The 115343-nt window shown below is 73.7% G+C and carries 94 protein-coding genes, 3 tRNA genes and 1 pseudogene (2 of these 98 running past the window's edge); 69 read left to right on the top strand and 29 right to left on the bottom strand.

Going from position 1 to position 115343, the window contains the following annotated elements; all coding sequences use genetic code 11:
* Positions 1–275 carry the 5' portion of a peroxiredoxin gene (locus ACSU53_RS21965; protein ID WP_437030227.1) on the bottom strand. 184 nt of this gene lie to the left of the window's left edge, so 275 of the gene's 459 nt are visible here — the first part of the coding sequence; it begins with the start codon at positions 273–275; the stop codon falls past the left edge of the window.
* 124 nt (positions 276–399) lie between these two features.
* On the bottom strand, positions 400–837 hold the full coding sequence (locus ACSU53_RS21960; protein WP_362089276.1) for a DUF3052 domain-containing protein: 438 nt from the start codon (positions 835–837) through the stop codon (positions 400–402).
* 397 nt (positions 838–1234) lie between these two features.
* On the opposite strand from ACSU53_RS21960, the gene aceE reads away from it, so the two are divergent.
* Complete coding sequence (gene aceE, locus ACSU53_RS21955; protein WP_437030226.1) at positions 1235–3982, top strand: pyruvate dehydrogenase (acetyl-transferring), homodimeric type; 2748 nt, start codon at positions 1235–1237, stop codon at positions 3980–3982.
* A 519-nt stretch (positions 3983–4501) separates the two neighbouring features.
* On the opposite strand, the gene ACSU53_RS21950 is transcribed toward aceE, so the two are convergent.
* Together ACSU53_RS21950 and ACSU53_RS21945 are read right to left on the bottom strand one after the other, a co-directional pair.
* Entirely contained in the window at positions 4502–4810 is a 309-nt protein-coding gene (locus ACSU53_RS21950) for a small hydrophobic protein (protein WP_437030224.1), read from the bottom strand.
* Between the two features lie 236 nt (positions 4811–5046).
* A complete protein-coding gene (locus tag ACSU53_RS21945; RefSeq protein WP_437030222.1) occupies positions 5047–6666 on the bottom strand; it encodes an MFS transporter in 1620 nt (539 codons plus the stop codon).
* Between the two features lie 111 nt (positions 6667–6777).
* Here ACSU53_RS21945 and ACSU53_RS21940 point away from each other — a divergent pair, with 111 nt between their 5' ends.
* From ACSU53_RS21940 to ACSU53_RS21930, 3 genes are all read left to right on the top strand, one after another.
* Positions 6778–7440 carry a TetR family transcriptional regulator gene (locus ACSU53_RS21940; RefSeq protein WP_437030220.1) on the top strand — a complete coding sequence of 221 codons (663 nt, stop codon included), beginning with the start codon at positions 6778–6780 and terminating at the stop codon, positions 7438–7440.
* A gap of 114 nt (positions 7441–7554) precedes the next feature.
* Positions 7555–8772, top strand: coding sequence for an alpha/beta hydrolase (locus ACSU53_RS21935; RefSeq protein ID WP_437030218.1), 1218 nt, complete (start codon positions 7555–7557; stop codon positions 8770–8772).
* 66 nt (positions 8773–8838) lie between these two features.
* Complete coding sequence (locus ACSU53_RS21930; RefSeq protein WP_437030217.1) at positions 8839–9687, top strand: DUF4429 domain-containing protein; 849 nt, start codon at positions 8839–8841, stop codon at positions 9685–9687.
* A 153-nt stretch (positions 9688–9840) separates the two neighbouring features.
* Here ACSU53_RS21930 and ACSU53_RS21925 read toward each other — a convergent pair whose 3' ends face one another.
* The gene (locus tag ACSU53_RS21925; RefSeq protein ID WP_437033330.1) at positions 9841–10392 is read right to left on the bottom strand and encodes a MerR family transcriptional regulator; all 552 of its coding nucleotides are present in this window, start codon (positions 10390–10392) and stop codon (positions 9841–9843) included.
* Between the two features lie 165 nt (positions 10393–10557).
* Between ACSU53_RS21925 and ACSU53_RS21920 the strand changes: the two genes are divergently transcribed.
* The 8 genes from ACSU53_RS21920 (at position 10558) to ACSU53_RS21885 (ending at position 22789) form a co-directional block, all read left to right on the top strand.
* Entirely contained in the window at positions 10558–11028 is a 471-nt protein-coding gene (locus ACSU53_RS21920; protein ID WP_437030215.1) for a GNAT family N-acetyltransferase, read from the top strand.
* A gap of 18 nt (positions 11029–11046) precedes the next feature.
* Positions 11047–11868 (top strand): serine hydrolase domain-containing protein, encoded by an 822-nt coding sequence (locus tag ACSU53_RS21915; protein ID WP_437030214.1) that lies wholly within the window; start codon positions 11047–11049, stop codon positions 11866–11868.
* Between the two features lie 98 nt (positions 11869–11966).
* Positions 11967–12680, top strand: coding sequence for a DinB family protein (locus ACSU53_RS21910; RefSeq protein ID WP_437030212.1), 714 nt, complete (start codon positions 11967–11969; stop codon positions 12678–12680).
* 133 nt (positions 12681–12813) lie between these two features.
* Positions 12814–13794 carry a hypothetical protein gene (locus ACSU53_RS21905; protein ID WP_437030210.1) on the top strand — a complete coding sequence of 327 codons (981 nt, stop codon included), beginning with the start codon at positions 12814–12816 and terminating at the stop codon, positions 13792–13794.
* Between the two features lie 429 nt (positions 13795–14223).
* Positions 14224–16110, top strand: a complete 1887-nt coding sequence (locus ACSU53_RS21900; protein WP_437030208.1) for an HSP90 family protein — start codon at positions 14224–14226, stop codon at positions 16108–16110.
* A gap of 2 nt (positions 16111–16112) precedes the next feature.
* Entirely contained in the window at positions 16113–19262 is a 3150-nt protein-coding gene (locus tag ACSU53_RS21895) for a hypothetical protein (protein WP_437030207.1), read from the top strand.
* Positions 19263–19726: 464 nt separating this feature from the next.
* The gene (locus ACSU53_RS21890) at positions 19727–21301 is read left to right on the top strand and encodes a S8 family peptidase (protein WP_437030205.1); all 1575 of its coding nucleotides are present in this window, start codon (positions 19727–19729) and stop codon (positions 21299–21301) included.
* A 234-nt stretch (positions 21302–21535) separates the two neighbouring features.
* Positions 21536–22789, top strand: a complete 1254-nt coding sequence (locus ACSU53_RS21885; RefSeq protein WP_437030203.1) for a serine hydrolase domain-containing protein — start codon at positions 21536–21538, stop codon at positions 22787–22789.
* Between the two features lie 61 nt (positions 22790–22850).
* Here ACSU53_RS21885 and ACSU53_RS21880 read toward each other — a convergent pair whose 3' ends face one another.
* Positions 22851–23261, bottom strand: a complete 411-nt coding sequence (locus ACSU53_RS21880) for an ATP-binding protein (protein WP_437030201.1) — start codon at positions 23259–23261, stop codon at positions 22851–22853.
* Positions 23262–23341: 80 nt separating this feature from the next.
* On the opposite strand from ACSU53_RS21880, the gene ACSU53_RS21875 reads away from it, so the two are divergent.
* Complete coding sequence (locus ACSU53_RS21875; RefSeq protein ID WP_437030199.1) at positions 23342–24184, top strand: helix-turn-helix domain-containing protein; 843 nt, start codon at positions 23342–23344, stop codon at positions 24182–24184.
* Positions 24150–24413: a DUF397 domain-containing protein gene (locus ACSU53_RS21870; protein ID WP_437030197.1), complete on the top strand. Its 264-nt coding sequence runs from the start codon at positions 24150–24152 to the stop codon at positions 24411–24413. Before ACSU53_RS21875 ends, ACSU53_RS21870 begins: the two co-directional genes overlap by 35 nt.
* 27 nt (positions 24414–24440) lie before the next feature.
* Here the strand turns inward: ACSU53_RS21870 and ACSU53_RS21865 are convergent, their stop codons facing one another.
* Positions 24441–25100, bottom strand: coding sequence for a pirin family protein (locus ACSU53_RS21865; RefSeq protein ID WP_437033328.1), 660 nt, complete (start codon positions 25098–25100; stop codon positions 24441–24443).
* An 88-nt stretch (positions 25101–25188) separates the two neighbouring features.
* On the opposite strand from ACSU53_RS21865, the gene fasR reads away from it, so the two are divergent.
* From fasR to ACSU53_RS21840, 5 genes are all read left to right on the top strand, one after another.
* Positions 25189–26394, top strand: a complete 1206-nt coding sequence (gene fasR, locus ACSU53_RS21860; RefSeq protein WP_437030195.1) for a fatty acid biosynthesis transcriptional regulator FasR — start codon at positions 25189–25191, stop codon at positions 26392–26394.
* An 89-nt stretch (positions 26395–26483) separates the two neighbouring features.
* A complete protein-coding gene (locus ACSU53_RS21855) occupies positions 26484–27407 on the top strand; it encodes an ACP S-malonyltransferase (protein WP_437030193.1) in 924 nt (307 codons plus the stop codon).
* Positions 27408–27426: 19 nt separating this feature from the next.
* Positions 27427–28458, top strand: a complete 1032-nt coding sequence (locus ACSU53_RS21850) for a ketoacyl-ACP synthase III (RefSeq protein WP_205076723.1) — start codon at positions 27427–27429, stop codon at positions 28456–28458.
* 102 nt (positions 28459–28560) lie between these two features.
* Positions 28561–28809, top strand: coding sequence for an acyl carrier protein (locus tag ACSU53_RS21845; RefSeq protein ID WP_004988657.1), 249 nt, complete (start codon positions 28561–28563; stop codon positions 28807–28809).
* 87 nt (positions 28810–28896) lie between these two features.
* Positions 28897–30168 (top strand): beta-ketoacyl-[acyl-carrier-protein] synthase family protein, encoded by a 1272-nt coding sequence (locus ACSU53_RS21840; RefSeq protein WP_437030192.1) that lies wholly within the window; start codon positions 28897–28899, stop codon positions 30166–30168.
* A gap of 246 nt (positions 30169–30414) precedes the next feature.
* On the opposite strand, the gene ACSU53_RS21835 is transcribed toward ACSU53_RS21840, so the two are convergent.
* Complete coding sequence (locus ACSU53_RS21835; protein ID WP_437030190.1) at positions 30415–30909, bottom strand: DUF3145 domain-containing protein; 495 nt, start codon at positions 30907–30909, stop codon at positions 30415–30417.
* A 309-nt stretch (positions 30910–31218) separates the two neighbouring features.
* Between ACSU53_RS21835 and ACSU53_RS21830 the strand changes: the two genes are divergently transcribed.
* The 3 genes from ACSU53_RS21830 (at position 31219) to ACSU53_RS21820 (ending at position 34761) form a co-directional block, all read left to right on the top strand.
* Complete coding sequence (locus tag ACSU53_RS21830) at positions 31219–32136, top strand: SGNH/GDSL hydrolase family protein (RefSeq protein ID WP_437030188.1); 918 nt, start codon at positions 31219–31221, stop codon at positions 32134–32136.
* A gap of 10 nt (positions 32137–32146) precedes the next feature.
* Positions 32147–33121 (top strand): aldose epimerase family protein, encoded by a 975-nt coding sequence (locus tag ACSU53_RS21825; protein WP_437030186.1) that lies wholly within the window; start codon positions 32147–32149, stop codon positions 33119–33121.
* A gap of 305 nt (positions 33122–33426) precedes the next feature.
* Complete coding sequence (locus ACSU53_RS21820; RefSeq protein ID WP_437030184.1) at positions 33427–34761, top strand: pyroglutamyl peptidase; 1335 nt, start codon at positions 33427–33429, stop codon at positions 34759–34761.
* A 90-nt stretch (positions 34762–34851) separates the two neighbouring features.
* On the opposite strand, the gene ACSU53_RS21815 is transcribed toward ACSU53_RS21820, so the two are convergent.
* Positions 34852–35661 carry an EI24 domain-containing protein gene (locus ACSU53_RS21815; RefSeq protein ID WP_437030182.1) on the bottom strand — a complete coding sequence of 270 codons (810 nt, stop codon included), beginning with the start codon at positions 35659–35661 and terminating at the stop codon, positions 34852–34854.
* Between the two features lie 119 nt (positions 35662–35780).
* Between ACSU53_RS21815 and ACSU53_RS21810 the strand changes: the two genes are divergently transcribed.
* Positions 35781–36947 (top strand): serine hydrolase domain-containing protein, encoded by a 1167-nt coding sequence (locus tag ACSU53_RS21810; protein ID WP_437030181.1) that lies wholly within the window; start codon positions 35781–35783, stop codon positions 36945–36947.
* A 66-nt stretch (positions 36948–37013) separates the two neighbouring features.
* On the opposite strand, the gene ACSU53_RS21805 is transcribed toward ACSU53_RS21810, so the two are convergent.
* Positions 37014–38036, bottom strand: a complete 1023-nt coding sequence (locus tag ACSU53_RS21805) for an NADP-dependent oxidoreductase (RefSeq protein ID WP_437030179.1) — start codon at positions 38034–38036, stop codon at positions 37014–37016.
* Positions 38037–38136: 100 nt separating this feature from the next.
* Between ACSU53_RS21805 and ACSU53_RS21800 the strand changes: the two genes are divergently transcribed.
* The 5 genes from ACSU53_RS21800 to ACSU53_RS21780 all read left to right on the top strand — a co-directional run bounded on the left by ACSU53_RS21800 (position 38137) and on the right by ACSU53_RS21780 (position 43901).
* A complete protein-coding gene (locus ACSU53_RS21800; protein WP_437030177.1) occupies positions 38137–38574 on the top strand; it encodes a MarR family winged helix-turn-helix transcriptional regulator in 438 nt (145 codons plus the stop codon).
* 433 nt (positions 38575–39007) lie between these two features.
* The gene (locus tag ACSU53_RS21795) at positions 39008–39400 is read left to right on the top strand and encodes a hypothetical protein (RefSeq protein ID WP_437030175.1); all 393 of its coding nucleotides are present in this window, start codon (positions 39008–39010) and stop codon (positions 39398–39400) included.
* Between the two features lie 74 nt (positions 39401–39474).
* Positions 39475–41838 carry a DUF6571 family protein gene (locus ACSU53_RS21790; RefSeq protein WP_437030173.1) on the top strand — a complete coding sequence of 788 codons (2364 nt, stop codon included), beginning with the start codon at positions 39475–39477 and terminating at the stop codon, positions 41836–41838.
* Positions 41838–42674 (top strand): hypothetical protein, encoded by an 837-nt coding sequence (locus ACSU53_RS21785; RefSeq protein WP_437030171.1) that lies wholly within the window; start codon positions 41838–41840, stop codon positions 42672–42674. Before ACSU53_RS21790 ends, ACSU53_RS21785 begins: the two co-directional genes overlap by 1 nt.
* A gap of 225 nt (positions 42675–42899) precedes the next feature.
* On the top strand, positions 42900–43901 hold the full coding sequence (locus ACSU53_RS21780; protein ID WP_437030169.1) for a hypothetical protein: 1002 nt from the start codon (positions 42900–42902) through the stop codon (positions 43899–43901).
* 56 nt (positions 43902–43957) lie between these two features.
* On the opposite strand, the gene ACSU53_RS21775 is transcribed toward ACSU53_RS21780, so the two are convergent.
* Complete coding sequence (locus tag ACSU53_RS21775; protein WP_437030167.1) at positions 43958–44812, bottom strand: SCO2400 family protein; 855 nt, start codon at positions 44810–44812, stop codon at positions 43958–43960.
* 239 nt (positions 44813–45051) lie between these two features.
* On the opposite strand from ACSU53_RS21775, the gene ACSU53_RS21770 reads away from it, so the two are divergent.
* The 8 genes from ACSU53_RS21770 to ACSU53_RS21735 all read left to right on the top strand — a co-directional run bounded on the left by ACSU53_RS21770 (position 45052) and on the right by ACSU53_RS21735 (position 55705).
* Positions 45052–46215 carry a mandelate racemase/muconate lactonizing enzyme family protein gene (locus ACSU53_RS21770; RefSeq protein ID WP_437030165.1) on the top strand — a complete coding sequence of 388 codons (1164 nt, stop codon included), beginning with the start codon at positions 45052–45054 and terminating at the stop codon, positions 46213–46215.
* Positions 46212–47273, top strand: a complete 1062-nt coding sequence (locus tag ACSU53_RS21765; protein ID WP_437030163.1) for a zinc-dependent alcohol dehydrogenase — start codon at positions 46212–46214, stop codon at positions 47271–47273. The genes ACSU53_RS21770 and ACSU53_RS21765 overlap by 4 nt, the downstream gene beginning before the upstream one ends.
* 141 nt (positions 47274–47414) lie before the next feature.
* Positions 47415–48383: a hypothetical protein gene (locus ACSU53_RS21760; protein WP_437033326.1), complete on the top strand. Its 969-nt coding sequence runs from the start codon at positions 47415–47417 to the stop codon at positions 48381–48383.
* 142 nt (positions 48384–48525) lie between these two features.
* A complete protein-coding gene (gene chvE / locus ACSU53_RS21755; RefSeq protein WP_437030161.1) occupies positions 48526–49638 on the top strand; it encodes a multiple monosaccharide ABC transporter substrate-binding protein in 1113 nt (370 codons plus the stop codon).
* Between the two features lie 39 nt (positions 49639–49677).
* The gene (gene mmsA, locus ACSU53_RS21750) at positions 49678–51228 is read left to right on the top strand and encodes a multiple monosaccharide ABC transporter ATP-binding protein (protein ID WP_437030159.1); all 1551 of its coding nucleotides are present in this window, start codon (positions 49678–49680) and stop codon (positions 51226–51228) included.
* Entirely contained in the window at positions 51225–52469 is a 1245-nt protein-coding gene (gene mmsB, locus ACSU53_RS21745; RefSeq protein ID WP_437030157.1) for a multiple monosaccharide ABC transporter permease, read from the top strand. The genes mmsA and mmsB overlap by 4 nt, the downstream gene beginning before the upstream one ends.
* Positions 52470–52517: 48 nt before the next feature.
* Positions 52518–53684, top strand: a complete 1167-nt coding sequence (locus ACSU53_RS21740; protein WP_437030155.1) for an aldose epimerase family protein — start codon at positions 52518–52520, stop codon at positions 53682–53684.
* A gap of 311 nt (positions 53685–53995) precedes the next feature.
* Positions 53996–55705, top strand: coding sequence for a pyridoxal phosphate-dependent aminotransferase (locus ACSU53_RS21735; RefSeq protein ID WP_437030154.1), 1710 nt, complete (start codon positions 53996–53998; stop codon positions 55703–55705).
* Between the two features lie 163 nt (positions 55706–55868).
* Here the strand turns inward: ACSU53_RS21735 and ACSU53_RS21730 are convergent, their stop codons facing one another.
* On the bottom strand, positions 55869–56528 hold the full coding sequence (locus tag ACSU53_RS21730) for a DUF4360 domain-containing protein (protein ID WP_437030152.1): 660 nt from the start codon (positions 56526–56528) through the stop codon (positions 55869–55871).
* Positions 56529–56907: 379 nt separating this feature from the next.
* On the opposite strand from ACSU53_RS21730, the gene ACSU53_RS21725 reads away from it, so the two are divergent.
* From ACSU53_RS21725 to ACSU53_RS21700, 6 genes are all read left to right on the top strand, one after another.
* Positions 56908–59820, top strand: a complete 2913-nt coding sequence (locus ACSU53_RS21725) for a glycoside hydrolase family 35 protein (RefSeq protein WP_437030150.1) — start codon at positions 56908–56910, stop codon at positions 59818–59820.
* A gap of 194 nt (positions 59821–60014) precedes the next feature.
* Positions 60015–61241: a DUF6545 domain-containing protein gene (locus ACSU53_RS21720; RefSeq protein WP_437033324.1), complete on the top strand. Its 1227-nt coding sequence runs from the start codon at positions 60015–60017 to the stop codon at positions 61239–61241.
* Positions 61242–61337: 96 nt separating this feature from the next.
* The gene (locus ACSU53_RS21715; RefSeq protein ID WP_437030148.1) at positions 61338–61862 is read left to right on the top strand and encodes a toxin; all 525 of its coding nucleotides are present in this window, start codon (positions 61338–61340) and stop codon (positions 61860–61862) included.
* The gene (locus ACSU53_RS21710) at positions 61859–63043 is read left to right on the top strand and encodes an MAB_1171c family putative transporter (protein ID WP_437030146.1); all 1185 of its coding nucleotides are present in this window, start codon (positions 61859–61861) and stop codon (positions 63041–63043) included. Before ACSU53_RS21715 ends, ACSU53_RS21710 begins: the two co-directional genes overlap by 4 nt.
* Positions 63040–64242 carry an MAB_1171c family putative transporter gene (locus ACSU53_RS21705; RefSeq protein ID WP_437030144.1) on the top strand — a complete coding sequence of 401 codons (1203 nt, stop codon included), beginning with the start codon at positions 63040–63042 and terminating at the stop codon, positions 64240–64242. Before ACSU53_RS21710 ends, ACSU53_RS21705 begins: the two co-directional genes overlap by 4 nt.
* Positions 64232–65632: an FAD-dependent monooxygenase gene (locus tag ACSU53_RS21700; RefSeq protein ID WP_437030143.1), complete on the top strand. Its 1401-nt coding sequence runs from the start codon at positions 64232–64234 to the stop codon at positions 65630–65632. Before ACSU53_RS21705 ends, ACSU53_RS21700 begins: the two co-directional genes overlap by 11 nt.
* A gap of 108 nt (positions 65633–65740) precedes the next feature.
* Here the strand turns inward: ACSU53_RS21700 and ACSU53_RS21695 are convergent, their stop codons facing one another.
* The 4 genes from ACSU53_RS21695 to ACSU53_RS21680 all read right to left on the bottom strand — a co-directional run bounded on the left by ACSU53_RS21695 (position 65741) and on the right by ACSU53_RS21680 (position 69383).
* Positions 65741–66601, bottom strand: coding sequence for an SMP-30/gluconolactonase/LRE family protein (locus ACSU53_RS21695; RefSeq protein ID WP_437030141.1), 861 nt, complete (start codon positions 66599–66601; stop codon positions 65741–65743).
* Positions 66598–67371: an IclR family transcriptional regulator gene (locus ACSU53_RS21690; protein WP_437030140.1), complete on the bottom strand. Its 774-nt coding sequence runs from the start codon at positions 67369–67371 to the stop codon at positions 66598–66600. The genes ACSU53_RS21695 and ACSU53_RS21690 overlap by 4 nt, the downstream gene beginning before the upstream one ends.
* A 596-nt stretch (positions 67372–67967) precedes the next feature.
* Positions 67968–69227 (bottom strand): helix-turn-helix domain-containing protein, encoded by a 1260-nt coding sequence (locus tag ACSU53_RS21685; protein ID WP_437030138.1) that lies wholly within the window; start codon positions 69225–69227, stop codon positions 67968–67970.
* A 3-nt stretch (positions 69228–69230) separates the two neighbouring features.
* Positions 69231–69383, bottom strand: a complete 153-nt coding sequence (locus ACSU53_RS21680) for a hypothetical protein (protein ID WP_437030136.1) — start codon at positions 69381–69383, stop codon at positions 69231–69233.
* A 222-nt stretch (positions 69384–69605) separates the two neighbouring features.
* On the opposite strand from ACSU53_RS21680, the gene ACSU53_RS21675 reads away from it, so the two are divergent.
* The 10 genes and pseudogenes from ACSU53_RS21675 to ACSU53_RS21630 all read left to right on the top strand — a co-directional run bounded on the left by ACSU53_RS21675 (position 69606) and on the right by ACSU53_RS21630 (position 81801).
* A complete protein-coding gene (locus ACSU53_RS21675) occupies positions 69606–70601 on the top strand; it encodes a DUF3068 domain-containing protein (RefSeq protein WP_437030134.1) in 996 nt (331 codons plus the stop codon).
* Between the two features lie 294 nt (positions 70602–70895).
* Entirely contained in the window at positions 70896–72083 is a 1188-nt protein-coding gene (locus ACSU53_RS21670; protein ID WP_437030133.1) for a glycosyltransferase family 4 protein, read from the top strand.
* Positions 72080–72820: a class I SAM-dependent methyltransferase gene (locus ACSU53_RS21665; protein ID WP_437030131.1), complete on the top strand. Its 741-nt coding sequence runs from the start codon at positions 72080–72082 to the stop codon at positions 72818–72820. The genes ACSU53_RS21670 and ACSU53_RS21665 overlap by 4 nt, the downstream gene beginning before the upstream one ends.
* Entirely contained in the window at positions 72817–77094 is a 4278-nt protein-coding gene (locus ACSU53_RS21660; RefSeq protein WP_437030129.1) for an alpha-(1->3)-arabinofuranosyltransferase domain-containing protein, read from the top strand. The genes ACSU53_RS21665 and ACSU53_RS21660 overlap by 4 nt, the downstream gene beginning before the upstream one ends.
* Positions 77091–78407, top strand: coding sequence for a condensation protein (locus tag ACSU53_RS21655; protein ID WP_437030127.1), 1317 nt, complete (start codon positions 77091–77093; stop codon positions 78405–78407). The genes ACSU53_RS21660 and ACSU53_RS21655 overlap by 4 nt, the downstream gene beginning before the upstream one ends.
* Positions 78404–79141: a class I SAM-dependent methyltransferase gene (locus tag ACSU53_RS21650; protein ID WP_437030125.1), complete on the top strand. Its 738-nt coding sequence runs from the start codon at positions 78404–78406 to the stop codon at positions 79139–79141. The genes ACSU53_RS21655 and ACSU53_RS21650 overlap by 4 nt, the downstream gene beginning before the upstream one ends.
* 15 nt (positions 79142–79156) lie before the next feature.
* Positions 79157–80083, top strand: a complete 927-nt coding sequence (locus ACSU53_RS21645; protein WP_437030123.1) for a hypothetical protein — start codon at positions 79157–79159, stop codon at positions 80081–80083.
* Positions 80080–80283: pseudogene (locus ACSU53_RS21640) on the top strand (Trm112 family protein); the annotation flags it as partial. The gene ACSU53_RS21645 and the pseudogene ACSU53_RS21640, both read left to right, overlap by 4 nt.
* A 122-nt stretch (positions 80284–80405) precedes the next feature.
* Positions 80406–81224, top strand: coding sequence for an FkbM family methyltransferase (locus ACSU53_RS21635; RefSeq protein WP_437030122.1), 819 nt, complete (start codon positions 80406–80408; stop codon positions 81222–81224).
* A complete protein-coding gene (locus ACSU53_RS21630) occupies positions 81190–81801 on the top strand; it encodes a hypothetical protein (protein ID WP_437030120.1) in 612 nt (203 codons plus the stop codon). The genes ACSU53_RS21635 and ACSU53_RS21630 overlap by 35 nt, the downstream gene beginning before the upstream one ends.
* Here ACSU53_RS21630 and ACSU53_RS21625 read toward each other — a convergent pair.
* Positions 81749–82654 carry an ATP-grasp domain-containing protein gene (locus ACSU53_RS21625; protein ID WP_437030118.1) on the bottom strand — a complete coding sequence of 302 codons (906 nt, stop codon included), beginning with the start codon at positions 82652–82654 and terminating at the stop codon, positions 81749–81751. The two genes, ACSU53_RS21630 and ACSU53_RS21625, sit on opposite strands and share 53 nt — an antisense overlap.
* 287 nt (positions 82655–82941) lie before the next feature.
* Here ACSU53_RS21625 and ACSU53_RS21620 point away from each other — a divergent pair, with 287 nt between their 5' ends.
* The 4 genes from ACSU53_RS21620 (at position 82942) to ACSU53_RS21605 (ending at position 88513) form a co-directional block, all read left to right on the top strand.
* Positions 82942–84000 (top strand): 2,3-butanediol dehydrogenase, encoded by a 1059-nt coding sequence (locus tag ACSU53_RS21620; RefSeq protein ID WP_437030117.1) that lies wholly within the window; start codon positions 82942–82944, stop codon positions 83998–84000.
* 162 nt (positions 84001–84162) lie between these two features.
* On the top strand, positions 84163–85623 hold the full coding sequence (locus tag ACSU53_RS21615) for an acyl-CoA synthetase (RefSeq protein WP_437030115.1): 1461 nt from the start codon (positions 84163–84165) through the stop codon (positions 85621–85623).
* Positions 85616–87103: a carboxyl transferase domain-containing protein gene (locus tag ACSU53_RS21610; protein WP_437030113.1), complete on the top strand. Its 1488-nt coding sequence runs from the start codon at positions 85616–85618 to the stop codon at positions 87101–87103. Before ACSU53_RS21615 ends, ACSU53_RS21610 begins: the two co-directional genes overlap by 8 nt.
* A 372-nt stretch (positions 87104–87475) precedes the next feature.
* Positions 87476–88513, top strand: a complete 1038-nt coding sequence (locus tag ACSU53_RS21605; protein WP_437030111.1) for a rod shape-determining protein — start codon at positions 87476–87478, stop codon at positions 88511–88513.
* Positions 88514–88555: 42 nt separating this feature from the next.
* Here ACSU53_RS21605 and ACSU53_RS21600 read toward each other — a convergent pair whose 3' ends face one another.
* Both ACSU53_RS21600 and ACSU53_RS21595 read right to left on the bottom strand, forming a co-directional pair.
* Positions 88556–89515: an anti-sigma factor RsbA family regulatory protein gene (locus ACSU53_RS21600; RefSeq protein ID WP_437030110.1), complete on the bottom strand. Its 960-nt coding sequence runs from the start codon at positions 89513–89515 to the stop codon at positions 88556–88558.
* Positions 89512–89865 (bottom strand): STAS domain-containing protein, encoded by a 354-nt coding sequence (locus ACSU53_RS21595; RefSeq protein ID WP_437030109.1) that lies wholly within the window; start codon positions 89863–89865, stop codon positions 89512–89514. The genes ACSU53_RS21600 and ACSU53_RS21595 overlap by 4 nt, the downstream gene beginning before the upstream one ends.
* A gap of 200 nt (positions 89866–90065) precedes the next feature.
* On the opposite strand from ACSU53_RS21595, the gene ACSU53_RS21590 reads away from it, so the two are divergent.
* Both ACSU53_RS21590 and ACSU53_RS21585 read left to right on the top strand, forming a co-directional pair.
* Positions 90066–90752 carry an ANTAR domain-containing response regulator gene (locus ACSU53_RS21590; protein ID WP_437030107.1) on the top strand — a complete coding sequence of 229 codons (687 nt, stop codon included), beginning with the start codon at positions 90066–90068 and terminating at the stop codon, positions 90750–90752.
* Between the two features lie 122 nt (positions 90753–90874).
* Complete coding sequence (locus ACSU53_RS21585) at positions 90875–91027, top strand: hypothetical protein (RefSeq protein ID WP_437030105.1); 153 nt, start codon at positions 90875–90877, stop codon at positions 91025–91027.
* A 291-nt stretch (positions 91028–91318) separates the two neighbouring features.
* Here the strand turns inward: ACSU53_RS21585 and ACSU53_RS21580 are convergent.
* The 3 genes from ACSU53_RS21580 to ACSU53_RS21570 form a co-directional block, all read right to left on the bottom strand.
* A tRNA-Ile gene (locus ACSU53_RS21580) sits at positions 91319–91395 on the bottom strand.
* A 177-nt stretch (positions 91396–91572) separates the two neighbouring features.
* Positions 91573–91645, bottom strand: a tRNA-Asn gene (locus ACSU53_RS21575).
* A 5-nt stretch (positions 91646–91650) separates the two neighbouring features.
* A tRNA-Asn gene (locus ACSU53_RS21570) sits at positions 91651–91723 on the bottom strand.
* Between the two features lie 173 nt (positions 91724–91896).
* On the opposite strand from ACSU53_RS21570, the gene ACSU53_RS21565 reads away from it, so the two are divergent.
* The 4 genes from ACSU53_RS21565 (at position 91897) to ACSU53_RS21550 (ending at position 97539) form a co-directional block, all read left to right on the top strand.
* On the top strand, positions 91897–92202 hold the full coding sequence (locus ACSU53_RS21565; RefSeq protein ID WP_437030103.1) for a YtxH domain-containing protein: 306 nt from the start codon (positions 91897–91899) through the stop codon (positions 92200–92202).
* Positions 92203–92306: 104 nt separating this feature from the next.
* Entirely contained in the window at positions 92307–93764 is a 1458-nt protein-coding gene (locus ACSU53_RS21560) for an FGGY family carbohydrate kinase (RefSeq protein WP_437030102.1), read from the top strand.
* 113 nt (positions 93765–93877) lie between these two features.
* Complete coding sequence (locus ACSU53_RS21555; RefSeq protein ID WP_437030100.1) at positions 93878–95611, top strand: ABC transporter ATP-binding protein; 1734 nt, start codon at positions 93878–93880, stop codon at positions 95609–95611.
* Positions 95611–97539, top strand: a complete 1929-nt coding sequence (locus ACSU53_RS21550; RefSeq protein ID WP_437030098.1) for an ABC transporter ATP-binding protein — start codon at positions 95611–95613, stop codon at positions 97537–97539. Before ACSU53_RS21555 ends, ACSU53_RS21550 begins: the two co-directional genes overlap by 1 nt.
* A 43-nt stretch (positions 97540–97582) precedes the next feature.
* Here ACSU53_RS21550 and ACSU53_RS21545 read toward each other — a convergent pair whose 3' ends face one another.
* From ACSU53_RS21545 to ACSU53_RS21525, 5 genes are all read right to left on the bottom strand, one after another.
* Positions 97583–98893 (bottom strand): sigma-70 family RNA polymerase sigma factor, encoded by a 1311-nt coding sequence (locus tag ACSU53_RS21545; RefSeq protein ID WP_437030096.1) that lies wholly within the window; start codon positions 98891–98893, stop codon positions 97583–97585.
* Between the two features lie 153 nt (positions 98894–99046).
* On the bottom strand, positions 99047–100978 hold the full coding sequence (gene dnaG / locus ACSU53_RS21540; protein ID WP_437030094.1) for a DNA primase: 1932 nt from the start codon (positions 100976–100978) through the stop codon (positions 99047–99049).
* A 96-nt stretch (positions 100979–101074) separates the two neighbouring features.
* Entirely contained in the window at positions 101075–102340 is a 1266-nt protein-coding gene (locus tag ACSU53_RS21535; protein WP_437030093.1) for an NAD(P)/FAD-dependent oxidoreductase, read from the bottom strand.
* Between the two features lie 125 nt (positions 102341–102465).
* Positions 102466–103830 carry a deoxyguanosinetriphosphate triphosphohydrolase gene (locus ACSU53_RS21530; RefSeq protein WP_437030091.1) on the bottom strand — a complete coding sequence of 455 codons (1365 nt, stop codon included), beginning with the start codon at positions 103828–103830 and terminating at the stop codon, positions 102466–102468.
* A gap of 90 nt (positions 103831–103920) precedes the next feature.
* Positions 103921–104841 carry a sirohydrochlorin chelatase gene (locus tag ACSU53_RS21525; RefSeq protein ID WP_437030089.1) on the bottom strand — a complete coding sequence of 307 codons (921 nt, stop codon included), beginning with the start codon at positions 104839–104841 and terminating at the stop codon, positions 103921–103923.
* A gap of 210 nt (positions 104842–105051) precedes the next feature.
* Here ACSU53_RS21525 and ACSU53_RS21520 point away from each other — a divergent pair, with 210 nt between their 5' ends.
* The 3 genes from ACSU53_RS21520 (at position 105052) to ACSU53_RS21510 (ending at position 108585) form a co-directional block, all read left to right on the top strand.
* Positions 105052–105750 carry a SanA/YdcF family protein gene (locus tag ACSU53_RS21520; protein WP_437030088.1) on the top strand — a complete coding sequence of 233 codons (699 nt, stop codon included), beginning with the start codon at positions 105052–105054 and terminating at the stop codon, positions 105748–105750.
* A gap of 147 nt (positions 105751–105897) precedes the next feature.
* The gene (locus ACSU53_RS21515) at positions 105898–108036 is read left to right on the top strand and encodes a molybdopterin oxidoreductase family protein (RefSeq protein WP_437030086.1); all 2139 of its coding nucleotides are present in this window, start codon (positions 105898–105900) and stop codon (positions 108034–108036) included.
* 108 nt (positions 108037–108144) lie between these two features.
* Entirely contained in the window at positions 108145–108585 is a 441-nt protein-coding gene (locus ACSU53_RS21510) for a gamma-glutamylcyclotransferase family protein (protein ID WP_437030084.1), read from the top strand.
* Between the two features lie 403 nt (positions 108586–108988).
* Here the strand turns inward: ACSU53_RS21510 and ACSU53_RS21505 are convergent, their stop codons facing one another.
* Positions 108989–109381, bottom strand: a complete 393-nt coding sequence (locus ACSU53_RS21505) for a hypothetical protein (protein WP_437030083.1) — start codon at positions 109379–109381, stop codon at positions 108989–108991.
* Positions 109382–109716: 335 nt separating this feature from the next.
* Between ACSU53_RS21505 and ACSU53_RS21500 the strand changes: the two genes are divergently transcribed.
* Positions 109717–110262, top strand: a complete 546-nt coding sequence (locus tag ACSU53_RS21500; protein ID WP_437030081.1) for a hypothetical protein — start codon at positions 109717–109719, stop codon at positions 110260–110262.
* Positions 110263–110379: 117 nt separating this feature from the next.
* Positions 110380–111027, top strand: coding sequence for a class F sortase (locus ACSU53_RS21495; protein ID WP_437030080.1), 648 nt, complete (start codon positions 110380–110382; stop codon positions 111025–111027).
* 173 nt (positions 111028–111200) lie between these two features.
* Here the strand turns inward: ACSU53_RS21495 and ACSU53_RS21490 are convergent, their stop codons facing one another.
* Positions 111201–111986, bottom strand: coding sequence for a sulfite exporter TauE/SafE family protein (locus ACSU53_RS21490; protein ID WP_437030078.1), 786 nt, complete (start codon positions 111984–111986; stop codon positions 111201–111203).
* Between the two features lie 183 nt (positions 111987–112169).
* On the opposite strand from ACSU53_RS21490, the gene ACSU53_RS21485 reads away from it, so the two are divergent.
* Complete coding sequence (locus ACSU53_RS21485) at positions 112170–113387, top strand: NAD(P)/FAD-dependent oxidoreductase (protein ID WP_437030076.1); 1218 nt, start codon at positions 112170–112172, stop codon at positions 113385–113387.
* Positions 113387–115343: the 5' portion of a nitrite reductase large subunit NirB gene (gene nirB, locus ACSU53_RS21480; RefSeq protein ID WP_437030074.1), read on the top strand. 641 nt of this gene lie beyond the right edge of the window; only the first 1957 of its 2598 coding nucleotides appear in the window; the start codon lies at positions 113387–113389; the stop codon falls past the right edge of the window. The genes ACSU53_RS21485 and nirB overlap by 1 nt, the downstream gene beginning before the upstream one ends.

The raw sequence follows: 115343 nt of genomic DNA, 5'->3' as shown, positions 1-115343 counted from the left end.
AGCAGCGGGTACTCCAGCCCCTCCTGCTCGCCGAAGACGCGCAGGGTGTGGATGGAGTCGTTGGACACGGCGAGCAGCTGGGTGTCGCGCTCGGTGAGGCGCGGGAGGTTCTCCCGCAGCTCGGACAGTTCTCCGGTGCACACACCGGTGAAGGCGAAGGGGTAGAAGACGAGCAGCACGTTGTGCCGGCCCCGGAAGCCGGACAGCCGCACGGTCCGGCCGTGGTTGTCCTTGAGCTCGAACTCGGGGGCCTCGTCGCCGGGCCTGATCGCCATGGCCGCTGTCGTCCCTTCCGCGGGGTCGGTGCCGCTTCCGGGACCCACCCTACGCAAGGGGTACGACAGGCCGACGGACGGGCTGACCAGGTCAGCCCGTCCGGGTCGGGTCGTCGCGGCGGGACTACCGCCTGGACTTGGCGGCCTTCGGCGTCGCCAGGCGGCTGCCGCTCCAGTCCTTGCCGACGCTGACGCTCTTGGACGCCGTCAGGCCCGCCGTGGTGGCGGCCTCCGAGATGTCGCTCGGCTCGACGTATCCCGAGCGGCCCGTCTTCGGCGTGAGGAGCAGGATCGCGCCGCCCTCTTCGATGTACGTGCCGGCATCCACCAGCGCATCCGTCAGGTCGCCGTCGTCGTCGCGGAACCACAGCACAACGGCGTCAGCCACGTCGTCGTAGTCCTCATCGACCAGATCGGTCTCGATGACGCCTTCAATGGCCTCGCGGAGCTCCTGGTCGACGTCGTCGTCGTAGCCGATCTCCTGGACCACCTGCCCGGGCTGGAACCCCAGCCTGGCGGCAGGGTTCGTCCGCTCCTCCGCGTGGTCCGCGGTCGCGCTCACGGGTTGCCTCCTGATCATGGATTGGGAATAACTCAGCCACGCGCGTGCGCGAAGCATTGGCCGTAGTCCACACGGGCGGGACGGATCGCGCAAGTACCCGGCCGCCGAGACCGCCGAAACGGTGACGATCCGGGCCTGTTCACCGCAACCCGATACGCGTCGTTGCGGCAGGTCGTGAGGTACACCACACCCTTGTGCCCCGTTTGGGCATTTGGGAACCGTCCGTGGGTAGGCGACCCGGAGGAGACCCCCTCCCGGGTCCCGCCGTGGCCGCACATCCGGGTTACCTATCGGTAGAGATGACGTTTACGCCCCTCGGGTGGACCATGGGAGCGGCGCAGACCCGGCTGCAACCCACCCGGCCGTCCCTCACGGCCCTCGACAGGTAAGGATCAGCGTGGCTTCCGCATCCGATCGCAACCCGATCATCATTGGCGGCCTTCCGAGTCAGGTCCCGGACTTCGACCCGGAGGAGACCCAGGAGTGGCTCGACTCCCTCGACGCCGCCGTTGACGCGCGCGGCCGGGAGAGGGCCCGCTACCTGATGCTGCGGCTGATCGAGCGCGCCCGTGAGAAGCGCGTGGCCGTGCCGGAGATGCGCAGCACGGACTACGTGAACACGATCCCCACCCGGGCGGAGCCGTTCTTCCCCGGCAACGAGGAGATCGAGCGCAAGATCCTCAACGCCACGCGGTGGAACGCCGCCGTGATGGTCTCCCGCGCGCAGCGGCCCGGCATCGGGGTGGGCGGCCACATCGCCACCTTCGCGTCCTCGGCGTCGCTGTACGACGTGGGCTTCAACCACTTCTTCCGCGGCAAGGACGAGGGCGACGGCGGCGACCAGGTCTTCTTCCAGGGACACGCCTCCCCCGGCATCTACGCGCGCGCCTACCTGCTGGACCGGCTGACCGAGCAGCACCTCGACGGGTTCCGCCAGGAGAAGTCGAAGGCCCCGTACGCGCTGTCGTCGTACCCGCACCCCCGGTCGATGCCGGACTTCTGGGAGTTCCCCACGGTGTCGATGGGGCTCGGCGCGATCGGCGCGATCTACCAGGCGCGGATGAACCGCTACATGCACGCGCGCGGCATCGCGGACACCTCGAAGTCGCACGTGTGGGCCTTCCTCGGCGACGGCGAGATGGACGAACCGGAGTCGCTGGGGCAGCTGTCCATCGCGGCCCGCGAGGGCCTGGACAACCTGACCTTCGTGGTCAACTGCAACCTCCAGCGCCTCGACGGGCCGGTGCGCGGCAACGGCAAGATCATCCAGGAGCTGGAGTCGGTCTTCCGGGGCGCCGGGTGGAACGTCATCAAGCTGGTCTGGGACCGCTCGTGGGACCCGCTGCTCGCGCAGGACCGGGACGGCGTGCTGGTCAACCGCATGAACACCACGCCGGACGGCCAGTTCCAGACCTACGCCACCGAGTCCGGCGCCTACATCCGCGACCACTTCTTCGGTGACGACCACCGGCTGCGCGCCATGGTCGAGAACATGACCGACGACCAGATCCTGCACCTCGGGCGCGGCGGCCACGACCACCGCAAGATCTTCGCGGCCTACCAGGCGGCCAAGGAGCACAAGGGCCAGCCCACGGTGATCCTGGCCAAGACCGTCAAGGGCTGGACGCTGGGCCCGAACTTCGAGGGCCGCAACGCCACGCACCAGATGAAGAAGCTGACGGTCGACGACCTCAAGCGCTTCCGGGACCGGCTGCACCTGCCGATCGCCGACAAGGACCTGGAGTCCGGCGTGCCGCCCTACTACCACCCGGGCCGGGACTCCGAGGAGATCCAGTACATGCACGACCGCCGCAGGAACTGCGGCGGCTACGTGCCGACCCGGGTGGTGCGCGCCAAGCCGCTGGCGCTGCCCGACGACAAGACCTACGCGACGGTGAAGAAGGGCTCGGGCCAGCAGTCCATCGCGACGACCATGGCCTTCGTGCGGCTGCTGAAGGACCTCATGCGGGACAAGGAGATCGGCAAGCGGTTCGTGCTGATCGCGCCGGACGAGTACCGCACGTTCGGCATGGACTCCTTCTTCCCGAGCGCCAAGATCTACAACCCGCTGGGCCAGCAGTACGAGGCCGTGGACCGGGAGCTGCTGCTCGCCTACAAGGAGGCGCCGAACGGGCAGATGCTGCACGACGGCATCTCCGAGGCCGGCTGCACGGCGTCGTTGATCGCGGCCGGCTCCGCGTACGCCACGCACGGCGAGCCGCTCATCCCGGTGTACGTCTTCTACTCGATGTTCGGCTTCCAGCGCACCGGCGACCAGTTCTGGCAGATGGCCGACCAGCTGTCCCGCGGCTTCGTCCTGGGCGCGACCGCCGGCCGGACGACGCTGACCGGTGAGGGGCTCCAGCACGCGGACGGCCACTCGCAGCTGCTGGCCTCGACCAACCCGGCGTGCGTGGCCTACGACCCGGCCTTCGGGTACGAGATCGCGCACATCGTGAAGGACGGCCTGCGCCGGATGTACGGCGGCGACGAGCAGCACCCGCACGGCGAGGACGTCTTCTACTACCTGACCGTCTACAACGAGCCGATCCAGCACCCGGCGGAGCCGGAGAACGTGGACGTCGAGGGCATCGTCAAGGGGCTGTACCTGTTCGGCGAGGGCCGCGGCGGCTCGCTGCCCGCGCAGATCCTCGCCTCGGGTGTCGCCGTGCCGTGGGCGGTCGAGGCCCAGAAGATCCTCGCCGAGGAGTGGAACGTCAAGGCGGACGTCTGGTCGGCCACGTCCTGGAACGAGCTGCGCCGCGAGGCGGTGGACTGCGAGCGGCACAACCTGCTGCACCCCGAGGAGGAGCAGCGCACCCCGTACGTGACGCGCCGGCTGGCCTCGGCGCAGGGGCCCGTGGTGGCGGTGTCCGACTGGATGCGGTCGGTGCCGGACCAGATCGCCCGGTGGGTGCCGGGGACGTACCAGTCGCTGGGCGCCGACGGCTTCGGCTTCGCCGACACCCGCGGCGCGGCCCGGCGCTACTTCCACATCGACGCCCAGTCGATCGTGGTGGCGGTGCTGACGGAGCTGGTCCGCGAGGGGCACCTGGACCGGTCCGTGCTGAAGCAGGCCATCGACCGGTACCAGCTGCTCGACGTCACGGCGGCCGACCCGGGCGTGGCGGGCGGCGACGCGTAGGGCGACGCGGCGCGCGGGACTACGCGTAGGACGACGCAAGGCGCGGCCGCGCGGCACGGGTTGACGCGAACAGGGGCCCCGGCGGGAGACCGCCCGGGGCCCCTGTTCCGTGCGGACGCAGGGGGCAGGTCCGCGGGCTGGGGGAGCTTCCAGGTCCGCGAGCTGGGGGCGCTTCCGGTTCCGGTCACGGTCCGGGTCTCGGTCTCGATCTCGGCGGCCTCCGGGCGCTTCCGGGTCCGCGTCGTGGCCTGGCCTGTGCGGCCGCTGCGGCCGTCGAGCGCTCGGCGCCGGTCACGGTCCGGGCCTCGGTCTCGGCGGCCTCCGGGCGTTTCCGGGTCCTGGCCACGGCGTCGCGTCGGTTCCCCTCCGGGGTTCGGGCAGGGGCCCCTGCCCCGCCCCGTGCTCCGTCCCGTCCTCGTCGTCCGTGGCCGTGACCGGGGCCGTGGCCGGGGCCGTGCGCAGGGAAGCGGGCCCCGGCGACGTGCCCGGGGCCCGCTCCCGAATGCTGTCGGCGACAGGTCAGACCATGCCGTACCCCATTGTCGTCGCCCCGGCCAGCGCGAGGACGGCCAGCAGCGTGTCGATGGCCCCCAGGACCACGGCCACCAGGGCCGGTACCGGGCGGGACCCCGCCCAGCTGCGGCCCATGGCCAGCCATCCGCAGACGATCGCCACCGGGCCGAGGACGATCCCCAGCACGAAGAACCCGGCGACCGCGCAGACGAGTCCGATGATGCCCAGCGTCGCGCGATCCGGCCCGGACTGTGACCTCATCCGGCCACGAGTGCGGGGGTGCCTGCGCGTTCCGTGTCCGAAGCTCGCCATCATCAACTCCCTGAAGGATTCGCTGAGATGGCGGGTACCCCGGCTTCGGCGGTGAATTCACGCCGGACGCGCGGGCGGTGGCCCGCCGCCCGCGCGCTGCCCCCCTCCAGCAGCGCGCGGCAGCGGCCCGTCCTCCCATTCCTGCGGAGAACTTGACCCAATGTGACCTGCGGTGCTCCCGCGTGGGAGGGATCACCGCCTTGGTTCACCCTGACGAGCGAACCCGGCCCCGGGATCCGTCAGATGTGGCCGACGCCCGCACCGGCCTGGGCGTTCTCGCCGCGCTTGGTGAGGAACGCGACCGCGATCGCCACCGCGGCGACCGCCGCGGCCGTGAGGGAGGCCAGGTGCATGCCGGACATGAAGGTGTCGTGCGCGACCTCGGTGATCGTCCCGGCGACCTCGGGCGGCAGACCGGGGGTGACCGGTGCGATGCCGAACTGGACGGCCTCCGCGGTCGCTTCGGCCTGTTCGGGACTGAGCGGCGGGAGCCCGGCCTCCTGCCAGTTGCCCGGCAGGTCGCTGTCCACCTTGGACGCCATCACCGCGCCCAGCACCGCCGTCCCGAGGCTGCCGCCGATCTGCATCGCGGACTGCTGGAGGCCGCCGGCCACGCCGGACAGCTCCATCGGGGCGTTGCCCACGATGACTTCGGTGGCGCCGACCATGACCGGCGCCAGGCCGAGGCCCAGCACGGCGAACCACAGCGACATCAGGCCGCTGCCGGTGTCCGTCTCCAGGGTCGACATGCCGTACATGGCGAGCGCGGTGAGCGCCATGCCGCCGGCCAGCGGGATGCGCGGGCCGGCCTTGGTGATCAGCACGCCGGCGAGCGGCGAGCCGACGATCATCATGCCGGTGAGCGGCAGCAGGTGCAGGCCGGCGTCGATCGGGCTCATGCCGTGCACGTTCTGCAGGTAGAACGTGACGAAGAACAGGCCGCCCATGAAGGCGATGGCCATCAGGACCATCAGCACCACACCCGCGGAGAGCGGGACCGACCGGAAGAGCGTCAGCGGGATCAGCGGCTCGCGGACCTGGGTCTCCCAGCCGGCGAAGCCGATGAACAGGGCGATCGAGGCACCGATGAACACCCACGTCCACAGGCCGCCCCAGCCCCACTCGGGGGCCTTGATCAGCGCCCAGACGAGGCAGAACATCGCCGCGGACAGCAGCACGATGCCCGGGATGTCGAAGGAGCGCGGGGCGTTCTCCGCACGGTGGTCGAGCAGGATCCACGCGCCGAGGGCGACCGCGAGCACCCCGACCGGCACGTTGATGAAGAACACCGACTCCCAGTTGACGTGCTCCACGAGGACGCCGCCGAGGATCGGCCCGCCCGCGGTGGAGGCGCCGATGACCATGCCCCAGATGCCGATGGCCATGTTGAGCCGCTCGGCCGGGAAGGTGGCCCGCAGCAGGCCGAGCGCGGCCGGCATCAGCAGCGCGCCGAACAGGCCCTGGAACACCCGGAAGACGATCACCATGGTGATGCCCTGGGACAGGCCGATGGCGGCCGAGGAGACGGCGAAGCCGGCCACGCCGATGAGGAACGTCTGCCGGTGGCCGAAGCGGTCGCCCAGCTTGCCCGCGGTGATCAGGGAGACCGCGAGGGCGAGGAAGTAGGCGTTGGTGATCCACTGCAGGTCGGACCAGGTGGCACCGAGATCCTTGGCGATGGCCGGGTTGGCGATCGCCACGATGGTGCCGTCCAGGGCCACCATCATGACGCCCACGGCCACGGTCACCAGGGTGAGCCAGGGATGACCCCTCAGTCCCGTACCGCGCTCCGCGCCCTGGGGTGCGCCCGGGCCGCCGCCGTCCCCCGCACCCTTGTCGATGGTGGTCTGACCAGTCATAGGACAAAAACTAATGTCAGCCGCTGACAGTTGCCAAACCATTTCGCGGGACGGCCGGCCGGCCGTCCCGCGCATATAGCCTGAGCGGGGGGAGCCGTTCGAGGAGGAGTCATGGAGCCGGTCGGTGGCGTCGTCACCGGGGTGCCGCGGCCGGGCCTGCGGGAGCTGAAGAAACGGCGCACCCGCGACGCGCTGGTCCGGGCCTCCCTGGAGCTGTTCGCCTCCCGGGGGTACGAGGGCACCACCGTCGACGACATCGCCGACGCCGTCGGCGTCTCCCAGCGCACCTTCTTCCGCTACTTCGCCGGCAAGGAGGACGTCGCGTTCCACGTCCAGCGGCTCGCGGAGGCGCGGGTCGTCGAGGCGTTCCGCGCCCGCCCGCCGGGCGAGCCGCCGCTGGACGCGCTGCGCTGGGCCGTGCTGGGCAGCTGGGACGGCATCACCGAGGCCGTGGAGCAGATCGTCCCCGTCGAGCTGCACATCCGGGTCCACCGGGTCATCGAGTCCACGCCCGCGCTGCTCGCCGCCCACCTGCGGCGGTCCGCGGAGCTGGAGGAGGAACTGGCCCGCATCGTCGCCGAGCGCGAGGGGCTCGACGTGGACGACGACCCCCGGCCGCGCCTGCTGGTCGCCGCCGTCGCGGGCGGGATCCGGGTCGCCGAACGGCTGTGGTCCGCCGGGGACGAGCCGACCGCCGCCGCCCTGCGCAACCTCACCGCCCGGTACCTGGAACGGCTGGGTCCGGCCCTCGCGGGGACCTGGCGCACGGAGTGATCGGCACCCGATCCCCGTACCGTCCGCACCCCATCCCCATACCGGCACGCCGAAACGTGATACCGGTCACTTGGCCGACGCGAGACCGTCTCGTTCTCCTAGTGTGTCCTTCCAGTGACTTCCTTCGACACCTCCCCTCAGCTGAACGTCTGGCGGGCGCTCCTCGCGCTCGCCGTCGTCTTCGTCATGCTGGCGACCACCGGCTGGACGGCGATACGCAGCCAGCGGGAGGCCGCCCCGCTGGCGGCCTCGCTCGACGCGTGGACCCACGGCCGGGTCGCCGGGCAGCGGCTGCCCGACCCGCGGTCGGAGCCGGACCGGCTGGCCCGCTTCTTCGCCGGCCTCGGTGACGCCCAGCGCGCGCTGCTCGCCCGCCGCTACCCGCTCGCGGTCGGAAACATGAACGGGGCCCCCGTCGAACTGCGGTACCGCGCCAACCGGATCGCCCTGGAGCAGGCACGCCACGTCGAACGGAAACGCGTGCACGACCAAGACCTCACCCCCGCCGGACGGCGCCAGGCGGCCCGGCGGCTGGACCGCATCGACGCGCTGCTGCGTCCGGGGCGGCGCATCCTCGCCTTCGACCCCGCCGGCTCGGGCCGGGTCGCCGAGGTCTTCGGCAGCCTGCGCCGCGCCGACCGGATCTCGGTCGTCGTCCCCGGCGTCGACACCGACCTGCTCACCTTCCAGCGCACCCGCCGCGCCCACACGGCCCCCGTCGGCATGGCGCGGGCCCTGTACGCGGCCGAGCGCGAGGCGGCCCCCGGCACCCGCACCGCCGTGATCGCCTGGGCCGACTACACCGCACCCCGCGGCCTCGGCATGGACGCCGCCACGGCGATGCGCGCGGAGAGCGGCGCGGTGCGGCTGAACGCGCTGCTGCGGGGCCTTCCCGGCACGGCCCCCGTCTCGCTGTTCTGCCACAGCTACGGCTCGGTGGTGTGCGGGCTGGCCGCGGACGCGCTCCCCCGCCGGGTGGCCGACATCGCGGTGGCCGGCAGCCCCGGCATGCGGGCCGACCGGGCCGACGACCTGCACACCTCGGCACGGGTGTGGGCGATGCGGGACGCCGACGACTGGGTGCAGGACGTGCCGTACCTGGAGGTCGGCGGGCTGGGCCACGGCGCCGACCCGGTGTCCGCGGGGTTCGGCGCGCGCGTGCTGTCCGCGCACGAGGCGAAGGGGCACAGCGGGTACTTCGTGCCGGGCACGGACAGTCTGCGCAATTTCGCCGAGATCGGTGTTGGCGCATACCGCGCGGTGGACTGTGCCCACGAAGACGACGCGTGCCGGAGGGGTTTGTCCGGTACGGACACTTCCGGACGCGCGTAGAAGCGGAGAAACTGCCCTGGACGAGGGGAGGGGACGAAGATGCTCGTGCCGCATACGATGAGCCGCATGGGTGACGTACTGGCCGGATTTCATGCCGCCTGGGAGTTCGAGTCCGACTCCGTGCTCATCCGCTACGAAAGGGGCCTTCGCACACCGAAGTTGTTTCAGGCACTCGGCTCGCGGCGCGTTCCGTTCGAGGCGATCGCCGGGGTCACGCTGACGGCCGGCCGGCGCGGCACGGTGGTGCTGCGCATCGAGCCGCGGCCCGGCGCGGACCCGCTGATGGAGGCGGCCGCCGGGCAGTTGAAGGAACACAGCGACCCCTACCGGCTGGTCCTGCCCGCGGAGCGGGAGACGCTCGCCGAGTACTACGCGGACGAACTGTGCGACCACATCACCGAGTCCGGTCCGGCCGACCGCCATCTGGTCGCACCGCCGGCGGCCCCGCTCCGGTTCAAGGCGTACGACGGCCGGGCGACGTTCGACGGCACCGCCGTGTCCTTCCGCTGGTTCTGGACGGGCGCGTCCTCCGCCAAGTGGAAGGCCGGTGACCAGCGCTTCCCGGTGGGCGAGCTGACGGGCGTGGAGTGGCGCTCGCCGGAGGTCTTCGACGGCTACCTGCGGCTGCTGCTGAGGGACGGCCGGGAGGCGCCGGCACAGGCCGACCAGGATCCCGCGGCGGTCGTGTTCGGCCTCGGGTACGGGCCGGTGCACGAGTCGCTGCCGTTCGCGGCGGCGGTCCTGGCAGCGGCGCGCACCAGCGAGCCGGTGCCCGCGGTGGCCGCGGTCCCGCGCCGCCGCGACCCGGCGGACATCGCCGAGCGGATCCGTCACCTCGGGGAACTGCACCAGGCGGGACTGGTGACGGACGAGGAGTTCTCGTCCAAGAAGGCGGAGTTGCTGGCGGAGCTGTAGCGGGACGGCCGGGAGTCAACGCCTGGCCGGGCATTGCCTCCCGGCCAGGCGTTGCTTCCCGGCCGCCCGTCCGCTCCCGCCTCGGGGGGACGGCCGCCCGTGTGCTCCCGCTCGGGTGTGGACGGCCGCCCGTCGGGGTGTTGCCCTGCGCCCTCAGCCGTCGCCCTGCGTCGTCGCCGGGGCGCCCCCGGCGTCCGCGTAGAAGTCGATCTTCCGGTCGAGCAGGGCCAGCGTGCCCCGCAGCTCGGCGATCCGGGTGCGCACGTTCTCGCGGGTCGCCGTCAGGAGTTCCAGGCGCTCGGGGTGGGTGTGGTCGCCGGCGCGTACCAGTTCCGCGTAGCGCACCATGTCGGCGACCGGCATCCCGGTCAGCCGCAGCTTGCCGACCAGGCCGAGCCAGTCGAGGTCGCGGTTGCTGTAGCGGCGCCGGCCGGTGTGCGAGCGGTCGACGTGCGGCATCAGCCCGATCCGCTCGTACCAGCGCAGGGTGTGCGCGCTGAGCCCGGTGAGGGCGGCGACCTCGCTGATCGTGTAGTGGTCCGCGCCGTCCGGCCGCCGGTCGTCCCGGGGCGGACCGGCGCAGAGGCCGGGCGTGGTGCTCGCGTCGGGCGTGGTGCTCGCGTCGGTCGTCGTGCTCGCCTCGGTCGTGGCGCCCGCGTCGGTCGTCGTCCCCGTGCCGGTCGTCGTAGCCGTGTCGGTCTTGATGGCCGTGTCGGTCCTGGTGCCCGTGTCGGTCCTGGTGCCCGTGGTTTCCGTCACCGTCATGCCACCACGCTAGAACGTCGGGGTGCGCTCCGGGCAAGCACGCCGGGCGGGAGCCCGGCGGAAACACGTGGGGCGGCGCGCCGTCCGGCCGTTACGGTGCCCGGTATGACTGTCGTACGCCGTGCCGTACCCGAGGACGCGCCGGAAGTGCTGCGTCTGCGCCAGGTGATGATCGACTCGATGGCCCGTTCCGACCCGTCGACGCTCTGGCACGCCGACGCGCTGCCGGTGCTGCGGGCCCGGCTGGCGGAGCCGGACGGCCCGTTCGCCGCGTTCGTGGTGGACCACCCGGAGCGGCCGGGCGCGCTGGCGTCTCTGGTCGCCGGTTCGCTGGAGTACCGCATCGGCGGCGCGCGCAACCCCCTGGGCACGGACGGTTACGTGTTCAGTGTGGCCACCGACCCGGCCGCGCGCCGCCGCGGCTACGCGCGGGCCTGCGTGGAGGCGCTGCTGGAGTGGTTCCGCGAGCGGGGCGCCGGACGGGTCCGGCTGACGGCGTCCCCGGAGGCCGAGCCGCTGTACACGGCGCTCGGCTTCGCCCGCAGGCCCGACCCCTTGCTGGAACTGATGCTCTGAGCGCTTAGGCTCGATGGCATGTCGCTGAAGAGCCTCACGCTGATCGAGAACTGGCCGGTGCCCACCGCCGCCGCGGGCGTCGTCCGCGCGGACGGCACCGTACTGGGCACGCACGGGCCCGCCGGCCACCGCTTCCCGCTGGCCTCGGTGACGAAGCCGCTCGCGGCGTACGCGGTGCTCGTGGCGTACGAGGAGGGCGCGATCGAGCTGGACGAGCCGGCCGGGCCGGACGGCTCCACGGTCCGCCACCTGCTCGCGCACACCTCCGGCCTGGCCTTCGACGAGCACCGGGTGACCTCCGCGCCCGGGGAGCGGCGGCTGTACTCCAACGCCGGCTTCGAGCAGCTCGGGGACCACGTCGAGAAGGCGACCGACATCCCGTTCGCCGAGTACCTGCGGCAGGCGGTGCTGGAGCCGCTGGGCATGACGGGCACCTCGCTGGAGGGCTCGCCCGCGAAGGACGGCGTGTCCACCGTGGACGACCTGCTGCGGTTCGCCGCCGAGGTCCAGGCGCCGCGCCTGCTGGACCCGCGCACCGTCGCCGCGGCGATGACCGTGCAGTACCCGGGCACCAAGGGCGTCCTGCCGGGCTACGGCCATCAGAACCCCAACGACTGGGGCCTCGGCTTCGAGATCCGCGACGGCAAGTCCCCGCACTGGACGGGGTCGGCGTCCTCCCCCCGGACCTTCGGCCACTTCGGGCAGTCCGGCACCTTCCTGTGGATCGACCCGGACGCGGGCCTCGCCTGTGCCGCCCTGGCCGACCTCGCCTTCGGCCCGTGGGCCGTCGAGGCGTGGCCGCCGTTCACCGACGCCGTCCTGGCGGAGGCGCGGGGCTGAGGCGGCGCCGCGGCCCGGAGGCCACGGGGAAAATCCGGTCGCGGGCGCCCCTCGGCGGGCGCCACCTTCCGGCTCCACGCGACGCGAAGGGGGCCGCTATGGCGACCGGGGACACGCGAACGGGCCGGCTGGACCTGCTGCTCGACCAGTTCGACCAGGCCAGGGAGATGGCGCGGGTACGGCTGAAGGGCCTCGGCGACGACGAGTACCTGTGGGAGCCGGTGCCCGGCTGGTGGTCGGTGCGGCGCCGGAGCGAGGCGGTCACCCCCAGGGCGTTCGGGCCGGGCGAGTGGGTGCTCGACCAGGGCGCCCCGGACATCCCGGCGAGCGAGTACGCCGAGATCGCCCGGCAGCGGGCCGCCGGGATGACGGTCGCGGAGATCGCCGAGGACTGGAGTGTGAGCACCGGGCGGGTCGAGGAGGTGCTCGCCCGTCCGGGGGAGCCGGAGCCCGACGTGAACCCGGTGACGACCATCGCGTGGCGGCTCGGCCACCTGCACTTCTGCTGCGCGGGCGTCTGGGAGTGGACGTTCGGCGAGCGCCGCCGCGACCCGAAGCAGATCGTCCGCTTCGGCCCCGCCGCCGGTCCGGCGCTGGAGGCGTTCTGGGCCCTGCTGGACCGGTGGCGCGCGAGCGTGGCGGAGGTGACGGAGGAACAGCTCGACACCGTCGGCTTCTCCCAGTACCCCTACGGGTCCGACCCCCACGACCCGTTCGTCTCCGTCCTGGCGGGCGCCAACCTGGAGTTGATCCACCACATGGCGGAGGTCGCGCTGCTGCGCGACCTGTGGGCGGCCCGGCCGTCGCGCTGACCGCGGCGTGAAGCAGCGGTGAAAACCCTGTGGAAAGGGTGTCGGTGGTGCGCTCTATGCTGCACCGCAAGATCACGCGGACGCGTCACGCGGACACGTCGCGGACGCACGCGGACCAAGGGGAGGGCGCGGCATGTTCGGCAGGCTGTTCGGCAGGGGCGGGGAGAGACCGGCGGATCCGTACGCCCTTCCGGTCCCCCGGAAGAAGAACGGGACGTACACGCTCCAGGCCCTCGGGGACTCGCGGGTGCTGACGCTGCTGGAGGCGGCCCGGGCCGGTGACTGGGAGGCCGTGAAGGCAGCGCTCGCCCCGTTCGACCTCGGCCGCGACCACCAGGTCCTGAGCGAACTGGCCGACGTGGACGGCGTGGAGGCGTGGATCGGCCGGGCCGTCGAGGAGGACAAGGAGCACCGTCCCGAGGCACTGCTCATATCCGGGGCGCGCCACGTCGTCTGGGGCTGGGAGGCACGGACCAGTGCGCGGGCCGTGGACGTGTCCCGGGAACAGTGGCAGGTCTTCCACGAGCGGCTCCACCTCGCCGAGCAGCAGTTGTTCGAGGCCGCCGAGCTGCGGCCGGAGTGGGTCACACCGTGGCGCCGGCTGCTGACCTCGGGGCGCGGCATGTCGCTCGGCGACACGGTCAACGAGACGCGGTTCGAGGCCGGTCTGCGCCGCGAGCCGCTGGGCCTGGAGCTGCACACCGAGTGGCTGTCGCACCTGCAGCCCCGCTGGGGCGGCGAGCAGGGCGCGGCCCTGGCGTTCGCCCGCGAGGCGTCCGCCCGCGCGCCCGAGGGCCACCGCCTCGGCTGCCTGGTCGCCATGGCCCACATCGAGGAGTGGGTCGAGTCGGACGACCAGCAGTGCCTGGACCGGCCGGAGATCCAGTCCGAGCTGGCGGAAGCCGCCCGGCGCAGCATCCTGCACCCCGACTACGAGCGGCGCCCGGGGTGGCACGGCGACTTCAACCTCTTCGCCATGGCGCTGGCCCTGTCCTCCGAGAGCATCGTGTGCCGGCGGGTCTTCCACGAACTGGACGGCGCGTACACCGAGTGGCCGTGGACGTACATGGCGCGGCCCGAGAGGATGTACGCCCTCTACCGGCGCCACGCCTGATCCCACGGCAGACGCCACCGGGACGGGGCCGCATCCGCGGCAGGCGTCCGGTGCTTCGCGCCGTCGGCGCGTGGCTGCGCCAACCGTCCGGCCCGGACCGCCGGTGCCGACCGTCCCGCCCGGACCGCCGGTTCCGCCCAGGTCGCCCGTCCCGCCCGTTCATGCCCGGCTGATCGAGGCCGGATGATCGGGAACCGGTCGAGGACGGCAGGTCCGACGGCAACGGACGGAGACGGGCGACCGCCCGCAGCCCCCGCCGTCCCTCCGGCCGCCCGCGGCCCATCCCGTATCCGTCGTCGGCAGCCCCACCCTGTCTCCACGCCCTTCCCGCCCTGTCTCCCCTCTCCTCTCTCCTCGCCCTTGCTCGCCCTCCTCACCCTTGTTCGCCCTTGCTCCCCTGTTCGCCCTCTCCCACCCCCGGACTGCCCGATGACTCTGCCCGACACCGCCCCCGGCCCGGCCGGCGCCGACCGCACCTTCCAGGTGGACCTGCGCGGCCTCGTCGACCTCCTCTCCCACCACCTCTACTCCAGCCCCCGCGTCTACCTGCGGGAACTGATGCAGAACGCGGTGGACGCGCTCACCGCCCGGCACGCTCTCGCCCCGGACGCCCCCGCCGACGCGTTCGGCATCCGCCTGTACGCCGACGGGGAGGTGGTGCGCGTCGAGGACGACGGCGTCGGGCTCACCGAGGCCGACGTGCACGCCTTCCTCGCCACGATCGGCCGCAGCAGCAAGCGGGCCACCGGAGCCTCCCCGGACGAGCCCGTCCGGGGCATGGGGCGGATCATCGACCAACGGGCCGACTTCATCGGCCAGTTCGGCATCGGCCTGCTCTCCTGCTTCCTGGTCGCCGACGAGATCCACGTGCTCAGCCGCTCCGCCCGCACGCCCGACGCGCCCGCCGTCGAGTGGCGGGGACGCGGCGACGGCAGCTACAGCGTGCGCGCCCTCCCGGCCTCCGCCCGCCCCCGGCCCGGCACCACCGTCACGCTGACGCCGCGCGCCGACGCGGCCGAGTGGACGCGTCCGGCTCACGTGCTCACCCTGGCCCGGCACTTCGGCTCCCTGCTGCGCCACCCGGTGACCTTCCACGCCGGCCCGGGCGGCGGCACCGGCACCCCGGTCAACCCCGAGGCGGCACCCTGGGCCCGGTCGTACCCGACGCCGGGGGCGCGGGCCCGCGCGCTGGCCGCGTACGGCGAGGAGGTGTTCGGGTTCACGCCGCTGGACACCATCGAACTGGACCTGCCGGCCGTCGGGCTGAAGGGTGTCGCGTGCGTCCTGCCCGAGGCGGTGCCCGCCGGCCGGCGCCACGGCCACCGGGTGCACCTGAAGGGCATGCTGCTGTCCGAGCAGGCCGAGGAGATCCTGCCGGAGTGGGCGTTCTTCGTCCGCTGCGTCGTGGACGCCGAGAGCCTGCGCCCGACCGCGTCCCGGGAGGCGCTGTACGAGGACGACACCCTCGCCGCGGTCCGCGACGCCCTCGCCGACCGGCTGCGCGCCTGGATCGCCCGGGCCGCCGCGAGCGACCCGGAGCTGCTCGGCCGCTTCCTCCAGGCGCACCACCTGGCCGTGAAGTCGCTCGCCGTGCACGACGACGAGATCCTGCGGATGCTGCTGCCCTGGCTGCCGTTCGAGACCACCGACGGGCACTGCACCCTCGACGAGTTCGCGCGCACCCACGCCACCGTGCTGGTGACGTCCAGCGTGGAGGAGTTCCGGCAGGTCGCCTCCATCGCCTCGGCCGCCGGGCTCGGCGTCGTCAACGGCGGCTACACCTACGACCGGGAACTGGTCCACCGGCTGCCCGAGATCCGGCCGGAGACGAACGTCGCCGACCTGGACCCGGCGACCCTCACCGCCCACCTCGACCCCGTCGACCGGGAGACCGAACTGGCCGCCGCCGCCTACCTCGCGCAGGCCCGGGACGCCCTCGCCGTCTTCGACTGCGACGTCGCGCTGCGCACCTTCCAGCCCGCCTCCGCCCCGGCGCTCCTGGTGGACAGCCGCGAGGCCCGGCACGAACGCACCCGGTCCCGCCTGGCCCGGGAGCAGGAGGGCGGCCTGTGGGGCGACATCCTGGGCGCCCTGCAGCAGGAGGCGCCCCGCGCCCAGCTGATCCTCAACCAGCTGAACCCGCTGGTGCGCACCGCCGTCGCCATCGACGAGCCGGAGCTGGCCCGTACCAGCGCCGAGGCGCTGTACGGGCAGGCGGCGCTGCTGTCCCGGCGTCCGCTCCGGCCCGCCGAGTCCAGTCTGATCAACCGTTCCTTCCTCGACCTTCTCGCCCACGCCCTGCGCAAGGACAGCTGACGATGCCGACCACCGCACCCCAGACCACCGACGAGCTGTACGAGGCCCTCCGGGAGAACGACGCGCGCCCCTACGGCCGCACCCGGACCGTCATCGCCGAGGAACTCGTCGACGCCGCCGAGCAGTTCCAGGAGACCCGGCCGCTGATCGACGCCCTGCTGGAGCTCCACGAGGCGTACACCTACGGCGCCGAGCCCCGGAAGTCGCCCGTCGTCTTCGCCCGGGTGCTCTCCCTCTTCGACGAGCAGCCCGACGTCTTCGACGAGCGGCTGCGGCACCAGCTGTTCTGGCGGTTCAAGTGGGTCGCGAACGCCCTGCGCGCGCTGCCCGAGATACCGCTGACCAGCCTGCGCCAGTGGCTGACCGAGATGCGCGACCGCTACGAGAGGGCCGGGCTGGACCTCCAGCCGTACTACGGGCAGGCGTACCAGCTCGCCGCGCACACCGGGGAGGACACCGCCCTCGCCTACGAGCTGTGGGCGGGCCGGTCCCGCTCCCGGCTCAGCGACTGCGAGGCGTGCGAGACCTGCGAACGCGCCCTGTACCACCTGGCGGCGGGCGACGACGAGCGGGCGCTGCGCGCCTGGGAGCCCGTCCTGGCCGGCGAGGAGTCCTGCCGGGAGGAGCCGGCCCGGTCCGTCTCCTACGCGCTGCTGCCGCTGCTGCGGCTGGGCCGCGCCGACGAGGCGCGCTCCCTGCACCTCGCCGGGTACCGGGCCTGCCGCCGCGACCCCTCGATGGCCGGAGAGGTGGGCCGGCACCTGGAGTTCTGCGCGCTGACCGGCAACGAGGCACGCGGCCTGGAACTGCTCGCGGAGAACCGGACCCTGTTCGACGAGGTGGACTCGCCGCGGGACGTGCTCGACTTCCTCACCGGGGTGGAGGTCCTGCTCCAGCGCGTCGAGGACCTCGGCCACGGTGACCTGCCGGCCGCCGGGCCCGCGGGGCGCGCCTGGACGGTGAGCGCGCTGCGCGCCGACGCACGCGACCGCGCCGACGGCCTGGCCGCCCGCTTCGACGCCCGCAACGGGACCCCGGCCCACACCGACCGCCGCCGGGCCCGCCTGGAGCGCGCCCCGCTGCTCGACGCGCTGGAGCTGACCCTGCGCCCGCGCGGCCTGGACGACGTGGCCCCGGCGCCGGCGCCGACCGCGGCTGCCCCGGCGACCGCTTCGGCGGCCCGTGCGGGCGCCGGTGACGCGGAGGAGTCGGTGGCCGACCTCGTCGTGCGGGCACGGACGCTGGAGGAGGAGGGGCATCCGGACGCGGAGGCGTGCTGGGAGCGGCTGCGCACCCTCGTCGCGGCCCGCGACTACGCGCACCCCGACGACCCGGCGGTGGGCCCGCGCGTGCGGCTGCACGCGGACCTGCTGTCCGACGAGGCGGGCCGGGCGAGCCTGCGGGACGCCTACGCGGAGGCCGTCGCCCTGCACGAGGAGGCCGCGGGCCTGTACGAGGACGCGGACCTGCCGGGCCACGCGGCCCTCGCCCGCGCGAACGCCCTGCTGGCCGCCGCGCAGCTGCCGCCGTCGCCGGACACCTCCGATGCCGGTGCCGGTCCCGGTGCTGATGCCGGTACCGGTCCCGGTGCTGATGCCGGTCCCGGTGCTGATGCCGGTACCGGTCCCGGTGCTGATGCCCGTGCCGGTGCCGCGGCCGACACGTCCGACACCGCCGGTGCTCCGGCCCCCGCGCCCGCGCCCGCCCCCACCCCCTCCACCGGCGCCGACGAGGCGAGGGCGGCGCAGGTCGCGGCGCTCACCGCCGCGCACGCCGCCCTGGTCGAGCTGCACGAGGAGACGGCCGGGCTGGCCCCGTACCAGGAAGGGCGTCTGCTGCGGCTGCGGGCGACCGCGCTGGGCCTGCGCCTGCAGACCTCGCGCGACGAGGAGCACGCGGCGGCGGCCCGCGCCGAGATCGACCTGCTGCACGCCTTCGCCACGCGGCACGACCTCGCGGGACAGATCGCCGGTGCGCTGATCCTGCGGGCGACCACCCACGCCCTGACGGGCGAGCTCCCGGTCGCGCTCGCGGAGACCGACGGGCTCCTGGCCCGGCTGAAGGAGCACGGCCCGGCCTGGCACCTGCCCCGGGCGCTCGCCCTGCGCGGCCGACTGCACCTCGGGCTCGGGGACCCGCAGGCCGCGTACTCCGAACTGTCCGAGGGGCTGCGGCTGGCCGCCGAGTGGCCGGCCGGGGCGATGGACACCTCCCGGCTGCACGCCGACCTGGCCGAGACCTGCATGCACCTGGGCCGCCCGGAGGAGGCGCTGCGGCACCTGAGCCGGGCGGCGGAGCAGGACCTGCGCCGGGGCGACCGGTTCGACGCGTTCTGCACGTACAGCAACGCGGCGCAGCTCAGCCTGGACCTCGGCCGCGTCGAGGACGCCATCGCGCTGCTCGACTCCCTGCTCGTCGAGCCGGACGTCGTCGCCGGGGAGCTGGACGACCGGCTCGTCGCCCAGCTGCGCCTGACCCGGGCCCGCGCGCTGCGGGCGGGGGACGACCTGAAGGCCGCCACGGCGGAGTTCGTCGCCCTCGCGGCCGAGTCGGCGGGCTGGGACGACGATCCGGGCAGCCACGCCATGATCGCCGCGGAGACCGCCGTACTGCTCGGTGAGGCGGGCGAGTTCGGGCAGGCCCGCAAGGTCGTGGACCAGGCGCTGGCCGCGCACGCCCGCGAGCCCCGCTACGAGCCCCTCAGCAACTGCCTGCGCGAACTCGCCCGGCTGAAGGCACAGCAGGAGGGCCCGGACGGCCTGGCCGAGGCCCGTGCCTTCCTCGCCGACGCCGCCCGGGTCGCCGACGAGGCCCGCGCCGTCGGCTACCAGGCGCACGGTCGGTCCCTGGACACCGCCCTGGCCTACGAGCACGGGCGGGTCAACGCCTACGCCGGTGCCTACGAGGAGGCCCTGGCCTCGCTGGAGCGGACGCTCGGGCTGCTGGGGGACCCGGGCGGGGATCCCGAGCAGGCCGGGGAATGGGCGGAGACGGTGCGCCTCGCGGGTGCCGTGGAGGGCATCTACCTGGAGCGCACCGCCCCCGCCCTGGCCCGGCTCGACGCGGCGGTGCCGCTGCTGACGGGCCTCGGCCACACGGAGGAGGCGGCGGCGCTGACCGAGCTGGCGGCGAAGCTGCGCGACGAGGCGTGAGACGGTGCCCGGCGGGGGGACGGTGGGCGGCAGCCCCGTCCCCCCGCCGGGCCCTCCTCGGGACCGGCAAGGCCGGGACTGCCCAGATGGGGCCACGCGGAACGGACCGGTGCGAAGGGGACGTGACATGCGGGGAAGCGGTTCCACGTCCGCCCTGTGACAGTGATCTCGTTTACCCGGCACGCCTGTACCGTTTGGTGACCTTGTGTCAGCTGCAATGGGCGTCTTGCGTCAGTTCCCTTGCGTGACAGCGGCGTTAACGCTGCCGTCCACCTCTTGTGCAATCCGCGTAGACCGATCAATCTTTCGCCTGGCGACAGGCACACGTGATCACGGACGAAGCGTCCGCGTTTGGCATGTACCTGACTAAAGTCCGTCCACGCATCCGGGCGGGCGTCCGCCCCGTGCGTCCCCCGCGGGCGCACCTCCCCCACACTCCCCACCCTCCGAGGAGGAACCCCCCGATGGCAGCGAAGCGAAACGCCAAGCGCAGATCGATCGCCGGCATGGGATCCGTCGCCGCGGTCGCCCTGGCCGGCGGCCTGCTCACCGCCCTGCCCGCGCACGCCGCCGAACCCGCGACCGGACCGATCGCCCACGCGGACGCCCCGAACGCGGTCGAGGACAGCTACATCGTCACCCTCAAGCCGGGCACCGAGGCGGCCTCCGCCAAGGGCAAGGGCATCGCCAAGAAGCACGGCGCCGAGGTCGACCACACCTTCCGCGAGGCCCTGAACGGCTACACCGTCGAGGCGTCCGAGACCGAGGCCGCCCGCCTCGCCGCCGACCCGTCGGTCGCCCTGGTCGAGCAGAACCGCACCTTCACCATCCAGGCGACGCAGACCAACCCGCCGTCCTGGGGCCTGGACCGCATCGACCAGACGGCGCTGCCGCTGAGCGGCTCCTACACCTACGACGACACGGCCGGCCAGGGCGTCACCGCGTACATCATCGACACCGGTGTGCGCATCTCCCACAGCGACTTCGGCGGACGCGCCCGCAACGGCTACGACGCCGTGGACGGCGACAACGTCGCCCAGGACGGCAACGGCCACGGCACCCACGTCGCCGGCACGGTGGCGGGCAGCGCCCACGGCGTCGCCAAGAAGGCCAATATCGTGGGCGTCCGCGTCCTCGACAACAACGGCTCCGGCACCACCGCCGGCGTGATCGCGGGCGTCGACTGGGTCGCCGACAACGCGGTCCTGCCGGCCGTCGCCAACATGTCGCTCGGCGGCGGCGCCAGCACCAGCCTCGACAACGCCGTCCGCAACGCCATCGCCGCCGGTGTCACCTTCGCCGTCGCCGCGGGCAACGAGTCGACCACGGCGACCGGTTCCCCGGCCCGGGTCTCCGAGGCGATCACCGTCGGCGCCACCACCAGCACCGACGCCCGCGCGAGCTACTCCAACTACGGCTCCAACCTGGACATCTTCGCGCCGGGCTCCTCCATCACCTCCGCCTGGCACACCGGCGACAGCGCCACCAACTCCATCTCCGGTACCTCGATGGCCACCCCGCACGTCGCGGGCGCGGCGGCGCTGTACCTGGCGGACAACCCCTCGGCCACCCCGGCCCAGGTGTCCTCCGCGCTCATCTCCGGCTCCGTCTCCGGCGCCGTCGGCAACCCGGGCACCGGCTCCCCGAACCGCCTGCTCCACGTCGGCGGCAGCGGCGGCACCACTCCGCCCCCCGGCAAGACCTTCACCAACTCCACGGACCACCGGATCAACGACCGGTCCACCGTCGAGTCCCCGATCACCGTCACCGGCGTCTCCGGCAACGCCCCTTCGGCCCTCAAGGTGCCGGTGAACATCGTCCACACCTACATCGGTGACCTGACGGTCCAGCTGGTCGCCCCCGACGGCTCGGTCTACACCCTCAAGTCGTCCGGCACCGGCGGCTCCACGGACAACATCAACACCACGTACACCGTGAACGCCTCCTCGGAGACCGCCAACGGCACGTGGAAGCTCCGCGTCACCGACAGCTACTCCGGCGACACCGGCTACATCAACAGCTGGGGCCTGACCTTCTGACGCCCCGCACCGCCCACTCCGCCCCGGCAGGGATCACCCTGCCGGGGCGGAGCCCTGTCCGGCCGGCGGTCCGTCAGAGGGCCGCACGGCCGCATTCCACGCGGCGAGCACAGATCACCTGCCAGGACGCACGAGGAGGGTGGTGGCCGCCGGGTGGCAGGGGGGCCAGCACCACCCCGGAACGGGCCGCCAGCCGTATGGGCCGCGGCGCCGGCCCTCCGTAGCGTTCCTGTCATGGAGACGACGAAGAGTGCGCGGTGGGGCCGGTCCGGACGGTGGCGTGCGGGGCTGGCCGTGGCCGGGCTCGCCGCGATCGGGACCGCATCGCTCCTCGGGCCGGGCACCACGGCCGAGGCCATGGGCGCCGACCGGGACGCGCGGTCGCGGCTGCAGCGGGACGCGGACGCGGTACGGGACACGGGAGCCACCGGGCTGACGGTGCGCGCCCGTGACGCGGCCGGGCGCGAGACGCTGGCCCGGTCCGGCACCGCCAGCCTGAAGGACGGGGGCCGGGTCCCCTTCGACGCCTACTACCGCATCGGCAGCGACACCAAGACCTTCACGGCCGTGGCCGCGCTCCAGCTCGTCGGCGAGGGCACGCTGAGCCTGGACGACACCGTCGAGCAGTGGCTGCCCGGGGTGGTCTCCGGCAACGGCAACGACGGCAGCCGCATCACCCTGCGCAACCTGCTCCAGCACACCAGCGGCCTGGCCAACTACACGGACATCGCCTTCGAGGACCCGGCGGAGCTGACACCCGAGCGCTTCCACGCACAGCGGTTCCGCTCGCAGACCCCCGAGGAGCAGGTCGCCCTGGCGATGGAGCGCGCCCCCGGCTGGCTGCCGGACGCGGACGATCCGGGCGCCGAGACGCGGTGGGCGTACTCCAACACCAACTACGTGCTGCTCGGGATGGTCATCGAGAAGGCCACGGGCAACCCCTGGGCGCAGGAGGTGCACGACCGGATCATCGAGCCGCTGGGGCTGCGCCGCACGCTGATACCGGACACCTCGCCGTACGTGCCGATGCCGACGGCCACGGGGTACACGCAGTTCCCCGGCCAGGACGACCTCACCGACACCACGCTGGCCGTGGGCGGCGGCGCGGACGGCGGCATCATCAGCACCACCCGCGACATGAACACCTTCCTGCGCGCCCTGATGGACGGCCGGCTGCTGCCGCCGGAGCAGCTGAAGCAGATGCGCACCACCGTCCCGGCGCCCGACTACGCCACCGACGGCAGGACCCGCTACGGGCTCGGCCTCGCCTGGCGCCCGGCCGAGGGCTGCGAGGGCGGTATCTGGCACCACGGCGGCACGTCCTTCGGCACCGCCTCCGAGACCGCCGTCACGTCCGACGGCCGGGTGTCGGCCGCAGCCGCCGTCTTCACCACGCGCTTCGGTGACGAGAAGCGGTTCCTCGAGCAGGCGGACGCCGCGGTCCGCCTGCTGGACCGGGCGGTGTGCGGCGACCGGAAGCGCGGGTGACCGGGGGCGCACCCCCGCGACCAGGGGTGGCGCAGTCGGGAACGGGTCCCTGCCTCCCGGGTCACCGGCACTCGAACCACACCGTTTTGCCGTGACGGTCGGGCGGGACACTCACCCCCCATCGGTCCGTCACCGCGTCGACGATCACCATCCCCCGCCCACCCTCACCAAGCCCGTCCCCGGCGCCCCTCACCGGCAGCTCCGGACAGCCGTCGGCGACCTCCACCCGCACCCCACCGGGCAACAGCAGAAAGCAGATCCGGCAGTGCCGGCCGGGCACATGCCGTACGACGTTGGCGACCAGTTCGGTGAGCGCCAGCTCGGCGGCGTCGGCCACCTCGGCCAGCCCCGAGCCGACGAGATACAGCCGCAGGATGCGGCGCAGATGCCGTGCCGAGTGCTTTCCCACGGCGAACTCGGCACGGTACTCGCTGGGGACGCCCGCCGCCTGCGGACCAGTTGTCTGATTCACACCACGATGCTGCAACTCAACGCATACGCTCGACTACGGAACGAAACGAACGCCGCGAGGCGTTGAACCGAGGTGCCGCCGTGGTCAACATCCAGTCGCTCGACCCCACTGCCTCCCCGCTGGACTACTACGGCTGGGAGTTGCGCCGCCAGCGCGAGGCACACGGCCTCAAACAAGGCCAGCTCGGCGAGATCATCTTCTGCACGGGGTCACTGATCGGCCAGATCGAGACCACCAAGAAGGTCCCCACCCGCGACTTCTCCGAACGCGTGGACGCGGCACTCGGCACGGACGGCCTCTTCTCCCGCCTGATCGGCCTGGTCCTGCGCAGCCAACTGCCCACGTGGTTCCAGCCGTACGCGGAGATGGAGGCGAAGGCGGCGTACATCTCCACCTACCAGGCGCAGTTGGTCTACGGGCTGCTGCAGACGGAGGAGTACGCGCGGGCTGTGCTGACCGCCGGCAAGAACGAGCAGCTGGACAGGCTGCTCGCCGCCCGGATCGAACGGCAACGCATTCTGGACTGGGAGCGTCCGCCCCTGACACTGGTGATCCTGGACGAGGCAGTACTCCACCGGCCGATCGGCGGGCGTGATGTGATGCGAGGCCAACTGGAACATCTGGTGGAGTTGAGCACGCACCGGTGGATTCGCATCCAGGTGCTCCCCCTGACAGCCGGCGAACACCCCGGCCTCGCCGGGGCCTTCAACATCCTGCGCTTCGAGGACCACCCGGACGTCTTCTACACCGAAGACATGATGGCCGGCCACATGACGGCAAACCCGGACACCATCAAGGAAGCCAGTCTCCATTACGCTCACTTGCAGGCAGCCGCCCTCTCCGTACGGGACTCGGCGGCGCTGATCGCCCGCGTAGTGGAGGAACGCTATGAAGACCGAACAGAGCGTGACCCTGTGGCGTAAGTCCAGCTACAGCGGACCGAACGGCGGTGACTGCGTGGAGTGCACCGTCACCGGCGGCGCGGCCTGGCGCACCTCCTCGTACAGCGGGTCGAACGGCGGCGACTGCGTCGAGGCAGCCCCCGCCTGCCCCACCGGCACCGTCCCCGTCCGGGACAGCAAGAACCCGGCCGGGCCGGTCGTCACCGTCGGGGCCGGTGCCTGGCAGGCGTTCGTCGACGGGCTGCGCTGAGCGGACGGGCGCCGCCCGTTCCGGGCCTCAGGCTCCCCGCATCTCCCACAGCAGCAGTTCCGCCGGCGCGTCACCCGCGACCGCCGCGACCCCCTCGGTACCGGTGAGGCGCGCAGAGTCGCCCGGGCCCAGGCTGTCGGCGTCCAGAGTCACCTCACCCCGCACCACGTGCACGTAGACGTACGCCGCGTCCGGTACCGCCGTCCGCTCCCCCGCCGCCAGGCGGCGGACGTGGAGCATGGCGCCGGCCTCGGGGAGGGCGTAGGGGGTGGAATCGGCTATGCCGCGGACGACCTCGTAGGAGGGCTCGCCGCCCGGTTCCAGCGGAGCCAGCCACATCTGCAGGAAGACCAGCGGTTCCGGGCCGGCGTTGCGTTCGACGTGGCGGACGCCGGACGCGGCACTCAGGCGTTGGACGTCGCCGGGGCGGATGACCGTCTCCTCGCCCGTGGAGTCGCGGTGGGTCAGCTCGCCCTCGACCACCCAGGTGACGATCTCGGTGTGGCTGTGCGGGTGCTCGTCGAAGCCGGCGCCGGGGGCGAGGTGCTCCTCGTTGCAGGCGATCACCGCGCCGAAGCGGAGGTTGTCCGGGTCGTAGTGGGGGCCGAAGGAGAAGGCGTGCCGGGTGGTGATCCCGGCCGCCGGGTCGCCGCCCCGGTAGCGCTCGTCGGCGCGCCGTACGTGCATCACGCCGTCCACCGTAGCCCCGGGCCCGCGGGGGCCGTCGCGGACCCGGCGGGCCACCCGGTTGCCCGGATGAGGCAGTCTTGTCCCCGTGCCCGAACCCGAAACCAGTAAGCCCGACGCCGCAGTGCGCCCCGCCCACCCGCATGCCGCGACGCTGAAGCGGCTGGAGCAGTCCTCCGGCAGTCTCGCCGCGCAGGCCATCGCGCGCATGGACGAGACCCTGCCCTGGTACCGGGCGATGCCACCGGAGAACCGCTCCTGGATCGGGCTGGTCGCGCAGGCGGGTATCGCCGCGTTCACCGAGTGGTTCCGGCGGCCGGACGCCCCGCAGGCCATCTCCACCGACGTCTTCGGCACGGCGCCGCGCGAGCTGACCCGGGCGATCACGCTGCGGCAGACCGTGGAGATGGTGCGCACGACGATCGAGGTCATGGAGTCGGCCATCGACGAGGTGGCCGCCCCGGGCGACGAGTCGATCCTCCGTGAGGCGCTCCTCGTCTACGCGCGGGAGATCGCCTTCGCGACCGCCCAGGTGTACGCGCAGGCCGCGGAGGCACGGGGTGCCTGGGACGCGCGCCTGGAGTCGCTGGTGGTGAACGCCGTGCTCAGCGGGGAGGCCGACGAGGGCGCGGTGTCGCGGGCGGCCGCCCTGGGGTGGAACTCGCCGGAGCACGTGTGCGTCGTGCTGGGGACCGCGCCGGACGGCGACTCGGAGCTGACGGTGGAGGCGATCCGGCGGGCCGCCCGGCACGCCAAGCTGCAGGTGCTGACCGGGGTGCTCGGCCACCGGCTGGTGGTGATCGCGGGCGGCAGCGACAACCCGCTCGCCGTGGCGAAGTCGCTGATCGGCCCGTACGCGGCCGGGCCGGTGGTGGCGGGCCCGGTGGTGCCGGACCTGCTGGCGGCGACCCGCTCCGCGCAGGCCGCGGCGGCCGGTCTGAAGGCGTGCACCGCCTGGCAGGACGCGCCGCGCCCGGTCCTCGCCGACGACCTGCTGCCGGAACGCGCCATGGCCGGAGACCCTTCCGCGCGCGAGCAGTTGGTGGAGGAGATCTACAGACCGCTGGAGGAGGCCGGGGCCGCTCTGCTGGAGACGCTGAGCGTCTATCTGGAGCAGGCGAGCAGTCTGGAGGGCGCCGCGCGGATGCTGTTCGTTCACCCCAACACCGTGCGGTACCGGCTCCGACGTGTGACGGACGTCACCGGTTGGTCACCCTCCGATGTACGCTCTGCGTTCACACTGCGGATCGCCCTGATCCTGGGGCGTCTGGCTGATGGCGATCTTCAGTCATAGTCTTTTGTCGGGGCTCCACAAAAGCCCCTCGTGTTCTTCGTCCTTGTCCTCACGGGCGGCCCCGGCCGTCCCCAAGAGAGAGTGTGAGAGTGCTCGTACTCGTCGCTCCCGGCCAGGGCGCTCAGACGCCCGGCTTCCTGACTGAATGGCTCGACCTGCCCGGTGCCGCGGACCGCGTCGCCGCCTGGTCCGACGCCATCGGACTCGACCTCGCCCACTACGGCACGAAGGCCGACGCCGACGCGATCCGCGACACGGCCGTCGCGCAGCCGCTGCTGGTGGCGGCCGGGCTGCTGTCCGCGTCGGCGCTCGGCGAGCTGTCGGACGTCGCCCCCGGGGCGGTCGCCGGTCACAGCGTCGGTGAGATCACCGCCGCCGCCTTCGCAGGCGTGCTGGACGACACCGCGGCGCTGTCCCTGGTCCGCAAGCGGGGCCTGGCCATGGCGGACGCGGCCGCGATCACCGAGACCGGCATGGCGGCGCTGCTCGGCGGCGACGCCGACGCCACCGTGGCGCACCTGGAGAAGCTGGGGCTGACCCCGGCGAACATCAACGGCGCCGGCCAGATCGTGGCGGCCGGCACCAAGGAGCAGCTGGCCGCGCTGGAGGCGGACAAGCCCGAGGGCGTCCGCCGGGTCGTGATGCTCCAGGTCGCCGGCGCGTTCCACACCCACCACATGGGTCCGGCCGTCGACACGCTGGCGAAGGCCGCCGAGGCCCTCACGCCGGGCGACCCGAAGGTCACCTACGTCTCGAACAAGGACGGCCGTGCGGTCGCGACCGGCGACGAGGTGCTCCAGCGCCTGGTCGGCCAGGTGGCGAACCCGGTCCGCTGGGACCTGTGCATGGAGACCTTCAAGGAGCTCGGGGTCACCGCGCTGCTGGAGGTCTGCCCCGGCGGCACCCTGACCGGACTGGCCAAGCGCGCCCTGCCGGGTGTGAAGACGCTGGCCCTGAAGACCCCCGCCGACCTCGACGCGGCCCGCGAGCTCATCGCCGAGCACGCCGCCTGATCGCCCTAAGGAGCCCCGCATGGCGAAGATCAAGCCCGGCAAGGGCGCCCCGTACGCGCGCATCCTCGGCGTGGGCGGCTACCGGCCCACGCGTGTGGTGCCCAACGAGGTGATCCTGGAGACGATCGACTCCTCCGACGAGTGGATCCGTTCGCGCTCCGGCATCGAGACCCGGCACTGGGCGTCGCCGGAGGAGACCGTCGCAGCGATGTCGGTCGAGGCGTCCGGCAAGGCCATCGCCGACGCCGGGATCAGCGCCGGCCAGATCGGCGCCGTCGTCGTCTCCACCGTGTCCCACTTCGCCCAGACCCCGGCGATCGCCACCGAGATCGCGGACAAGCTGGGCACGGACAAGGCCGCCGCCTTCGACATCTCGGCGGGCTGCGCGGGCTTCGGCTACGGACTCACCCTCGCCAAGGGCATGGTCGTCGAGGGATCGGCGGAGTACGTGCTGGTGATCGGCGTGGAGCGGCTCAGCGACCTGACCGACCTGGAGGACCGGGCCACGGCCTTCCTGTTCGGTGACGGCGCGGGCGCCGTCGTCGTCGGCCCCTCGCAGGAGCCGGCGATCGGCCCGACGGTGTGGGGCTCGGAGGGCGACAAGTCCGAGACCATCAAGCAGACCGTCCCATGGGACCGGTACAGGGTCGGCGACGTCTCCGAACTGCCCCTGGACAGCGAGGGGAACATCAAGTTCCCGGCGATCACCCAGGAGGGCCAGGCGGTGTTCCGCTGGGCCGTGTTCGAGATGGCGAAGGTCGCCCAGCAGGCGCTGGACGCGGCCGGCGTCAGCCCGGACGAACTGGACGTCTTCATCCCGCACCAGGCCAACGTGCGGATCATCGACTCGATGGTGAAGACCCTGAAGCTGCCGGAGCACGTCACGGTCGCCCGTGACATCCGCACCACCGGCAACACCTCGGCCGCCTCGATCCCGCTCGCGATGGAGCGGCTCCTGGCGACCGGCGAGGCGAAGAGCGGCGACACCGCGCTCGTCATCGGCTTCGGGGCGGGTCTCGTGTACGCCGCTACGGTCGTTACCCTCCCCTAGGCACTCCGTGCCGGATCACCCGGTCCGGTACGGGAACCGCAACACCTGCCGCTGACGCGGCGGGCGCCACACCCTCTGGAATCACTGCGAAGGAGCGCCATCATGGCCGCCACTCAGGAAGAGATCGTCGCCGGTCTCGCGGAGATCGTGAACGAGATCGCCGGCATCCCGGTTGAGGACGTCCAGCTGGACAAGTCCTTCACCGACGACCTGGACGTCGACTCGCTGTCCATGGTCGAGGTCGTCGTCGCCGCCGAAGAGCGTTTCGACGTCAAGATCCCCGACGACGACGTCAAGAACCTCAAGACGGTCGGCGACGCGACCGAGTACATCCTCAAGCACCAGGCCTGAGCCCTGCTTGGGCCGGGAGCCCCCGGCCCCGCCACCCGGCGGTGGCGCCGTACGAATCCTCGTAGATCCGTTGGAGAAAGAATTCCGATGAGCCCGACCAATCGCACCGTGGTCGTCACCGGTATCGGCGCAACCACACCGCTGGGTGGCGACGCAGCCTCGACCTGGGAGGGCCTGGTCGCCGGACGATCCGGCGTCAAGCCCCTGGAGCAGGAGTGGGCCGCCGAGCAGGCGGTCCGTATCGCGGCCCCGGTGGCCGTGGAGCCCACCGAGGTCATCCCCCGGCCGCAGGCCCGCCGCCTGGACCGCTCGGCGCAGTTCGCGCTGGTCGCGGCCAAGGAGGCGTGGGCCGACGCCGGTTACGAAGGTCCGGCCGGTGAGGACCCCAAGGTCGACCCGGACCGGCTGGGCGCGGTCATCGCCTCCGGCATCGGCGGCGTGACGACCCTGCTGGACCAGTACGACGTGCTGAAGGAGAAGGGCGTCCGCCGCGTCTCCCCGCACACCGTCCCCATGCTGATGCCGAACGGCCCCTCGGCGAACGTGGGCCTGGCCGTGGGCGCCCGCGCGGGCGTGCACACGCCGGTCTCGGCGTGCGCGTCGGGTGCGGAGGCCATCGGCTACGCCATCGAGATGATCCGCACCGGCCGTGCCGACGTCGTCGTCGCGGGCGGCACGGAGGCGGCGATCCACCCGCTGCCCATCGCCGCGTTCGGCAACATGATGGCGATGTCCAAGAACAACGACGACCCCGAGGGCGCCTCGCGCCCCTACGACGTCGCCCGGGACGGCTTCGTGCTCGGTGAGGGCGCGGGCGTCATCGTCCTGGAGTCGGCCGAGCACGCCGCCGCGCGCGGCGCCCGCGTCTACGCGGAGGCCGTCGGCCAGGGCATCTCCGCCGACTCGCACGACATCGTGCAGCCCGAGCCGGAGGGGCGCGGCATCTCGCACGCCCTGCAGAGCCTGCTGGACCGCACCGACCTGGACCCGGCGGAGATCGTGCACGTCAACGCGCACGCGACGTCGACGCCGGCCGGGGACATCGCCGAGCTCAAGGCGCTGCGGAAGGTGTTCGGCGACGACACCGACCACATGGCGGTGTCCGCGACGAAGTCGATGACCGGGCACCTGCTGGGTGGTGCGGGCGGTGTGGAGTCGGTGGCGACGGTGCTCGCGCTGTACCACCGGGTGGCTCCGCCGACGATCAACGTGGAGAACCTGGACCCCGAGGCGGCCGCGAACGCGGACGTCGTGCGGGGGGAGGCGCGGAAGCTGCCGGTGGACGGGCGGATCGCTGCGCTGAACGACTCGTTCGGGTTCGGGGGGCACAACGTGGTGTTGGCGTTCCGCACGGTGTGACTGCCGTCGGCTTGACGGGGTGGGGGGTTTCGCCTGTGGGCGGGGCCCCCCTTTCCGTTGGGATGTGTTCTGTGCGCGGTGCCTGGCGGCCCTGGGGTGGTGACCCGGGGGTCGACTGTGAACCGGGGGTTCGGGTCTCGTGCGCGGTTCCCCGCGCCCCTGGGGACGTGGCCCGGGGGTCGCTTGTGCACGGGGGTGCGGTGCTGTGCGCGGTTCCCCGCGCCCCTGGGGGCGTGACCCGGGGGGTCAGACGACCTGGTGGAGCCAGCGGACGGGGGCGCCTTCGCCTGCGTAGCGGAAGGGTTCGAGTTCGTCGTCCCAGGGCTTGCCGAGGAGCTTGGCGATCTCGGACTCGAGGTCGGTCTCGCCGGTCGTGGAGCGCAGGAGGGCGGCGCGCAGGCGGTCCTCGGGGATGAGGATGTCGCCGTGGATGCCGGTGACCGCGTGGAAGATGCCCAGGTCGGGGGTGCAGCTGTAGCGCTCGCCCTCGGCGTTGGGGCTGGGCTCGGCGGTGACCTCGAAGCGGAGCATCTGCCAGCCGCGCAGGGCGGAGGCGAGCTTGGAGGCGGTGGCGGCCTGGCCCTGCCAGGAGAACTCCGAGCGCCAGGTGCCGGGGGCGGCCGGCTGGCGGATCCAGTCGAGGCTGACGCGCGTGCCGAGCACACCGGCGACGGCCCACTCGACGTGCGGGCACAGCGCGCGCGGAGCGGAGTGCACGTACAGAACTCCACGTGTCGTCACCGGAACCTCCGGACTGGGCGGGACATCTCGTAGGCGGGCGGAACAGCCGCGACCGGGCCGGTCACGTTGATGGCGAGGCTACCGTGCGTCGGCGCAAGGAGTGTGACGTACCGTCGGTCCGGGAGCCGGGAAACATCCGCCATTCACCCGGCAGGACGCGTGCCCGGGCGGGTGGCGTTGCCTCCGCGCGGCGGGAACCCTCGGTCTTTGCCGGGAGTTGGGGACGATGACGGGAGCGGCGGTCCGCGGCGCGGCGGGCCCGCGGCGGTGACACGACCGGATCAGGGCGACACGCGGGGAGGCGGCGGTATGGAGCAGGACAGGCGGCGGCACGGCGGCCGCGCGCGGGCCGTCCTGGCCGTGGTGGCCGCCGCCGTGCTGGGCGTGGCGGGGTGCGACGCGGTGGGCGGTGGTGATCCGGCGCCGTCCGGCTCGGGAGCGCGGCAGGGGCGCCCGTCGCCGAGCCCCACGCCGTCGTGGGACACCGGCCCGGCGTCGGTGGCCGCCGTCGGCGACTCGATCACCACCGGGTTCGACGCGTGCGGGGTGCTGTCGGACTGCCCCGAGGTGTCGTGGGCGACGGGCACCGGCGAGCAGGTGGACAGTCTCGCCGTCCGGCTGCTGGGCCGGGCCGGGGCCGCCGAGCGGAGCTGGAACCACGCGGTGAGCGGCGCGCGGATGGCGGACCTGCCCCGGCAGATGGACCGGGCGGTGCGGCGCCGTCCGGAGCTGGTGACGGTGATGATCGGGGCGAACGACGCCTGCCGGCCCACCCCGTCGGCCATGACGCCGGTCGAGGAGTTCCGCGCCAACTTCGAGGACGCCCTGCGGCGGCTGCGCACGGCCCTGCCGAAGACGCAGGTGTACGTGGCGAGCGTGCCGGACCTGAAGCGGCTGTGGTCGCAGGGGCGCACCAGCCCGATGGCCAAGCAGGTGTGGAAGCTGGGCATCTGCCCGTCGATGCTGGCCGACCCGGACGCGGTGGACGCTGCGGCGGTCCAGCGCCGGGAGACGGTGCGGCAGCGGGTGGAGGACTACAACCGGGTGCTGGCGGAGGTGTGCGCCGAAGACCGCCGGTGCCGTCACGACGGCGGCGCGGTGCACGCGTTCCGGTTCGGCACGCGGCAGTTGAGCCGCTGGGACTATTTCCACCCCAGCGTCGACGGGCAGGCCAGGCTCGCGGAGATCGCCCACCGCGCGGTCACGGCCGAGGGGCCCGTGACCTAATGTTCCGCACATGAACGAACTCTTCGGCACACTTCCCGACGGCACGCCGGTGCACCGCTGGACCCTGGAGCGGGCCGGGGTCCGCGTCCGGGTGCTGTCCCACGGCGGCATCGTGCAGGACATCGAGATACCGGACCGCACGGGCCGGAGCGGGAGCGTGGTGCTGGGGTTCCCCGGCCCCGAGGGCTATCTGGAGCACCGGGGGCTGTTCCTGGGGGCCGTGATCGGGCGGTACGCCAACCGGATCGGCGGCGCCCGGTTCCGGCTGGACGGGCAGGAGCACGTGCTCACCCCCAACGAGGGGGCGCACTCCCTGCACGGCGGCGAGGGCGGCTTCGACCGGCGGACCTGGGAGGTGACGCCGGACGGCGGGCACCGGCTGCGGCTCACCCGGGTCAGCCCGGACGGCGAGGAGGGCTTCCCGGGCCGCCTTCAGGTGGCGGTGACGTACGCGCTGGACGAGCGGGGTGCGCTGAGCATCGGCTACGAGGCGGTGACGGACGCGCCGACGGTGGTCAACCTGACCAGCCACACGTACTGGAACCTGGCCGGCTCGGGCGGCGCCGGCGGGCACGAACTGCGGCTCGCCGCCTCCCGCTACACCCCCGTCGACGCCGGTCTCATCCCGACCGGGGAGCTGCGGGACGTCGGCGGCACGCCCTTCGACTTCCGCCGGGCGCGGCCGACGGGCTACGGGTACGACCACAACTTCGTCCTCGACAAGGGCGTGACGTCCGCGCCGGAGGAGGCCGCCGAGCTGTTCGACCCGGCGTCGGGGCGCGTGCTGACGGTGTCGACCACCGAGCCGGGGATGCAGGTGTACACGGCGGACCATCTGAGCCCGCCCTTCGCGCCCGGGGAGGGCATCGCGCTGGAGACGCAGCACTTCCCCGACTCCCCGAACCGGCCGGACTTCCCGAGCACGGTGCTGCGGCCGGGCGAGGAGTACCGCTCGGAGACGGTGTACGCGTTCTCCGTGCGCTGACGGCCGCCGGGGGGGCACGGATGAGCCCCGGCCCGGGGTCAGGGTCCCGGACCGGGGCTGCTCATATGGCTACCACCCGGATCAGACGCTAATCCTCCAGGTGACCCCCGGTTACCCGATCCGTGCTCCCGGCCGGGATCCCGTACGAACCCTTCACAAACGAACCGTTTCCCGCCGCCCGGGGACCGTCGGGATCCGGCCGCGCGCCGCCCGGGCGCATGGCGCCGTCCCCGCCCGTCACGCGATACTGCGCGCCACCGGCAGTCACGTACGTACCCCACGACGACGGAAAGGCCCCGACCCCCGTGAGTCTGCTCCCCGTGCGCACCGGTGTGCTCGGGCTGGCGCTGCTGACCGCTGCCGCCACGCCCGCCCTCGCCGCCCCCGTCTCCCCCACCCCCGTCCCCGCTCCCGTCCCCGCTCCCGCTGCCCGGGCCGCCGTCGGGAGCGGTGTCCTGCCCCCCACCGTCGAGGAACAGCGCCTGGAACGGGCGGCGCCCCGGGAGATCCTGCGCCGCTCCGGCTTCGACGACGTGGCCCCGGACTTCGCGCGGACCCTGGCACGGTCCCGTTCCTATCCGCAGGCCCGCGCGGCGGTCCTGCGGGAGGGGAGCGCGTTGTGGCGGCGCGCGGTGGACCGGGTGCAGGGCCGCGGCCCGGCGGGCGGCGACCTGAGCCGGGACGACGACCGGCCGCTGTACTGGGCGCGGCTGGGGATGACCCGGGAACTGCGCACCTGGCGGCCGCGGTTCGTCCTCGGCGCGGAGGAACGGGCCCGGCTGCTGGGGGCGCTGGAGCGGTCCTCGCGCGGGCAGGACGCGATCAGCTTCCCGCGCGGCAAGGGCCTCAAGCGCGTGCTGGTCACCGGATTCGACCCGTTCACCCTGGACCGGGACACCCGGATCTCCAACCCCTCCGGTGCGGCGGCGCTCGCCCTGGACGGCACGGTGATCGACACGGCGGCCGGTCCGGCGCGGATCGAGACGGCCGTGTTCCCGGTGCGCTGGGCGGACTTCGGCGACGGCACCGTGGAGCGGACGCTGCGGCCCCACCTGCCGCGGACCGACCTGTTCGCCACGGTCAGCCAGGGCCGGGCGGGCCGCTTCGACCTGGAGCGCACCAACGGGGCCTGGCGGGGCGGCTTCCCGGACAACGACGACGTCGGGCGCACGGAGACGGTCCCCGTGAGCGACCCGGCCTCCCAGCCCCAGTGGACGACGACGACCCTGCCCTACGCGGAGGTGGTGGCCGCGGACACCGGGCGCTTCCCGGTGTACGACAACACGAGCGTGACCGAGATACCGGCCGGCGGGACGCGGCCCGTGGTGCGGCCGGACGGGCCGACGCCCGGGTCGACGGCGCGGGCCGGGGGCGGCGGCGACTACCTGTCGAACGAGATCGCCTACCGGGCGACCCTGCTGCGGGACCGTCTCGGGCTGCACGGCACCCTGCCCGGCGGGCATGTCCACACCCCGGTGCTGCAGTTCGGGGCGGACAACGCCGATCCGGCGACGGGGACGGTCACGGACCAGGAGTTCGTGCGGAACCGGCGGGACATCGTGGCGCAGGTGCGGTCGGTCGTGGCCGTGGCGGTGGGCGCGGCGGAGCGCCCGCGGGGCGCCGGGGCCTCGGGGGGCTGAGAACGCGGACCGCCCGCCGGGGGTCCCGGCGGGCGGTGGCGGTGGCGGTGTCCGGGACTGCGGGACGGCCCGCCCGGAGAGCGGAGCAGGTCAGGGCGTGACGCCGTTGCCGGGGCCGGCGGCCGGCTCGCGGCGGGCGGCGCCCTCCTCGTCGGTCTCCTCGCCGCTGAGTTCGCGGGCCATGAGGGTGGCGCCGGCGACCGCGCCCGGCATCAGGAACACCGCCACGAACGGCACCAGGAAGGCCAGCCCGAGAGGCGTGCCGAAGCCCCACACGAGGCTCTTGCGGGAGCGCAGGAGGGCGAGCCGGGCCCGGAGATCCACCCCGCGCCGCTGCAGCGCGACCGCGGTGAGCTCCTCGGTCAGGAAGAACCCGGTGACGAAGAAGCCGATCACCGGGACGACGGTCTGCCCGGCGAACGGGATGAGCCCGAGCGCGAACAGCAGGACCGCCCACACCAGGGCCCGCACGATGATCCGCAGGCTGTCGCGGGCGGAGATCCACAGCTCCCGCATCAGCGGCAGGTCCGACTCGGGGGCGGTGCCGTCGGGCGACACGTCGCGGTCCACCTTCTCGGACAGGCTCTCGTAGAAGGGCTGCCCGACGAGCAGCGTCATCGCGGTGAAGGTGAGGACGGACAGCAGCAGGCCGAGGGCGAACAGCACCGCGGTGAGGAAGCCGCGGAACAGGCCCTGCCAGGGACTCGACCAGTCGTCGGCGAACGGTGTCGCCCAGGCCACGGCGTCCGGTCCCCACAGGGCGAGGGCGACGAGGGCCGCCGCGTAGAGCACCAGGGTGATGAGCCCCGGCACCAGCCCGAAACCGTACTGCTTCCCGTGCCGGGCCACCCAACGCTGGCCTCTCAGCAGATATCCGAAACCCACCCCGAGATCACGCATGGGGGAACTGTATCCGGCCCGCCGGCCCGGCCGCGGTCCGCCGTTGAGTCGAACGGGCCCGCCCCGCCGTACCGCTTCCCGGGAGAGCTTTTCGGCGGCCGTTCTGTTGAGGAGGGCGCATGACCCAGGAGATCCATGGCACCGTGGCCGACGGCTTCGAGGCGGTCCGGGAGGAGTTCGCGGCGGTGACGGCCGGGGAACGGCCGGACCACGAGAGTCAGGTGTGCGTCCACGTGCACGGCCGCAGGGTCGTCGACCTGTGGACCGGGGGCATCGGCCCGGACACCCTCTACGGGGTCCACGAGGCCACCCAGGGCGCCACGTTCCTGGTGGTGGCGGTCCTCGTGCAGGACGGCACCCTGGAGCTGGACCGCAAGGTCACCTACTACTGGCCGGAGTTCGCCGCCGAGGGCAAGGGCGGGCTGACGCTGCGGGACCTGGTCACCCACCGCGCGGGCGTGGTCGGCGCGGACGGCGGCTTCACCCTCCAGGAACTGGCCGACGACCGGGCGCTGGCCGAACGGCTCGCGGACCAGCGGCCGTTCTGGCGGGCCGGCACGCTGTGCGGCTCCCATCCGCTGGTCATCGGCGCGCTCGTCGGCGAGGTGGTCCGCCGCGCCACCGGGCACCGGCTCCAGGAGGTGTACGAGGAACGGATCCGGGCTCCGTACGCGCTGGACTTCCACCTGGGGCTGCCGGCGTCCCAGGAGCCCCGGTTCCGCTCCGTGCAGCCGCTGGTGCCCACGCCCGCCCAGCAGGTGCGGCTGGACGCACTGCCCACCGGCCCGCACACCCTGCGGGCGATCGCCCTCAACCACGGTGCCACCGGCCCCGCCGGACCGGCCGGACCGGCCGGACCGGTCCTGCTGCCCAACGAGCGGCTGATCCGCGCCGCCGGTCAGGCGTCGGTGGGCGGGGTGGCCTCGGCGCGCGGGCTGGCCGGGCTGTACGCGGCGGCGATCAGCGGGGCGGAGGAGCACGAGCCGCTGCTGAAGCCGGACACGGTCGCGGAGACCGGTCAGCTGCACGCCTGCGGCCGGGACCCGGTGACCGGCGACCACACGGCGTTCGGGCTGGGGTTCCGGGCCGTCGCGGACGTCTGGTACCGCTTCCTCGGCGCGGGCGCCTTCGGGCAGGCCGGGGACGCGGGCTCCCTGGCGTTCGCTGATCCGCGCAGCGGTCTGGCCTACGGCTTCACCCGGCGCCGCTGCGCCTTCCCGGGCGGGCCGGCGCCGGAGAACGAGCGGCTGGTCCAGGCCGCGCACCGGGCGGCCCTGGCGGGGTGAACAGGCCGGGGACCGCACCCCGGGATCCGGGGTGCGGCCCTCGTCGTGACCGGGCGGGCGGCGCCGTCAGAGCTTGACGATCATCTTCCCGGTGTTGTCGCCGCGCAGGACGCCGAGGAACGCCTCCAGGGTGTTCCCGATGCCCTCGACGACGGTCTCCCGGTACTTCAGCTCGCCCGAGCGGACCCAGCGGCCGACCTCCTCCACGAACTGCGGCTGCAGGTCGTAGTGGTCGCCGACCAGGAAGCCCTCGATGCGGCCGCGGGTCTGGATGAGCCGGGCGAGGTTGCGGGGGCCGGGGGCGGGCTCGGTGTTGTTGTAGACGGAGATCGCCCCGCAGACGGCGATCCGGCCGTCCCGGTTGAGGGAGCCGATGGCCGCCTCCAGGTGGTCGCCGCCGACGTTGTCGAAGTAGACGTCGACGCCGTCCGGGGCGGCCTTGCGGAGCTGGTCGCTGACCTTGCCGTTCTTGTAGTTGAAGGCGGCGTCGAAGCCGTACTCCTTCACGAGGAGTTCGACCTTCTCGTCGGAGCCGGCGGAGCCGATGACCCGCGAGGCGCCCTTGAGCTTGGCGATCTGCCCGACCTGGCTGCCGACGGCGCCCGCAGCACCGGACACGAAGACGGAGTCGCCCTCCTTGAAGGCGGCGGTGCGCAACAGTCCCGCGTACGCGGTGAGCCCGGTCATGCCGAGCACGCCCAGGTAGGCGGACAGGGGCGCCGCCTCCGGGTCGACGCGGACGGCGTTCTTCGCCTCCACGACGGCGTACTCGCGCCAGCCGTAGAAGTGCAGCACATGGTCGCCGACGGCCACGCCCTCGGCGTTGGAGGCGACGACCTCACCGACGGCGCCGCCCTGCATGGCCTTGCCCAGCTCGTAGGGGGCGACGTAGGACTTGGCGGCGCTCATCCGGCCGCGCATGTACGGGTCGACCGAGAGGTACAGGTTGCGCACCAGCACCTCGCCCTCGCCGGGCGCGGGGACCGCGTCCTCGACCAGCTCGAAGTCCGTGGGCTCGGGCCAGCCGACGGGACGGCTGAGCAGGTGCCATGCGCGGCCGGTGGCGGGGGGCGTGGGGGCGTCGGACATGCGGGCACCTCTCCTGGGAACTCTCGGAATACTTCACTACCTGAAACAACCATGCGCGTGAATATTTCAGGATGTCAAGCAAGTGGGTACCCTGGACGGCATGTCCGTACCGCGCAGCCCCCGCCCCGACGCCCTGACCCTGGAGGTCGTCGAGCTGATCGGCGCGGTCGTGGCGCGGTACCACGAGGAGTACGAGTCGGCCGCCGCCGAGCACGCGCTGACCGGCGCCCAGGCACGGCTGCTGAGCCTGCTGTCCCTGGAGCCGCTGCCGATGCGCAGGCTGGCGCAGCGGCTGAAGTGCGAGCCGTCGAACGTCACCGGCATCGTGGACCGGCTCGAGTCACGGGGCCTGGTGGAGCGCCGCCCGGACCCGGGCGACCGCCGCGTGAAGCTGGCGGCGGCGACGGCCGAGGGACGGCGGGTGGCCGCCGGGCTCCAGGAGTCCCTGCGGTTCGCCCGGGAGCCTCTGGCAGGCCTGTCCGAGCAGGAACGCGTCGCCCTGCGCGACGCACTGCGGACGATGCTGCGGGACGGTTGACCAACACTCCCGAGCAATTCGACGAGCACGCGGAAAGGCCCGGATGCCCGACCTCATGGCGGGCGTCGAGCGGTGACTTCTGCGCTCAACGGTCAGAATCCCTCGACGGTCTGGCCGGACGTACGGCAATGGTCGAGACGTGCAAGAGCAATGCCGACGGTTGCGGACAGACCGGCCAACTCAAGGACGCCGGGTTCGTCACAGCGGCTTACGCGATGTCCAGCGGACAAAAGGCGGTTCGCCGACGCGGGAGTCCGGGCGCGTCAGGCCATGGCCATGTTGCATCACCGTGTTGATGGATCCGGTTCGGTGGCGCACCCCTGTGATCCATGAAACCAAGTCGCGTTGTTAGCCTGGCCGGTGCACGCCAATCAACTGAACGGGGGCGGATGTGGCGTACGGAGACGGTGGGGGCCCGGGGCGGCCGGTCGGTATGGAGCTGAACGGGTATCCGGCCGATGCCGGGGGTTCGTCGGGCCCCGCGCGCGGTGGTTCGAAGGACCTGGCGTCCAGTCCCGCGCAGAAGAAGGCCGCCGCCAAGGCGATCCAGGACCACATCGAGCCCGACACCCGCAAGGCCGGTGACTGGGCGGACGAGGAGACCGGCGCCGCGGTCAAGGCGTTCGCCGCGAAGGACGGGCACGGGTGGGTCACCTCGACGGCGCTGAAGAAAGCGCACAAGACCTGGGGTGAGCAGGTGCAGAACCTGATGAACCGCCTGAGTTCCGAGAAGGAAGCTCTGCGGAGCACCGGCACCCTGTTTCAGAACACCGACTTCGGCATCGGGCAGGGCATCCGCAAGTCGTCCAGCCTGGACGGCTACTGAGCCGTCCGCCGCGCCTTCAGCCAGTCACACCGACGCTGCACCACGGGGAATTCATGCCGACGTACCACGAAATCATGACGACCGATCTGGCCACCCTCACCACGGCGGCCAAGAGCTGGGACGACATGGCCAAGGAATTCGGCAAACAGGAGAAGGCCTACAAACGGGACGTGCACGGCGTCTCCCTGGGCCCGGGCTGGCAGGGACTGGCCGCGAACGCCGCCAACCGCCGCTTCGACACCACCCTCAACGAGTACAGGAACGCCCAGACCGAGGCGAAAGCCATCGCCTCCCTTCTGCGTGACGCGCACACCCAGTTCACCGACCTGCGCGGCAAACTCAGAACCGCCCGTCAGGAAGCCATCGACGCCGGCATGAAAGTGTCCGACCAGGGCCACGTCTCCTTCGACACCCAACGGCTCAGCGAAGGCGCCCGCACCGCCTACCACCACGATCCCGACTACCAGGAAGACGTCCGCGAGAGCGTCCGCTCCTGGCAGGACCGCATAGACCAGCTCGTCAAGGACACCACCGACGCCGACAAGGGCGTCGAGATCGCCTTCAAGGCCGTCGTCGTCGACACCGACCTCCAGGACGGCACGTTCAACGGCTTCAACGGCCAGGCCAAGAGCGACATCGAGCAGTACGAGGCCGAGAACGCCGAGGACATCGCCACCAGGCTCGCGAGCGGTGGAAAGGTCTCGGCGGCCGAACTCGCCGAACTCGACCGCGCGTTCCGCGACAATTCCGACAACAAGGCATTCAGCCAAACCTTCCTCAACGGTCTCGGAACCGACGGCACCATCAAGCTCACGAACCGGCTCAGCGACTTGGCCTACTTTGACGCCAAGGACGACAAAAGGGTTCACCTGGCGCTGCAGAAGGGCCTCGCGGAAACCCTTGCGTCCGCCACCCGGGTCCCTGCTTTTGGACTTGACGGAAAACCACTTCCTCCCGGTTCGAAGAGCGAGCAGCTCAGGATTGGGACGAAGGAGTACGCCGACGCCCACAAGAGCTGGAAGAAAACCGCCGACGCCGAATTTTACAATACGTGGCTTTCCTCGATGAAGGAAACCGGGACCAAGGAATATGAGCTCATGGCTCCCGATGTTCACCGAGTCCAGCCAGGAAGCGGCGAAGCGCTTGGGTATCAAAGCATCGTGACTCTGATGCAGCAGGGTGGCGATTACAGCGGCGCCTTCCTTCACGAACTGGCCGACGATATCCGCGCGGTGGAGGATCCGGCCCTTGGCGGCAACAAGGACGTCTGGGACCTGGACCACAAGTTTGATTCGGCAGCGCCGAACAAGACCGATGGCTGGTTCGCCAACGACCCGTTGGATGGCCTGCTCGGCGTCATGAGCAGGAACCCGGAGGCTGCAACAGCGTACTTCGACCCGGCTCATCAAGCCGGCAAGGACCGACTGCACTACCTTCAGGTCGACCGGGACTGGGAGCTCGTCAACGAATACCGGACGAGCATGAAGGACGGCGTTCCGGTATACCACCGCGACATTCAGGACGCCGACAGCCACAGGGGCTTCGGGGCAGCTCTGGAAGCTGCGGCGACTGGCGTCGCCCCCGGAAGCCACTCCGCCCCGGGAAGCCACTCGCAGCACTCCCTTGCGGAGACCCGAGTATTCGAAGAGATAGTGAAATCATACGGGGAAGCAGGAATCGAGAATCACGGGAGTGCCGTCCCGCCGAACATGCGCAAGAACTTCGCCAATGCAGTCGCGTCCTACCCGAGCGACGTCTACGAAATCCTCGGTAAGAACGTCGACTTCTCCGATCCTGGATTCTCCACCGAACCTAACGGTCTCGACATCAAAGAAACATCTCTGACCAGATTCCTCCGCGAGGTGTCCGAAGATGGTGGCGCCTATCGAACCGTTCATGATTCACAGGTTTCGTTCGCTGCCACGGAAATAGGTGGAATCACCAAGGAAGATCTACTCTCCCGACCGGGTGAGCATCAGCCTGACAAGGCGAACGGAGTGGCGCAGGAGGCTGGTTACGTCATCGGATCTCTTGATCAGATCCGAGCAGACGTCCTGGTCGATCACAGAGACAGTGAGATCGGCGACAACAACTGGAAAAAGGTTTACAAGTATCACATCTACGGCGCCCCGGTAACCGGCCTTCCCGTCATAGGCGACAGCCTTCAGCGGCTCATCGACATTGGGACAGGGAAAGAAGCCGAAGCCCTCAATAATGCAATATCAAATCGAACCAGAGAAGAGCTCATCAGTCACTACGAAGAGAACGGGTACCCTCGCATCCTAAAAATGATCCATGAGCACGCCAAAGACATAGGCTTCTCCGTAGACCAAATCAGGGAGACGGGCGGGAGAATTTCAGAGGTGACCTCTACGGCTAGAGGATCGTATTACGACGGCCTTGGCGGATCCAAGGCAGCCACGGGGGAGCAGGGCTGATGCCTGAAGCGGTGGAGGAGAGACGGAAGATGTATCGCTCACCCTTGGCGATCACGGCAACGGTCATCGCTGCCCTGATCGTGGGCGGCAGCATTTTCATCTTGTCGGATGATGATGCCTCGGATCCTGGCGAGGAGCTCTGCTGGAGTCTCGTTTCGTCGGAGTCGAGTGAGGATTCGGGACCGCTCACCAAGTGTGGTGAAGCGTTGGAGTCTGCCATGACAGGGCGTCCTGCAGGAGAAGATGCTCCCCGGACGACTGATCGGCACTCCGTGGAAGAGGTCAGGATGACAGAGCGCGTGATCAGCGCTTACACGGAGTCCGAGACGACTGTCGTGCCGGAGGCCATTCGAAAGAATCTCGGGAACGCACTCTCCCACTACTCTTCCGACGTATCGGATATTCTCCAAGTCGATGTCGATTACTCAGACGAAGATTTTCCCACCGAGCCGAACAATCTGAGCGTATCGGTTGCTGATCTGAGCGACTTCATTTTCAAGCTGGGTGCGGATTCCGACGTCTTCGACGTCGTCTATGAATCACAGTTCAACATTATTTCTCGGCAAATCGACACGCTCACGCGCAGGGACTTTACCGCCACTCCCTCAGGGGCAACAGACAGACCTCTCGGGCTGATGCGGCAATTCGGGCGGGCCACCGGCATACTCCACAGGATCGCCGAGAAGGAATCCTTCACCGATACCGAGAAGTACGGGTTCCCTCGACTGCGGAACGCCTTGGACGAGCGGATCGAGAAGGTGGGGGTGAGCAGGAAGCACTGGCGCGTTCAGAATCTCTACCGTGCGGCTGAGGAATCGTTCCTTGATTGGTCGTGAAGCTCCGCCCCCCAACGCGGGGTCTCGAGGCCGATCGATCCGCGGATCTCGGCCATTGCGCGAAGGCGGGGAAAGACGCCGCTCCACGTGCCGGGATCGCGGACACACACCTCAGCGCCGCTCAGCAAGCCGCTCACCCCGTCGAAGGCCGGGCGTAGGGGCGATCGGAGATTCGGGAAGGCTGCTGACGATCCGGCACGACCGAACCCCTACAGGGAAGACAGCGTGAAGCAGGCAAGGATTTCGGGTCCCAGAGCGGCCATGGCCGCTCTGTGCGTCAGTGGCCTCCTGGCAGGGCTGGGTTCGTGGCTGTACCTCGATTCCCGTGAGGAACCGGACCTGTGCCGACAACTGCTGCAACACGAGCGCATGTCCACGGCTCTTGGGGCAGGGCACCAGCCCGACCTGAGGTGCGGCGACCTCGGCCGCGCCATCGAGCACGCGACAACCGGGTCACGGCATGAACAGCGATCACTGCCCCAGGCCCAGGCGATGAAGGACGTACTGGTGGCCGTGGGCGACGTCATCGAGGACGAGCCCGCGACCCTGGACCGGCCATTGGCCGACTCCGTCGCGAAGGCGCTGGCCGGTCACGCCCGGGACATGTACGCGATCCTGGTGCCCGGCGACACGGAGTACGTCCGCCGCGCCCTTCCCTCTCAAGGGGCTTGGGAAGACTCCGAGGGTGCGCACATGTCGGTCTCGCACGATGCGCTGATCCGCGTCATGGTGTCCCTTTCCGTGAGCCCCGAGGCCTACGCGACCCTGCGCGAGGCGGTGACCCACGAGGTGGCGCAGGAATTCGCCGCCGCACCCCGCACCACATCCGAGAAGAAGTTGTCGCCCTATCCGCCGATCACCGCGTGGGCGCTCGGCAGCATGGACGCGGTGGCACATGCGGCGCGGGACGGCATGGGCGAGGACGAGCGGGCCTCGTGGGAGGCGAAGGTCCGGACCCGTCTGTCATCGAGGGCGCCGGCAACGGCTGTACCTTCCTTCGGGAAAGACCCTGTCGACCATCTGGTCGCCTCCTGGAAGAGGGCGCTTCCCCCGGACTCGTCCGACGATCTCCTCAAGGTCCTTGAAACGCAGAGCCCCGAGATGGTCCGGACATGGACCGCCTCCCTGGGAACGAACAGCACAGTTCAGGCTTCTCTCGCTGACGATGCCGCCGACAGGGCATGGTCCGCACAGCGTTCCACGCTGCGGGACCTGCGCGGCGGCTGACGGTTCGGGCAAGACGGAGTCACCGGCACCTTCGTGACCGGCCCGTACGGCCCGCCCTACGTGCACCACCACAGGAAGCGGTCGCAGGTCTTCGTCGGCTCGGGTTCCGGTTCCGGTTCGGGGTCCGGTTTCCCGGTCGTCGGCTTCGGGTCGTCCGGGGTGCCGGGGCCGGCGGGGGGTGTGCGGGTGGGCTCCCGGGTGGGGCGGGGCGCGGAGGTCTGCTGGGCGGGCGGTCCGCTCTGCCCGGCCGTCTCCGCCGCCTCCTCCGGCTCCGCCTCCTCGGACTGAGACGCGGATGCCGAGGGCGAGGACGACGTGGACGGCTCCGCCGACGGTGACGCCTGCGATGCACTGGGAGCGGGACCGCTGTCCGTCGTCCCGCCCGGCGGCAGTTCGGCCGCTCCGCCGTCCGGTGTCTCGTCCGTCGCCGTCGAGGGCGGCGGGCCCGGTTCTTGGGCGCCCGACCCCAGCGCGGCCAGGCCGAGCGCGCCCGCCGCGAGGACGAGGCCGGCCGTGGTGAACAGCACGCGCCGCCGCCGGCGGCGGTGCGCGGCGGCCTTGCGGTCCCGGCGGCTGCCCTCCGCCGCCCTCCCGCGCGGGCCCCGGGCGGCATCCGCCTCCGGTTCCGCTTCCACCTCCGCCTGTGACGGCGGTTGCGCTTCCGGTTCCGTCTGGGGCTCGGTCTGCGGCCCGGCCTGCGGTCCCGTATCCGCCTCCGGGGCGGGATGCAGTCCGGGCCCGGACTGCGGAGCCGGCTGCTGCCCGGCGGCGTATCCGGCGGCGGGACCGGCGGGTCCTGCGAACCCGGCGGGCCCCTCCGCGGCGGCGCGGAACGTCTCGGCGGGAGTGCCGCACCCGGGGCACGCGAGCGCGCCGTTGAGGTGCCGTCGGCAGGGGTGGCAGTAGTCCATGACGCGGGAAGGTTAAGTTCCGTTCGGGTCGGGATCCCAGGGCTCTGGGTGAAGGTTCGGTGAGGACCGTTGCCCAATGGTTTGGAATCCCCCGAAACCGCTGCGCGCGCGACCCATTGACACCCCGCCACCCCCTCCTTATTGTCACGCCAGCATTTCGAACGCGTGACGAAATATCGAACAGCCGGGGCCGGGGCCGAGCCGACGGGGCCGGGCCGAGGACACGAGGGGCGACTGCCGTGCGCATCACCGGAATCAGCACCCATGTGGTCGGGACGCCGTGGCGCAACCTGACCTACGTGCGGGTGCACACCGACGAGGGCCTCACCGGGGTGGGTGAGACCCGGATGCTGGGTCACACCGACGCCCTGCTGGGCTACTTGAAGGAGGCCGAGGCCAACCACATCGCCGGATCGGACCCGTTCGCGGTCGAGGACCTCGTACGGCGCATGAAGTACGGGGACTTCGGGCGCGCGGGCGAGATCGTGATGTCCGGCATCGCGGTCGTGGAGATGGCGTGCTGGGACATCAAGGGCAAGGCCCTCGGCGTGCCGGTCTGGCAGTTGCTCGGCGGCAGCGTCACCGACCGGGTCAAGGCGTACGCCAACGGCTGGTACACCACCGAGCGCACCCCGGAGGCGTACCACAAGGCAGCCCGCGCGGTCGTGGAGCGCGGCTACCGGGCCCTGAAGATCGACCCGTTCGGCACCGGCCACTACGAACTCGACCACGCGCAGACCCGTTACGCCGTCTCCCTCATCGAGGCGGTGCGCGACGCCATCGGGCCCGAGACCGAGCTGATGCTGGAGATGCACGGGCGCTTCTCCCCCGCCACCGCGGTGCGTCTGGCGCGTGAGCTGGCGCCGTTCCACCCGGCCTGGCTGGAGGAGCCGGTGCCGCCGGAGAACCTCAAGGCGCTGCAGAAGGTGGCCGCGAAGGTCGACATGCCGGTGGCCACGGGCGAGCGCATCCACGACCGCATCGAGTTCCGCGAGCTGTTCGAGAGCCAGGCGGCCGACATCCTCCAGCCGGACGTCGGCCACATCGGCGGCATCTGGGAGACGCGCAAGCTGGCCGCGACCGCCGAGACCCACTACATGCTGGTCGCGCCGCACAACGTCGGCGGCCCGGTGCTGACCGCCGCGAGCCTCCAGGTCGGTTTCACCACACCCAACTTCAAGATCCTGGAGCACTTCAACGACTTCGCGGACGCGGAGATCAAGAAGGTCGTCAGGGGAGCCCCGCAGGTGGACCCGGAGACGGGCTGCTTCCACCTGTCCGACGCCCCCGGCCTCGGGGTCGAGCTGGACGTGGACGCGGCGGCCGAGTTCCCGCAGCAGCAGGCCCGGTTCGACCTGTGGGCCGAGGGCTGGGAGCAGCGCAGGCCGAAGGGCACGGCGTGAGCCCCGCGGCGGGCGCGGGCCCGGCCGGCGGCGCGGTGAGCGTCGTCGTCGAGGCGCCCGGCGAGCACCGTCTCGCCCCGCACGAGCCGCGCGAACCGGCTCCCGGCGAGGCCCTGGTCCGGGTCCACGCGACCGGCATCTGCGGCAGCGACCGCGAGCTGTACCAGGGCAACCGCCCCGAGGGCTACGTGCGGTACCCGCTGACGCCGGGGCACGAGTGGTCCGGGACGGTGGAGCGGGTGGGCGCCGGGGTGCCGACGGCCCTGCTCGGCCGCAAGGTGGTGGGCGAGGGGTTCCGCAACTGCCAGGTCTGCGATCGCTGCCACGCGGGCGAGACCACCCTGTGCACCGCCGGGTACGAGGAGACCGGCTTCACCGAGCCGGGTGCGATGGCGCCCACGCTCACCCTGCCCGCCCGGCTCCTGCACGTCCTGCCCGACGACGCCGACCTCACGGCCGCCGCGCTCCTGGAGCCCGCCGCGTGCGTGGCCGCCGCCGCGCTCAAGGCCCGCGCGGTGCCCGGCGAGCGGGTCGCGGTGGTCGGCACCGGCACGCTCGGCATGTTCGCCGTGCAGTTCCTGCGCGCCGTCTCCCCGGCCGGGCTGCTGGTCGTCGGCACCCGGCGGCACCGCGAGGACCTGGCGCGACGGTTCGGGGCGACGGACTTCCGCACCCGGGACCAGGACCTCCCCGACGACGTCGACGTGGTGATCGAGACCGCGGGGTCCGCCGACGCCGCGCGCACCTCGGCGGCCCTGCTGCGGCGGGGCGGGCGGCTGGTGCTCACCGGCATCCCGGCGCCGGGCGCGGCCGGTCTGGACCCGACGGACCTGGTGGTCCGGCAGCTGGAGGTGCACACCGTCTTCGGGGCGCCGCCCGCCGCGTGGGCGCACACCGTGCGGGTGTTCGCCGCCGGGCTGCTCGATCCGCTGCCGCTGGTCACCCACCGGCTTCCGCTCACCGCGTTCACCCGCGCCCTGGAGCTGGTGGGCGCGGGCGATCCCGGGGTGGGCAAGGTGCTGCTCCTCCCGGAGGAACCCCCGGAGGAACCCCACTGACGGTGCGCCGGTGCGGGGGCGGCTGACGGTTCCCGCGCCGGCGCACGATCCGGCGGCCCCGGCCCGCACCCCGAGCCGCGAACACCGTCCGAGATACCGAACGGCAAACCGAACACAAAAGGACACCCCGTGACCGACGCTGTGACCGTTGCTTCCGCCCGGACGGCCCGCAGGCCCGGTGAGCAGGCACTCACCGCGCTGGGGCTGGGCGCGCCCGCCCCGGACCCGGCCGACGCCTCGCCGCACACCTTCCCCGGCGGCGGCCGCTGGCGCACCGAGATCCCGTCCTGCGAGGGGCCCGAGGCGCTGGCTGTGGTACTGAAGGAGGCGTCGCGGCTGGACGTGCCGGTGCACCGGATCAGCCAGGGCAGCGGCGTGTGGATGCTGACCGACGCCGAGATCACCGAGATGGTCGAGGCCACCGCCGAACGGGACATCGAGCTCTGCCTGTTCACCGGCCCGCGCGGCACCTGGGACATCGGCGGCTCCACCCGCACCGACTCGCGTGGGGCGGGGCCGCGCGCCCGGGGCCACGACGCGGTCGCGGGCTGCGTGGAGGACGCCCTGCGGGCCACGGAGCTGGGGGTGCGCTGCCTGCTCGTCGCCGACGAGGGGGTGCTGTGGACGCTGCACCGCGCCCGGACCGCCGGCCTGCTGCCCGCCGACACCACGCTGAAGCTCTCCGCGCTCGTGGGACCGGTCAACCCGGCGTCGTACGCGGTGTACGAACGGCTCGGCGCCGACTCGATCAACGTGCCGAGCGACCTGACGCTGCGTCATGTCACCGAGATCCGACGGGTTTCGGCCACCCCGATGGACCTGTACGTCGAGGCCCCCGACGACCTCGGCGGCTACGTCCGGATGTACGAGATCGCCGAACTCATCCGGCGGGGCGCCCCGTTGTACCTGAAGTTCGGTCTGGCCAAGGCCCCCGGCATCTATCCGTACGGCCACCACCTGCGCGAGCTCACCCTGGCCACGGCCAAGGAGCGGGTGCGCCGGGGCCGGCTCGCCCTGGACCTGCTCGCCCGGCACGGCGCCGACGGGGACATGGCCCCGCTCGGCTCGCGCCTCCCGGGTGATCTGAGCCGATTCGACGCCGGGTCATAACGTTCTTGAAATCTGACTTCACAGAAGTAGACACAGTCGCGCACAATCCCACACAACCCTTCGTGGGCCCGTCCGGCACCCGTCTCCGCACCCCCCGCAGCACCTCCCGTCCGACCCGTCCCACACGTCAAGGATGATGATCATGCGTAACCGCAGAGCCGCACTCACCGCCCTGGCCGGTGCCGTCTCCCTCGCCCTCGCCCTGTCCGCCTGCGGCCAGAACAGCGAGGGCGGCAGCGAGGAGGACGCGAAGGGCTCCGAGGGGGCCGTCATCGGCGTCGCGATGCCGACCAAGTCCTCCGAGCGCTGGATCGCCGACGGCAACAACGTCGTCGAGAACCTGAAGTCCAAGGGCTACGAGACCAAGCTGGTCTACGGTGAGGACGACCCCGACCAGCAGGTCTCCCAGGTCGAGAACCTGATCACGCAGGGCGTGAAGGCCCTGATCATCGCGGCCATCGACAACAAGTCGATGAACAACGTCCTCCAGCAGGCGAAGGACGCCGACATCCCGGTCATCTCCTACGACCGCCTGATCCTCGGCACCGAGAACGTCGACTACTACGCCTCCTTCGACAACGAGAAGGTCGGCGAGCTGCAGGGCAGCTACATCGTCGAGAAGCTGGGCCTGAAGGACGGCAGTGAGAAGGGCCCCTTCAACATCGAGCTGTTCGCCGGCTCCAACGACGACAACAACACGCGCTACTTCTTCCAGGGCGCGATGAACGTCCTCAAGCCCTACATCGACAAGAAGCAGCTCGTCGTGCGCTCCGGCCAGACCGACCTCAACCAGGTCACCACCCTGCGCTGGGACGGCGGCACCGCGCAGAAGCGCATGGACGACATCCTCACCTCGTCGTACAAGACCGAGCGGGTGGACGCCGTGCTCTCCCCGTACGACGGCATCTCCATCGGCATCCTGTCCGCGCTGAAGTCCGACGACTACGGCTCCAAGGCCAAGCCGCTGCCGGTCGTCAGCGGCCAGGACGCCGAGGTCGCCTCGGTGAAATCGATCATCGCCGACGAGCAGTCGATGACCGTCTACAAGGACACCCGCGAACTCGCCAAGGTCGCCTCGAACATGGTCGACGCGCTGCTGAACGACAAGAAGCCCGAGGTCAACGACGAGAAGACCTACGACAACGGCGCGAAGGTCGTCCCGGCCTACCTGCTGGAGCCGGTCGCCGTGGACAAGTCGAACTACCAGAAGGTCGTCGTCGACTCCGGCTACATCAAGGAGAGCGACCTCACGTAACCGTCCCCCACGACCCATCACCGACCGGAAGGCACGACCATGGCGGGACCCGTCCTGGAAATGCGCTCGATCGTCAAGACCTTTCCCGGCGTCAAGGCGCTGTCGGACGTCACGCTGACCGTCCGGCAGGGCGAGGTCCACGCCATCTGCGGCGAGAACGGCGCCGGCAAGTCGACCCTGATGAAGGTCCTCTCCGGCGTCCACCCGCACGGCACCTACGAGGGGGAGATCCTCTTCGAGGGGGAGCCCTGCCGGTTCAAGGACATCCGGGCCAGCGAGCAGCGCGGCATCGTGATCATCCACCAGGAGCTGGCCCTGGTGCCCTACCTCTCCCTCGCGGAGAACATCTTCCTCGGCAACGAGCACGCCACCCGGGGCCTGATCGACTGGAACGAGACGCTGCGGCACGCCACCGAACTGCTGCGCCGGGTCGGGCTGAACGAGCACCCGGAGACCCGGGTGGCGGACATCGGCGTCGGCAAGCAGCAGCTGGTGGAGATCGCCAAGGCGCTGTCGAAGAAGGTGAAGCTGCTCATCCTCGACGAGCCGACGGCGGCGCTCAACGACGAGGACAGCGGCAAACTCCTCGACCTGATCCTGCAGCTGAAGGAACAGGGCATCACCGCGATCATCATCTCCCACAAGCTGAACGAGATCCGCCGGGTGGCCGACTCGGTGACGATCCTGCGCGACGGGCGCACCATCGAGACGCTCGACGTGACGCACCCGGCCACCACCGAGGACCGCATCATCAGCGGGATGGTCGGCCGCGACCTGGAGCACCGCTTCCCCGAGCGCACCCCGCACCACCCGGAGGAGGGCGCCGCCCCCGCGCTGGAGGTGCGGGGCTGGACCGTGCACCACCCGATCGACCAGCAGCGCAAGGTCGTCGACGACGTGTCGCTGCACGTGCGGCGCGGGGAGATCGTCGGCATCGCCGGGCTGATGGGCGCCGGGCGGACCGAGCTGGCGATGAGCCTGTTCGGGCGCACGTACGGCCGGCACGCCTCCGGCACCGTCCTCAAGGACGGCGTGGAGATCCGCACCCGGACGGTCCCCGAGGCGGTGGCGCACGGCATCGCGTACGTCACCGAGGACCGCAAGCACTACGGGCTGAACCTGATCGACACCATCAACCGCAACATCTCGCTCAGCGCCCTGGGCAAGGTGGCCCGCCGCGGGGTAGTGGACGAGCACCGGGAACGGCAGGTCGCCGAGGGCTTCCGGACGTCCATGAACATCAAGGCGCCCACCGTGTTCGAGCCGGTGGGGAAGCTGTCCGGCGGGAACCAGCAGAAGGTCGTCCTGAGCAAGTGGATCTTCGCCGGCCCCGAGGTGCTGATCCTCGACGAGCCGACCCGGGGCATCGACGTCGGGGCGAAGTACGAGATCTACACGGTCATCGACCGGCTGGCCGCCGAGGGCAAGGCGGTCGTCTTCATCTCCTCCGAGCTGCCGGAGCTGCTCGGCATGTGCGACCGCATCTACACGATGGCCGCGGGACGGCTGACCGGTGAGTTCTCGCGGGCCGAGGCCTCCCAGGAGTCGCTGATGCGGCAGATGACGAAGGACAAAGAGGTGTCCCGATGAGCACGGAAGTCACCGACAAGAGCCCGGCCGCAGCGCCGCCGGGCAAGAGCGGGCCAGGGGTCGGTGACGGCCTGCTCCGGCTGATGCTGGACGGCATGCGCCGCAACATGCGCCAGTACGGGATGCTGATCGCGCTCGGTCTGATCGTGGCGCTGTTCGCGGTGTGGACCGACGGCGACCTGCTGCTGCCCCGCAACGTCTCCAACCTGGTGCTGCAGAACAGCTACATCCTGATCCTCGCGATCGGCATGATGCTGGTCATCATCGCGGGTCACATCGACCTGTCGGTCGGCTCGCTGACGGCGTTCGTGGGCTCCATGGCGGCCGTGTTCATGGTCCGCAACGACATCCCGTGGCCGATGGCCGTGGTGCTGTGCCTGGCCGTCGGCGCCATCGCGGGGGCGATCCAGGGCTTCTTCATCGCCTACGGCGGCATCCCGTCGTTCATCGTGACCCTGGCGGGCATGCTGACCTTCCGCGGGCTGACCGAGATCTTCCTGGAGGGCCAGACCCTCGGCCCGTTCCCCAGGGGTCTGCAGAAGGTCGCCAACGGCTTCATGCCGGAGGTCGGGCCGGAGACGAACTACCACAATCTCACCCTGCTCCTGGGGCTGGGGCTGATCGCGCTGGTGGTGTTCCAGGAGATCCGCGACCGCCGGCGTCAGCAGGAGTTCGCCCTGGAGGTGCTGCCCGCCAGGCTGTTCCTGCTGAAGCTGGTCGCGCTGTCGGCCGCGGTGCTCACCGTGACGCTGCTGCTGGCGAGCTACAAGGGCGCCCCCATCGTGCTGCTGATCCTGGGCGCGCTGCTGGTCGGCTTCGGTTACGTGATGCGCAACGCCGTCATCGGCCGGCACATCTACGCGATCGGCGGCAACCTGCCCGCCGCCAAGCTGTCGGGCGTGCGGGACAAGAAGGTGACCTTCCTGGTCTTTCTGAACATGGGCATGCTCGCGGCCCTGGCGGGTCTGGTGTTCGCCGCCCGCTTCAACGCGGCCTCCCCCAAGGCCGGACTCAACTTCGAACTGGAGGCGATCGCCGCCGCGTTCATCGGCGGCGCGTCGATGAGCGGCGGGGTGGGCACCGTGCTCGGCGCCATCATCGGCGGTCTGGTCCTGGGCGTGCTGAACAACGGCATGAACCTCGTCGGCATCGGCACCGACTGGCAGCAGGTCATCAAGGGCCTGGTGCTGCTGGCGGCGGTCGGCTTCGACGTGTGGAACAAGCGCAAGGTCGGTTCGTAGTCCCCGGGCCCCGCCGGACGGCGGGGCCCCTCCTCGACGGAGTGGCTCATGGAACTGAACAGACGCACCATCATGGCGGGCGCCGCGGCGGCCGGCCTGGCCGCCGCCACCGTGGGCGGGGGCTCCGCCCACGCGGCCTCCGGCCGGTCCGGCGGCGGGCGGGGGCCGGTCCGCACGCCCTTCGGCCGGCTCGCGGACGGCACACGGGTCGACAGCTGGGCCCTGCAGAACGGCGGCACCCGGATGCGCGTGCTGTCCTACGGCGGCATCGTGCAGTCCCTGGAGATCCCCGACCGCCGGGGGCGGTACGCGAACGTCTCCCTGGGCTTCGACGGCCTGGAGCAGTACGTCTCCTCCAGCCCCTACTTCGGCGCCCTGATCGGCCGCTACGGCAACCGCATCGACCGGGGCCGCTTCACCCTGGACGGCCGGACGCACCAGCTCTCCGTCAACGACGGGGAGAACAGCCTGCACGGCGGGGAGAAGGGCTTCGACAAGCGGGTCTGGGACGTGGAGCCGTTCACCCGGGGCTCGGACGTCGGCCTGCACCTGCGCCTCACCAGCCCGGACGGCGAGATGGGCTACCCGGGCACGCTCCGCGTGAAGGTCACCTACACCCTGACCCGCGACGGCGACTGGCGCGTCGACTACGAGGCCCGCACCGACCGGGCCACCGTCGTCAACCTCACCAGCCACGTCTACTGGAATTTGGCCGGCGAGAGCAGCGGCACCGTCCTGGACCACGAACTGACCATCGACGCCTCCCGGTTCACGCCGGTCGACGCGGGACTCATCCCCACCGGCGAGCGGGCCCGGGTCGCGGCCACCCCCTTCGACTTCCGGCGGGGCAAGCCGATCGGCCGGGACATCCGCAGCGCCCACCAGCAGGTGCTGTACGGGCAGGGCTTCGACCACAACTGGGTGCTCGACAAGGGGATCACCGCCCGGCCGCAGCACGCGGCGACGCTGCGCGACCCGTCCTCGGGACGCACCCTGCGGATCGCCACGAACGAGCCGGGCCTGCAGTTCTACTCCGGCAACTTCCTCGACGGCACCCTGGTGGGCACCGGCGGCCGGGTGTACCGGCAGGGCGACGGGCTGTGCCTGGAGACCCAGCACTTCCCCGACTCGCCGAACCAGCCGTCGTTCCCGTCGACCGTGCTGCGGCCGGGCGAGGTGTACCGGACGACGACGGTCCACGCGTTCGGTGTCTGAGGCCTGCGCCGGGGGCTTCGGGGCGGGGCCCGTGCGGGTGGGCTGCGGCGCGTGCGCCCCAGGGACCGGGGCGGGGGGCGTACGCCCCGGGTCCAGGGCAGGGGCCCTGCGCCCGGGCGCTGAGCCGTGCGTCACGGGCGCATGACGCGTCCGGCGCGCCCCGGGTTCCCGCCGTCACAGTTTTTTCACACCCGTTGAACGGCGTCTCGCCCCCCTTCGTATGTACCGGTGGCCCGTGCTCCCCCGCGCGGGCCACCCACGCATGACGGGCCCGGTTCGTCCCCGGCGGGCCCGCCGTACACGGAGGTTCCATGGCCGGCAACGTCACCTCGTTGTTCCGCAGCACCGCGGCACACAGCCCGTCGATGGCGGCGCTGGCGCGGGAGAGCGACGGGGCCGGGCCGGTGGACTTCTGCATCCCCTGCAATCCGTACTTCCCCACCCCGGCCATGTTCGAGGAGATGGCGGCCCGGCTGCGCGACATCATCACGTACTACCCGAGCGGCGCCGACACGATCACGGCCGAGCTGTGCAGCCTGCTCCAGCTGCCCCCGCAGTGCGTGGCCATGGGCAACGGCTCCACGGAGCTGATCACCTGGATCGACCACCTCCTCGTGCGCGAGTCGCTCGCCGTCCCCGTGCCCACCTTCGGCCGCTGGACCGACCAGCCCATGGAGACCGGCAAGCGGGTCGACATGTTCCCGCTCCAGGAGTCCAGCGGTTTCGCCCTCGATCTCGCGCAGTACGCCGAGTTCATCCGGGCGCGCGGCACCCGGGTCGCCGTCGTCTGCAACCCCAACAACCCCGACGGCGGGTTCCTGCACAAGCACGCGGTCGTGCAGTTCATGGACGCCATGGCCGACCTGGACCTGGTGGTGATCGACGAGTCGTTCCTGGAGTTCGCCGACGCGGAGAACGAGCCGAGCGTGGTGCAGGAGGCGATGCTGCGCCCCAACGTCATCGTGCTGCGCAGCCTCGGCAAGAACTTCGGTCTGCACGGCATCCGCTTCGGCTACCTGGTCGCCAACCCGGCGCTGGCCGGGCGGGTGCGCTCGATGCTCCCCAAGTGGAACCTCAACTCCTTCGCCGAGCACGTGGTGTTCATGCTGAAGGAGCACGGCGCCGAGTACGCCCAGAGCCTGCACCAGGTGCGCCGCGACCGGATGGACATGTCCGGCCAACTCTCCTCGCTGCCCGGCCTGACGGTCTACCCCTCGCAGGGCAACTTCCTCTTCGTGCGTCTCCCCGTGGGCGCCGAGGGCACCGTGGTCCGGGACCGGATGCTCACCGAGCACCGGATCCTGGTCCGCGAGTGCGGCAACAAGATCGGTTCCTCCAGCCGCTTCCTGCGTCTCGTGGTGCGTCCCCAGGTGGACGTGCGCCGCCTGGTGTCCGGCCTGGAACAGGTGCTCTACGGGGCGTCCAGGAGGGGAGCCGCCGTGTCCGAGCCCGCTACCGGGACCGGCTACAGCTCGGGCACGGCGGCGGTGGACCGCCTGGTGAGCGAGACCAACGGGGCCGGCACCCGGGGCCTGGCCGCGCAGGCCGTCGGGGCCGGCGCCCCGGGGCTCGCCGCCGCTCCGGCCGTCGGCACCGGCATTCCGCTCCCCGCCGCCGCGTCCGCCGCCCCGGCGGACACCTTCGGCGGGATGCCGGTGCCGGCGGCAGCCTCCCCGGAACCGCAGCTGCCGCAGCAACGGCCGCTCCAGGCACCGCAGCCGGTGCCCGCGCCGCAGGCCGTACCGCAGCCGGCGGCCACCCAGGGGCCGGTCACCCACCCGGAACCGGTGCCGCTGCCCGTGCCGGAACCGCTGCCCGTGCCCGAGCCGCAGCCGGTGCCCGCCGCCGCGGCGGCGTTCGCGGCGCCCCAGGTGCCGCAGCAGCCCTCGGGACTCACCCCGCCCGGCGTGCCCGCCCGCGGCGGACTGACCGCCGCCCAGGTGCGGGGCACCGACGGCCTCTCCGCCGCACCCGCGACCGGCTGGCCGGGGGCGCAGTCCTGGCCCAACGCGGCGGGCTGAGCGGGGCGGGAGGCACGGGACGCACGCCGGGCGCGCGGGCGGACGACGCGACGCCCGGTGCGCGGGCCGGGACACACGGACCGCCCGGTGCGCGGGAGGACGGTGCGCGGGCGGACGGACCGGCGCGCGTCCCGCGGGGTGCGCGCCGGTCCGTCCGGTCACCTCAGGACTTGCCCGGACACTGCTTCCAGGCGAGGTGGTAGACCGTGCTGATGTCCCCGTCGGTGGAGTCCATCGTCATGAAGCTGACCTTGTGCGGGGACGAGGTGCCCGCGTTCAGCCGCAGCTCCGTGTTGATGTTGAAGTTGCGCTGCACTCCGCAGGGGGCCCAGACCAGCTGGGCCCAGTCGGTGGTGTCGGTGGCCTGCCAGTTGTCGTTGTAAGGGCCGGCGTAGTTGTGGGTGCGGTACTCGGTGTTGGGCGAGCCCTGGAAGTAGTACGAGGCTCGCTGCGTGCCCCGGGCGCCCGGCTGGAGCGAGGCGAAGCCGCGGTAGTCGGCGCTGGCCACCGCGTAGGTGAAGCCCTGCGGGACGTGGACGAGCAGGCTGAGCTGGCAGTTCTTGCGGAAGTCGGTGGGTGCGGAGGGGCCGCCCACCTGGGCGAGGTAGTCGCTGTAGGTCACCGTGAACGCGGTGTTGTCCGCCGAGACGGCGACGGCGGCGGTACCCGCGGGACAGCCGGAGCCGTTCACCGTGGCGACCTTGATGACGATCCTGTCCGGGGGCGGGTCGTCGAAGCTGCTGCCCGCGGACGGGTTGTGGGCGGGGATCGCGGCGGTGAGCAGCGTGGCCACCGCTGCGCTCATGAGCAGGCCACCAGCCATGGTTCTCCATCCGATCGGTGGGGGGTGTGCCGCCCGGCCGGGATCGGGCGGGCGGCGTCCTGTCGCACGACACTCGTTGAAGCGTCATGTACATGCCAAACATGCGGACGCACGGCCCCCGGCCCCGTGATGGAGGCGTGAAGGTGCGGTGAAGGCCGGGAGCGGTGGAATCGTACGGAGCACCCCGGTCCGGGGGACAGGGCGAACTCCGGCCATTCACGTCCGGCGGATCCCGCGGTGACGAAAGGGACGTAAGGGGACCGTGCGTGAACGGCGGGCAGCCGGTTCGTAGACAATGGGACACCCCGCAGCACCACAGGCAACCCACGGCGCCCGCCTCGGCAGCAGGGCGGCGGGCAGCACGGCAGGAGGCGCTCCCTTGGAGCTCAGCAGGCGTACCTTCACCGCCCTGGCCGGGACGGCGGCGCTCGGTCTCGCCCTGGCCGGCAGCGGCGGGGCGGCGACCGGCACCCGCGGGTCCCGCGCCGTGCCGACGGGTCCGCCGCCCCCTCCGCCCACCGCCGACGGCAGGCGGCACCGGGTCGGCCACGACCGGTACTCGCTGCTCGTCGACCACCGGCGCCTGGTGCTGTGGTCCGGCGAGATGCACCCGTTCCGGCTGCCCAGCCCGTCGCTGTGGCGCGACGTGCTCCAGAAGCTCCGCGCCCACGGGCACAACGCGGTCACCGTCCCGGTCGCCTGGAACCACCACTCCCCCGCCCCCGGCGAGCACGACTTCACCGGCGTGCGCGACCTGGACCTGTTCCTGCGCACCGCCGCCGAGGAGCGGCTGTACGTGGTGCTGCGGCCCGGCCCCCGCATCGGCGCCGACCTGGACGCGGGCGGCCTCCCCGGCTGGCTGACCGCCACCGCGGGCGCCGCGCGCGGCGACGACCCGGAGTACCTGCGGCACGCCGACGCCTGGCTCGGCGCGGTCAACTCCGTCGCGGTCCGGCACCTGTACACCCGGGGCCGCGGCACGGTCCTGCTGTACCAGCTGGAGGACGCGCCGGACACCGATCCGTCCCGGGCCCGCGCCGCCGCCGAGCGCGTGTACGCGAGACTGCGCGCCGACCGCATCGACGTCCCGGTGTTCCGCGCCGGCGGCCCCGGCGGCGCCGACGACGCGCCGTGGCTGTACGCCGTCGCCACCGACACCGCGCCCGACCGGGTCCCGGCGGACCCGGTGCGCCTCGCGGGCGGTGCCGGTTCCCGGCCGCGCACCCCCGGCATCGTGGCCGCCGCGGCGGTGGGCGCGGCCGACCCGTGGGGCGGCGCGGTCTCCGGCGGCAAGGGCTACGGGGAGATCCGCCGGGTCCGCGACGCGGCCTACGAGCGGCGCACCACGCTCACCGCGCTCGCCGGCGGGGTGACGGTGCACAACGCCCGCACGGTCTTCGGCGGCACCTCCTGGGGCTGGCTCCCCGGCACCGGCGTCTACACCTCCTACGACCACGGCGCGGCCGTCGACGAGGCCCGCCGCGTCTCGCCCAAGCTGGCCCCGATGCAGCAACTGGGGCACCTGCTGCGGACCGTGCCGGACCTCGCCCGGCTCGACCCGGCGAAGCCGGTCCGCGCGCAGGACGACCGGGTCACCGTGTACCACCTGGCCAACCCCGACACCGGCGCCCGGGTGTACGTGCTGCGCAACGACTCCGACGAGCAGGTCACCACGTCCCTGCCGGGCACCGCCGTCGACGCCCCGGTGCGCGTCGGCCCGCGCGACGCCAAGCTGCTCCTCGGCGACGTCCGGCTCGGGCACCGCAGGCTGGCGTACTCCACCGTGCAGCCCATGCTCAGCCTGAACGCCGGCCGGCACGACATCGCCGTGTTCGCGGGCCGCCACGGGGAGATGGCGCAGGTCGCGCTGGACTGCGACACCCAGCCGCTCACCAACCGCCTGGACCCGGAACCGGCGTGGTCCTACGACCAGGGCCGGCTGAACGTCGCCGTACCGCTCGGGGCGGGCGGGCTGGCCCGGGTGCTGGTGGAGGACGGCGACTCCGGCACGCCGATGGTGCTGCTGTTCGTGGACGACGCGAGCGCGCAGCGGATGTGGCCGTACGAGACCCCGTCCGGTTCCCTGCTCGTCTACGGCCCGGCCCTGCTGCGGAAGGCCGAGGTGCGCGGCGCCACCGTCCACCTCACCGGGGACACCCTCGGGGAGACCGGCATGGAGGTGTGGGCGCCGCGCGGCGTCACCGCCGTGACCTGGAACGGCCGCCCGGTGCGCACCACGGCCGGCCGGGCGGGGAGCCTGGTGATGGAGGGACTGCTGCCGGGGGCGCCCTCGCCGGAGCTGCCGGCCCTGACGGGCTGGCGGCGGCGGGCGGAGAACCCGGAGGCGGACCCCGGGTACGACGACTCCGGGTGGCGGCGGGCCGACCTCACCGCCTCCGCCGGCCCGACGCCCGTGCCCGAGGGGCAGCCGGTGCTGTTCGCCGACGACTACGGCTTCCACTACGGCGACGTCTGGTACCGGGGACGGATCCGCGACGCGGACGGCCTGACGTCGGTGTCGCTGTCCTACCGCACCGGTACGCAGGGGCTGTTGATGGCCTGGCTGGACGGACGGCCGCTGGGCACCCACCGGATGCCGGTGCCGGACGCCGGGACCGCGGACCGGGGCAGCTGGAAGGCCACGGGGTCCTTCGCCGTGCCCCGGGAGCTGCGCGGACGGGACCGGCACGTGCTGTCCGTCCTGGTGCGGCCGATGCAGCACGCGGACGGGGAGGGGCCCGACGGGTACCGGGCGGCGCGCGGCCTGACGTCCGTCGGCTTCGGGGGCGCCGACGCCACCGTGCGGTGGCGGATCCAGGGCGCCGGGAAGCCGGACCCGGTGCGCGGAGCGCTGAACCACGGCGGGCTGGCCGGCGAGCGGGCGGGCTGGCACCTGCCCGGGTACGACGACGGGACGTGGCGTGCCGTGGACTCCCTGCGCGCGGACCGCCGGCAGGGAGTGGCCTGGTACCGCACCCGGTTCCGGCTGGACGTCGACCCGGACGTGGACGCCTCCGTCGGCCTCACCCTCGACGACGACCCGCGGCGCGCCTACCGGGTGCAGATCTTCCTCAACGGCTGGAACCTGGGCCAGTACATCAACGACGTGGGCCCGCAGCACACCTTCGTGCTGCCCAACGGGATCCTGCGCACCCGGGGGGCCAACACCCTCGCCCTGGCCGTGCTGTCCGACGGGACGACCCCCTCGGGGCCGCGCGACGTGCGGCTGACGCTGCTGGGGGCGGCCGCGGGCGGCATCCCGGTCGAGCCGGTGGAGTCGCCGGGCCGGTGAGCCCGCCGCGGCCCCGTCCGGCGGCGGCCCCGGGCACGGCGGACCCGGCGGGCGCCGCGCGGGGCCGGGCCACGGGGCCGTCGCGTACCGGCCGTACGGGCACGGACGTCGCCGGTTTTCGCCTGACGCGGGCGCGACAGGGCGCGTAGTCTCGGACGACGGTGACCACGGCGGTGACGAGAGCGGGGGACGCCATGGAGCGCGTGGACGCGGCCCTGGGCCCGGCCTCGTTCCTCAGCGACTTCTACCCGTCGTTCTGGTGGGTGCCGGCGGCCGTGCTGGCCGCCGCCCTGGCGATCAAACTGCCCACCATCATCCGGCTCTGGACGGATCCGCTGCTGCGCGCGGTCGGCGGGCTGCTGCTGCTGGCGTGCGCGGTCTTCGTGTTCGTGGCGCCGTCGACCATCGTCTGGGTCAACCGGGTCACCGGCGTGCCCAACATCTCGGCGCCGTGGGTGTATTCACTGCTCACCGCGTTCTGCGGGTCGTGCCTGGTGCTGATCATCGCCTGGCGCAACGGCCTGTCGGAGCACTCGGCCTCGACGCGCCGCGCCACCCGCTGGGTGCTGTCCTGCTACGGCGGCGTCATCGTGCTGCTGTGGGTGCTGTTCGCCCTCGCGGACGTGCCCGTGGAACGCACCCGGGACCTGGACACCTACTACGCCACCACCCCGTTCATGCGCGAGGAGATCCTGCTCTACCTCCTCGCGCACACCGTGGCCGCCCTCATCACCTCGAAGCTGATCTGGAACTGGATCCGCACCGACGGGCTCGACGCCCTGCTGCGCTGGGGGCTGATGTTCCTGGGCATCGGCTACGCGCTGAACCTGGGCTTCGACGCCGCCAAACTCACCGCCGTCGGCGCGCGGTGGGCGGGCCGGGACCTGGACTGGCTGAACCTCCACGTGGCGCCGGCGCTGGCCTGCCTGTCCGCGGTGTCGATCGCCGTCGGCTTCATCCTGCCGCACGCCGGCCAGTACCTGCACGAGCGGTGGCGGCTGCGCCGGGCCCACCACCAACTGCGGCCCCTGTACCTGCTGATGCGCCGGGTGCACGGCTCCGGCGTCCCCTTCGCGCTGCACGCCAGCCCCGAACTGCGGCTGACCCGCCGGGAGACCTTCATCCGCGACGTGCTGCTGCCGCTGGCCCGGCGCATCGACGAGCGGCTGCACGAACGCTCCCACGCCGCCGCCCTCGCCCTGGGGTTCGCGCCGGAGCGGGCCAGGGCGCTCGCCGCGGCCGTGGCGATCCTGGACGCCGTGGAGGCCGGCCCGCAGGCGGACGACGGCACGGCGGCACGCGACCCCGACACCACCGACCTGCTCCGGGGCATCGGGGCGGTCTCCCGCGCCCTGCGCCGCCCCGACGACATCCGCACGGTGCGCGCCCACGCCTGCGAGGCGGTGGCCCTGACCGACTGACCCGTGCCCGGAGGTGGCCGGACCGGCACCTCGCTTGGCATATTGCACGGGTGACCGAACCAGGCTCAGGGGTTCCGGGAGAACAGGGAGACCGCGGTGCGTACCAGGAAGGAGATGCGGCGTCTCGCCGACGCGCTCATCGACCCCATCCGGGTGGCGGTCCCGGCCGACCCGGAGGACCTGTTCGACGCCCTGGTCGCCTCGGTCGGCGCCTGGCGGGGGCGTGAGGTCGTCGTCCACCGGGCGGCGTTCCCGCCGCACACGGCGAGCGGGCTGTGGCTGGACCGGGAGAGCCACGACGACGTGGTGGTGGACGAACGGGCCGCGGTGTGGCACCAGATCGTGATCCTCTGCCACGAGGTGTGGCACATGCACCGGCGGGGCACCGGGCCGGCGCCCGCCGGCGTCCCGGGGGAACGGGTGGCCGCCCGCACCTGCTTCAGCGAGGCGGAGGAGCAGGAGGCCGACCGCTTCGGGATGCTGATGGGCCGTCGGCTGCGCACCTGGCTGGAGGCCACCCCCGACTCCGTGTTCGCCACCGAGGGCGGCACCGCCGAGGAGCCGCGGAACCTCGCCGCACGCATCGGGGCCGCGCTGAACCACCGCGGGACCCGCCGATGAACGGCCTGATCAACTACGTCAGTTGCGGGCTGCTGTGGCTGGGCCTGACGGTCCGGGCGCCGGACCTGCTGCGGCACCGCGGCGACCCCTACCTGCGGGCCATCTGCGCGGTGCTGGGCCTGGCCGGACTCTGCTTCGCCCTGGGCGCGCCCCCGACCGTCGGCGCGGTCAACCGGCTCAGCGGGGTGCCCAACCTCGCGGCGCCGGTCACCTACGCGGCGATCACCGCGTACTGCGCCGCCTCGCAGGTGCTGATCGTCCACTGGCGGGGCGGGCCCCGGGTGCACCGCACCGCCCGGCGCTGGATCCTCGCCTACACCGGCGTGATCCTCGGGATCGCGGTGACGTTCGCGCTCGCCGACGCGCCCGAGGAACGCCGGACCGACCTGGACACCTACTACGCGACCACGCCGTGGATCGCCCAGATGATCGTGCTGTACCTGCTCGCCCACCTGGTCGCGGTCGCCGTCACCACCACCTCGTCGCTCGCCTGGGCACGCCGGGTGCGCGGCCGGCTGCGGGTGGGGCTGACGCTGTTCGGCGCCGGGTCCCTGTGCGGTGTCGGGTACAGCGGGGCCAAGCTCGTCGCGGTGGGCGCCCGGTGGACCGGGCGGGACTGGTCGGCGCTCGGCACCACCGTCTCCCCGGCCGCGGCCGGGCTCGGCGCGGTGATGACCGTGGTGGGCGTGCTGATCCCGCTGGTCGGACCGCGGGTGACGGAGTGGCGCACGGCGCGGCGGACCTACGCCCGGCTGGCACCTCTGGAGCGGGTCCTGGACGGCCTGCTCACCCGCCGGGCGCTGCGGCTGCCCCGTCCGCGCTGTGCCACCCCCGCCACCCGGCTGATGTGGCGTCAGACCAGCATCCACAACGCGCTGGGCCACCTGGACGCGTACTTCGACCGGCACCTGTACGAGCGGACCCGCGCGGCGGCCCTCGGCACGACGGGCGACCCGGAGTGGGCGGAGGCCGCCGCCTGGGCGGCGGTCATCACCGCGGCGGCACGGGACGAGGCGGACGCCCGGCCCGGCACGCCCCCGCCGCACACCGGCGGACGGCTCCTGGACCGGGTGCCCGGACCGGCCGGGCTGGCCCGCATCGCCGACGCGCTGGCCTGCGTGGCGCCGCCGCGGCGGGCCGCGCCGGTGGCGGGCGGCACGACCCCTGCGGGGACCGTGTGAGCCTTCTCGTCTACCTCGGCGGCCTGGTGTTCGGGCTGACGTCGGTGCTGATCGCCCGCCGCCCCCGGGCCGCGCTGCGCAACCCGCTCACCCTGTCCACCTGGCTGGCGATCGTGCTGGGCGCCCTGGTCTTCGTGTGCGCGGCCCCGCCCACCCTGGCCGCCGTCAACGACCTCACCGGCATCCCCAACTTCGGCGCGCCGCTGACCTACGGCATGCTCAACGCGTACAGCTGCGCCGTGCTGGTGCTGATCATCAACTGGCGGGGCGGGCCCCGGGGTCGGGTGCGGCGCCTGGTGCTGCGCACGGTGGCCGCGTACGGGGCGCTGACCGTCGCCCTCGTGGTGCTGTTCGCGCTCGCCGACCCGGACACCGAGCGGCTGACCGACCTGGACACGTACTACGCCACCACCACGTTCCTGCGCGAGATGATCGTGCTCTACCTGCTCGGACACAGCGCGGCCATGCTGGCGCTGTGCCTGATGTGCCGGAAGTGGGGGCGGGAGGTCACCGGCTCGCTGCGCACCGGGCTGCGGCTGATCGTGCTGGGCGCGCTGCTGGACCTGGTGGGCTTCCAGCTGGCCAAGTACATCGCGGTGGTGGCCCGTTGGACGGGCCACGACCTGGACGTGCTGTCCACCCGGGTGGCGCCGCAGATGGCCTCGCTGGCCGCCCTGCTGTGCTCGGCGGGGTTCCTGCTGCCCCGGCTGCTGCCACCAGTGCTGGCCCACCGGCGGGCGCTGAAGGACCACCGGCGGCTGGAACCGCTGTGGTCCCTGGTGCGGCCGGCGTCCACCGCCCCCGGGCCGCCCGCGACCCGCTGGCTGCTGCCGCAGGAGCGGCTGCAGTGGCGCGAAGTGGCCATCCACGACGCCCTGCTGGCGCTGGCACCGTACTTCGACCACCGGCTCCGGGAACGCGTGCGGGACGCCGCCCTGGACGCGGGCCGCTCCCCGCACCGCGCCCGGCTCGCGGCGGAGGCGGCCATGCTCACCGAGGCCGCCCGCCGCGCCGCCGCCCGCGAGGAACCCCCCGAGCCCGCCGCCACCTACCGGCTGCACGCCACCGAGGTGTCCGGCACGGGCGGCCTGGTGGAACTGGCCCAGGAACTGAACCGTCCGCCCGCGGCACCCGACGGCACGACGCCGTCCGCCGCGGCCGGCCCCGTCACCGAACCAGAGGAGCCCCATGTCGCGTAGAGCAGTCGTCATCGGTGCGGGCCTGGCCGGCATGCTGGCCGCCGCCGTCCTGTCCGACGCGGGCGTGGACGAGGTGATCGTGCTCGACCGCGACGAGTTGCCCGACGGCCCGCAGGACCGCCGGGGGCTGCCCCAGGGACGGCACGCGCACCTGCTCATGGACGGGGGCGCCCGCGCCCTGGAGGAACTCCTCCCCGCGGCGGACCTGCGCAAGCGGCTGCTCGCCGCGGGGGCGCACGAGATATCCCTCAGCAACGGCATGCTCGCGCTGACCTCGGAGGGCTGGCTGCGGCGCTGGCGGCACGAGGGCCCGGTCATGATCACGTGCAGCCGGGCGCTGCTGGACTGGGTGGTGCGCTCGGCGGTGCTCGACCGGACGTCGGTGCACGTCCGCCGGGCGGCCGTGGTCGGGCTGACGGGCTCCCTCGCGCGGGTGGACGGGGTGCGGCTGGCGACGCCGGGCGGGGACACCGACCTGCCGGCGGACCTCGTGGTCGACGCGAGCGGACGCGGCACCCGGGTCGTGGGCTGGCTGGACCGTCTCGGGCTGACCGGCGTCCGGGAGCGGACCGTGGACGCCGGGCTGGTCAACGCCACGCGCATCTACCGGATGCCCGAGGGCGCGGAGCGGTTCCCGCTGACCGTCGTGCAGTCGGACCCGTACGCCTCCCGGCCGGGGCGCAGCGCCATGGTCATGCCGATCGAGGGCGGCCGCTGGCTGGTGAGCTGCGGCGGCACCCGGGGCGGCGAGCCGCCGGCGGACCCGGAGGGGTTCCTGCGCTACACGCTGTCGGTGCGGGACTCGATCGTGGGGCGGCTGGTCTCCGGTGCCGAACCGCTCACCGACGTGCACCTGAGCCGGTCCACCAGCAATGTGCGGCGCTACCTGGAGAGGGCGCCGCGCTGGCCCGAGGGCTTCACGGTGATCGGCGACGCGCTGGGCACCTTCAACCCGGCCTACGGGCAGGGCATGTCGGTGGCCGCCTTCGGGGCGCGGGTACTGGCCCGGGAGCTGGAGCGCGCGGAGCCGACCGCGCCGGGGCTGGGCCGGCGGGTGCTGCGCGGGGCCGCCCGCGCGGTGGACGCGGCCTGGTCGTCCGCCATCAGCCAGGACATCCACTACCCGGAGGTGCGGGGCGGCCGGCCGGGCGTCGCCGACCGGGTCGTCGGGGCGTACGCGCGGCGGATGATGCGGGCGGCCACCGGCTCGTACCCGGCGGCCCGCGCGGTCTGGGACGTCACCAGCATGCGCACCCCGGCGACCCGTATGTTCCGCCCCGGCACCGTCCTGGCCGTGCTGGCCGGTTCACCGCTGCCCCCGTCCGACGAACCGCCGCTGACCCCGTCCGAACGCGCCCTGCTGGAACGCCTGGACCGCACCGGGGGCTGAACGGGCGTCCGGCCGGGGCGCCCCGGCCCGCGCGGGCACCCCGGCCCACGGCGCCGGCGGGGCGTGCGGCCCTCGCCGGCACCCCCGCCGGGGTGCCCCGCCGGCGGCTCAGCCGCCGAACACCGGCTGGGCCAGGCCCCGTCCGGCGTCCGGCAGGACCAGCAGGGACCCGGCCAGCGGGTGCGGGTCGGCCAGGCCGACGCGGGCCGTGGTGAGGTACAGGTCGCTCAGGCCGGGCCCGCCGAACGCGCAGGCGGTCACCCGGGGGACGGGGAGCGGGACGACCCGGTCCAGGGTGCCGTCAGGGGTGTAGCGGCGGACCGCCGCGCCGTCCCACAGGGCGACCCAGACGCAGCCGTCGGCGTCGACGGTCAGGCCGTCGGGGTAGCCGGCGCCCTCCTCCACCACGGCCAGGGGACGGCGGCCGGTGACCCGGCCGTCGGGGCCGACGTCGAAGACGTCGACGCGGCGGGTCGGGGTGTCGATGTAGTACATCCGCCGGCCGTCGGGGCTGAACCCGGTGCCGTTGCTCACCGTCACGTCGTCCAGCACGGTCTCGGCGGTGCCGTCCGGCAGGAATCGGGTGAGGGTGCCGCCGCCGGCGGTCTCGTCGTAGCGCATGGTGCCGGCCCAGAGGGTGCCGTCGGGGGCCACGGCGGCGTCGTTGCCGCGGCGGCCGGGGACGGGCTCGCGGTGCAGCCAGCGGAAGCCGCCGTCGGGGTCGAGCAGGCCGATGCCGTCGCGCAGGTTGAGCACCAGGCCGCCGCCCGCGCGGGGCTTGGCGGCGCCCACGTGCTGGTCCACGGTGCGCACGGTGCGCCGGCCGGTGGCCGGATCGTAGCCGTGCAGGCGGGCGGCGAGGATGTCGACCCACAGCAGGCGGCCGGTGGTGGCGTCCCACGTCGGCCCTTCGCCCAGGGCCGCCGCGGCCCGGACGGCCACCTCGTAGGCGCGGGGCCCGGCGGTCACGGCGCGCTCCGGTGGCCGAGCCGCTCGGACAGGTCGGCGGCGCCCTTGACGGCGAGCCGTTCCAGTTCGGCCTGGCGTTCCCCGCTCCAGCGGATCATCGGTACGGAGACGGACAGCGCCGCCACCACCTGCCCGGTGCGGTCGCGCACCGGCGCGGCCACGCAACTGACGTCGGGGTTGGACTCCCGGTTCTCCACGGCGACGCCGCGGGCCCGGATCGCGGCGAGCGCCTCGCGCAGCTCGGCCGGGTCGGTGATGCTGTCGGGGGTCATCGCGGTCAGCTCGGCGTCGTCGGGGATGCGCGCGGCGAGTTCCTGCTCGGGCAGGGAGGCCAGCAGCATCTTGCCGACGGAGGTGCAGTGGGCGGGCAGCCGCCGCCCGGCGGCGGAGACCATCCGCACGGCGTGGGTGGAGTCGACCTTGGCGATGTAGATGACGTCGGTGTCCTCCAGGATCGCCACGTGCACGGTCTCGTCGCAGGTCTCCGCGATGGCGCGGGCCACCTGCCGGCCCTCGGCGGCGAGGTCGAGGTGTTCGGCGTAGCGGGAGCCGAGCTGGTACGGGCGGACGCCCAGCCGGTAGCGCCCGGGCTCGCCCGGCACGGGGACCAGGTACTTGCGGGCGGCGAGTGTGGTCACCAGCTCGTGGACGGTGGTGCGCGGCAGCTGCAGTCTGCGCACGATGTCGGGGGCGGACAGCGTCCCGTCCCCGTCGAGGAAGAGCTCGAGGATGTCCAGAGCCCGGGTCACGGCTGGTACGAGGCGTCCCACGGCCGGCCCCCCTCCCTGTGTGTCTCAGGCCTGTGTGTCTCAGGCGCCCGCTGCGGTTCGAGCCGCGGGGGTGCCGGAGACGACGCCCGGCGTTCGATATATCAACAGGCGATCGGAATGACGAACACAGGCTAACCACCCGCCCCCGGACGGGCAATGGCCCCGTCGCGAGGGACGGTGGGATGACGGACGGCCGGACGGCCGGACGGCCGGGGCGGGGCACCGGCCGGCGGGACGAGGCCCGGGCGGAGCGGGGCGGACGCAGGCGGGCGGGCACAGGTGGCCGGTTGCGGGCTGCCGGTCGCGGGCTGCCGGAGCAAGGCACCGGGCGGCGGGCCGGTGCGGCACGGCGCCGCTGCCCGCCGCCGGAACGGCGGGCGGGGGCGCTACCAGGTCGAGGCGGGGCGCGAGGGGCCGTCGGTGGCCGATCCGCCCCGGCCCTCGGGACCGGCCGGAGGCCCGGCGGCGCGAAATGAGCGCGAGGGCACGGGCACAGGCACGCGGGCACAGGCGGGCGGGCGGCCACGAGCGGGCGGCGAGGCGGGCGCGCCACAGGCACGGGCGGGCACCGGCCGGGCGGCGCGGTCCTCCGCCGGTCAGCGGCGCGTCCGCGGGCCTCCCAGCTCGCCCCTCAACCGCTGTGCCCGCAGGACCAGTTCCAGCTCGAAGCGGCGGTCCGGGTCGTCGATCTCGTCGCCCCACAACTCCCGTATCTGGCGCAGCCGGTAGCGGACGGTCTGCGGGTGGACACCGAGCCGGGCCGCCACCTCGGGCGCCCCGCCCCGGGTCTCCAGCCAGGCCAGCAGGGTCTCCGCGAGCCGCCGGCCGTGGGTGGGGCCGCAGTGGGCGAGCGGGGCCAGACAGCGCTGCGCCAGGTCGTCGATCAGTTCCTCGGGCTGGAGCAGCACCAGCGCCTCGGTGTGTTCGGTGCAGTGGAGCACCTCCCCGGCGGGCAGCAGCCCGCGCCGCATCAGACGGACGGCGGCCTCCGCCCAGCGCAGCGACTTCGCCGCGTCGGCCAGCGGCACCGGCGGCCCGATGGCGCCGGACCAGCCGGCCAGCGCGCGGTGCAGCAGGTCGGAGCGGCCGGCGGCGTCCGGTTCGGGGACGATCATGCGCGGCTGCTCGTACTCCATGTCGAGCAGCACGCCCTGCCCCACGGCGGGGGCCACCGCCTCGCGCGCGGGGCGCAGCAGGACGCCGACGCCCACCTTGTCCGGCAGCGGCCAGCCGATCCGGGCCGCCCGCTCGCCGAACGCCTCGGCCGGGTCGCCCCGGTGGTGCTCGGTCAGCAGCAGTTCCATCAGCCGGCGCTGCAGCCGCAGCCGTTCGCCGGCCTGGCGGGCGGCGGCCTCGGCGTAGCCGCGCACGGACTGGTCGACCAGGCCGTCGAGGTACTCGTAGCCCGCGTCGACGAGTTCGTACATGGCGGGCGGCGGGATGTCGATGCGCTGGCCGATCTCGGCGAACCGGCGCCAGGCCAGCCGGACCCCCAGGCGGTAGATGGCCTGGAGCGAGTCGAGGGACCGGCCGTGCAGGCCCTCTCCGCGCCCGAACTCCTGGAAGACGCCGGGCGGTACGGTCGGCCGGCCGGCCGAGTAGTCGGCGTGCTCCAGGTGGCTCACGAAGACCTCGATGGCGCGGCGGATGCCGATCAGGGCCATCGGCTCGCCGGAGTCGTCGAGGACCACGGGCAGGTGGGGGTACTCGCGCCGGATCTCGTGCATGATCTCCTGCGCGAGCGCGGGCGCCTCGGCCATGGCGATCTCGGCGAACCGGCGCACCTGGTGACGCGGCACGTCGTGCCAGGCGGAGCGGGCCGTGACCGTCCTGACCGGGCCGGAGGGAGCCGTCACGGCTCAGCTCCCCTGCCCGGCCTGCTCGTAGGTGATCAACGGGGTGTTGGGCTGGTCGGGCACCGCGTCGAGCAGTGCGACCGCGCCGAACGCGGCGGCCACGGCCAGGGCCGCGCCGAGCGCGACGGTCAGCGTGGCGGCGATCAGTCTGGACATCGCTGGGTCAGCCTCTCTGTCGGGAGGTTCCCCACCCCCGCACGTGACCGACCACCCCGCCCGTCCCGCTCCAGTGTCGACGCGACATTGACACCCCGTCAAGGGGCGCATACCGTTCCCGGCCCATAAGGGGTGTCGGGTGGACCAGCCCTCTCGCATGCGCTCATGCCCGCGGTGGCGACCCTCGCGCGTCGCGCCGACCCAAGCCCCTGGAGTGCCCGGATGCGTCGTACAGCTTCCCCGTTTTCCCTGATCCTGCTGGGTCTCGGCACCTTCCTGCTGGTGCTGGCCCCCCTGCTGGCCTGGTACGTGAAACCCCGGGCGGCGGTCAATCCCGTCGACATCGACACCACCGCGGTCTACACCGGCCGGGGCAGCGTGTTCGACACCGGGAGGATCGAGACCGTGCCGGACCAGCGGATCACCGTCACCCAGCGGGTGCGCGGCGACGTCGAGGCGAGCGAACGCAGCGGGAACGCCGTGTGGGACGTGATCACCTCGGTCGACACGGACGACTCGCTGCCCGCCGCGGACCCGCACGACGCCCTGGACTTCAACCCGCACCGCTGGGTGCTGGACCGCCGCACCACCAAGCCCGTGCACTGCTGCGGGGAGACGCCGCGCATCGAGGGCGAGGCGTACCTGAAGTTCCCCTTCGACGTGCAGAAACGCTCCTACCAGTGGTGGGACAACACGCTCGGGGACACCGTCGTGATGAAGTACCGGGGCACCAAGAAGGTGCAGGGCTACACCGGTTACCGGTTCACCGGGTCGGTGCCGCCCACCAAGGCCGGCACCCGGCTGGTGCCGGGCAGCATCGTGGACCAGCCGGACCGGCCGCAGGTGCTGGCCGAGGAGTGGTACTCCAACCACGGCGTGGAGCTGGTCGTGGACCAGCGCACCGGCCGGGTGATCTACGCGCAGACCGGGCCGAAGCGTACGCTGCGCGCGCCCGGCGCGGACGAGGACGCGGCGGTGCTGCTGGACGCCGAGAAGATCGCGTTCACCCCCGAGACGCAGCGCGAGGCGGTGCGGCAGGCCGAGCGGGACAGCGGGCGGCTGCGCATGGTGGGCGAGACGCTGCCGGTGGGCGCCGTGGTGGCCGGTTCGGTGCTGGCGGTCGCCGGAGGGCTCCTGGTGGCCCGTGGGCGAAAGGAAGAGGACCGGCCCGATTCCACCGGTACGCCCGAAACGCCCCAGCCGGTACTCACACCCTGACACCGGATCGGCTTGAACAAAGCGTGAAATTGTCACATCGGTGAGTAGCCGTGGGGAACGAGGCGGCGAAAACTGTCCCACTCCACCCAAGCACTGCACGCCCGCACCCCGCGTCCCGCACGGTCCGGGGAGTCCCGCCCCGGGACCCTCCGGACCGGATCCCACCCCACCACCGACCGGACCACCCGCGCCACCGATCCCGCCCGCCGCACACCGGCGCACCCCACCGCGCCGGCTCCCGGCACCGCGTTCCCCACGCCAACGTTCCGCACTCCGAGACGAGTTGGAGCACCGATGCCCCAGCACGTGCCGTCCCACCCTCCCCTGCCGGCCCCGGCCGGACGGGGGGACTCCCCGCGCGCCGCGTCCGTCACCGCGGCGGCGCCCGCTCCGGCGCTCCCCCCGCATCCGCGCCGGATCGTCTTCCTCGCCCACCGCGACCTGGACAACCCGTCGGCCGGCGGCTCCGAGCTGCTGGTGGACCGGCTGGCCGGCGGTCTGACCCGGCTGGGTCACCAGGTCACCCTGCTGTGCGGGGGCCCCGCCTCCTTCCGCGACTACCGCGTGGTGTCGGCGGGCGGCACCTACGGCCACTACCTGCGGGCCCGTTCCGCCTTCGCCCGCCAGGTCGGCGACTGCGACCTGCTGGTCGAGGTGTGCAACGGCATGCCGTACCTGGCCCCGCTGTGGCACCGCGGGCCCACCCTGTGCCTGGTCAACCACGTGCACACCGACCTGTGGCCGATGCGGTTCGGCGGCCCCCTGGCCCCGGCCGCGCGGCTCGGACGGCGCCTGGAGCACTGGGCGCTGACCGGGGCGCGCCGGCGCGGCCTGCTGGTCGCCGTCTCCCCGTCCACCGCGGACGCGCTGAGCGGGATCGGGGTGCGGCGCGACCGGATCCGGGTCGTGCACAACGGTGTGGAGGAACCCGGCCCGCGCACCGCCCGCTCCGCCGAGCCGCTGTTCGTGGCGGTGGGCCGGCTGGTCGAGTACAAGCGCATCGACCTGCTGCTGCGGCTGTGGGAACGGGTCCGCCCGGTCACCGGCGGCCGGCTGGTGATCGTCGGCGACGGGCCGGAGCGGGAGCGCCTGGAGCGCCTGGCCGGACCGGGTGTCGAGTTCACCGGACACGTCTCCGAGGCCGAGAAGCACCGGCTGCTGTGCGCGGCCTGGCTGCTGCTGCACCCGTCCGCGGTGGAGGGCTGGGGCCTGGTGGTCACCGAGGCCGCCGCCCGCCGCACCCCGGCCGTCGCCTTCGACGTGCCGGGCCTGCGGGACTCCGTGGTGGACGGCGAGACCGGCGTCCTGGCCTCCGGCGAGTCCTCCTTCGCGGCGGCCTGGTGCACCCTGGCCCTGTCCGGGGCCCGCCGGGAACGCATGGGCGAGGCCGCCCGGGACCACGCCGCCCGGTTCCGCTGGGACCGCACGGTCCGTCAGTTCCGCGCGGTCGCGACCGAGGCGGTGCGGAGCTGGCAGCCATGAGCGGCAGAGGGCGGAAGGACCCCTCGATACGCCGTTCCCTCGCCCTCTTCCGCGCCTTCCTGCGCGAGCAGGAGGACCCCGACGCCTGCTACACGCTGCTCGCCCGGGACGCCGCCGACCAGGTCGAGGCGTACGACGGTCCGGTGGCCGGCCGGGTCGTCGTGGACGTCGGCGGCGGCAGCGGGCACTTCACCCGGGAGTTCCGCGCCCGGGGCGCCCAGGCGCACCTGTTCGAGCCCGACGTGCGGGAGCTCGCGGAGAAGCCGCCCGAGGGGACCGTGATCGCCGACGGCTACCTGCTGCCGCTGTGCGACGGTGCCGCGGACGTCACCTTCTCCTCCAACGTGCTGGAGCACGTGGCCGATCCGCAGACCTTCCTCAGCGAACTGGTCCGGGTCACCCGGCCCGGCGGGCTGATCTACGTCTCCTTCACCAACTGGCTGTCGCCGTGGGGCGGGCACGAGTGGGCCCCCTGGCACTACCTCGGCGCCGAGCGGGCCCGTGCCCGCTACCGGCGCCGCACCGGCAGGCCCGCCAAGCACCGGCTCGGCGAGAACCTGTTCCGCGTGCACATCGGCAGCACCCTGCGGCTGGTGCGCGCCCGCGACGACGTGACGCTCGTGTCGGCGCGGTCCCGCTACTGGCCCTTCCTCACCGAGACCGTGGTGGCAGTGCCCGGTCTGCGCGAGTTCGCTACCTGGAACCTCCTTCTCATCCTCCGGCGGTGTCCCGAATGACGACCACGGTCCAGGCTCCCCCTCCGGCAGCCGTCCCGACGCGCGCGGCCAGCGCGGGCCCTCCCGAGGGCCCGCGCTCGCGCCGCTGGCTGCTGGGCTTCTGGGCGGTGGTGTTCGCCCTGCTGCTCGCGGTGCAGCCGGGACGGCAGACCTTCGACACCAAGCTGGGCGTGACGGTCGACCCGGGCCAGTTCCTCGAGGACCTCGGCCAGTTGTGGCACGACCGGAACGGCTTCGGCGGCATCCAGGACCAGTACATCGGCTACGTGTGGCCGATGCTGCCGTTCCACTGGCTGGCCGACCTGGTGAACCTGCCGGTGTGGCTGGCGGAGCGGCTGTGGATGTCGCTGATCGTGGCGGTCGCGTTCTGGGGCGCGCTGCGCCTGGCGGAACGGCTGCGGGTGGGCAGCGGCGCCTCCCGGCTGCTCGCGGCGGCCGCGTACGCGACCTGGCCGGTGTTCACCGCCGTCATCGGCTCCACCTCGGCGGCCGCGCTGCCCGGCGCGTTCCTGCCGTGGGTGCTGCTGCCGCTGGCCGACGAACGGTACACGGCCCGGGTCGCCGCGCTGCGCTCGGCGCTGATCGTGCCCTTCATGGGCGGCGTCAACGCGGCCTCCACGCTGGCGTCCCTGCTGCCCGTCGGCCTGTACCTGCTGTCCCGCCCGCGCGGGCCGCGGCAGCGCAAGCTGATCGCCTGGTGGACCCCGGCGATGATCGTGGCGACGGCGTGGTGGTGGGTCCCGCTGCTCCTGCTGGGCGTCTACGGCGAGAACTTCCTGCCGTTCATCGAGACCGCGAAGACCACCACCGACACCATGTCCGCCACCGAGGCACTGCGCGGCGGCGGCAACTGGGTCGCCTACCTGCACTTCGGTGAGGCGTGGCTGCCGGCCGGCTGGACCGTCACCTCCTCGGTGCTGGTGATCGTCTGCTCGGCCCTCGCGGCCGGCTTCGGGCTCGCGGGCCTGGCCCGGCGGGACATGCCGGAGCGGCGCTGGCTGGTGCTGACCGTGCTGGTGACGGCGCTGATCCTGCTCGCCGGGTACGGCGGCGCGTTCGGCGCGCCCTTCCACGGTGTGGTGCAGGACTGGCTCGACGGCTGGCTGGCCCCGTTCCGCAACATCTACAAGTTCCAGACCGGCCTGGCGCTGGCGCTGGTGCTGGGGCTGGCCCACCTGGTGGGCGCGGCAGCCGCCGGGGCGCGCGGCGGGCGCCCGGTGCGCGGCCGGCGCTTCGCACCGCTGGCGGCAGCGGTGCTGGTGCTGCCGGGGCTGGTGTTCCCGTACCTCAACGGCTCGATCCTCAACGCCGGTTCGTTCCAGGAGATCCCCAAGTACTGGTACGCCACCGCCGACTGGCTGAAGAAGCACTCGCCCGACTCCCGGGCCCTGGTCGTCCCGGCGACCGCGCACGGCATCCACACCTGGGGCTCGACCATCGACCAGCCGCTGGACGTGGTCGCCGCGTCCCGCTGGGCGCAGCGCGACTACGTGCCGTTCGGCACGCCCGGCAACCGGCGGGCCATGGACGCCGTCGAACAGGCCCTGCTGACCGGCTCCGAGGTGCCGGGGCTGGCCGACTACCTGAGCCGCGCGGGCGTCTTCCACGTGGTGGTCCGCAACGACCTCGACCCGGACCAGATCGGCCAGGTGCCGACGGCGGTCGTCAAGCGCACCCTGGAGCAGTCCGGGTACCAGCGGGTCGAGGGGCTCGGGCCGGTGATGACCGGCGGGGTCATCGCGCAGGACGCCCCGCTGGCGGTGGAGGGCCTGTACCCGCGGCAGCGGGCGGTGGAGATCTACCGCCCGGCCGGAGCGGACGTCCCGCGTCCGGGCCCGGCGGGACTCGCGCCGGTCGCGGACACCGCCGTGGTCTCCGGCGGGCCCGAGGCACTGCTGCCGCTGGCGGACTCGCTGCGCGGCCGGCCGGCCGTGCTGACCGGCGACCGGCACCCGGGGCTCGGTACCGCGCCGGTGCAGGTCCACGGCGACGGCATGCGGTACGCGGACACCCGGTTCGGCCTGGTCAACGCCAACACCTCGTACACGTACACCCGCGACGAACGCAACGCCCCGGACGCGGAGCAGGATCCGGGTGAACGTCCGCGGCAGATCCTGCCCACCGAGGGCCTGCGCCACCAGACGGTGGCCGAACTGCGGGGGGCGGAGTCGGTGACCGCGTCCTCGTACGGCAACTGGCTGTTCCACCTGCCCCAGTACGACCCGGTGAACGCCTTCGACGGCAACCCGGACACCGCCTGGGCGGAGGGCTCGGCCGAGTCGCCCGACGGGCAGTGGCTGCGGATCGCCTTCGACGAGGACGACTACGCGATGCCGGACGCGATCGGTGTCCTGCCGCTGCCGCAGGACGGCGTGCGGGCGGCCCCGACCCGGGTGCGGGTGGAGACCGAGAAGGGTTCGGTCACCTCCTTCGTCCAGGCCAACGGCAAGAAGCAGCGGATCCGGGCGCCCGAGGGCCCGACGTCCTGGATGAAGCTCACCATCGTCGGCTCGACCGCCGAGCGCCCCGGCCTGACCGGGGCGGGTTTCGCCGAGATCGAGCTGCCGGACGTGCAGGTGACCCGGCTGCTGCGGCTGCCCGAGGACGCGGAGAGCTCCACCTCCCCCGTCCAGATGGTGTCGCTGCACCGGGCCGCCGACCCGACCGGGCTGTCCGTGAGCGGCAGCGAGGCCGGGCTGCACCGGGCGTTCACCACCGGCACCGCGGGCACGTACGAGGTGTCCGCGAAGGCGGTGGCCATCCCGGGCGAGGCACTGGACCGGCTGCTGTACGAGGTGGCACCGGAACAGCGCCGGCGCGTCGTGGCCACCGCGGACTCCACCGCGCGCCTCGGCGCCGGACTGTCGGCGCGCAACCTCACCGACGGGGACCTGACCACGGCGTGGATCGCGGGCGAACGGCCCACGTTCCACCTGAGCTGGTCCGGCAAGGAGGAGATCGGCGAGCTGGTGCTGCCGCCCGCCGGGGGCCTGTCGGCCAGAGCGGCCGAGGTGCACATCAGCTCACCGGACGGCGCGGCGATCGCCGCCGTCGACGAGACCGGCATGGTCCGCTTCCCGCCGATCACCACCGACCGGCTGGACATCACCGTCACCCAGACCGCCCCGCTGACCCTGCACAACCCGGTCGTCGACGACGACCTGCAGCTGCCGGTCGGCCTGACCGAGGCGTACCTCCCGGCCCTGGAGGACGAGACCCGCACCGAACAGCCGTCGCCCAACCGCGCGTTCTCCCTGGAGTGCGGCAAGGGGCCCGTGGTGGCGGTGGACGGCCGGCTGTACGAGACGGCCGTGGCGGGCACCGTGGGCGACCTCACCGAGCGCCGGCAGGTCGACGTGACGCTCTGCCAGGGCGGCGAGTCCGCCTCCGGGCTGGAGCTGTCGGCCGGGGAGCACCTGGTGGAGGGCGGGGACGCCGGGCCGCTGGTGCTGACCGACGTCACCCTCGTCCGGGGCACCGCCCCGCAGCCCGCGACGACCGGCCGGGACCTGGAGATCCGGGACTGGCTCGGTGACCAGCGGGAGGTGACGGTCGGTTCGGGCGCGGCGTCGTACCTGACGACGTACGAGAACTACAACGAGGGCTGGACGGCCACCCTCGACGGCAAGGAGCTGACCCCGCTGCGGCTGGACGGCTGGCAGCAGGGCTGGCGGATCCCGGCGGGCGAGGGCGGCACCGTGAAGCTGTCCTACGGCCCGGCCACCACCTACGACGCCGCGCTGATCGGCAGCGGCGCCGGGATCGCGGTGCTGATCGGGCTGGTGCTGTGGCGCCGCCGGGCCGCGAACCCGGACGCCCCGCAGCCGGTGCCCCCGCAGCCGGGGCTGTGGCTGGGCGCGGTGGCGCTGACCCTGGTCGCCGTGGTCGTGGCGGGCTGGTGGGCGCTGCTGGTGCCGGCGCTGGCGGTGCTCGCGGCGCGGCGGCACACGCTGCTGGTGCCGGTCGCGCTGGTGTCCCTCGCCGGGGCGGGCGTGGCGGCGGCCCTGGGGGCCGGCGAGCCGGTGGGCGCGGGCTCCGGGGCCTTCGGGCACGTCGCCCAGCTCCTCGCGCTGATCGGCCTGTTCGCGGCCCTGGTGGGCATCGGTGAGGCGCCCGGCCGGGCGGCCGGGCGGGAACCCGGCGGCGCCGGGGACCGGGACGCGGGGACGACGGAGGTCCTGCCGCCCGTCCCGGCGACGGCGCCCCCGCCGCCGCCCCCGGTCCGGACGGACGGCACCCGGCGGGACGCCGAGGGAAGGGGGGAGCCCGGATGACCGCACCCCTGCGCATCCCGTTCCCGGTGGTGGACGAGGTCTCCCGGCACTGCGCCCAGGAGGCGGAGCCGGAGACCGTCCACATCGAGGTGCACCTGCCGGGACGGCTGGACAAGGACCGGCTGCGCAAGGCGTTCACCGAGGCGCTGCGCCGGCACCCGCGCGTCCTGATGCGCGAGGCCCGGGGCCCCTGGTACCGGCGGCGCTACGAGTGGGAGCTGACGGACGGCCCGGACGTGGAGGTGGTGACCTTCGCGCCGCCGGGCGCCGCCGCCCTCCGGGACGCGCGCACCCGGGCGCTCACCGACGCGCCCCCGCTCACCGCGTCCCCGCCGGTCCGCCTGGAGGTGGTCCCCGCCGGGGCCCCCTCCGGCGGCCGGGCGGGCGGTGGGGAGGGGGACTCCCCCGCCCCGCCGCCGGGCGGCACCGCGCTGGTCCTCACCCTCAACCACACCGCCCTGGACGGTCCCGCCTGCCTGCGGATCGTCGCCACCGCCGCGGAGATCTACGGCGGCCGGGACAACGCCCCGGCGGCTCCGCCCGTACGGCCGGCCGACCGGCCGCAGGCGCCGCCCGACCTGCCGTCGAACTGGTCGCCGCCCGCCCGGGTGGCCCCCGGGCGGCCCGGGACGGTGCCCGGCAACGGGCTGCTGGTCACCGAGCTGACGCTGCCGCACCGGCCCCAGGGCTCCCCGTACACCGTCAACGACCAGCTGATGGCCGCCACCGCGCTGACCCTGGTGCACTGGAACCGGGAGCACGGCGCCCGGCCCCGCCCGCTGCGCATCACCATGCCGGTGGACGACCGCCCCCGGGACGCCGGCATGCCCATCGGCAACGGCACCCGGCTGGTGGAGGTGCCCTTCGCGCCGGAGGAACTGGACCCGGCCCTGATGCCGGAGCTGCTGCGGCGCACCGCCCGGCGCACCCGCGCCCTGAAGGCCCTGTCCCGGCCGCAGCTCGGGCACGGCGCCGCCCTGCTCACCGCGCCCTGGGCCCCGGTGGCGTGCCGGGCCGTCCTCACCCGCGCCCTGCGGCGCACGGCGGCGCCGTGGACGTCGACGACCCTGCTGAGCAACATCGGCCGGATCCCCTATCCGCTGGACTTCGGCGAGGAGGCGGGCCGCGCGCTCGCGGTGTGGTTCTCCGCACCGGCCCGGATGCCCCGCGGCCTGACCTTCACCACCGCGTCCACGGCGGGCCGGCTGCACCTGTCCCTGCGCTGGTCGCGCACGCTGCTCGGCCACGGCGACGCCGTCCGGCTGCGGGAGCTGTTCACGCACTACCTGCACGCGACGGAGGCGACGCCGTGACCACCACCGCTGCCCCGCCCCCCGGTCTGCGGGACTTCTACGAGAACCCGGCGGTGCCGGTGGCCTCCGGCGCCTCCCGCAGCCGCCGCCAGGCCCGGATGCTGGCCCGCGCGCTCGGCCCGGCCGGGCCCGGCGGCGCGCGGACGGTCCTGGACATCGGCTGCGGGGACGGCACGGCCGCCGCCACCGCCGCCCCCTTCCTGCGCGGTCACCGCCTCGTCGGCGTCGACTGGTCGCAGGACGCGCTGGCCCGCGCCCGCACCCGGCTGCCGTACGCGGTGCGCGGTGAACTCACCGACGGCGGGCTGCCGTTCGCGGACGCCTCGGCCGACGCGGTGTTGTTCAGCGAGGTGCTCGAACACCTCGTGGACCCGGACGCGGCGCTGGACGAGATCCGCCGGGTGCTGCGCCCCGGCGGCCATCTGATGCTGTCCACGCCGAACCTGGCCGCCTGGTACAACCGGGCGCTGCTGCTGGCCGGGGTGCAGCCGGTGTTCTCCGAGGTCAGCCTGCGCGGCATCCACGGCCGGCCGGGCAGCGAGGTGGTGGGCCACCTGCGGCTGTACACCGCCCGCGCGCTGCGGGAGTTCGTCGCCGCGTCCGGCTTCACCGTGGTGGCGCTGAGGGGCGCCCCCTTCCACGGGGTGCCGCGCCCGCTGCGCGCGGTGGACCGGCTCGCCTGCGCGCGGCCACCGCTCGCGTCGATCCTGCTGCTGCACGCACGCCGGACGTGAGGGGGGCGGGGGGCCATGTGGTGGGGAGTGGTCGCGGCCCTGTCGGCGAACGTCCTGTACAGCGCCGGTTTCGTCCTGGAGAAGCGGGCGCTCGGCGCTCTGCCCGAGGTGTCGGTCCGCCGGCCGGCCCGGCTGTTGCGGCTGGTGCTCGGCAGCCCGCTGTGGATCGGCGGCTCGCTGGCGCTGGCGGCCGGGTTCGCCGCCCAGCTCGTGGTGTACGCCACGCTGCCGATCGCCGCCGCGCAGGGCATCTTCGTGTCGGGACTGGTGCTGCTGGTGCTGCTGTCGGCGCGGCTGCTGGGCGAGGAGACCAGCGGCCGGGAGCGGTACGCGCTGGGCGCCATCCTGCTGGCGCTGCTGATGGTCGTGCTGTCGCTGCGCGAGGGGGGCGCGGACGCCGACACGGTCGGCCGGGACGCCCCCCACCCGCTGATCCTGCTGGTGTGCGTGCCCGCGCTGGCGGCCGGGGTGGGGCTGTACGGATCGGCCGAGCGCAACGCCCGCCGCCGGCACCGCCGTCCGACGACCGGCGTGGAGTACGGCGTGGCCGTGGGCCTGCTCTACGGCGTCAGCTCGCTGGCCGTCAAGGGCGTGTCGAGCCACCTGACGACCGGTGGCATCGGCAGTGCGGTGCCGGCCCTGCTGCGCTCGCCGTACCCGTATCTGCTGCTGTTCACCGCGGTGTTCGGTCTGGTGATGTCGCAGGCGGCGCTCCAGCGCAGCCGGGCGTCGCTGATCGTGCCGGTGTGCACGACCGTGTCCTGCCTGTTCACCGCCGTGCTGGGCACGCTGTCGTTCGGCGAGGAACTGCCGGACGAGCCGCTGCGGCTGGCCCTGCGGGTGGCGGGCACCCTGCTCGCCGTCGCCGTGCTGCTCGCCATGCCCAAGCACGACACCGCTCCGCAGTCCCCCGCCCCCGCCGAGGAGTTGACCCCGCCGTGAAAGCCGACGACCCGCTGCTGAGGATCCTCGCCTGCCCGCTCGACAAGGGCCCGCTGGACCTGCTCGCCGCCGACACCGACCGCGAGGAGGCCCTGTACAACCCGCGGCTGCGCCGCCGCTACCCCATCGTCGACGGCATCCCGCAACTGCTGCCGTCCTCCGGGGAGCAGGTGTCCGCCGAGGAGCACGAGAAGCTGCTGCTGACCCGGGTGACCGCGGGCGGGGACGCCGGCGGGCCGGGGGACGGCGACGCCGGGGAGGCCGCCGGCCCCGGCGACGGCGGGCCGGACGACGGGACCGGGGCGCGGCCGGGGGCCGCGCCGTGAGCGACCGCACGGTGGCCGCGCGGCTGGCCTCCGTCCTGCCCGGCCGGGTGGTGGCCGCGGCGGCCCGGGCCGTCTATCCGCGCTTCGAGCCGGAACTGGCCCGGCTGCCCGACCTGTGCCCGCCGGACTGCGGCACGGCGGTCGACGTGGGCGGCTGGTACGGCCCCTGGACGCACCGCCTGGCCGCCCGGGCCCGGCGCGTGGTGACCGTGGAGCCGGTCCCCCGGCTGGCCCGGCTGCTCGCCGCCGGCGCCCCGCCCAACGTCCGGGTGGTGCGCGCCGCCGCCTCCGACCGGCCCGGCGTCGCCCGCCTGTGGCTGCCCCCCGGCGACCGGGGCGAGCGGGGCGTGTCGTCCCTGGTGCGGCGGGACATCCACGGCGACGCCGTCGACGTCACCTGCGTCGCGCTGGACGGCCTCGGCCTGACGGACGTCGGCTTCGTCAAGATCGACGTGGACGGCAACGAACTCGCGGTGCTGCGCGGCGCGACCGGGATCCTCACCCGCGACCGGCCCGCGCTCTTCGTGGAGCTGGAGGCCCGGATCCAGCCCGTCGGCCCGGTCGTCACCCACCTGTCCGAGCTGGGCTACGACGGCTGGGTGCTGCCCGCCGGCGACTGGATCCCGCTGTCCCGGTTCCCGCTGGAGGCGCACCAGGCCCGCTCCTGCCACGTCGCCACCCACGGCCTGCTCCGCCGGGTGCTGCCCCGCGGCCTGCGCTACGTCAACTCGGTGCTGTTCCTCCCGGACGGGCGCCGCCCCGGGGGCCCGGTGCGCGACGATGGAGCACGTGCCGACCGGACGACGCCCCGCTGACCCGTTCACCCCGCTGCAGTTCCAGCTCGTCCTGCTGCGCCGGATGGCCGACTTCAACCCCGGGCCGGTGGAGGACGCCCGGCGCGCTCTGGGCGCCTCCGCCGCCGACCTGCGGGAGGCCAACCGGCGCTGGCAGGCGATGCTCCGCTCCCCGCGCCCCCGCCCGGCGCTCGACCGCTACCGGTCCGTGCTGGGCGCCCCCGAGTCCCGGACCCCGCGCCGGATCGGCGACCTCGACTGCGAGGCGTGGCGGTGGCCGCTGCCGCTCTGGCCGGACCTGCGCTTCGAGGTGCTGACGGCACCCGGCGGCGCGGTGTGGAGCGAGTGGCTGGTGCGCGCGCCGGGGGCCGCGCCGCCCGTCCTGCGCACGGTGGCCGATCTGACGCCCTGGTCCTGCACCGTCGACGAGGCCGCCCGCGCCTTCGCCCCGGCCCGCCCGCTCCAGGGCTCCGCCCCGACCCGCTGGGGCCTGGCGTTCACCGCCCCCGACGCGGACGGCGTGCCCCGGGAGGTGGCCGCGGAGTTCACCTGGGGCCTGCTCCAGCGGATCGCGGTCGGGGACCGGCGGCGGCCGTGACGATCGCGGCCGTCACCGCGGGCAGCGAGGCGGGGTGCAGCCACAGGAACAGGTTGGGCTCCACCAGCTCCAGTTCCATCACCTGCGGCCGGCCGTCCTCGTCGTCCACCAGGTCCACGCGCGCGTACAGCAGCTCCGCGGCCCCCGGCACGGCGGCCAGCGCCCGCTCGGCGACCTCGCGCTCGGCCGCACTCGGCGACCAGGGCTCCAGGCCGGGGTGCGCGCTCTTCCGGGCGTCGTAGGGCGTGCCGGGCCGCAGGACGGCGCCCTTGCGGGAGGCGTGCAGCAGGCGCCCGCCGAAGAACTGCAGCGCCCGCTCGCCGGTCCGGTCGACGGCGGTGACGTAGGGCTGCACCATCGCGGTGTACCCCTCGGCGTGCATCCGCCGCAGCTGCCGCAGGGCCGTGCCGCGCTCGTCCGGGGTGTAGCGGGCGGCGAGCCGGGCGCCCGCGCCGGAGGTGGGCTTGACGACGAACGGGTGCCCGGCCGGCAGGTCCGGCGGGTCCCCGGCCGCCAGGTAGCGGGTGGGGACGACGGGCACCCCGGCCGCGGCGAGGTCGCCGAGGTAGCGCTTGTCGGTGTTCCAGCGGACCACGTCCGCGGGGTTGGCCAGCCGGGTGAGCGTGCCGCAGCGCGCGGCCCATTCCGTGAACTCGGCGGCCCGCCAGCTGTAGTCCCAGGTGGACCGGATCACGGCGAGGTCGAAGCCGGCCCAGTCCACCGCCGGGTCGTCCCACTCCACGGCGGCCGCCTCCACCCCGGCTCCGGTCAGCTCCCGCACCAGGACCGGCAGGTCCGGGTCCTCGGCGATCCCGGGCCGGGGCCGGCACGTCACGAGGGCGACTCGGGGCACGGCGTACTCCTGTGCGGACGGGCCGGGCACCGCACGGGGTGTACGGAACCGGCGGGGCGGACGATGCCGGACGGGGCACCCTGGGCGGCCGGCGGCCTCCCGGGCAGCGCCGCCACCCGGCCGGCGGGCGGCCGTCCGGCAGGCTAGCAAGCCCCCTCGCACGGCCCCACGGCACCACCTAACGCGCCCGCCCCACGGGTGTCGCGCGGCCCCGGCCCGGGTACCCGGCGCGGCGACCGGGCACATCGGCACCCCGGTGTGCCGCCGGCTCGGAAAGGAGCCCCGCCATGAAGGCCGCGCGCTACTACGGCACGGAGGACATCCGCGTCGACGACATCCCGGAACCCGAGGTCCGGCCGGGGACCGTGAAGATCGCCCCCGCGTGGACCGGGATCTGCGGCTCCGACCTGCACGTCTACTTCGGCGGACCGGTCAGTCCCATGCCGACGGAGGGCAACCCCCACCCGCTCTCCGGCGAGGAGCCGCCGCTGGTGTTCGGCCACGAGTTCTCGGGGACCGTGGAGGAGGTCGGTGACGGGGTGGAGGGCCTGGCGCCCGGGGACTCCGTGGTCGTGGAGCCGCTGCTGGTCTGCGGGGAGTGCTTCGCCTGCCGCGAGGGCCGCTACAACATCTGCGCCAAGCTGGGCTTCATCGGCCTCTCCGGCGGCGGGGGCGGCATGTCGGAGCACATCGTCGTCGAACGGCGCTTCGTGCACCCCGTCGGTGACCTGCCGCTGGACCAGGCGGCCCTGATCGAGCCGCTGAGCGTGTCCGCGCACGCGGTCCGGCTCGCCGGCGCGGGCGAGGGCGACGTGGCCCTGGTCGGCGGCGCCGGCCCGATCGGCCTGTTCACCGCGGCCGTGCTGAAGGCCCTGGGGGCGACCGTGATCGTCAGCGAGATGAGCGGGCAGCGCAAGCAGAAGGCGAAGGACACCGGCGTCGCCGACCACGTCCTCGACCCGGGCCAGGAGGACGTCGCCGCCCGCGCGATGGAGATCACCGGCGGCAAGGGCGTCGACGTCGCCTTCGAGTGCGCGGGCGTCCAGCCGGTCCTCGACACCCTGCTGCACGCGCTGAAGGTCGGCGGGAGGCTCCAGGTCGTCGCCCTGTACGGGCAGAACCCGACCCTGGACGCGATGTCCCTGCTGTTCAAGGAGATCGAGATCCAGGGCAGCATGGGGTACGCGGACGACCACCCGGCCGTGATCCGCATGGTGCAGGAGGGCCGCATCGACCTCGCCCCCTTCATCACCCGGCGCATCGCCGTCGAGGACCTCGCCACGGAGGGCATGCGGCGGCTGGTGGACCACAAGGACGAGGAAGTGAAGATCCTCGTCCACATGTAGGCGCCCCTTAGCGCGTCGGCGGCGGCCGGCCGGTGATCACGCCCGATCCGGAGCCGGGTCCGGAGCCGGGTGCGGAGCACCCCCTTGGGTAGGGACCCTGCGGCACCGCCCAGAATCACCGGTACCGCCCCTCACCGGCCACCGACCCGAGGAGTCCGACGCGTGTCCAGTCTTTTCCCCGCCCTGACCGGCGCCCCGGCCGACCGGCCCGCCCTGCGGTTCGACGGCTGTTCCCTGACCTACGGGGACCTCGCCGCGGCGACCGCCGCCGTCGCGGGCGGGCTGCGGACGGCGCGTCGGGTCGCCGTGTGGGCGACGCCCGGAGCCGAGACCGCGGTCGCCGTCGTCGGGGCGCTGCGCGCCGGGGTGGCCGTGGTGCCGCTCAACCCGGCGTCGGGCGACCGGGAGCTCGGCCACATCCTCGCCGACAGCGCCCCCGACCTGGTGCTGGCCCCGGCCGGAGCGGACCTGCCCGGCCCGCTCGCGCACCTGCCCCGCCGCACGGTCGACGTGACGGACCGCCACGCCCTGGACGGCCACCTCCCCGGGGACAACGGGGCCGGCGGCGAGGACCCGGCCCTGGTCGTCTACACCTCCGGCACCACCGGCCCGCCCAAGGGCGCCGTGATCCCCCGCCGCGCCGTCGCCGTCACCCTGGACGCGCTGGCCGACGCCTGGCGGTGGACCGGCGACGACGTACTGGTGCACGGGCTGCCGCTGTTCCACGTGCACGGCCTGGTGCTGGGGGTGCTGGGCCCGCTGCGCCGGGGCGGGTCGCTGCGCCACCTGGGCCGGTTCAGCACCGACGGCGTGGCCCGCGAGCTGGCCGCCGGCGCGACCATGCTGTTCGGGGTGCCGACGATGTACCACCGCATCGCGGAGGCGCTGCCCGGCGACCCCGCGCTGGCCCGGGCGCTGGCCGGGGCCCGGCTGCTGGTGTCGGGCTCCGCCGCGCTGCCGGTGCACGACCACGAGCGGATCGAGAAGGCGACCGGGCGCCGGGTGATCGAGCGGTACGGCATGACGGAGACGCTGATGAACACCAGCGTCCGCGTCGACGCCCCCGCGCGCCCCGGCACGGTGGGCGTGCCGCTGCCGGGGGTGGAGCTGCGGCTGGTGGAGGAGGACGGGTCGCCGGTGACGGCGTACGACGGGGAGACCGTCGGCGAGATCCAGGTGCGCGGCCCCCACCTGTTCACCGGGTACCTCAACCGCCCCGACGCGACCGCCGCCGCCTTCACCGCCGACGGCTGGTTCCGCACCGGCGACATGGCGGTGCGCGAGGACGACGGTGCGGTGCGGATCGTCGGCCGCAAGGCCACCGACCTGATCAAGAGCGGCGGTTACAAGATCGGCGCCGGGGAGATCGAGAACGCGCTGCTGGAGCACCCGGCGGTGCGGGAGGCGGCGGTGACCGGGGAGCCGGACGCGGACCTGGGCGAGCGGATCGTGGCCTGGGTGGTCCCGGCCGATCCCCAGTCCCCGCCCGGTCTGCCGGAGCTGGCCGCTCACGTGGCCCGCCGGCTGGCCCCGCACAAGCGCCCGCGGGTGCTGCGGCTGCTCGACGCGCTGCCGCGCAACGACATGGGCAAGATCATGAAGCGGGCGCTGGACCGTGACTGACCGTCTCCCGGCCCGCGCGGTCCTCTCCCTGGTCGCCGACGACTTCGCCGGACTCCCCGCCCCCGGGGGCCGGTCCGCGCCCGACGGCCCGCTCGGCTGGCCCGGCTACGGAGCCGCCCTGGCCCGCGCCGCCGAACGCACCGGCGAGGACGAGTCGGTGGTCTGCGGCACCGGCCGGGTGGCGGGCACCCCGGCCGTGCTGGTCGCCTTCGAGTTCGGTTTCCTCGGCGGGTCGCTCGGCGAGCGCACCGGCGACCTGCTGGTCGCGGCGTACGCCCACGCCCGTGAGCACCGGCTGCCGGTGGTCGCGCTCGTCGCCACCGGCGGCAGCCGCATGCAGGAGGGCATGCTCGCGCTCACCCAGCTCCAACGCGTCGCCCGCGCCTCCGCGCTGGTCCGCCGCGCCGGGCTGCCGCAGATCGCGGTGCTCCGGGACCCGACGACCGGGGGCGGCTGGGCCACCCTCGGGGCGGGCGCCGACGTGGTCCTGGCGCTGCCCGGGGCCCAGGTGGGCTTCGCGGGCTCACGGGTCCGCCCGCCGGACGCCGACCCGGCCGCCTACACGGCCGAGGCGCAGGTGGCGGCGGGGGCGGCGGACGCGGTGGTCCGGCCGGAGGACCTGCGGGAGACCCTGGGCGGATGGCTGCGGCTGCTGACCTCCCCGTCCGCCGAACCGGCGCCGCCGCCCGCCGCGCTGGGGGCGGCCGGCCCGCCCGCCACCGGCTGGGAGGCGGTGCTCCGCGCCCGGTCCCCCGACCGCCCGCGCGCCGCCGCGTACCTGGACGCCTACTTCTCCCGCCGGCTGCCGCTGTCCGGCGACCGCGGCGGCGGCGCGGACCCCGGGGGCATGCTGTGCGGCTTCGGCACCCGCGGGCGGCGCACGGTCGCCTTCGCCGCGCAGACCGGTACGGCGACCCGTCCGGCCGGGTACCGCACCGCCGCCCGGCTGATACGGCTGGCGGACCGGCTCGGCATCCCGGTGCTGACCCTGGTGGACACCCCGGGTGCGGCCAACGACGCGGCGGCGGAGCGCGAGGGCGCCGGGGCGGCCATCGCGGACCTGTTCGCGGCGGTGGCCGAGGCCCGTACGCCGGTGACCACGCTGGTGATCGGCGAGGGCGGCTCCGGGGGCGCCCTGGCCCTGGCCGCGCCCGGCCGGACCTGGGTGACGCCGGACAGCTACTTCTCGGTGATCGGGCCGGAGATGGCGGCGGCCATCCTCAAACGCCCCTGCTCCGAGGTGGAGCTGACGGCCGACCAGCTGCGCCTGCGTCCGCAGGACCTGGTGGACCTGGGCGTGGTGCGCGGTGTCGTCGGCACCGACGCCCCCGACGGCACGGACGGCACCGACGGCACCGGCGACACCAGCTCCCCCGACCACGACCGCGACACCGGCACCTGCACCGGCACCGACCCGGACCGCGACCGCGACCGAACACACGATCACCCGTTCCCTGGAACAGGTGATCGTCGCCCATGAGAGTGCATGGGGCACGCATCGTTGACGATACTCACGGTGTGCCACCGGAGGGCTGCAGACCGTGGTCGGCACAGGTCCCATTCATGCATCACCGCAAGGAGACAGCACACTCATGAACGTTCTCACCGACGTCCTCGCCGGCCTCGTCCACTTCGTCGGCTGGCTGGTCTGACGTACGGAGGAATCCGCCCGCGGCGCCGTCCCCCCGTCCCAGGGAGGCGGCGCCGCCCGCGATTCCCGGCGCGTCCGCCCCCCGTTCAGCGGCCCCCCGCCCGGCCCCCCACAACGGGCGGCCGCCCCCGCCGCCGCGCACGATGCCCTAGAGGTCCGTCGTCCGGCGGACCACGAGGTCCGCACTCGGGAGGATCTGCCGTGACCGCCAGTCTGGAGCAGTTGCGCCGCTGCCACTTCGCCGTCGATCTCGGTGCGGCCCGCACCCGGGTCTACGTCAAGGGCGCCGGACTCGTCGTCGACCAGCCGTCCGCCGCCGCCGTGAACACCCGAACCGGCGCGCTGATCGCGGTCGGCGAGTTCGCGGAGAAGATGACCGGCCGCACACCGGGCTACATCCGCGTGGTGCGGCCCGTGTCCGGCGGCACGGTCGTGGACATCGAGATGGCCCAGCGCATGCTGCGCCACCTGCTCGGCGACAAGATCCGCCGCACCCTGCGGCGCAAGCCCCGGCTGCGCGCGGCCGCCTGCACCCCGCACGACTCCGACCCGCTCGCCCAGCGCGCCGCGATCGAGACCCTGGTCGGCCTCGGCGCCCGCCGGGTGGAGCTGGTCGACACCCTGATCGCCGCCGCCGTCGGCTGCGGACTGCCGGTGGAACAGCCCGAGGCGACCATGATCATGGTCTGCGGGGCGGCCGCCACCCAGGTCGCGGTGCTCTCCCTCGGCTCCATCGTGACCGCCGAACGCGTCCCGGTGGGCGGCGAGGCCGTGGACCACGCGATCGTGCAGCACCTGCGCCACCAGCACGAACTGATGCTGCCCAGCCAGTCCGTCCGGCCGCTGCAGATCGCCCTGTCCGGCAACGGCCTGACGCCGCGGGGGCCCGACTCCACGGAGATCCACGGCCGGGACGTCGCCACCGGACTGGCCCGCTCGGTCACCATCGACACCGCGGCCGTGCGGCAGGCCATCCAGACCCCGCTCACCGCCGTCCTGGACGGCATCGGCAAGGTGCTGCGCAACTGCCCGCCCGATCTGGTGGCCGACCTCGCCGACCGCGGGATCATGATGGTCGGCGGCAGCGCCCTGCTGCCCGGCCTCGACCAGATGCTGCGCGAGGCCACCGGCATGCCCGTGCACATCGCCGAACGCCCGGACGTCTGCGCCGTGCAGGGTCTCGGCGCGATGCTGGAGGGCCGGATCACCCCGCTGGTCCTGGACCCGCTGGCGACCTGACACCGCCGCCCGCGTTCCGGCCGCGGGCCCACGCCCCGGTGCTCAGCCGGTGAACCAGCACCGCACCGTGGTGCCGTCCTCGGCCGTGTGGACGCGCACCAGGTCGGCGATCAGATGCACCATCAGCAGGCCGCGCCCGCCGCGCTGGTCCCGGCTCGCCGGGCGGCGGCCGGCGAGCGGGTCGGTGAACCGTCCCCCGTCGCGCACCTCGCACACCACCCGGCCGTCCTCCGCCCAGACCCGCAGCACGCCCGAACCCCCGCCGTGCACCACGCTGTTCGTCGTCAGCTCGGCGGTGGCCAGCGCCAGGTCCTCCAGCGGAACCCCGGTCAGCCCGAGCCGCCGGCCCTCCCGCGAGGCGGCGTGCCGGGCCGCCGTCAGCGTCTCGGCGACGAACGGGAAGACCATCGCCTCCGGCGCCGGGGGCAGCGGCTCGTTGGCGCGGGCGACGGCCTCGTCCGGCGCGTACGCCGCACTCGCCACGGGCGTCCGGGCCCCCGCCTCGATGACGACCGGGTGGGTGACGCGGGCGTCGGCCAGCGCCCTCGGGGACAGCGTGCGCACGTCGTAGGGGCACAGAATCGTCACTGCACGCCCCCGGAACGCGGCGTTGATCAGCGCCTCGTGCTGGACGCAGGCCGGGTACTCGACGGCGGACCGCCCGGCCCAGACCGGCTCACCGACGATCCGCACCCGCCGCCCGTCCGGCTGCGCGTCGGCGAAGCCGTGCAGCACCCGGGGCAGGATGCGCCCCGGGTTGCGTCCGGCCTCCCGCATGTCCAGCAGGCGCACGGCCGACGCGTCGTCCCCGAGCGCCTCCCGGATCAGCTCCAGGTTCTCCCCGGGCACCGCGACCGCGACCGGCTCACCGGCCGCCAGTCCCTCGCGCACGAAGGTCACCGTGCCGTCCCGGTACGCGTCCCGGTCCCCGTAGAAGAGGGCCGGATGCCGGAAGGGGTCCGGGCCTGCGGTCGGCCCGGCGGTCTCGGCCGGGGCACTCATGACATCGACACCTCGATCGTCGGAAGGTCCGGCCAGAACAACTCCAGCGCCCGGCGCAGAGCCTGCGGCGGCCGGTGCAGCACGAACCGCCGGCCGTCCCCGAGCCGTCCCGCGGCGGCCGCCAGGGCCCCCGCACCCGCCACGTCGACGAAGGTCACGGCGGACAGCTCCAGGCAGTACACGGCGTCCCCTTCGCGCACCGCCCGGTCCAGCACGTTCTCCCAGACGGCCCGGGTGGCCAGCCCGACCTCCCCGGCGGCGCGCACCCCCGTGCGCCCGTCGAGGGGGCGGACCGTCAGGACGGGCCCCGGCGTGCCGGGCCCGCTCGGCGTTCGCTGGTGAGTGCCCAACACCCGTCTCCCCACACTCCTGGACCAGGGCAGGTCTGCCCCGCCGGACCGCGGCGCAATCCCCCCTCGGGTGTGTAGCGGGCCGCAGGGTGGGCAGGCGCACCGCAGTGCGCCGGGACCGTGCGCAGCCCACCGCCCGGTTCCGGCAGCGGAAGGACGAAGGGCCGACGACCACCCACGAGTACCGACAAGGCGGTGACATGACCTCCGCGGCCACCCCGCCCCCTCTCTCGGGCAGGCTCAACACCCTGGTCATCGGTGGACACACGGACGCCGGGGGCACCCTGCTCACGCCCCGCGGCGAACTCGTCGAGGGCTGCGCCGACGTCCTGGCCCGGACGCTGGAGGCGCTGCCCCCCGACGCCACCCGCGTCGACCTGGACATGAGCGGCGTCCACTTCATGGACACGGCCGGGCTCCGCTTCCTGGACGTCCTGCGCGCGTACGGCCACCGCCACGGCGTCCCGGTCACCGCCACCTGCTGGAACGGCCAGCCGCGCCGCATCCTGGAACTGGCCGGCCTCGACACCACCGACCCGCTGCGCACCCCCGCCCCCGAGCCCGTGTCCGACGGCGCGCCCACCACGTCCGCGGTGGCCCTGGAGCGCGCCGAGCAGCTGCACGTGCTCCGCGCGGAGGTCGAGCAGCTGCGCCAGGCCATCGTCTCCCGTCCCGTCATCGACCAGGCCCGCGGCATCCTCATGGCCACCCACGGCTGCACCTCCGACGAGGCGTGGCACATCCTGCGCGAGGCGTCCCAGCTGTCCAACACCAAGCTGCGCACGGTCGCCGCCGCGCTCACCGCGGGCGCCGGGGCGGAGGGTGCGCCCCCTCCCCCGGCCGTCCGCACCGCCCTGGCCCGCGCGGTGGCCCGCCGCCGCTCCTGACCGGGGCGAGCGGGACGCCGGGTGCGCCCGGCCGGTTCGGGGTACCCGGTACCCGCCCTGCGGGGACACCCCCGTCCCCGGCGGACGGACACGGTCCCCGACCCGTGACCAGGAGGCATCCGATGAGCATCACCGAGCCCCCCACCCCGTCCCAGGCCGAGGGCGAACGCGACGACGACGACCGCCCCGGCGCCGAGGCGTCCCCGCCGCACCCCACCCCGTCGCAGGCGGAAGGCGAACGGGACGACGACGAGGAGCAGGTCCGCGGCGGCTGAGACCGGCGCCGCCCGCCCCCGGCCCACGCGGCCCGTCGGCATCCCGCCGACGGGCCCTCCGGTGCGCCGGCGCGACAGAGCGCGACGGCGGCCGGGGGCTGCCGTGGTGGCCGTCCTCCGAAGAGAAAGGTTCAGCGCGTGGACCGGTGCCGTGCGCCTTCCGCGCTCTCCCGGGAACGCCCGTGACCCGCTCGGCTTCCTCGCCGAGGCGGAGGGCGGTGAGGTGGCACGGCACCGCGAGCCGGTGCGCCCGCATCCGGCCGGAGGCCGGGGACGTGCCCTCGTTCTGCTTGGTGGGGCGGGTGGGACTCGAACCCACGGCCGACGGATTATGAGTCCGTTGCTCTAACCGGCTGAGCTACCGCCCCAAGCGGCGTGTCGCGTACATGTGTACGCGCCGTCTGCCGCAGCATAGCCGCTCATACGATCTCCTGCTCCGGCTGATCGGCTGCGTGCGGCCCTGCCGTCCATGAGGACTGCCCCGCACGGCGAACGGTTCCCCCGGACATGAAAAAGGACCCCGGTGGGGGTCCTCGTTCAGCATGCTCCCCCGACTGGACTCGAACCAGTAACCTGCCGGTTAACAGCCGGCTGCTCTGCCAATTGAGCTACGGAGGACCGAGCTCCCCCGACTGGACTCGAACCAGTAACCTGCCGGTTAACAGCCGGCTGCTCTGCCAATTGAGCTACGGAGGAATGCCTCGTTGCATCGAACGTACCTCCCTGGGTATCCGCCAGGGGGCGCGCGCTCGCTGCGACACATACATTAGCGCAAGCAGGGGGGTGCTCCGCCAATCGGTACTCCCCGGCGCCGTGCCGCACGAGTCCGACGCTGACACACAGACCTACACAAGGGAAGGGTGGCCGCCATGCGGTACCGGCTCACGTTCGTCGCCGGAGTCGTCCTGGGGTACGTGCTGGGCACGCGCGCCGGGCGGGAACGTTACGAACAGCTGAAGAAGTCCGCCCAGCAGTTCGCGCAGAACCCCGCCGTCCGCAACACCGCGGAGACGGCCGCCCAGCAGAGCCGCGAGTTCGCCGGCAAGGCGTACCACGTGGTCAGCGACAAGGTCGGCGACCGCATGCCCGACTCGGTCGCCCAGCGCGTGCGCACCCTGCGCGAGCGCTCCGCGCACGGTCCCGCCGAGGACGACTGGGGCACCAGCAACACCTGAACCCTCCGCCCGGCGCACCCCGCGGCCGCGCGCCCGGGACGGCTCCCGCACCGGGACGGCTCCCTGGGCCGCCCCGGGTGCGGTGATACGGCAGAATTTCGGCCATGGGGATAGTCGCCGGGTTGGACAGTGCGCCCGATTTCACTCGCATCGTGGTCTGTGACGCGGACACCGGAGTCGTGCTCAGGCAGGGCTACGCGCCGCATCCGGTGGAGAGCCCCGACGGTCAGCGCCCCTCCGACGTCGACCCGCAGGCCTGGCTGCTGTCGCTGGGCGAGGCGGCGGGCGGCGGGCTGCTGGAGGGCGTGCAGGCCATCGGGGTCTCCGCGCAGCAGAACGCGCTCGTCCCGCTGGACTCCCAGGGCAACACCGTGCGGCCCGCGATGGTCGGCGGCGACAAGCGGGCGCAGGTCGCCGCGGCCGACCTGGTGGACGCGCTCGGCGGGCGCGAGGCGTGGGCGCAGGCGGTGGGCTGCGTGCCGCAGGCCGCTCACCCGGTGACCAAGCTGCGCTGGCTGGCCCGCACCGAACCCGACAACGCGCTGCGCACGGCCGTGGCGCTGCAGGCGCACGACTGGCTGGTGTGGCAGCTGCTGGGCCGGCCGGTGCGGCGCACCACCGACCGCGGCGGCGCCTCCGGCACCGGCTACTGGGCGGCGGCCACCGGGGGTTACCGCCCGGACCTGGTGGAGCTGGCGCTCGGGCACCAGGCCATGCTGCCGGAGGTGATCGGCCCGGCCGAGGCGGCGGGCGCGACCCCGGAGGGCCTGCTGATCTCGGCCGGTACCGGCGAGACGATGGCGGCGGCCTTCGGGCTGGGCATCGGGCTGGGCGACGCGGTGGTGTCGCTGGGGGCCTCCGGGTCCGTGATGGCCGTCCACCCCGAGGCGCTGTTCGACCACACCGGCATGATCACCGCGCTGGCCGACGCGACCGGCATGCACCTGCCGGTGGTCACCACGCTGAACGCGGTCCGCACGCTGCGCGGCACGGCGGAACTGCTGGGCGTGCCCGACCTGGAGAGCCTGTCCGACCTGGCGATGAAGTCGACGCCGGGCGCGCACGGACTGGTGCTGCTCCCCTATCTGGAGGGTGAGCGGACCCCGAACCTGCCGCACACGGCCGGGACCCTGGCGGGGCTGCGCCGGGAGTCGATGAAGCCGGAGCACCTGGCGCGGGCCGCGTTCGAGGGCATGCTGTGCGGGCTGGCGGACGCGCTGGACGTGCTGCGCGGCCGGGGCGTGGAGGTGCGCCGGGTGTTCCTGCTCGGGTCGGTCGCGGAGCTGCCGGCCGTGCAGGCGGCGGCGCCCGCGCTGTTCGGGGCGCAGGTGATGGTGCCGCAGCCCGCGGACTACGCGGCGATCGGCGCGGCCCGGCAGGCGGCGTGGGCGCTCGGGGCCTCGCAGGGCACCCTGGATCCGCGGACCCCGCCCGTCTGGCAGGGCGCGGCGGCGCAGGTGCTGGACCCGGGCGAGGAGCTGGCGGTGGGTCAGGCGGTGCGCCAGCAGTTCGTGTCGGTGCGGGAGCAGACCCACCCGGGGGCGTTCGGCGGTCAGCGGTGAGGGCTCGGCGGAAATTCGGTTGAGGTAACGCGGGTGGGGTGCACGACGATGGGCCCACGGGCGGCGCCCCGTGCCGCCCCGTGCCCCGCCGACTCCCTGCCGAAAGAAGCAGCGTGCTCATACGACTTCTGCGGACCTTCCTCGGGCCCTACCGCAGACCCATCGCCCTGCTGGTGCTGCTGCAGTTCCTGCAGACCAGTGCCACGCTCTACCTGCCCACCCTGAACGCGGACATCATCGACGAGGGCGTCGTCCGGGGCGACGCCGGTCACATCGTGCGGTACGGCGCCGTGATGCTCGTCGTCTCGCTGGTGCAGGTGGGGTGCAACATCGGGGCCGTGTACCACGGCGCCAGGACGGCGGCGGCGGTCGGCAGGGACGTGCGGGCGGCGGTGTTCGACCGGGTGCAGTCCTTCTCCGCGCGGGAGGTGGGCCGCTTCGGCGCGCCCTCGCTGATCACGCGGACCACGAACGACGTCCTCCAGGTGCAGATGCTGGTGCTGATGGCGTTCACCCTGATGGTGTCGGCGCCGATCATGTGTGTGGGCGGCATCGTGATGGCGCTCGGGCTGGACGTGCCGCTGTCCGGGGTGCTGGTCGCCGTGGTCCCGGTGCTGGGGATCTGCGTGACGCTGATCGTGCGGCGGCTGCGCCCGCTGTTCCGTTCCATGCAGGTGCGGCTGGACACGGTGAACCGGGTGCTGCGGGAGCAGATCACCGGCAACCGGGTGATCCGGGCGTTCGTGCGGGACGACTACGAGCGGCGGCGGTTCGGCCGGGCCAACACCGAGCTCACCGACGTGTCGCTGGCCACCGGCAACCTGCTGGCGCTGATGTTCCCGGTGGTCATGACGGTGGTGAACCTGTCGTCGATCGCGGTGGTCTGGTTCGGCGCGCACCGCATCGACAGCGGCGGGATGCAGATCGGCGACCTGACCGCCTTCCTGGCCTACCTGATGCAGATCGTCATGTCCGTGATGATGGCCACCTTCATGTTCATGTCGGTGCCGCGCGCGGAGGTGTGCGCCGAGCGCATCCACGAGGTGCTGGACACCTCGTCGAGCGTGGTGCCCCCGGCGGAGCCGGTGACCGCGCTGCGCCGGCACGGGCACCTGGAGATCCGCGGGGCGGGCTTCCGGTACCCGGGGGCCGAGGAGCCGGTGCTCCGGTCCGTCGACCTGGTCGCCCGTCCGGGGGAGGTCACCGCCGTGATCGGGTCCACCGGCAGCGGCAAGTCCACCCTGCTGGGGCTGGTGCCGCGGCTGTTCGACGCGACCGCCGGTGAGGTGCTGGTCGACGGGGTGCCGGTGGCCGGCCTGGACCCGGCGCTGCTGGCCCGGACGGTCGGCCTGGTGCCGCAGAAGCCGTACCTGTTCGCGGGAACGGTGGCGACCAACCTGCGGTACGGCAATCCCGACGCCACCGACGAGGAGCTGTGGCGGGCGCTGGAGGTGGCGCAGGCCGCCGAGTTCGTGGCGGCGCTGGAGGGCGGGCTGGACGCGCCCGTCGCGCAGGGCGGGACGAACGTCTCGGGCGGTCAGCGGCAGCGGCTGGCGATCGCCCGGACCCTGGTGCAGCGCCCGGAGATCTACCTGTTCGACGACTCCTTCTCCGCGCTCGACTACGCGACCGACGCGGCCCTGCGGGAGGCGCTGGCGCGGGAGACCTCTCAGGCGACCGTGGTGATCGTCGCCCAGCGGGTGTCGACCATCCGGGACGCCGACCGGATCGTGGTGCTGGACGGGGGCCGGGTCGTCGGCACCGGACGCCACCACGAGCTGATGGCGGACAACGAGACGTACCGGGAGATCGTGCTCTCCCAGCTGACGGAAGCGGAGGCGGCCTGATGGCGGGGCCCGCGGGGCGGATGATGGCCGGGGGCGGACCCGACCAGCGCTCGATGGACTTCACGGGGTCGTCCAGGCGGCTCGTGGCCCGCTTCGGGCCGGAACGTCTCACCCTGTACGCACTGCTGGCGTGCGTGGTGCTGAGCGTCGGGCTCAGCGTGGTCGGGCCGAAGATCCTCGGCCGGGCGACGGACCTGGTCTTCGCCGGGATCGTCGGCCGGGACATGCCGTCGGGGCCGTCGAAGGAACAGGTGCTGGACGGCATGCGGGAGCGGGGCGACGGCGACGTCGCGGACATGCTCCGCAGCACCGCCTTCGTGCCGGGCGAGGGCATCGACTTCACCGCCGTCGGGCAGGTCCTGCTGCTCGCGCTGGCGGTGTTCCTGGGAGCCGGGCTGCTGATGGCGGTGGCGACGCGGCTGGTGAACCGGGCCGTGAACCGCACCATGTTCCGGATGCGCGAGGACGTGCAGGGCAAGCTGTCGCGGCTGCCGCTGTCCTACTTCGACCGGCGGCAGCGCGGCGAGGTGCTGAGCCGCGCCACCAACGACATCGACAACATCGGGCAGACGCTCCAGCAGTCGATGGGGCAGCTGATCAACTCGGTGCTGACCGTCCTCGGCGTGCTGGCCATGATGTTCTACGTCTCCTGGATCCTGGCGCTGGTCGCGCTGGTGACGGTGCCCCTGTCGTTCGTGGTCGCCACCCGCGTCGGCAAGCGGTCGCAGCCGCACTTCGTGCAGCAGTGGCGCAGCACCGGCGCGCTCAACGCGCACATCGAGGAGATGTACACCGGGCACACGCTGGTGAAGGTGTTCGGCCGGCAGGAGGAGTCGGCCCGGCGGTTCGCCGAGGAGAACGAGGCCCTGTACGAGGCCGGGTTCCGGGCGCAGTTCAACAGCGGCATGATGCAGCCGCTGATGTTCTTCGTGTCGAACCTGAACTACGTGCTGGTGGCGGTCGTCGGCGGTCTGCGGGTGGCGTCCGGTTCCCTGTCCATCGGGGACGTGCAGGCGTTCATCCAGTACTCGCGGCAGTTCTCGATGCCGCTGACGCAGATCGCGTCCATGGCGAACCTGGTGCAGTCGGGGGTCGCGTCGGCGGAGCGGGTCTTCGAACTGCTCGACGCCGAGGAGCAGCGGGCCGACACCGAACCGGCCGAGCGTCCGGCGGCGCCGCGCGGGCGGGTGGCGCTGGAGCACGTGTCGTTCCGCTACGACCCCGGCAAGCCGCTGATCGAGGACCTGTCGCTGACCGTGGAGCCGGGCCGGACCGTGGCGATCGTCGGCCCGACCGGCGCAGGCAAGACCACCCTGGTGAACCTGCTGCTGCGGTTCTACGAGGTCTCGGGCGGGCGCATCACCCTGGACGGGGTGGACATCGCGCGGATGGCGCGCGACGACCTGCGCGCCGGCATCGGCATGGTGCTCCAGGACACCTGGCTGTTCGGCGGCACCATCGCGGAGAACATCGCCTACGGCGCCGCGCGGGAGGTGAGCCGCGAGGAGATCGAGGAGGCGGCCCGGGCCGCCCACGCCGACCGGTTCATCCGCACCCTGCCGGACGGCTACGACACGGTGATCGACGAGGAGGGCAGCGGGGTCAGCGCCGGCGAGAAGCAGCTGATCACCATCGCGCGGGCGTTCCTGTCCGATCCGGTGATCCTGGTGCTGGACGAGGCGACCAGCTCGGTGGACACCCGCACCGAGGTGCTGATCCAGAAGGCGATGGCCCGGCTGGCCCACGGCCGGACGTCGTTCGTCATCGCGCACCGGCTGTCGACGGTCCGGGACGCGGACACCATCCTGGTCATGGAGGACGGCGCGATCGTCGAGCAGGGCACGCACGAGGACCTGCTGACGGCCGGCGGCGCCTACGCCCGTCTGTACCGGGCCCAGTTCGCCGAGGCCGTGGTGGAGGTCGAGTAGGGCGCGGGCTCCGCGGGGGCGGCCGGACCACCGCGGGGCGGGATCAGTCGAGGTAGCCGCGGAGTTGGTCGGCGAAGGCGTGGTCGCGCAGCTTGTTGAGGGTCTTGGACTCGATCTGCCGTATGCGTTCGCGCGTCACGCCGAAGATCCGGCCGATCTCCTCCAGGGTGCGCGGGCGTCCGTCGACCAGCCCGTAGCGGAGCTGCACGACCTTCCGCTCCCGCTCCCCCAGGGTCGACAGGACCGCCTCCAGGTGCTGCCGCAGCAGCAGGAACGCGGCGGACTCCACCGGGCTGGCGGCGTCCCCGTCCTCGATGAGGTCGCCGAGGGCGACGTCGTCCTCCTCGCCGACGGGCGCGTGCAGGGACACCGGTTCCTGGGCGAGCCGCAGCACCTCGCCGACCCGCTCGGGGGCGATGCCGAGGTGCGCGGCGACCTCCTCGGGCGTCGGCTCGTAGCCCCGTTCCTGGAGCATGCGGCGCTGGACGCGGACCACCCGGTTGATCAGTTCCACCACGTGCACCGGCACCCGGATGGTGCGGGCCTGGTCGGCGAGCGCGCGGGACATCGCCTGGCGGATCCACCAGGTGGCGTAGGTGGAGAACTTGTAGCCGCGGGCGTAGTCGAACTTCTCCACGGCGCGGATCAGGCCGAGGTTGCCCTCCTGGACGAGGTCGAGCATGGTCAGGCCGCGGCCGACGTACCGCTTGGCCACGGAGACGACGAGCCGCAGGTTGGCCTCGATCAGCCGGCGCTTGGCCATCCGGCCCATGACGACGAGGCGGTCCAGGTCGAGGGCGAGCCGGCTGTCGAGGTCCGGGGTGAGCCGCAGCTTCTCCTCGGCGAACAGGCCGGCCTCGACGCGCCGCGCCAGGTCGACCTCCTCGGCCGCGGTGAGCAGGGGGATGCGGCCGATCTCCCGCAGGTACTGGCGGAACAGGTCGGCGGAGGGGCCCGAGGTCTCGGCGCGCACGGGCGGCGGCGCGCTCTCCTCGGGCTCGGCCGGCTCGACGGCCTCCGGGGGGTCGGGCGCGTCGAGCTCCGGCTCGGGCGGTCCGGCCGGGGAGGTGTCCTCCTCCGCCGCGGGCCGGTGCCCGGCACGGTCCGGCGCGGGCACCGCCACGAGCACGTCCGCGTCCGGCCGGGGGGCGGCCGGGGCCGGGCCGGTCTGGGTGAGGGTCCGGGTCTGCACGGGGGCGACCTCCTGGGTGATCGCTGCCATGGAGGGCGGCAGCGGTACTTCGGGGGCGGAGTCGACGGCCTCGCCGCTGTCCGTCCCGTACGCGAGGAGCACGACCGCGGGGGTCCGGGAACCGTCGGGGACGGGCCGGCCGCGCTCCGAGGACTCAGGCACCGTCCCCCAGTGTGGGGTACGACACATCGTCCTCACGAGGGGCGTGCGATGACTTTTTGCGACCGGCCCGTGACGGGCGGGTGACCGGCGCCGCCCGGAGCGCGCTCGGGGGCACCGGCCCGTCCGGGGGCCCGGCGGCCCCGGGAGGGGGGACTACAGCGCTGCCGCGCCGTGCTCCCGCAGGGACTGGTCGTACTGCTGGAGGACCCACAACTCGTTCTGCACGGCGGTCAGTTCGGCCGGGTCGGCCTGAGTGCCCAGGCGGGTGAGGCGGCTGGTGATGTCCCGGATGCGGCGTTCCACCGCGCGGCGGCGGACGGTGACCAGCTGAGCGCCCGCGTAGGTCTCGTCGACCTCCTTGACGCCGCGGTGCAGCAGGATCGCCTCGACGGCCAGCTCGGTGACCATGGCGCGGACGGTGTCGTCGGGGGCGGCGTCGCGGACCCGGATCAGGTACTGCTGCGGGTCCTGTGTGCCGTACTCCGCGCCCCCGGCGTCCAGGATCGCCTGGCGGACGGCCGCGTAGGGCGGGGCGGTGAACTCGTCCACGCCGTACGCGTCGAAGGCCGGCGAGACCAGTTCGGGGCGCTGGAGGGCCAGCTTGAGCAGCTCGCGCTCGGTGGCGAAGACGGGGTTGCGCAGGTTGAGGGCGGGGCCGCGCGGTCCGGCCGGGGCGGCGGCCTGCTGCTGGGGGGCGCCGCCGTGCTGCGGCCGGGCCGGACGCTCGGCGGCGGGGCCCCGGCCGCCGCGCTCGCGGGCCCAGCGGGCCAGCTGGGCGACCCGCCGGACGACGAACTGGGTGTCGAGGATGCCGAGCATGCCGGCGAGCTGGACGGCGACCTCGTGCTGGGCCCCGCTGTTCTTGATGCGGGCGACGACGGGCGCGGCCTCGTCGAGCGCGGCGGCCCGCCCGGCGGGGGTGTCCAGGTCGTAGCGGCCGACGATCTGGCGCAGCGCGAACTCGAAGAGCGGGGTGCGGGGTTCGGCCAGGTCGGCGACCGCCTCGTCGCCCTTGGCCAGGCGCAGGTCGCAGGGGTCCATGCCGTCGGGGGCGATGGCGATGTAGGTCTCGGCGGCGAACTTCTGGTCGTCCTCGAAGGCGCGCAGGGCGGCCTTCTGCCCGGCCGCGTCGCCGTCGAAGGTGAAGATCACGCGTGCGCTGCCGTTGTCCATGAGCAGCCGGCGCAGGATCTTGATGTGGTCGCCGCCGAAGGCGGTGCCGCAGGTGGCGATGGCGGTGGTGACGCCGGCCAGGTGGCAGGCCATGACGTCGGTGTAGCCCTCGACGACGACGGCGCGGGAGGACTTCGCGATGTCCTTCTTCGCCAGGTCGATGCCGTACAGGACCTGGGACTTCTTGTAGATCGCCGTCTCGGGGGTGTTGAGGTACTTGGGGCCGTTGTCCGCCTCGTACAGCTTGCGGGCGCCGAAGCCGACGACGTCGCCGCCGATGTCGCGGATGGGCCACATCAGCCGGCCGCGGAAGCGGTCGATGGGGCCGCGGCGGCCCTCCTGGGCGAGGCCGGAGAGGATCAGCTCCTTGTCGCTGAAGCCCTTGCCGCGCAGGAAGCGGACGAGGTGGTCCCAGCCCTGGGGGCTGTAGCCGACGCCGAAGTGGACGGCGGCGGCCTGGTCGAAGCCGCGCTCGGCGAGGAAGACCCGGCCGGTCTCGGCCTCCGGGGAGCCGGCGAGCTGTTCCGCGTACCACTCGGCGGCGAGCTTGTGGGCCTCGACCAGGCGGATCCGCTCGCCGCGCTGGTGGGCGGGGTTGTACCCGCCCTCCTCGTAGCGCAGGGTGATGCCGGCCTGGGCGGCGAGGCGCTCGACGGCCTCGGAGAAGGAGAGGTGGTCGACCTTCATCACGAACGTGATGGTGTCGCCGCCCTCCTGGCAGCCGAAGCAGTGGAAGAGGCCCTTGGCCGGGCTGACCTGGAAGGACGGCGACTTCTCGTCGTGGAAGGGGCACAGGCCCTTGAGGTTGCCGCCGCCCGCGTTGCGCAGCTGGAGGTACTCGGAGACGACGGCGTCGATCGGGACGGCGTCCCGTACCGCCCTCACGTCCTCGTCGTTGATCCGTCCGGCCACACCGCGAGTCTACGGTGCCCGGCCGGCACTCCCGGGCCGGGACCGGGGCCCCGGCCCGGGACCCGCCGCACAGCGGTGCGGCGGTGCGGCCGGGTCTCAGGGGACCAGGCTCTCCAGCGGCACGTGCGGGTCGGCCAGGGCGTCGGTGTCCACGGCCGCCCGGGAGCGGATCAGCCGCTGGATCGTGTCGGTGACGTCCCAGACGTTGACGTTCATCCCCGCCAGCACCCGGCCGTCCCTCACCCAGAACGCGATGAACTCCCGCTTGCCCGAGTCGCCCCGGACCACCACCTGGTCGTAGGAGCCGGCGGGGGCCCACCCGCTGTACTCCATGCCCAGGTCGTACTGGTCGGTGAAGAAGTACGGCACGCGCTCGTAGGGCTCGTCCCGGCCGAGCATGGCGCGGGCCGCGGCGGGGCCGCCGTTGAGGGCGTTGGCCCAGTGCTCGACGCGCAGCCGGGTGCCGAACAGGGGGTGCGGGAAGGACGCCACGTCACCGGCGGCGTGGATGTCGGGGTCGGAGGTGCGCAGCCGCGCGTCGACCAGGATGCCGCCGCCGTCCGCCGGGCCGGCGAGTTCCAGGCCGGCCGCCTCGGCGACGGCGGTGCGCGGGGCCGCGCCGATCGCCGCGAGGACGGCGTGCGCGGGGTGTTCCTCGCCGTCGTCGGTGCGGACGGCCAGCACCATGCCGTCCTGGCCGGTGATCTCGGTGAGGGTGGCGCCGAAGTGGAAGCGGACGCCGTGCGCCTGGTGCAGGTCGGCGAAGAGCTGGCCCAGCTCGGGGCCGAGGACCGAGTGCAGCGGGGTGGGGCCGCGGTGGACGACGGTCACCTCGGCGCCGTAGCCGCGGGCGGCCGCGGCGACCTCCAGGCCGATCCACCCGGCCCCGGCGATCACCAGGTGGCCGTTGTCCCGGCCGAGGGAGGCCAGGACGCCCTTGAGCCGGTCGGCGTGGGCGAGGCGGCGCAGGTGGTGCACGCCGGCCAGGCCGGTGCCGGGGATGTCGAGGCGGCGGGGCTCGGCGCCGGTGGCCAGCAGCAGCTTGTCGTAGCGGACGGTGGTGCCGTCCTCGCCGAAGCGGACGGTCTTCGCGGCGCGGTCCAGGGCGTCGACGGTCTGGCCGAGGTGCAGCTCGATGTCGTGGCGGGCGTACCAGGCGGGCTCGTGCACCTGGGCGCTCTCGCGGGCGTCCTTGCCGAGGAGGTAGCCCTTGGACAGCGGCGGGCGCTCGTAGGGGTGGTCGCGTTCGTCGCCGATCAGTATCACCCGGCCGGTGAAGCCCTCCGCTCGCAGCGTCTCGGCCGCCTTCGCGCCGGCGAGTCCGCCTCCGACGATGACGAATGTCTGGTCCGCGTCGACCACGTGATGCCTCCTCCTGAGCGTGCCGCCACGTGCGAGCCTCCCGCACCCGCCGAGCCGCGGGAAGGGGGAGTGACCCGATCAGGCCACACAGGGTCACGATCGGGCGGGCTCGCGCCCCTCGCGCCTCACCGGTCCCGGTGGTGGCGGTCCCCTCTGGTTCCTGCCCCGGTGAGGCGGGCGTGAAGCGAACGGGCCGAGGCGTCGGTGAGGGAGGCCAGCTGGTCGACGATCACGCGCTTGCGGGCGCGGTCGTCGGGGGCCCGGTCGAACAGGGAGCGGAACTGGGGGTCCAGCCCGTCGGGGGCGCGGGCGGTGAGCGCCTCGGCCAGTTCCAGGACGACGATCCGCTGGTCGGCGCGGAGCCGCTCCTGTTCCGCGCGCTGCATGACGTAGCGGTCGGCGACCGCCTTGAGCACGGCGCACTCCATGCGGGTGCCCCGGGGCACCACGAGCTCCGCCCCGTAGCGGGTGAGGCGTCCGGTGCCCCAGGTCTGGCGGGTGGCGCCCTCGGCGGCGAGGCAGAACCGGCCGATGAGCTGGCTGGTGGCGTCCTTCAGCCGGGCCTGGGCGACGGCGGTCCCGTCGTAGCCGTGCGGCCACCACTCCTGGGCGAGGAGCCGGTCGAGGGCCTCGGCGAGTTCGGCCGGGTCGGTGCCGGCGGGCACGTAGCGGCCGACCGCGACCGCGAAGACCGCCTCCCGTTCGGGGTCGGCGTGCAGGCAGTTGGGGTCGATGTGACCGGCGTGCAGGCCGTCCTCCACGTCGTGCACGGAGTAGGCCACGTCGTCGGACCAGTCCATGACCTGCGCCTCGAAGCAGATGCGGGCTCCGGGGGCGCCCTTGCGGACCCAGTCGAACACCGGGCGGTCGTCCTCGTACACGCCGAACTTGGGCGAGTCCGGGTCGTCGGGGTGGGCGCCCCGGGACCAGGGGTACTTGGTGGCGGCGTCCAGGGCGGCGCGGGTGAGGTTGAGCCCGACGCCGGTGGCCTCGCCGGTGCCGGGGTCGGTGACGAACCGCTTGGGCTCGATGCGGGTGAGCAGGCGCAGCGACTGGGCGTTGCCCTCGAAGCCGCCGCAGTCCGCGGCGAACTCGTTCAGCGCCTGCTCCCCGTTGTGCCCGAAGGGCGGGTGGCCGAGGTCGTGGGAGAGGCAGGCGGCCTCCACCAGGTCGGGATCGCAGCCGAGGGCGGCGCCGAGCTCCCGGCCGACCTGGGCGCACTCCAGCGAGTGGGTGAGGCGGGTGCGGGGGCTGGCGTCCCACACGGGGTTGGCCTCGCCGGGGGTGACGACCTGGGTCTTGCCGGCCAGGCGGCGCAGGGCGGAGGAGTGCAGCACGCGGGCGCGGTCGCGCTGGAAGGCGGTGCGGCCGGGGCGCTTGTCGGGCTCGGCGGCCCAGCGCTCGACGGCCGCGGGGTCGTATCCGGCGGGCGGGACGTGGTTCTCGTACGGGACGGGTGCGGCGGGGGTGCCGGCCGGGATGCCTTCCATGCACCGACAGTAGACGCAGGCGCCGACGGGCGGGGACCCGGGAGGCGGGCCGGGCGGAGACCCGGGAAGGCGGGCCGGCGGGAGAGCGGTTCAGGCCGGGGCGAGTTGCGGGACGGGGCGCGGGCCGGGGGCCGCGAGGGCTTCGTCGTAGCGGTGCAGGAGGAGGCGGGCGAGCGCCGGGTGGGTGCCGAGGGGGGCGGAGGCGATCCAGGGCGCGGCGGCGGCGCACGCGGTCGCGAAGCGGCCGGGCGCGGTGAAGCAGGAGGCGACGGCCACCCGGTGCCGTCCCCGCGCGGCGAGGGCGCGCACGGCGTCCGGGACGGTGGGTGCGGCGGCGGTGGCGTGGGCGGCGACGACGGGGACGCCGAGCCGGGCGGCGAGCAGCCGCGCGGTGCGGGCGACGGCGGCCCGTCCCTCGGGGTCGCGCGATCCGGCGGAGGCGAGGACCACGGCGCCGGTGCGGCGGGTGGCGGCGTCCGGCCGCACGGGCCAGCCGGCCTCGGTGAGCCGCTCGTGCAGGGCGTCCACGAGCAGGGGGTGGGAACCGAGCGGGGCGGCGACGCGCACGGGCGTCCGGGCGCCGGCGGCCAGTGCGGGGATGTCCCGTTTGACGTGGTGGCCGCGGCCGAACAGCAGCGGGACGAGCACGGCCGCGCCGGTGCCCCGCGCGTCGAGGGCGGCGAGGGTGTCCGGCAGCAGGGGCGCGTCGAGCTCGATGTGGCCCAGGTGCACGGGCAGGCCGGGGCGCAGTGCCCGCACGCGGTCGAGCAGGGCGGTGACCGTGGTGAGAGCGCGCGGGTCGCGGCTGCCGTGGGCCACGACGACGAGGGCGGGCCGCTCCGCGAGGCGCCGCCCGTCCGGGGCGAGGCGGCCGAGCTGTCCGGCGAGCGTGGTGCCGATCCGGTGCAGGAGGCCGCCCGAGCTGTCGAGCGGGGTGGCGGGGCGGGCCGTGCCGTCGGCGTGCGCCGGGGCGCCGGAGGGCTCCGGGCCGGCGGTGTGGGTCGCGGTCATGCGCCCATGCTGGACCGGGCACGTTGCCGCCCCGTTGCGCGGGCGTGACGGGCGTTTTCCGGCACTTCACCGACCGCCCCGGGCGGCGGGTGAGGCCCGGTGGCCCGCGGATCCGGCCCGGGGTGTGAGGCCGGACACGCCCGGCCCGCCGAACCGCCGGGGCCGCCGGGACGTCTTCGCCCAGCGAGAGCCGACCCGGAAGGTGCCCCCGTGACGCGCCGCTTCACCGTCCGCCGCCCCCGCCTGCCGCGCACCCGTGCGGGACGGCGCCGTCTGGTGCAGGCGGTGGCGGGCCTGGCCACGCTGGCGCTGCTCCCGGCGACGTGGCTGCACCTGACGACGGACGGGCGGCTGCACACCGCGGCCGACGTGCCGCGCACCGACGTGGCCGTGGTGTTCGGCGCGGGCCTGTGGGACGGGGAGCCGTCGCCCTACCTCGCGCACCGGCTGGACGCGGCGGCCGAGCTGTACCGGGCGGGGCGGATCCGGGTGGTCCTGGTCACCGGCGACAACAGCCGCGAGGACTACGACGAGCCGGACGCGATGCGCGCCTACCTGACCCGGCACGGCGTGCCCGACGCCCGGATCGTCAGCGACTACGCGGGCTTCGACACCTGGGACTCCTGCGTCCGCGCGAAGAAGATCTTCGGGGTGGACCGGGCGGTGCTGATCAGCCAGGGCTTCCACGTCCGGCGGGCGGTGGCGCTGTGCGAGGCGGCCGGGGTCGTCTCGCACGGGGTCGGGGTCGACGAACGGCACGACGCCACCTGGTACTACGGGGGCGCACGGGAGATCCTCGCGGCGGGAAAGGCCGCCGTCGACGCCGCGTTGCGGCCCGACCCCACCTTCCTCGGTCCCGAGGAACCGGGGGTGGAGCGGGCGCTGGCGGATGCCCGCACCGCACCGTGACCGCTGCGCCGCGGGCGCCCTGCCGGCGTCCGGCCGGTGGGCGCCGGCGGCCCTCACCGCCGCCCGTCGCCGGTGAGGAGGCGGTCGTACCGGGCGCGTAACACGGGCCGGTGCGGTGCGTAACACCGGGCGCGCAGGGTGGTCGGCATGCACAGCACCGTGACGCCCACGCACTGTCCCTACTGCGCCCTGCAGTGCGGGATGAACCTGGCCCCGGCCCCGGACGGAACCCTCGCGGTGACGGAGCGCGCGGACTTCCCCGTGAACCGGGGGGCGCTGTGCGGGAAGGGGCGCACGGCTCCCGCCGTCCTCTCCCCGGCCGCGCGGCTCACCTCGCCCCTGGTGCGCTCCGCGGACGGCGCGCTGGTGCCCGCCTCCTGGGAGGAGGCGCTGGACCGGATCGCCGACGGGCTCGGGCGGGCCCGCGCCGGTCACGGTGCGGACGCCGTGGGGGTGTTCGGCGGGGGCGGGCTCACCAACGAGAAGGCGTACGCGCTGGGGAAGTTCGCCCGGGTGGTGCTGGGCACCTCGCAGATCGACTACAACGGCCGGTTCTGCATGTCGTCGGCGGCGGCCGCGGGCAGCAGGGCCTTCGGGCTGGACCGCGGGCTGCCGTTCCCGCTCGAGGACATCCCGCGGACCGGCTGTGTGATCCTCGTCGGCTCCAACCCGGCGGAGACCATGCCGCCGTTCCTGCGGTACGTCACCGAACTGAAGGAGAACGGCGGCACCCTGATCGTCGTCGACCCGCGCCGCACCCGGACCGCCGAGCAGGCCGACCTGCACCTCGCGCCCCGCCCCGGCACCGACCTCGCGCTGGCCCTGGGCCTGCTGCACCTGGTCGTCGCCGAGGGCCGCACCGACGAGGCGTACATCCGCGAACGCACCGCCGGCTGGGAGGAGACCCGGGCGGCGGCGATGGCGCACTGGCCGGAGTACGTGGAGCGGATCACCGGCGTGCCGGTGCCGGAACTGCGCGAGGCCGTGCGGCTGTTCTGCGCGCCGGAGGGCGCGATGGTGCTCACCGCGCGCGGGCCCGAGCAGCAGTCCAAGGGCACCGACACGGTGAGCGCGTGGATCAACCTGTGCCTGGCGACGGGCCGCGCCGGGCGCCCGCTGTCCGGGTACGGGTGCCTGACCGGGCAGGGCAACGGGCAGGGCGGGCGCGAGCACGGCCAGAAGGCCGACCAGCTCCCCGGCTACCGCCGGCTGACGGACCCGGCGGCGCGGGCGCACGTGGCCGGGGTGTGGGGGGTGGACCCCGGCACGCTGCCCGGGCCGGGGCGCAGCGCCTACGAACTGCTGGACGCGCTCGGCACGGACGTCCGCGCGCTGCTGCTGATGGGCTCCAACCCGGTGGTGTCGGCGCCGCGTGCCGCGCACGTCGAGGAGCGGATCCGGGCGCTGGACTTCCTGGCGGTGTGCGACGTCGTGCTCTCGGAGACGGCCGCGCTCGCCGACGTCGTCCTGCCGGTGACGCAGTGGGCGGAGGAGACCGGCACGACGACGAACCTGGAGGGCCGGGTCCTGCTGCGGCGCCGGGCGGTGTCCGCGCCGGAGGGCGTCCGCAGCGACCTGGAGGTGCTGCACGAGCTGGCCGCCCGGCTGGACGACGGCACGGGACGGCACACGGGGTTCCCGGCCGATCCGGAGCAGGTGTTCGAGGAGCTGCGCCGGGCGAGCGCGGGCGGTCCCGCCGACTACTCCGGCATCACCTACGGCCGGCTGGAGCGCGAGCAGGGCGTCTTCTGGCCGTGCCCCGCCCCGGCCGAGGGGACGGCGGGCCCGGGCACCCCCCATCCCGGCACGCCCCGCCTCTTCCTCGACCGGTTCGCCACCGACGACGGCCGGGCCCGGTTCGTCGCCGTCTCGCACCGCGCGGCGGCCGAGGAGCCGGACGACGACTACCCGGTGCTGCTCACCACCGGGCGGGTCGTGGCGCAGTACCAGTCCGGTGCGCAGACCCGGCGGGTGGCGGAGCTGAACGACGCGGCCCCCGGTCCCTTCGTCGAGCTGCACCCGCGGCTGGCGGAGCGGCTGGGCGCGGCCGAGGGCGACCCGGTGGCGGTGGTGTCCCGGCGGGGCCGGGTGGTGGCCCCGGCCCGGATCACCGGCTCCATCCGCCCCGACACCGTGTTCATGCCGTTCCACTGGCCGGACGGGGGCCGCGCCAACACCCTCACCAACCCGGCGCTCGACCCGGTGTCGCGGATGCCGGAGTTCAAGACCTGCGCGGTACGCGTGGAACGGGCGGGGCCGGTCGCCGGGGCCGCGGGCGGCGCGTGACAATCGGGGCCGGTCGCCGGGGCCGCGGGCGGCGCGTGACAATCGGGGCCGTCAGGCCCTTCGGCGGCACCGCGCCGGGGGGCGGCCCCGACCCGCGCTGGTGGACCCGTGACGCCTCTCCCGTTCTTCGTGTACGGCACCCTCCGCCCCGGCGGGGTCAACCACGGCCCGTTCCTGCGCGGCCGCACCCTGCGCGAGGAGCCGGGCCGGCTGCGGGACGCGGTGCTGTACGACGGCCCCGGCTACCCGTTCGCCGTGGAGGATCCCGGGCCGGGGGTGTGCGGGGAGCTGGTGACGGCGCTGCCGGAGGCGTACCCGGGTCTGCTCGCCGAGCTGGACCGGCTGGAGCAGTACACGCCGGGTGATCCGCGCAACCTCTACGAGCGGGTGGCGCGGGAGGTCGTCCGGGCGGCGGACGGGGCGGCCGTCCGGGCCTGGGTGTACGTCGCCGCGCCCGCCGTGGCCGCGCGGCTGCGTTCCCGGGGCAGGCCCGTCGAGGGCGGCGACTGGTTCGGCCGTCGGCCGGACCCGTCCCCGCGCTCCCGCTGAACGGCATCGGCCGTCCCCCGGGCCCGCGTTGGCGCGGGGCGCGGGGGTGACGTGCCGCTCTTCCGCGGTGCGCCGGCCTCCCCGCGGCGGACCGGCCTCCCGTGGGTGGTCACGCCGGAGCCGGTCGGCTCTCCGGAACCGGTCGACCCTTCGGAGCGGGTGTCCTCTCCAGAGCGGGTTGTCTCTCCGGAGCGGGTCGTCTCTCCGAAGCGGGTTGTATCTCCGAAGCGGCCCGGCTCTCCGGAGGAGTCGCCTCTCCGGCCCGCTGGTCCCCCCGGCCCGCTCGCCCCACCGGCTCAGGCTGCTGTCGAGGGGGCGCCCGTCCACCGCGGCGCACCCGTGCCCCCCGGACCCGTCCGTAGCCCCCGGCCCCGTCCAGAGCCCCCGATCCGGCCCGGCCCCATCACGCGCCGGGCGTGCCGCCGGGCGTGCGCCTCCCGCGGCTCCTCCGGGTCAGGGCCTCCTGGACACGCGGCTGCGCGTACGCGCCGGCCAGGCCCAGCGCACCGGCGCCGAGGATCCACGCACCGGTGACCACGTCCTCGCCCGCCGCGCGCTGCACCTCCCGCTGCTCCGCGTAGGTCCGCCTCTCGCTGGAGCCCCGTTCGGGAGTGCAGGTGTCTCCGGGATGCATCAGCGCGGGGTGCGACTCGCCGTCCGGGCCGAGGTTGAACCAGGGGCAGCGGACGTCGGCACGGCCCGCCCCGTCCAGCACACCCCCGCAGGACTGGACGGCACCCCAGATCACCAGGACCCACAGCGCCGACAGCACTGCGGTCCGGGCCCTGGTCCTCATCCGTCCCACCGGCTGCACCCCCTCCCCGTACCGCACGGTAGTGCCTGCCCGACGCGCCCGGGGCGGTGGGACCGGTCACCCGTTCACCGTCGCGGGACCCGTCCGTTCGGGGGCCGTTCCGCCGCTCGGCCGCCGGGACGCCGGTGACCTGCCGAAACGCGGCGCGGGCGGGACACGGCCGGTGGTGCCTGACACCCGTTCAGCCCGCTTCCTGACACCCCCTCAGGGAGCGGTCCGGGCCCGTCGGCACTTTCCTCTAAGGAGCAGGGCGCGTCCGACGGCGGCACATGGGGGTGCCGCGGGCCGCGGCCCGTTCGTGAGCTCGAGGAGCATCGATGCGAGGTTCCGCCCGGCTGCTGGCCGGCACCGTGCTCGCCGTGGCCACCGCGGGGATCCTGGTCTCCCCCGCGCAGGCCGCCCCGGCGGGCCACCCGTCCGGCACCTCGGCGGGCGGCCTGGAGGTGTACCCCTCCTCGGCCGTGCCGGGGGACCACGTCAGCGTGAACACGGCGGCGTGCGGGGACGACGGTGCGGCGGCGGGCGACGCGACCGCCGTGGGCGCGGGCCGGTTCACGCTCGCGCCGACCACGCACGAGCAGAACCTCATCGGCCGGTTCCGGGTGCCGCCGAGCGCGGTGCCGGGGACGTACGAGATCGTCGCCCGGTGTTCCGAGAGCGGGCGGCGGGTGACGGGGGACCTGGTGGTCACCCTGACGTCCGCCGCCCAGCAGGTGGCCCCCCGGGGCAGTGTGAAGACGGGGGTCGGTGGCGCTCTGGGCCCCGATCCCGCGCGGACCGCGGCCGGCGTGGCGGCCCTTGCCGTCGCCGCCGCGGGCGGTACCTGGCTCCTGCATCGCCGGGCGAGAGGCGACGGGATCTGACGGGCACCCTCCGCTGCCCGTCCGCCGGTACCGCATGTCCCCTCCCCCTCCGGGTCCGACGCCCCTCGCGGCCCGGAGGGGGGTACGGGGCCGCATCCAGAAAGGGGTCGGTCCGTCATGCGCCGAAGACTCCGCCCGTTGCGCGGAGCGGGGAACACGGCCATAGCGGCCGTCACCGTGCTCGCCCTCTGTTCCGGCCTGTGGCTGCTGCGCGACGGGCCCGCCCCGCACGCCCCGCCCCAGCCGTCCGCCGCCCAGGCCCACACCGGGGACGACGACCGCAGCGGCCCGGCCGCGGCGCCCGCGCTGCCGCCGTCCCCGCCGGAGCGGATCCGCATCCCCGCGATCGACGTCGACGCCCCGCTGACGGGGCTCGGCCTGACCCCGTCCGGCAGCCTGGACGTCCCCCCGGCCGCCCGGAAGAACCTCGCCGGCTGGTACGAGGCCGGGACCACGCCCGGCGAGACGGGCACCGCGATCGTCGCGGGCCACGTGGACAACGCCGAGGGGCCCGCCGTCTTCTTCTCCCTGGGCGCGCTGCGCAAGGGCAGCACCGTCGAGGTGGACCGGCGGGACGGCGGCGTCGCCGTGTTCACCGTGCACGCCGTCGAGGTGTACGACGCGCGGGACTTCCCCGACGCGAAGGTCTACGGCGCCGCGCACCGCCCCGAGCTCCGGGTCATCACCTGCGGGGGCGGCTACTCCCGCACCACGGGCTACCGGGGCAACGTGGTGGTGTACGCCCACCTGACGGGCAGCCGCTGAACCGGCGCGGCCGGGGGAAGCGGCGCCGCCGGGAGGGCCCGGCGCGGTCGTGAGGACCCGGCGGTGCCGGGAGGACGCGCCGCTCCCGGGAGGGCCCGCCGATCCCGGCGCGCCCCCCGGTCACGGTGCGGTTCCCGCCCCTTGGCGGCGCCGCCGGTGCCCGTCCCGGTGTCTCAGGCCAGCCACTGCTCGTAGGCGAGGTTCGCCACCAGGGCGAAGACGACCACCAGCAGGACGACGCGGACGAAGCCGCTGCCCCGCTTGAGCGCCGTGTGCGCGCCGAGGGTGCCGCCGGCCAGGTTGAACACGGCCATCAGCGCGGCCAGCTGCCACAGCACCGCGCCCTGCCAGGCGAACATGGTGAGCGCCCCGGCGTTGGTGCAGCAGTTGACGATCTTGGCGGTGGCGGAGGCCGTGACCAGGTCGAGGTGAAGCAGCGCGGTGAGCGCCAGGACCAGGAAGGTGCCCGTGCCGGGGCCGACGAGACCGTCGTAGAAGCCGATGCCGAGGCCCGCCAGGCCGATCGCCGCCAGGGTCCGGCGGCGGCTCACCGGGCCGGGGGCGGGGGCGGTGGTGCCGAAGGCGGGACGCAGGATGACGAAGGCGGCGACCGCGAGCAGCACCACCATGATCACGGGCTTGAGGACCTCGGTGCTCATCCCGGCCGCGAGGAACGCCCCGCCCGAGGAGCCCGCGAGGGCGGCCAGCCCGATGCGGACGGCGGTGCGGACGTCGACCGGCGCCTTGCGGGCGTAGGTCACCGCCGCGCCGGTGGTGCCGACGATGGCGACCGCCTTGTTGGTGCCCAGCGCGTGCGCGGCCGGGGTGCCGGCGGGCAGGCCGAGCAGCAGGGCCGGCAGGAGCAGCAGCCCGCCGCCGCCGACCACGGCGTCGATCCAGCCGGCGGCGAGCGCCGCCACGCAGAGCAGGACGCCGGCGGTCAGGGAGATGTCGGGCATGCCCGCGACCCTATGGAGCGGATAGTTGTCACGTCCATCAAGATGAGCGTTTCCTGAGGTTGACGCTGCTCACACGCCTGCGGCGGGCCTCACAGCAGCCTCGCTCCCCCGCTGAGCACAGCGTTCCGCGCGGGAAACAGCTCGGATGCGGCCGGGTAACACCTGCCGCGCAGGCTCGGGGACATGACCTGGAACGAGCGTGTGGTGGTGATCGGCTCCGGCCTCGCGGGCGTCCGCCTCGCCCGGCGGCTCGGCGAGCTGGGCACGCCCGTCACGCTGATCGGCGAGGAGCGGCACCCGCCGTACAACCGGGTGCTGCTCGCCGAGGTGCTGGCCGGGCGGTACGGCCCCGAGGTGATCGCCCTGCCGGCGCCCGCGGAGCTGACCCGGGCCCGGGTGACCGGCATCGACCGCGCCGCGCGGACCGCCACCTGCGCCGACGGCACGGTGCTGGCGTACGGCCGCCTGGTGCTGGCCACCGGCTCCAACCCCGTCCTGCCGCCGCTGCGCGGCCTGTTCACCACCGGCCCCGAGCTGCCCCGGGGCGTGCACGCCTTCCGCACCCTGGACGACTGCCTGGGCCTGGCCGAGGCGGTCCGGCCGGGCGTGCGGGCGGTGGTGATCGGCGGCGGCCTGCTCGGCGTGTCCGCGGCCCGGGCGCTCGCGGCGCGCGGTGCGCAGGTGGTGCTCGCCCAGCAGTCCGAGCGCCTCATGGAACGCCGGCTCGACCCGGCCGCCTCGGTGCTCGTCGAGCGGTACCTGACCGGCCTCGGGGTGGAGGTGCACACCGAGTGCCGGGTGCGGGACGTGCGCTGCGCCGGCGGCGCGGTCCGCTCGGTGGAGCTGGCCGACGGCTACGCCCTCGGCGCCGACCTCGTGGTGCTGGCCTGCGGCGTCCACCCGAGGGTGGGTCTCGCGCAGGCCGCCGGGCTCGACGTCCGCAAGGGCGTCGTCGTCGACGACCGGCTGCGCACCTCCGACCCGCACATCCACGCCGTCGGCGACTGCGCCCAGCACGCCGGCACGGTCTACGGGCTCGCCGCCCCGGCACTCGAACAGGCCGACGCGCTCGCCGCGCTGCTCGCCGGGGACACCACCGCCCGTTACACCGGCACCCGCTCCCTGACCCGGCTCACCCTCACCGGGCCGGACAGCCCCTTCGACCTGGCCGCGTTCGGCGAGACGGAGGCGCTGCCGGGCGACGACGTCGTGCAGCTCGCCGACGCCACCCGCGGCACCTACCGCAAGGTCGTCGTCCGCGACGACCGCCTGGTCGGCGGGGTCCTGGTCGGCGAACTCGGCACCGTCGGCGCCCTCGCGCGCGCCTGGGAGGGAGCGGAGCCGCTCCCCTCCGACGGCGGGCCCCTGCTCCACCTGCTCACCCATGACGGAGGCTCCTGATGCCCACGGACACACCGACCCTCGTGCTCATCGGCCACGGCATGGTCGGCCAGCGTTTCCTCCAGGCGCTCGCCGAGCGCGGTCTGACCGCCACGCACCGCGTGGTCGTGCTGTGCGAGGAGCCGCGTCCGGCCTACGACCGCGTCCAGCTCACCTCGTACTTCTCGGGGAGGACCCCCGAGGACCTGTCGCTGACGGACGCGGCCTTCATCGAGGCGCACGGCATCGAGCTGCGCGTGGGCGACCCTGCGGTGAGCGTCGACCGCGCGGCGCGCACGGTGATCGCCCGCTCCGGGCTGGTCGTCGCCTACGACGTCCTGGTCCTCGCCACCGGCTCCTACCCGTTCGTGCCGCCGGTGCCGAACAAGGACGCCGAGGGCTGCTTCGTCTACCGCACCATCGAGGACCTGCTCGCGATCGAGGAGTACGCGCGGACGGCGACGACCGGCGCGGTGGTCGGCGGCGGGCTGCTCGGGCTGGAGGCGGCGGGCGCGCTCAAGGGCCTCGGGCTGACCACCCACATCGTGGAGTTCGCGCCCCGGCTGATGCCCGTCCAGGTCGACGAGGGCGGCGGCGCGGCACTGCTGCGCACCGTCGAGGAGATGGGCCTCGCCGTCCACACCGGAGTCGGCACCCAGGAGATCGTGGTCGGCGCGGACGGCGCGGTCACCGGCATGAAGCTGTCCGACGGGTCCGAACTCGCCACGGACCTGGTGGTGTTCTCCGCCGGTGTCCGCCCCCGCGACCGGCTCGCCCGGGACTGCGGCCTCGACGTCGGGGAGCGCGGCGGCATCGCGGTGGACGAGCAGTGCCGCACGGTCACCGACCCGCACGTGTTCGCGATCGGCGAGTGCGCGCTGGCCGCCGACGGCCGGGTGTACGGCCTGGTGGCGCCCGGCTACGAGCAGGCGGAGACCGCCGCCGCGGCCATCGCCGACGCCGAGGCGTCGTTCACCGGCGCCGACCTGTCCACCAAGCTGAAGCTGCTCGGTGTGGACGTGGCGTCCTTCGGCGACGCGCACGGCACCGGCGGGGACTGCCTCGACGTCGTCTACTCCGACTCCCGGGCCGGCCTGTACAAGAAGCTGGTCATCGGCCGGGACGGCACGCTGCTCGGCGGCATCCTGGTCGGCGACGCGGAGGCGTACGGCACGCTGCGCGCCTTCACCGGCTCGGTGCCGCCCGTCGCCCCCGAGGCGCTGGTGCTGCCCGCGGGCGCCGGGGCCCCGGCCCGGCTCGGCCCGTCCGCGCTGCCCGACGACGCCGTCGTCTGCTCCTGCCACAACGTCACCAAGGGCACCGTCCGCGGCGCGGTCACCGAGCACCGGTGCACCACGGTGCCCGAGGTGAAGAAGTGCACCAAGGCCGGTACGGGCTGCGGCAGTTGCGTCAAGGTGCTCGGTCAGCTGGTCGACGCGGAGCTGGAGGCGAACGGCGTCGAGGTCGACAAGGGCCTGTGCGGCTGCTTCGGCCACACCCGCGAGGAGCTGTACGAGATCGTCCTCGCCCTGCGCCTCACCTCCTACCGCGAACTGCTGGACCGGTACGGCCGCGAGGAGGCCCGGGGCGGCGACGGCTGCGAGGTCTGCAAACCCGCGGTCGGCTCGATCATCGCCTCCCTCGCCCCGGCGATCGGGGCCAGCACCTACGTCCTCGACGGCGAACAGGCCGCGTTGCAGGACACCAACGACCACTTCCTGGCCAACCTCCAGCGCAACGGCTCCTATTCGGTGGTGCCGCGCATCCCCGGCGGGGAGATCGCCCCCGAGAAGCTCATCGTCATCGGGGAGATCGCCCGCGACTTCGGCCTCTACACGAAGATCACCGGCGGTCAGCGCATCGACATGTTCGGCGCCCGCGTCGAGCAACTGCCCCTGATCTGGGCGCGCCTGGTCGACGCGGGCTTCGAGTCCGGCCACGCCTACGGCAAGTCGCTGCGCACGGTGAAGTCCTGTG

Origin of the sequence: Streptomyces sp. enrichment culture (genome assembly GCF_964273255.1) — a bacterium.
In the GTDB taxonomy this organism is placed as follows: domain Bacteria; phylum Actinomycetota; class Actinomycetes; order Streptomycetales; family Streptomycetaceae; genus Streptomyces.
Note: the sequence above shows the minus strand (reverse complement) of the source record. Positions and strands in the feature narration are given on the sequence as shown.

Excerpts from the sequence above, each read along its gene's own strand:
- ACSU53_RS21930 (WP_437030217.1), top strand. The coding sequence starts at position 8,839 with ATGGGTGACGTACTGGCCGGATTTCATGCCGCCTGGGAGTTCGAGTCC.
- ACSU53_RS21675 (WP_437030134.1), top strand. The coding sequence starts at position 69,606 with ATGCGTCGTACAGCTTCCCCGTTTTCCCTGATCCTGCTGGGTCTCGGC.
- ACSU53_RS21500 (WP_437030081.1), top strand. The coding sequence starts at position 109,717 with ATGCGAGGTTCCGCCCGGCTGCTGGCCGGCACCGTGCTCGCCGTGGCC.
- ACSU53_RS21700 (WP_437030143.1), top strand. The coding sequence starts at position 64,232 with ATGTCGCGTAGAGCAGTCGTCATCGGTGCGGGCCTGGCCGGCATGCTG.
- ACSU53_RS21905 (WP_437030210.1), top strand. The coding sequence starts at position 12,814 with ATGTTCGGCAGGCTGTTCGGCAGGGGCGGGGAGAGACCGGCGGATCCG.
- ACSU53_RS21845 (WP_004988657.1), top strand. The coding sequence starts at position 28,561 with ATGGCCGCCACTCAGGAAGAGATCGTCGCCGGTCTCGCGGAGATCGTG.
- ACSU53_RS21870 (WP_437030197.1), top strand. The coding sequence starts at position 24,150 with ATGAAGACCGAACAGAGCGTGACCCTGTGGCGTAAGTCCAGCTACAGC.
- ACSU53_RS21800 (WP_437030177.1), top strand. The coding sequence starts at position 38,137 with ATGTCCGTACCGCGCAGCCCCCGCCCCGACGCCCTGACCCTGGAGGTC.
- ACSU53_RS21515 (WP_437030086.1), top strand. The coding sequence starts at position 105,898 with ATGCACAGCACCGTGACGCCCACGCACTGTCCCTACTGCGCCCTGCAG.
- ACSU53_RS21505 (WP_437030083.1), bottom strand. The coding sequence starts at position 109,381 with ATGAGGACCAGGGCCCGGACCGCAGTGCTGTCGGCGCTGTGGGTCCTG.
- ACSU53_RS21850 (WP_205076723.1), top strand. The coding sequence starts at position 27,427 with ATGGCGAAGATCAAGCCCGGCAAGGGCGCCCCGTACGCGCGCATCCTC.
- ACSU53_RS21920 (WP_437030215.1), top strand. The coding sequence starts at position 10,558 with ATGACTGTCGTACGCCGTGCCGTACCCGAGGACGCGCCGGAAGTGCTG.
- mmsB (WP_437030157.1), top strand. The coding sequence starts at position 51,225 with ATGAGCACGGAAGTCACCGACAAGAGCCCGGCCGCAGCGCCGCCGGGC.
- ACSU53_RS21775 (WP_437030167.1), bottom strand. The coding sequence starts at position 44,812 with ATGGACTACTGCCACCCCTGCCGACGGCACCTCAACGGCGCGCTCGCG.
- ACSU53_RS21600 (WP_437030110.1), bottom strand. The coding sequence starts at position 89,515 with ATGAGTGCCCCGGCCGAGACCGCCGGGCCGACCGCAGGCCCGGACCCC.
- ACSU53_RS21525 (WP_437030089.1), bottom strand. The coding sequence starts at position 104,841 with ATGACCGCGACCCACACCGCCGGCCCGGAGCCCTCCGGCGCCCCGGCG.
- ACSU53_RS21815 (WP_437030182.1), bottom strand. The coding sequence starts at position 35,661 with ATGCGTGATCTCGGGGTGGGTTTCGGATATCTGCTGAGAGGCCAGCGT.
- ACSU53_RS21620 (WP_437030117.1), top strand. The coding sequence starts at position 82,942 with ATGAAGGCCGCGCGCTACTACGGCACGGAGGACATCCGCGTCGACGAC.
- ACSU53_RS21840 (WP_437030192.1), top strand. The coding sequence starts at position 28,897 with ATGAGCCCGACCAATCGCACCGTGGTCGTCACCGGTATCGGCGCAACC.
- ACSU53_RS21550 (WP_437030098.1), top strand. The coding sequence starts at position 95,611 with ATGGCGGGGCCCGCGGGGCGGATGATGGCCGGGGGCGGACCCGACCAG.
- ACSU53_RS21865 (WP_437033328.1), bottom strand. The coding sequence starts at position 25,100 with ATGCACGTACGGCGCGCCGACGAGCGCTACCGGGGCGGCGACCCGGCG.
- ACSU53_RS21495 (WP_437030080.1), top strand. The coding sequence starts at position 110,380 with ATGCGCCGAAGACTCCGCCCGTTGCGCGGAGCGGGGAACACGGCCATA.
- ACSU53_RS21710 (WP_437030146.1), top strand. The coding sequence starts at position 61,859 with ATGAACGGCCTGATCAACTACGTCAGTTGCGGGCTGCTGTGGCTGGGC.
- ACSU53_RS21645 (WP_437030123.1), top strand. The coding sequence starts at position 79,157 with ATGTGGTGGGGAGTGGTCGCGGCCCTGTCGGCGAACGTCCTGTACAGC.
- ACSU53_RS21660 (WP_437030129.1), top strand. The coding sequence starts at position 72,817 with ATGACGACCACGGTCCAGGCTCCCCCTCCGGCAGCCGTCCCGACGCGC.
- ACSU53_RS21810 (WP_437030181.1), top strand. The coding sequence starts at position 35,781 with ATGACCCAGGAGATCCATGGCACCGTGGCCGACGGCTTCGAGGCGGTC.
- ACSU53_RS21590 (WP_437030107.1), top strand. The coding sequence starts at position 90,066 with ATGACCTCCGCGGCCACCCCGCCCCCTCTCTCGGGCAGGCTCAACACC.
- ACSU53_RS21485 (WP_437030076.1), top strand. The coding sequence starts at position 112,170 with ATGACCTGGAACGAGCGTGTGGTGGTGATCGGCTCCGGCCTCGCGGGC.
- ACSU53_RS21825 (WP_437030186.1), top strand. The coding sequence starts at position 32,147 with ATGAACGAACTCTTCGGCACACTTCCCGACGGCACGCCGGTGCACCGC.
- ACSU53_RS21630 (WP_437030120.1), top strand. The coding sequence starts at position 81,190 with ATGGAGCACGTGCCGACCGGACGACGCCCCGCTGACCCGTTCACCCCG.
- ACSU53_RS21785 (WP_437030171.1), top strand. The coding sequence starts at position 41,838 with ATGCCTGAAGCGGTGGAGGAGAGACGGAAGATGTATCGCTCACCCTTG.
- ACSU53_RS21915 (WP_437030214.1), top strand. The coding sequence starts at position 11,047 with ATGTCGCTGAAGAGCCTCACGCTGATCGAGAACTGGCCGGTGCCCACC.
- ACSU53_RS21950 (WP_437030224.1), bottom strand. The coding sequence starts at position 4,810 with ATGATGGCGAGCTTCGGACACGGAACGCGCAGGCACCCCCGCACTCGT.
- ACSU53_RS21680 (WP_437030136.1), bottom strand. The coding sequence starts at position 69,383 with ATGTCCAGACTGATCGCCGCCACGCTGACCGTCGCGCTCGGCGCGGCC.
- ACSU53_RS21805 (WP_437030179.1), bottom strand. The coding sequence starts at position 38,036 with ATGTCCGACGCCCCCACGCCCCCCGCCACCGGCCGCGCATGGCACCTG.
- ACSU53_RS21895 (WP_437030207.1), top strand. The coding sequence starts at position 16,113 with ATGCCGACCACCGCACCCCAGACCACCGACGAGCTGTACGAGGCCCTC.
- ACSU53_RS21735 (WP_437030154.1), top strand. The coding sequence starts at position 53,996 with ATGGCCGGCAACGTCACCTCGTTGTTCCGCAGCACCGCGGCACACAGC.
- ACSU53_RS21900 (WP_437030208.1), top strand. The coding sequence starts at position 14,224 with ATGACTCTGCCCGACACCGCCCCCGGCCCGGCCGGCGCCGACCGCACC.
- chvE (WP_437030161.1), top strand. The coding sequence starts at position 48,526 with ATGCGTAACCGCAGAGCCGCACTCACCGCCCTGGCCGGTGCCGTCTCC.
- ACSU53_RS21560 (WP_437030102.1), top strand. The coding sequence starts at position 92,307 with ATGGGGATAGTCGCCGGGTTGGACAGTGCGCCCGATTTCACTCGCATC.
- ACSU53_RS21885 (WP_437030203.1), top strand. The coding sequence starts at position 21,536 with ATGGAGACGACGAAGAGTGCGCGGTGGGGCCGGTCCGGACGGTGGCGT.
- ACSU53_RS21830 (WP_437030188.1), top strand. The coding sequence starts at position 31,219 with ATGGAGCAGGACAGGCGGCGGCACGGCGGCCGCGCGCGGGCCGTCCTG.
- ACSU53_RS21655 (WP_437030127.1), top strand. The coding sequence starts at position 77,091 with ATGACCGCACCCCTGCGCATCCCGTTCCCGGTGGTGGACGAGGTCTCC.
- ACSU53_RS21730 (WP_437030152.1), bottom strand. The coding sequence starts at position 56,528 with ATGGCTGGTGGCCTGCTCATGAGCGCAGCGGTGGCCACGCTGCTCACC.
- ACSU53_RS21720 (WP_437033324.1), top strand. The coding sequence starts at position 60,015 with ATGGAGCGCGTGGACGCGGCCCTGGGCCCGGCCTCGTTCCTCAGCGAC.
- mmsA (WP_437030159.1), top strand. The coding sequence starts at position 49,678 with ATGGCGGGACCCGTCCTGGAAATGCGCTCGATCGTCAAGACCTTTCCC.
- ACSU53_RS21665 (WP_437030131.1), top strand. The coding sequence starts at position 72,080 with ATGAGCGGCAGAGGGCGGAAGGACCCCTCGATACGCCGTTCCCTCGCC.
- ACSU53_RS21940 (WP_437030220.1), top strand. The coding sequence starts at position 6,778 with ATGGAGCCGGTCGGTGGCGTCGTCACCGGGGTGCCGCGGCCGGGCCTG.
- ACSU53_RS21740 (WP_437030155.1), top strand. The coding sequence starts at position 52,518 with ATGGAACTGAACAGACGCACCATCATGGCGGGCGCCGCGGCGGCCGGC.
- ACSU53_RS21790 (WP_437030173.1), top strand. The coding sequence starts at position 39,475 with ATGACGACCGATCTGGCCACCCTCACCACGGCGGCCAAGAGCTGGGAC.
- ACSU53_RS21565 (WP_437030103.1), top strand. The coding sequence starts at position 91,897 with ATGCGGTACCGGCTCACGTTCGTCGCCGGAGTCGTCCTGGGGTACGTG.
- ACSU53_RS21910 (WP_437030212.1), top strand. The coding sequence starts at position 11,967 with ATGGCGACCGGGGACACGCGAACGGGCCGGCTGGACCTGCTGCTCGAC.
- ACSU53_RS21795 (WP_437030175.1), top strand. The coding sequence starts at position 39,008 with ATGGAGCTGAACGGGTATCCGGCCGATGCCGGGGGTTCGTCGGGCCCC.
- ACSU53_RS21670 (WP_437030133.1), top strand. The coding sequence starts at position 70,896 with ATGCCCCAGCACGTGCCGTCCCACCCTCCCCTGCCGGCCCCGGCCGGA.
- ACSU53_RS21945 (WP_437030222.1), bottom strand. The coding sequence starts at position 6,666 with ATGACTGGTCAGACCACCATCGACAAGGGTGCGGGGGACGGCGGCGGC.
- ACSU53_RS21490 (WP_437030078.1), bottom strand. The coding sequence starts at position 111,986 with ATGCCCGACATCTCCCTGACCGCCGGCGTCCTGCTCTGCGTGGCGGCG.
- ACSU53_RS21585 (WP_437030105.1), top strand. The coding sequence starts at position 90,875 with ATGAGCATCACCGAGCCCCCCACCCCGTCCCAGGCCGAGGGCGAACGC.
- ACSU53_RS21530 (WP_437030091.1), bottom strand. The coding sequence starts at position 103,830 with ATGGAAGGCATCCCGGCCGGCACCCCCGCCGCACCCGTCCCGTACGAG.
- ACSU53_RS21890 (WP_437030205.1), top strand. The coding sequence starts at position 19,727 with ATGGCAGCGAAGCGAAACGCCAAGCGCAGATCGATCGCCGGCATGGGA.